Annotated in this window: 107 protein-coding genes, 2 tRNA genes, 5 pseudogenes and 2 other annotated features (2 of these 116 running past the window's edge); of the genes and pseudogenes, 50 read left to right on the top strand and 64 right to left on the bottom strand. The window is 58.0% G+C overall.

The window, feature by feature from the left end:
- The 11 genes from AB6Q56_RS14445 to AB6Q56_RS14395 all read left to right on the top strand — a co-directional run.
- Positions 1–258: the 3' portion of a hypothetical protein gene (locus tag AB6Q56_RS14445; RefSeq protein ID WP_434513782.1), read on the top strand. It extends 204 nt beyond the left edge of the window; the window shows 258 of its 462 coding nt (coding positions 205–462); its start codon lies beyond the left edge, outside the window; it ends in the stop codon at positions 256–258.
- A 1-nt stretch (position 259) separates the two neighbouring features.
- Positions 260–967: a hypothetical protein gene (locus tag AB6Q56_RS14440; protein WP_434513781.1), complete on the top strand. Its 708-nt coding sequence runs from the start codon at positions 260–262 to the stop codon at positions 965–967.
- A gap of 241 nt (positions 968–1208) precedes the next feature.
- Positions 1209–2021 carry a hypothetical protein gene (locus AB6Q56_RS14435; RefSeq protein ID WP_434513780.1) on the top strand — a complete coding sequence of 271 codons (813 nt, stop codon included), beginning with the start codon at positions 1209–1211 and terminating at the stop codon, positions 2019–2021.
- A gap of 65 nt (positions 2022–2086) precedes the next feature.
- Positions 2087–3274 carry a P22 phage major capsid protein family protein gene (locus AB6Q56_RS14430; protein ID WP_434513779.1) on the top strand — a complete coding sequence of 396 codons (1188 nt, stop codon included), beginning with the start codon at positions 2087–2089 and terminating at the stop codon, positions 3272–3274.
- Positions 3275–3335: 61 nt separating this feature from the next.
- Positions 3336–3638: a hypothetical protein gene (locus AB6Q56_RS14425; protein ID WP_434513778.1), complete on the top strand. Its 303-nt coding sequence runs from the start codon at positions 3336–3338 to the stop codon at positions 3636–3638.
- A gap of 6 nt (positions 3639–3644) precedes the next feature.
- Entirely contained in the window at positions 3645–4334 is a 690-nt protein-coding gene (locus AB6Q56_RS14420; RefSeq protein ID WP_434513777.1) for a hypothetical protein, read from the top strand.
- A gap of 1195 nt (positions 4335–5529) precedes the next feature.
- Positions 5530–6600 (top strand): hypothetical protein, encoded by a 1071-nt coding sequence (locus tag AB6Q56_RS14415; protein ID WP_434513776.1) that lies wholly within the window; start codon positions 5530–5532, stop codon positions 6598–6600.
- A 4-nt stretch (positions 6601–6604) separates the two neighbouring features.
- Positions 6605–7156 carry a hypothetical protein gene (locus AB6Q56_RS14410; protein ID WP_434513775.1) on the top strand — a complete coding sequence of 184 codons (552 nt, stop codon included), beginning with the start codon at positions 6605–6607 and terminating at the stop codon, positions 7154–7156.
- Between the two features lie 12 nt (positions 7157–7168).
- The gene (locus tag AB6Q56_RS14405) at positions 7169–8059 is read left to right on the top strand and encodes a hypothetical protein (RefSeq protein WP_434513774.1); all 891 of its coding nucleotides are present in this window, start codon (positions 7169–7171) and stop codon (positions 8057–8059) included.
- 2 nt (positions 8060–8061) lie between these two features.
- On the top strand, positions 8062–9981 hold the full coding sequence (locus AB6Q56_RS14400; protein ID WP_434513773.1) for a hypothetical protein: 1920 nt from the start codon (positions 8062–8064) through the stop codon (positions 9979–9981).
- Positions 9982–10123: 142 nt separating this feature from the next.
- Complete coding sequence (locus AB6Q56_RS14395) at positions 10124–10336, top strand: hypothetical protein (RefSeq protein WP_434513772.1); 213 nt, start codon at positions 10124–10126, stop codon at positions 10334–10336.
- Between the two features lie 180 nt (positions 10337–10516).
- On the opposite strand, the gene gloA is transcribed toward AB6Q56_RS14395, so the two are convergent.
- The 6 genes from gloA to glyQ are packed head-to-tail and all read right to left on the bottom strand — an operon-like array spanning position 10517 to position 15991.
- A complete protein-coding gene (gene gloA, locus AB6Q56_RS14390; protein WP_434513771.1) occupies positions 10517–10897 on the bottom strand; it encodes a lactoylglutathione lyase in 381 nt (126 codons plus the stop codon).
- A 10-nt stretch (positions 10898–10907) separates the two neighbouring features.
- A complete protein-coding gene (locus AB6Q56_RS14385) occupies positions 10908–11624 on the bottom strand; it encodes a M48 family metallopeptidase (RefSeq protein ID WP_434513770.1) in 717 nt (238 codons plus the stop codon).
- Positions 11605–12354: a lysophospholipid acyltransferase family protein gene (locus tag AB6Q56_RS14380; protein WP_434513769.1), complete on the bottom strand. Its 750-nt coding sequence runs from the start codon at positions 12352–12354 to the stop codon at positions 11605–11607. The genes AB6Q56_RS14385 and AB6Q56_RS14380 overlap by 20 nt, the downstream gene beginning before the upstream one ends.
- Entirely contained in the window at positions 12351–12902 is a 552-nt protein-coding gene (gene gmhB, locus AB6Q56_RS14375) for a D-glycero-beta-D-manno-heptose 1,7-bisphosphate 7-phosphatase (RefSeq protein ID WP_434513768.1), read from the bottom strand. Before gmhB ends, AB6Q56_RS14380 begins: the two co-directional genes overlap by 4 nt.
- Positions 12903–12917: 15 nt before the next feature.
- Positions 12918–15044, bottom strand: coding sequence for a glycine--tRNA ligase subunit beta (gene glyS / locus AB6Q56_RS14370; RefSeq protein ID WP_434513767.1), 2127 nt, complete (start codon positions 15042–15044; stop codon positions 12918–12920).
- A gap of 2 nt (positions 15045–15046) precedes the next feature.
- Entirely contained in the window at positions 15047–15991 is a 945-nt protein-coding gene (glyQ, locus tag AB6Q56_RS14365) for a glycine--tRNA ligase subunit alpha (RefSeq protein ID WP_434513766.1), read from the bottom strand.
- 181 nt (positions 15992–16172) lie between these two features.
- Between glyQ and AB6Q56_RS14360 the strand changes: the two genes are divergently transcribed.
- The 3 genes from AB6Q56_RS14360 to msrA all read left to right on the top strand — a co-directional run bounded on the left by AB6Q56_RS14360 (position 16173) and on the right by msrA (position 17799).
- Entirely contained in the window at positions 16173–16334 is a 162-nt protein-coding gene (locus AB6Q56_RS14360) for a hypothetical protein (protein ID WP_434513765.1), read from the top strand.
- A gap of 164 nt (positions 16335–16498) precedes the next feature.
- Positions 16499–17179 (top strand): transglycosylase SLT domain-containing protein, encoded by a 681-nt coding sequence (locus AB6Q56_RS14355; protein ID WP_434513764.1) that lies wholly within the window; start codon positions 16499–16501, stop codon positions 17177–17179.
- A 71-nt stretch (positions 17180–17250) separates the two neighbouring features.
- The gene (gene msrA, locus AB6Q56_RS14350) at positions 17251–17799 is read left to right on the top strand and encodes a peptide-methionine (S)-S-oxide reductase MsrA (protein WP_434513763.1); all 549 of its coding nucleotides are present in this window, start codon (positions 17251–17253) and stop codon (positions 17797–17799) included.
- A gap of 240 nt (positions 17800–18039) precedes the next feature.
- Here msrA and lnt read toward each other — a convergent pair whose 3' ends face one another.
- Genes lnt through miaB form a run of 5 tightly spaced genes read right to left on the bottom strand, consistent with a single transcriptional unit; the run spans position 18040 to position 23075 of the window.
- Positions 18040–19500 (bottom strand): apolipoprotein N-acyltransferase, encoded by a 1461-nt coding sequence (gene lnt / locus AB6Q56_RS14345; protein ID WP_434513762.1) that lies wholly within the window; start codon positions 19498–19500, stop codon positions 18040–18042.
- Complete coding sequence (locus AB6Q56_RS14340; protein WP_434513761.1) at positions 19481–20326, bottom strand: HlyC/CorC family transporter; 846 nt, start codon at positions 20324–20326, stop codon at positions 19481–19483. Before AB6Q56_RS14340 ends, lnt begins: the two co-directional genes overlap by 20 nt.
- A gap of 5 nt (positions 20327–20331) precedes the next feature.
- The gene (gene ybeY, locus AB6Q56_RS14335) at positions 20332–20790 is read right to left on the bottom strand and encodes an rRNA maturation RNase YbeY (protein ID WP_434513760.1); all 459 of its coding nucleotides are present in this window, start codon (positions 20788–20790) and stop codon (positions 20332–20334) included.
- Positions 20765–21757 (bottom strand): PhoH family protein, encoded by a 993-nt coding sequence (locus AB6Q56_RS14330; protein WP_434513759.1) that lies wholly within the window; start codon positions 21755–21757, stop codon positions 20765–20767. The genes ybeY and AB6Q56_RS14330 overlap by 26 nt, the downstream gene beginning before the upstream one ends.
- Positions 21738–23075, bottom strand: coding sequence for a tRNA (N6-isopentenyl adenosine(37)-C2)-methylthiotransferase MiaB (gene miaB, locus AB6Q56_RS14325; protein ID WP_434513758.1), 1338 nt, complete (start codon positions 23073–23075; stop codon positions 21738–21740). Before miaB ends, AB6Q56_RS14330 begins: the two co-directional genes overlap by 20 nt.
- A gap of 114 nt (positions 23076–23189) precedes the next feature.
- Between miaB and AB6Q56_RS14320 the strand changes: the two genes are divergently transcribed.
- From AB6Q56_RS14320 to AB6Q56_RS14295, 6 genes are all read left to right on the top strand, one after another.
- Positions 23190–23266 (top strand) — tRNA-Met (locus tag AB6Q56_RS14320).
- A 354-nt stretch (positions 23267–23620) separates the two neighbouring features.
- Positions 23621–23947 carry a hypothetical protein gene (locus tag AB6Q56_RS14315; protein WP_295005438.1) on the top strand — a complete coding sequence of 109 codons (327 nt, stop codon included), beginning with the start codon at positions 23621–23623 and terminating at the stop codon, positions 23945–23947.
- Positions 23948–23983: 36 nt separating this feature from the next.
- Positions 23984–24952, top strand: a complete 969-nt coding sequence (locus tag AB6Q56_RS14310) for a DUF932 domain-containing protein (protein ID WP_295005436.1) — start codon at positions 23984–23986, stop codon at positions 24950–24952.
- Positions 24953–25088: 136 nt separating this feature from the next.
- Positions 25089–26096, top strand: a complete 1008-nt coding sequence (locus AB6Q56_RS14305) for a YqaJ viral recombinase family protein (protein ID WP_295005434.1) — start codon at positions 25089–25091, stop codon at positions 26094–26096.
- A 106-nt stretch (positions 26097–26202) separates the two neighbouring features.
- Positions 26203–27111, top strand: coding sequence for a hydrolase or metal-binding protein (locus tag AB6Q56_RS14300; protein WP_295005432.1), 909 nt, complete (start codon positions 26203–26205; stop codon positions 27109–27111).
- A 341-nt stretch (positions 27112–27452) separates the two neighbouring features.
- Positions 27453–28202: a DUF5131 family protein gene (locus AB6Q56_RS14295; protein WP_295005430.1), complete on the top strand. Its 750-nt coding sequence runs from the start codon at positions 27453–27455 to the stop codon at positions 28200–28202.
- Here the strand turns inward: AB6Q56_RS14295 and tcmP are convergent.
- From tcmP to AB6Q56_RS14240, 11 genes are all read right to left on the bottom strand, one after another.
- Entirely contained in the window at positions 28189–29046 is an 858-nt protein-coding gene (gene tcmP / locus AB6Q56_RS14290) for a three-Cys-motif partner protein TcmP (RefSeq protein ID WP_295005427.1), read from the bottom strand. The two genes, AB6Q56_RS14295 and tcmP, sit on opposite strands and share 14 nt — an antisense overlap.
- 429 nt (positions 29047–29475) lie before the next feature.
- Positions 29476–30447 (bottom strand): GTP 3',8-cyclase MoaA, encoded by a 972-nt coding sequence (moaA, locus tag AB6Q56_RS14285; RefSeq protein WP_295005425.1) that lies wholly within the window; start codon positions 30445–30447, stop codon positions 29476–29478.
- Between the two features lie 192 nt (positions 30448–30639).
- Positions 30640–30777: a twin-arginine translocase TatA/TatE family subunit gene (locus AB6Q56_RS14280; RefSeq protein WP_295005423.1), complete on the bottom strand. Its 138-nt coding sequence runs from the start codon at positions 30775–30777 to the stop codon at positions 30640–30642.
- Positions 30778–31638, bottom strand: coding sequence for an ethylbenzene dehydrogenase-related protein (locus AB6Q56_RS14275; protein WP_295005421.1), 861 nt, complete (start codon positions 31636–31638; stop codon positions 30778–30780).
- A 54-nt stretch (positions 31639–31692) separates the two neighbouring features.
- Positions 31693–32268, bottom strand: a complete 576-nt coding sequence (locus AB6Q56_RS14270; RefSeq protein ID WP_295005419.1) for a NapC/NirT family cytochrome c — start codon at positions 32266–32268, stop codon at positions 31693–31695.
- Positions 32269–32438: 170 nt separating this feature from the next.
- Entirely contained in the window at positions 32439–33278 is an 840-nt protein-coding gene (locus tag AB6Q56_RS14265; RefSeq protein ID WP_295005417.1) for a chlorite dismutase family protein, read from the bottom strand.
- An 88-nt stretch (positions 33279–33366) separates the two neighbouring features.
- Positions 33367–34041, bottom strand: coding sequence for a molecular chaperone TorD family protein (locus tag AB6Q56_RS14260; protein WP_295005415.1), 675 nt, complete (start codon positions 34039–34041; stop codon positions 33367–33369).
- Positions 34042–34103: 62 nt separating this feature from the next.
- Positions 34104–34814, bottom strand: coding sequence for a cytochrome c family protein (locus tag AB6Q56_RS14255; protein WP_205230755.1), 711 nt, complete (start codon positions 34812–34814; stop codon positions 34104–34106).
- A gap of 66 nt (positions 34815–34880) precedes the next feature.
- Positions 34881–35882: a 4Fe-4S dicluster domain-containing protein gene (locus tag AB6Q56_RS14250; RefSeq protein ID WP_205230756.1), complete on the bottom strand. Its 1002-nt coding sequence runs from the start codon at positions 35880–35882 to the stop codon at positions 34881–34883.
- 36 nt (positions 35883–35918) lie between these two features.
- Complete coding sequence (locus tag AB6Q56_RS14245; protein ID WP_295005410.1) at positions 35919–38702, bottom strand: molybdopterin-dependent oxidoreductase; 2784 nt, start codon at positions 38700–38702, stop codon at positions 35919–35921.
- 1036 nt (positions 38703–39738) lie between these two features.
- Entirely contained in the window at positions 39739–41145 is a 1407-nt protein-coding gene (locus AB6Q56_RS14240; protein WP_434513757.1) for a sigma-54-dependent transcriptional regulator, read from the bottom strand.
- A gap of 146 nt (positions 41146–41291) precedes the next feature.
- Between AB6Q56_RS14240 and AB6Q56_RS14235 the strand changes: the two genes are divergently transcribed.
- Entirely contained in the window at positions 41292–43163 is a 1872-nt protein-coding gene (locus AB6Q56_RS14235; protein ID WP_295005406.1) for a sensor histidine kinase, read from the top strand.
- Between the two features lie 40 nt (positions 43164–43203).
- Here AB6Q56_RS14235 and AB6Q56_RS14230 read toward each other — a convergent pair whose 3' ends face one another.
- From AB6Q56_RS14230 to AB6Q56_RS14215, 4 genes are all read right to left on the bottom strand, one after another.
- Complete coding sequence (locus AB6Q56_RS14230; protein WP_295005404.1) at positions 43204–45219, bottom strand: PAS domain-containing protein; 2016 nt, start codon at positions 45217–45219, stop codon at positions 43204–43206.
- A gap of 80 nt (positions 45220–45299) precedes the next feature.
- Complete coding sequence (locus AB6Q56_RS14225; RefSeq protein WP_295005450.1) at positions 45300–45548, bottom strand: cupin domain-containing protein; 249 nt, start codon at positions 45546–45548, stop codon at positions 45300–45302.
- A 200-nt stretch (positions 45549–45748) separates the two neighbouring features.
- Positions 45749–46390 (bottom strand): DUF1109 domain-containing protein, encoded by a 642-nt coding sequence (locus AB6Q56_RS14220; RefSeq protein ID WP_295005402.1) that lies wholly within the window; start codon positions 46388–46390, stop codon positions 45749–45751.
- Positions 46387–46959 (bottom strand): sigma-70 family RNA polymerase sigma factor, encoded by a 573-nt coding sequence (locus AB6Q56_RS14215; protein WP_295005400.1) that lies wholly within the window; start codon positions 46957–46959, stop codon positions 46387–46389. Before AB6Q56_RS14215 ends, AB6Q56_RS14220 begins: the two co-directional genes overlap by 4 nt.
- Positions 46960–47130: 171 nt before the next feature.
- Here AB6Q56_RS14215 and AB6Q56_RS14210 point away from each other — a divergent pair, with 171 nt between their 5' ends.
- The 3 genes from AB6Q56_RS14210 (at position 47131) to AB6Q56_RS14200 (ending at position 48843) form a co-directional block, all read left to right on the top strand.
- On the top strand, positions 47131–47727 hold the full coding sequence (locus AB6Q56_RS14210; protein ID WP_295005398.1) for a cytochrome b/b6 domain-containing protein: 597 nt from the start codon (positions 47131–47133) through the stop codon (positions 47725–47727).
- 10 nt (positions 47728–47737) lie between these two features.
- On the top strand, positions 47738–48526 hold the full coding sequence (locus AB6Q56_RS14205) for a molybdopterin-dependent oxidoreductase (protein WP_295005396.1): 789 nt from the start codon (positions 47738–47740) through the stop codon (positions 48524–48526).
- Between the two features lie 65 nt (positions 48527–48591).
- Positions 48592–48843, top strand: a complete 252-nt coding sequence (locus AB6Q56_RS14200) for a pentapeptide MXKDX repeat protein (protein ID WP_295005394.1) — start codon at positions 48592–48594, stop codon at positions 48841–48843.
- A gap of 290 nt (positions 48844–49133) precedes the next feature.
- On the opposite strand, the gene AB6Q56_RS14195 is transcribed toward AB6Q56_RS14200, so the two are convergent.
- From AB6Q56_RS14195 to AB6Q56_RS14165, 7 genes and pseudogenes are all read right to left on the bottom strand, one after another.
- The gene (locus AB6Q56_RS14195) at positions 49134–49790 is read right to left on the bottom strand and encodes a YagK/YfjJ domain-containing protein (protein WP_295005392.1); all 657 of its coding nucleotides are present in this window, start codon (positions 49788–49790) and stop codon (positions 49134–49136) included.
- Between the two features lie 459 nt (positions 49791–50249).
- Positions 50250–51341 (bottom strand): inovirus-type Gp2 protein, encoded by a 1092-nt coding sequence (locus AB6Q56_RS14190; protein WP_295005390.1) that lies wholly within the window; start codon positions 51339–51341, stop codon positions 50250–50252.
- A gap of 280 nt (positions 51342–51621) precedes the next feature.
- On the bottom strand, positions 51622–53178 hold the full coding sequence (locus AB6Q56_RS14185) for a DUF3987 domain-containing protein (RefSeq protein WP_295005388.1): 1557 nt from the start codon (positions 53176–53178) through the stop codon (positions 51622–51624).
- Between the two features lie 247 nt (positions 53179–53425).
- Complete coding sequence (locus tag AB6Q56_RS14180) at positions 53426–53668, bottom strand: hypothetical protein (RefSeq protein WP_295005386.1); 243 nt, start codon at positions 53666–53668, stop codon at positions 53426–53428.
- Between the two features lie 166 nt (positions 53669–53834).
- A pseudogene (locus AB6Q56_RS14175) lies at positions 53835–54336 on the bottom strand (IS66 family transposase); the annotation flags it as partial.
- 3 nt (positions 54337–54339) lie between these two features.
- Positions 54340–55227, bottom strand: coding sequence for a hypothetical protein (locus AB6Q56_RS14170; RefSeq protein ID WP_434513756.1), 888 nt, complete (start codon positions 55225–55227; stop codon positions 54340–54342).
- Between the two features lie 185 nt (positions 55228–55412).
- Positions 55413–56861 carry a tyrosine-type recombinase/integrase gene (locus AB6Q56_RS14165; protein ID WP_295005382.1) on the bottom strand — a complete coding sequence of 483 codons (1449 nt, stop codon included), beginning with the start codon at positions 56859–56861 and terminating at the stop codon, positions 55413–55415.
- Positions 56862–57332: 471 nt separating this feature from the next.
- Between AB6Q56_RS14165 and istA (AB6Q56_RS14160) the strand changes: the two genes are divergently transcribed.
- Positions 57333–58829, top strand: a complete 1497-nt coding sequence (gene istA, locus AB6Q56_RS14160; RefSeq protein ID WP_434517118.1) for an IS21 family transposase — start codon at positions 57333–57335, stop codon at positions 58827–58829.
- The gene (gene istB, locus AB6Q56_RS14155; RefSeq protein ID WP_434517117.1) at positions 58819–59619 is read left to right on the top strand and encodes an IS21-like element helper ATPase IstB; all 801 of its coding nucleotides are present in this window, start codon (positions 58819–58821) and stop codon (positions 59617–59619) included. The genes istA (AB6Q56_RS14160) and istB (AB6Q56_RS14155) overlap by 11 nt, the downstream gene beginning before the upstream one ends.
- A gap of 421 nt (positions 59620–60040) precedes the next feature.
- Here the strand turns inward: istB (AB6Q56_RS14155) and AB6Q56_RS14150 are convergent, their stop codons facing one another.
- Positions 60041–60454: a helix-turn-helix domain-containing protein gene (locus AB6Q56_RS14150; RefSeq protein ID WP_434513755.1), complete on the bottom strand. Its 414-nt coding sequence runs from the start codon at positions 60452–60454 to the stop codon at positions 60041–60043.
- Between the two features lie 79 nt (positions 60455–60533).
- Between AB6Q56_RS14150 and AB6Q56_RS14145 the strand changes: the two genes are divergently transcribed.
- Genes AB6Q56_RS14145 through AB6Q56_RS14130 form a run of 4 tightly spaced genes read left to right on the top strand, consistent with a single transcriptional unit; the run spans position 60534 to position 63390 of the window.
- Positions 60534–60863 (top strand): transposase, encoded by a 330-nt coding sequence (locus AB6Q56_RS14145; RefSeq protein ID WP_434517123.1) that lies wholly within the window; start codon positions 60534–60536, stop codon positions 60861–60863.
- Positions 60860–61207, top strand: a complete 348-nt coding sequence (tnpB, locus tag AB6Q56_RS14140; protein WP_434513754.1) for an IS66 family insertion sequence element accessory protein TnpB — start codon at positions 60860–60862, stop codon at positions 61205–61207. The genes AB6Q56_RS14145 and tnpB overlap by 4 nt, the downstream gene beginning before the upstream one ends.
- Before the next feature lie 52 nt (positions 61208–61259).
- The gene (tnpC, locus tag AB6Q56_RS14135; protein ID WP_434513753.1) at positions 61260–62795 is read left to right on the top strand and encodes an IS66 family transposase; all 1536 of its coding nucleotides are present in this window, start codon (positions 61260–61262) and stop codon (positions 62793–62795) included.
- 1 nt (position 62796) lies between these two features.
- Positions 62797–63390, top strand: coding sequence for a plasmid pRiA4b ORF-3 family protein (locus tag AB6Q56_RS14130; protein ID WP_434513752.1), 594 nt, complete (start codon positions 62797–62799; stop codon positions 63388–63390).
- Here the strand turns inward: AB6Q56_RS14130 and AB6Q56_RS14125 are convergent.
- The gene (locus tag AB6Q56_RS14125; RefSeq protein WP_434513751.1) at positions 63370–64059 is read right to left on the bottom strand and encodes a DJ-1/PfpI family protein; all 690 of its coding nucleotides are present in this window, start codon (positions 64057–64059) and stop codon (positions 63370–63372) included. The genes AB6Q56_RS14130 and AB6Q56_RS14125 overlap by 21 nt on opposite strands.
- A 183-nt stretch (positions 64060–64242) precedes the next feature.
- Here AB6Q56_RS14125 and AB6Q56_RS14120 point away from each other — a divergent pair, with 183 nt between their 5' ends.
- The 3 genes and pseudogenes from AB6Q56_RS14120 to AB6Q56_RS14110 all read left to right on the top strand — a co-directional run.
- Positions 64243–64686: a PaaI family thioesterase gene (locus tag AB6Q56_RS14120; RefSeq protein ID WP_434513750.1), complete on the top strand. Its 444-nt coding sequence runs from the start codon at positions 64243–64245 to the stop codon at positions 64684–64686.
- A 36-nt stretch (positions 64687–64722) separates the two neighbouring features.
- Complete coding sequence (locus AB6Q56_RS14115) at positions 64723–65427, top strand: alpha/beta fold hydrolase (protein WP_434513749.1); 705 nt, start codon at positions 64723–64725, stop codon at positions 65425–65427.
- Positions 65428–65464: 37 nt separating this feature from the next.
- Positions 65465–66282 (top strand): annotated as a pseudogene (locus AB6Q56_RS14110) (IS3 family transposase); the annotation flags it as partial.
- A gap of 34 nt (positions 66283–66316) precedes the next feature.
- On the opposite strand, the pseudogene AB6Q56_RS14105 reads toward AB6Q56_RS14110, so the two are convergent.
- Positions 66317–67246, bottom strand: a pseudogene (locus AB6Q56_RS14105) (IS3 family transposase); the annotation flags it as partial.
- Positions 67154–67273: a sequence feature (AL1L pseudoknot), on the bottom strand. It overlaps the preceding pseudogene by 93 nt.
- Positions 67274–67362: 89 nt before the next feature.
- On the opposite strand from AB6Q56_RS14105, the gene istA (AB6Q56_RS14100) reads away from it, so the two are divergent.
- Together istA (AB6Q56_RS14100) and istB (AB6Q56_RS14095) are read left to right on the top strand one after the other, a co-directional pair.
- Complete coding sequence (gene istA / locus AB6Q56_RS14100) at positions 67363–68859, top strand: IS21 family transposase (RefSeq protein WP_434517118.1); 1497 nt, start codon at positions 67363–67365, stop codon at positions 68857–68859.
- Positions 68849–69649 (top strand): IS21-like element helper ATPase IstB, encoded by an 801-nt coding sequence (gene istB / locus AB6Q56_RS14095; protein WP_434517117.1) that lies wholly within the window; start codon positions 68849–68851, stop codon positions 69647–69649. Before istA (AB6Q56_RS14100) ends, istB (AB6Q56_RS14095) begins: the two co-directional genes overlap by 11 nt.
- Before the next feature lie 128 nt (positions 69650–69777).
- On the opposite strand, the gene AB6Q56_RS14090 is transcribed toward istB (AB6Q56_RS14095), so the two are convergent.
- From AB6Q56_RS14090 to AB6Q56_RS14075, 4 genes are all read right to left on the bottom strand, one after another.
- Complete coding sequence (locus AB6Q56_RS14090; protein WP_434513748.1) at positions 69778–70287, bottom strand: Arm DNA-binding domain-containing protein; 510 nt, start codon at positions 70285–70287, stop codon at positions 69778–69780.
- A 144-nt stretch (positions 70288–70431) separates the two neighbouring features.
- Positions 70432–71256 (bottom strand): hypothetical protein, encoded by an 825-nt coding sequence (locus tag AB6Q56_RS14085; protein WP_434513747.1) that lies wholly within the window; start codon positions 71254–71256, stop codon positions 70432–70434.
- Complete coding sequence (locus AB6Q56_RS14080) at positions 71253–73112, bottom strand: hypothetical protein (RefSeq protein WP_434513746.1); 1860 nt, start codon at positions 73110–73112, stop codon at positions 71253–71255. The genes AB6Q56_RS14085 and AB6Q56_RS14080 overlap by 4 nt, the downstream gene beginning before the upstream one ends.
- A 64-nt stretch (positions 73113–73176) precedes the next feature.
- Positions 73177–73422 carry a hypothetical protein gene (locus AB6Q56_RS14075; protein WP_434513745.1) on the bottom strand — a complete coding sequence of 82 codons (246 nt, stop codon included), beginning with the start codon at positions 73420–73422 and terminating at the stop codon, positions 73177–73179.
- Between AB6Q56_RS14075 and AB6Q56_RS14070 the strand changes: the two genes are divergently transcribed.
- Together AB6Q56_RS14070 and AB6Q56_RS14065 are read left to right on the top strand one after the other, a co-directional pair.
- The gene (locus tag AB6Q56_RS14070; RefSeq protein WP_434513744.1) at positions 73422–74480 is read left to right on the top strand and encodes a hypothetical protein; all 1059 of its coding nucleotides are present in this window, start codon (positions 73422–73424) and stop codon (positions 74478–74480) included. The genes AB6Q56_RS14075 and AB6Q56_RS14070 overlap by 1 nt on opposite strands.
- Positions 74481–75219: 739 nt before the next feature.
- Positions 75220–75335, top strand: a tRNA-OTHER gene (locus AB6Q56_RS14065).
- Between the two features lie 202 nt (positions 75336–75537).
- Here the strand turns inward: AB6Q56_RS14065 and AB6Q56_RS14060 are convergent.
- From AB6Q56_RS14060 to AB6Q56_RS14050, 3 genes are read right to left on the bottom strand one after another with little or no spacing between them, the layout of a single operon-like run.
- On the bottom strand, positions 75538–76023 hold the full coding sequence (locus AB6Q56_RS14060) for a glutaredoxin family protein (protein WP_434513743.1): 486 nt from the start codon (positions 76021–76023) through the stop codon (positions 75538–75540).
- Between the two features lie 24 nt (positions 76024–76047).
- Positions 76048–78105 carry a M3 family metallopeptidase gene (locus tag AB6Q56_RS14055; RefSeq protein WP_434513742.1) on the bottom strand — a complete coding sequence of 686 codons (2058 nt, stop codon included), beginning with the start codon at positions 78103–78105 and terminating at the stop codon, positions 76048–76050.
- Between the two features lie 60 nt (positions 78106–78165).
- Entirely contained in the window at positions 78166–78939 is a 774-nt protein-coding gene (locus AB6Q56_RS14050) for a DUF2189 domain-containing protein (RefSeq protein ID WP_434513741.1), read from the bottom strand.
- A 323-nt stretch (positions 78940–79262) separates the two neighbouring features.
- Between AB6Q56_RS14050 and AB6Q56_RS14045 the strand changes: the two genes are divergently transcribed.
- Positions 79263–80006: a DUF4062 domain-containing protein gene (locus AB6Q56_RS14045; RefSeq protein ID WP_434513740.1), complete on the top strand. Its 744-nt coding sequence runs from the start codon at positions 79263–79265 to the stop codon at positions 80004–80006.
- 113 nt (positions 80007–80119) lie between these two features.
- On the opposite strand, the pseudogene AB6Q56_RS14040 reads toward AB6Q56_RS14045, so the two are convergent.
- Positions 80120–80836 (bottom strand): annotated as a pseudogene (locus AB6Q56_RS14040) (IS5 family transposase); the annotation flags it as partial.
- Positions 80837–80885: 49 nt separating this feature from the next.
- On the opposite strand from AB6Q56_RS14040, the gene AB6Q56_RS14035 reads away from it, so the two are divergent.
- A protein-coding gene (locus AB6Q56_RS14035; RefSeq protein ID WP_434517128.1) for an IS3 family transposase occupies positions 80886–82117 on the top strand; the annotation gives its coding sequence in 2 pieces (ribosomal slippage) (positions 80886–81174 and positions 81174–82117; 1233 coding nt in all).
- Positions 81164–81280, top strand: a sequence feature (AL1L pseudoknot). Its footprint overlaps the gene before it by 117 nt.
- Positions 82118–82147: 30 nt before the next feature.
- Here the strand turns inward: AB6Q56_RS14035 and AB6Q56_RS14030 are convergent.
- Positions 82148–82537 (bottom strand): annotated as a pseudogene (locus AB6Q56_RS14030) (transposase); the annotation flags it as partial.
- Here AB6Q56_RS14030 and AB6Q56_RS14025 point away from each other — a divergent pair.
- Positions 82536–82847 carry a hypothetical protein gene (locus AB6Q56_RS14025; protein ID WP_434513739.1) on the top strand — a complete coding sequence of 104 codons (312 nt, stop codon included), beginning with the start codon at positions 82536–82538 and terminating at the stop codon, positions 82845–82847. The pseudogene AB6Q56_RS14030 and the gene AB6Q56_RS14025 sit on opposite strands and share 2 nt — an antisense overlap.
- Before the next feature lie 171 nt (positions 82848–83018).
- Here AB6Q56_RS14025 and AB6Q56_RS14020 read toward each other — a convergent pair whose 3' ends face one another.
- Entirely contained in the window at positions 83019–83951 is a 933-nt protein-coding gene (locus AB6Q56_RS14020; RefSeq protein ID WP_434513738.1) for a phosphoribosylaminoimidazolesuccinocarboxamide synthase, read from the bottom strand.
- A gap of 196 nt (positions 83952–84147) precedes the next feature.
- Between AB6Q56_RS14020 and AB6Q56_RS14015 the strand changes: the two genes are divergently transcribed.
- A protein-coding gene (locus AB6Q56_RS14015; protein WP_434513533.1) for an IS3 family transposase occupies positions 84148–85277 on the top strand; the annotation gives its coding sequence in 2 pieces (ribosomal slippage) (positions 84148–84397 and positions 84397–85277; 1131 coding nt in all).
- A 679-nt stretch (positions 85278–85956) separates the two neighbouring features.
- Here AB6Q56_RS14015 and AB6Q56_RS14010 read toward each other — a convergent pair.
- The 9 genes from AB6Q56_RS14010 to rnk form a co-directional block, all read right to left on the bottom strand.
- Positions 85957–87267, bottom strand: a complete 1311-nt coding sequence (locus AB6Q56_RS14010; RefSeq protein ID WP_434513737.1) for a DUF3422 family protein — start codon at positions 87265–87267, stop codon at positions 85957–85959.
- 52 nt (positions 87268–87319) lie between these two features.
- Positions 87320–88270: a LysR family transcriptional regulator gene (locus AB6Q56_RS14005; RefSeq protein WP_434513736.1), complete on the bottom strand. Its 951-nt coding sequence runs from the start codon at positions 88268–88270 to the stop codon at positions 87320–87322.
- A 70-nt stretch (positions 88271–88340) separates the two neighbouring features.
- Positions 88341–90638: a nitric oxide reductase activation protein NorD gene (locus AB6Q56_RS14000; protein ID WP_434513735.1), complete on the bottom strand. Its 2298-nt coding sequence runs from the start codon at positions 90636–90638 to the stop codon at positions 88341–88343.
- Between the two features lie 2 nt (positions 90639–90640).
- Positions 90641–91444, bottom strand: a complete 804-nt coding sequence (locus AB6Q56_RS13995) for a CbbQ/NirQ/NorQ/GpvN family protein (protein ID WP_434513734.1) — start codon at positions 91442–91444, stop codon at positions 90641–90643.
- A gap of 29 nt (positions 91445–91473) precedes the next feature.
- Positions 91474–92853, bottom strand: coding sequence for a ribulose-bisphosphate carboxylase (locus AB6Q56_RS13990; protein WP_434513733.1), 1380 nt, complete (start codon positions 92851–92853; stop codon positions 91474–91476).
- 153 nt (positions 92854–93006) lie between these two features.
- The gene (locus AB6Q56_RS13985; RefSeq protein WP_434513732.1) at positions 93007–93582 is read right to left on the bottom strand and encodes an ACP phosphodiesterase; all 576 of its coding nucleotides are present in this window, start codon (positions 93580–93582) and stop codon (positions 93007–93009) included.
- A gap of 7 nt (positions 93583–93589) precedes the next feature.
- Complete coding sequence (locus AB6Q56_RS13980; RefSeq protein ID WP_434513731.1) at positions 93590–94204, bottom strand: trimeric intracellular cation channel family protein; 615 nt, start codon at positions 94202–94204, stop codon at positions 93590–93592.
- A 565-nt stretch (positions 94205–94769) separates the two neighbouring features.
- Positions 94770–94955, bottom strand: coding sequence for a hypothetical protein (locus AB6Q56_RS13975; RefSeq protein WP_434513730.1), 186 nt, complete (start codon positions 94953–94955; stop codon positions 94770–94772).
- 79 nt (positions 94956–95034) lie between these two features.
- Complete coding sequence (gene rnk / locus AB6Q56_RS13970; RefSeq protein WP_434513729.1) at positions 95035–95454, bottom strand: nucleoside diphosphate kinase regulator; 420 nt, start codon at positions 95452–95454, stop codon at positions 95035–95037.
- A 106-nt stretch (positions 95455–95560) separates the two neighbouring features.
- Between rnk and AB6Q56_RS13965 the strand changes: the two genes are divergently transcribed.
- Positions 95561–96472, top strand: coding sequence for a LysR substrate-binding domain-containing protein (locus AB6Q56_RS13965; RefSeq protein WP_434513728.1), 912 nt, complete (start codon positions 95561–95563; stop codon positions 96470–96472).
- A 56-nt stretch (positions 96473–96528) separates the two neighbouring features.
- On the opposite strand, the gene AB6Q56_RS13960 is transcribed toward AB6Q56_RS13965, so the two are convergent.
- The 3 genes from AB6Q56_RS13960 to gdhA are packed head-to-tail and all read right to left on the bottom strand — an operon-like array spanning position 96529 to position 98393.
- On the bottom strand, positions 96529–96786 hold the full coding sequence (locus tag AB6Q56_RS13960) for a hypothetical protein (RefSeq protein ID WP_434513727.1): 258 nt from the start codon (positions 96784–96786) through the stop codon (positions 96529–96531).
- A gap of 6 nt (positions 96787–96792) precedes the next feature.
- Complete coding sequence (locus AB6Q56_RS13955) at positions 96793–97023, bottom strand: YdcH family protein (RefSeq protein ID WP_434513726.1); 231 nt, start codon at positions 97021–97023, stop codon at positions 96793–96795.
- A 26-nt stretch (positions 97024–97049) separates the two neighbouring features.
- A complete protein-coding gene (gdhA, locus tag AB6Q56_RS13950; RefSeq protein ID WP_434513725.1) occupies positions 97050–98393 on the bottom strand; it encodes an NADP-specific glutamate dehydrogenase in 1344 nt (447 codons plus the stop codon).
- A 340-nt stretch (positions 98394–98733) separates the two neighbouring features.
- Here gdhA and AB6Q56_RS13945 point away from each other — a divergent pair, with 340 nt between their 5' ends.
- Entirely contained in the window at positions 98734–99636 is a 903-nt protein-coding gene (locus AB6Q56_RS13945) for a LysR family transcriptional regulator (protein WP_434513724.1), read from the top strand.
- Positions 99637–99666: 30 nt separating this feature from the next.
- Here AB6Q56_RS13945 and AB6Q56_RS13940 read toward each other — a convergent pair whose 3' ends face one another.
- A complete protein-coding gene (locus tag AB6Q56_RS13940) occupies positions 99667–100764 on the bottom strand; it encodes a Ppx/GppA phosphatase family protein (protein ID WP_434513723.1) in 1098 nt (365 codons plus the stop codon).
- A gap of 5 nt (positions 100765–100769) precedes the next feature.
- On the bottom strand, positions 100770–101345 hold the full coding sequence (locus AB6Q56_RS13935; RefSeq protein ID WP_434513722.1) for a DUF4337 domain-containing protein: 576 nt from the start codon (positions 101343–101345) through the stop codon (positions 100770–100772).
- A gap of 241 nt (positions 101346–101586) precedes the next feature.
- Between AB6Q56_RS13935 and AB6Q56_RS13930 the strand changes: the two genes are divergently transcribed.
- Entirely contained in the window at positions 101587–101934 is a 348-nt protein-coding gene (locus tag AB6Q56_RS13930; protein ID WP_434513721.1) for a hypothetical protein, read from the top strand.
- Positions 101935–102045: 111 nt separating this feature from the next.
- On the opposite strand, the gene AB6Q56_RS13925 is transcribed toward AB6Q56_RS13930, so the two are convergent.
- The 4 genes from AB6Q56_RS13925 to AB6Q56_RS13910 form a co-directional block, all read right to left on the bottom strand.
- Positions 102046–102729 carry a DUF799 domain-containing protein gene (locus AB6Q56_RS13925; RefSeq protein WP_434513720.1) on the bottom strand — a complete coding sequence of 228 codons (684 nt, stop codon included), beginning with the start codon at positions 102727–102729 and terminating at the stop codon, positions 102046–102048.
- A gap of 10 nt (positions 102730–102739) precedes the next feature.
- Complete coding sequence (locus AB6Q56_RS13920; RefSeq protein WP_434513719.1) at positions 102740–103102, bottom strand: DUF4810 domain-containing protein; 363 nt, start codon at positions 103100–103102, stop codon at positions 102740–102742.
- 15 nt (positions 103103–103117) lie between these two features.
- The gene (locus AB6Q56_RS13915) at positions 103118–103792 is read right to left on the bottom strand and encodes a CsgG/HfaB family protein (protein ID WP_434513718.1); all 675 of its coding nucleotides are present in this window, start codon (positions 103790–103792) and stop codon (positions 103118–103120) included.
- A 181-nt stretch (positions 103793–103973) separates the two neighbouring features.
- The gene (locus AB6Q56_RS13910) at positions 103974–104672 is read right to left on the bottom strand and encodes an HAD family hydrolase (RefSeq protein WP_434513717.1); all 699 of its coding nucleotides are present in this window, start codon (positions 104670–104672) and stop codon (positions 103974–103976) included.
- Between the two features lie 178 nt (positions 104673–104850).
- Here AB6Q56_RS13910 and AB6Q56_RS13905 point away from each other — a divergent pair, with 178 nt between their 5' ends.
- From AB6Q56_RS13905 to rpe, 6 genes are all read left to right on the top strand, one after another.
- Complete coding sequence (locus AB6Q56_RS13905) at positions 104851–105918, top strand: class 1 fructose-bisphosphatase (protein WP_434513716.1); 1068 nt, start codon at positions 104851–104853, stop codon at positions 105916–105918.
- Between the two features lie 36 nt (positions 105919–105954).
- Positions 105955–106827 carry a phosphoribulokinase gene (locus AB6Q56_RS13900; protein ID WP_434513715.1) on the top strand — a complete coding sequence of 291 codons (873 nt, stop codon included), beginning with the start codon at positions 105955–105957 and terminating at the stop codon, positions 106825–106827.
- Between the two features lie 10 nt (positions 106828–106837).
- Positions 106838–108883 carry a transketolase gene (gene tkt, locus AB6Q56_RS13895; RefSeq protein WP_434513714.1) on the top strand — a complete coding sequence of 682 codons (2046 nt, stop codon included), beginning with the start codon at positions 106838–106840 and terminating at the stop codon, positions 108881–108883.
- Positions 108884–109163: 280 nt separating this feature from the next.
- Positions 109164–110171 carry a type I glyceraldehyde-3-phosphate dehydrogenase gene (gene gap, locus AB6Q56_RS13890; protein WP_434513713.1) on the top strand — a complete coding sequence of 336 codons (1008 nt, stop codon included), beginning with the start codon at positions 109164–109166 and terminating at the stop codon, positions 110169–110171.
- A gap of 11 nt (positions 110172–110182) precedes the next feature.
- Positions 110183–111220 (top strand): class II fructose-bisphosphate aldolase, encoded by a 1038-nt coding sequence (gene fba, locus AB6Q56_RS13885; protein ID WP_434513712.1) that lies wholly within the window; start codon positions 110183–110185, stop codon positions 111218–111220.
- Between the two features lie 72 nt (positions 111221–111292).
- Positions 111293–111931 carry the 5' portion of a ribulose-phosphate 3-epimerase gene (gene rpe, locus AB6Q56_RS13880; protein WP_434513711.1) on the top strand. Its footprint extends 63 nt past the window's final position, so the window shows 639 of its 702 coding nt (coding positions 1–639); the start codon lies at positions 111293–111295; its stop codon lies beyond the right edge, outside the window.

Raw genomic sequence — 111931 nt, 5'->3', positions numbered from 1 at the left:
GTCAAGCGCCTTGTCGAGGTCGTTGCGCGGATCGAGGCGCGGGATGTGTCTGAGCCATATCAGGCAGAGCAGCGCGCAATCGAAGCCCTGGCGCATGAACTGGAACAGGAAAACATTGCCTGGCACGAAGCCTACGCCGATGCCGTGCGCGAAGCATTCCGGCAGATTGTCGACGCCGAGTTGCGCGACATGCTGCGCCGATGGAACGAACAACAGGACGAAGAGCAGGCAATATTGCTGATGCTCTCGGAGATGTGAAATGGGGCAAAACGCTTTACTCGACGCATTGATAAATTCGCCAGTGAAAAACAGGAATGCGCTGATGCCATTTTTGGACAATGGGTTTCAATATCGTGGAGATATTGGCCTTCCATCGCCACGCCAGTTTGCTGACGCAATTTCTGCAACAGGTGTACCGGTTGTATCCGACTTGGCAAGCGGAGCGCTCGCGGTCACTGATGCAATAAATGAAAAGTACGGAAGCGCTGCCCTGAATGCACTGGGCGCGTTGCCGTTTGTCATGGCTATCGATCCAGCAGGGAAAAAGCGCCTGATCAGCGATCTTATTCAGGGGCAGGGTAGCGGAACCTACAAGCTTGGCGATGTGACGGCTGGTCAGTTTGATCGATTGTCAAGAGAGTTCGGCAGAACACCGGCTGGAAACGATGTGATGATGAACAACAAGGCGCTGAATCACCTGCTTGATGGTCGAATCGGGGCTGACAATTTCAGCCCTGAAGAAGTTGGGAAATTTGCAGAACAAGCCATGATGAAACGATCAGCTGTTGATCTGGATCGTGCAAAGGGAGCGCAAAACCCTTCGTTGCTGAATCGTGGCTTGATGGACAGCGAGAGCGGCAAGCGTTACGACGCAAGGATGCCACTTGGCCTGGATGGCGCCGGGAATATCAACGTCCTGTCGGTTGTTCCTGATGGGCTGCGCAAAAGAAAAGGCCCATCGAAATGATGGGCCGTTTAGCCGTCTTGGCAGGGGTGGCGCCTATTTCCACCTCTTGGTCTCTTCCGCATTCGCGTTGTTGCCGCTGCACAACCAAGAAAGCATTTCCGCTCGCATTTGAGCGACAACCACATGATAGGACATAAGCCGCCTATCGGCAAATGACCTGTCCTGATATCGAACCGCCTCCGGGCGGTTTTTTTACGCCTACCGATGGGCTTTCATCGGGTTTGACCTTGGAGATTAATCCATGCCAGAAGAATCAGAACTGCAACAGGCCGCAGTTGAAACTACGCCTGAACAAGCCGTGCAGCAACCGGAAACGGCACCGGAACAGCAACCCGACGTGGATACCACGGGGCAGGCCAAGCCGAACGATGATGAAGAGCATCGCGTTCCCAAGGGCGTGCAAAAACGTATCGACCGACTGACACGCGAGAAGTATCAGCTGCAAGCTCGTCTGGAAGTGCTGGAGCGTTCGCAACAAGCGCCGCAACAGCAACAACAGGCCCAGCAGGCGCAGCCGAGCCAAGCCCCAAAACTGGATCAATTCAACAGCGTTGAGGAATACCTTGACGCCCTGGCCGATCACAAGGCGTCGCAGAAATTCGACCACCTGGCGAAGGAACGCGAAGCCAAGGAAAGCCAGACACGCCAGCAACAGGAAGCGGCAAAGCTGTACGAGAGCTACACCAAGCAAACCGAGCAGGCCCGCCAAGCTTACGAAGATTTTGACGATGTCGTGCAAGACCCTGACCTTCCAATTTCTCAGGCCATGGCAGAGGCCATCATGCGCAGCAACAACGGCGCAGACGTGGCGTATTACCTGGGCAAGAACCCTGACCAAGCCGCTCGCATTGCAAGCCTCGATCCGTTCTCCGCAGCCGTCGAAATTGGGCGCATTGCGGCAACTGTTGTAAGACCGCAGCCCCGTAAGACCAGTAGTGCCCCGCCGCCAATTCAACCGGTTGGCGCTCGTGCGACTCCGGTTACTGATCCGGACAAGATGAGCACCGACGATTGGTTGAAGTGGCGCAACGGTCAGCTCTCCAAAAAACGCTGACCGACACCGTAATCAAACCACCGAACCCGCCCCTGGCGGGTTTTTGCATTTCTGGAGATTGAAAAATGCCGAATACCATCCTCACCCCGTCCATGGTCACCCGCGAAGCACTGCGCGTCCTGCACCAGAAGCTGAATTTTGTCGGCAACGTCGTTCGCGACTATGACGATTCTTTTGCGAAGAAGGGCGCCAAGATTGGTGACACCATCAAGGTCCGCTTGCCGAACCAGTACCAGGTTCGTACTGGCGCCGCGCTGTCGCCACAGGACACCACCGAATCCAGCGTGTCGTTGCAGATCAGCACCCAGAAGGGCGTCGACCTGAACTTCACCTCGTCGGAACTGACCCTTTCCTTGGATGACTTCAGCGATCGTATCCTGCAACCGGCCATGTCGGTCCTTGCTGCGACGATTGAAGCCGATGCGCTGTCCATGGCGCTTGATGTCTATCAGGTGGTCAACAATATCGGTTCGGCGATCACCTTGAAAAACGTTCTGACCGGTCGCAAGGCGCTGCAGGATGCGCTGACTCCAGCAGACGGAAACCGTACTTGCCTGCTGAATACCCAGGACAACGTTGATCTGATCGACGCTCTGAAAGGTCTTTTCCAGGACTCGACCGCGATCAGCAAGCAGTACAAGGAAGGCATCATGGGCCGCACGGCTGGGTTCGACTTTTACGAGAACACGCTGCTCGCCAATCAAGCGACCGGCACCGCAGCCAGCGCCACGACCTACACGGTCAACGGCGCTTCTCAGGTCGGCTCTGGCGTTGTTGTGGCTACCGGTGCGACGACCTTCAAAAAGGGCGACGTCATCACCTTCGCGGGTTGTAACCGCGTGCATCCGGAAACCAAGGCCGATACTGGCGTTTTGCAGCAATTTGTGGTTACTGCCGACTATGCGGGCGGCGCCGGTACCATTGCCGTATCTCCGGCCATTGTTACCTCTGGCGGGGCACAGAACGTGTCGGCTTCGCCGACCAACGGCGGAGCAGTGACTAAGGTTGGCGGCGCGTCTGCAATCTACAAGCCGTCGATGGTTTTCCATAAAGAAGCCTTTGCCTTCGCCACGGCTGACCTGTTGATGCCGCAAGGCGTCCATTTCGCGGCCCGTGAAGTGATGGACGGCGTGTCCATGCGGATTGTCCAGCAGTACGACATCAACAACGACAAGTTTCCTTGCCGTCTCGATGTGCTGTACGGCTACAAGACGCTGCGCGCTCAGCTGGCTGCCCGCATCCTGTCCAACTAAGCACTGACCGTGCTGCAAGCCCCCGTCTTCGGATGGGGGCTTTTCATTTCTGGAGAACAAAATGGAATTCGTTGAATACCCGAAACAACTCTACCGCAGCGGCTGGGAAGACCTGGCCGATTCCGTCGTGGTCAACGACGCCGCAGAAGAAGAAGCGGCTCGCGCCGAAGGCTTCAAGATGTTGGGCGAGGAAGACGAAAGCAATGCCGATCTGTCGCTCGACGGTCCGGCAAAGCCGATCATCGACGCGATCAATTCCGGAAAATTCAGCAAAGACGAGCTGAATGACTTGGTGGAAAAAGAAGCGGCCGGAAAGAACCGCAAGGGCGTCATGGATGCCATTGCTGCCAAGGCGGCGGAGTAATCGGCCATGGCAACCGCGCAGACGCTTATCACCCGTGCGCTGCGCCTGCTGTCGGTAATTGGGTCCGGTGTCACGCCGGATTCCAATGCACTGGCGGACGGCCTGACGGCGCTGAATGCCATGCTCGAAGGCTGGCGTAACCAGCCGTGGGCGTCATGGTCAATTGATGAAGTGACGGGAAGCATCGTCGCCAACCAGCAAAGCTACACACTCGGGCCGTCCGGAAACATCAACACGACGCGACCAATCAACATCGAGAATGCTCGCTTCCAGTTGATTGGTGTCGATTACCCGCTACAGATCATCGATCAGGCGCAGTGGGCTTCCATTCGCGTCAAGACGCTGAAAAGCAACATACCGCACTACCTCTACCCGACTGGCGACTATCCGCTGGTGACGCTGAACTTGTGGCCAATCCCGACCCAGGCTGCAACGCTGATCCTCGGTGTGGTTCATCCGCTGGCCGGATTTGCGGCGCTCGGCGATACCGTTTCGCTACCGCCTGGCTACGAGCAGGCCATCGCCTACAACCTGGCTATCTGCCTTGCTCCGGAATTCGGGGTTTCGGCATCCGGTGAAGTGGTGCAAATCGCCAAAAAGTCACTTGCCGAGATCAAGCGCATGAACAGCCAGCCGATTACGGCCGATCTCGGAGTAACGACAGGCCGTCGCTACAACATCTACTCGGATTTCTGACATGAGATTCCCCATCGCCTCAAGCATCGAATCGCGGGACGGTTCTCTCTCCAAAGACGCCAAGCTGGTCAATTGCTTCGTTGATGTCGAAGGCGAGACTTCGTTCGTGGTGAAGCGCCCAGGCCTTCGCAAGTCCGTTGCATCGGCAGCCGGGGCAGGGCTGGGCATGGTGTCGTGGGAGGGAAATATATACCACGCCACGGGGTTGACGTTCTACCAGACCAGTTACGCGAGTATTCCGAGTGGTAGCTCTAGCGGACCTACTGTTTCAGCCGATCAAGTTGGCGTTGGGAGTCCTTTTTCGAGCTTGGGGATCAATGCGTTGGCCTATGGCGGCGGGTTTTTGTGGTACGTCATCGCTGACGGATCAGGGTACTCGGAAACGCACAGATCATCCGATCAAGGAAACACATGGACCAGAGTGAATTGTTTTTCCGGCGCACCGACCCAGCCCGGGCGTGTCATATACTTTTCCGGAGCTTTGTATTGCATCACTGGAGACGGGGAGGTATTTAGAACCACAAACAACGGCAGTAGCTGGGCTAATCTCGGGACTCACGCTGAGGTCAATGGGTCAGGAAAAATAGTCACAAACGGCACGAAGTTGGTGTACTTGAAGCTCAATGGAAGCGGTGCTTCTTTTGGCGCTTACACATCTACGGATGGCGTGTCTTGGACATACGTCGGGGCGGTAAACACAACGGTGGGGGCTTTCCCGTTCCTATCTGATTTTGTGTTCCACTCCGGAAAGTATTACGTCATTGACCTGTACGAGAAAGTCGTGAGCGAATCGTCTGATTTAATTACGTGGACGCATCACACGATATCTTCGAACTCCGTGTTGAAATACCCCATATTGTTGTCATCTGATGGTGTTCTTGTCTCTTGCAACACACAAATAGCTCCTACAGAATTCCGCGCCATAGACACAGATTCATGGTCCCTATCGTCTGTGTTGGATACCTACACAGCCGGACCTTTTTGGTCAGTATCGTTGGCGTACACAACATATGACGGACTCGGGTCGTTCATAGCCGGGGCTACAAACGGCGGAGACAACGATTCTTTCGTTAAAGTGACGGCATCTCCAGGCTCTAGTTTCGCCACTCCGCCCTATTCCTACGCATTCACCACAGCCACACCAGGCCTCCCGCTTTCGTGGGTAGGAACTTCGCCCGGGGCCTACACAAAAAAGATGTTCATCAAGAACACAGAAAAAGCATGGACGCTGACGCTAGGCACGCCCGGCACGCTAACGCAAGTCACCGATGCTGATTATCCTGCTGCAACGGTCCCCGGAGCGGTCTATCTCGACGGCTATTTCTTCGTGATGGACAAGGACGGCACGGTCTACAACTGCGACCTGGAGAACCCGGATAGCTGGAATGCCCTGAACTACATCACCGCCGAGGCGGAATGGGACAAGGGAGTTGCCATCGCAAAGCACCAGAATTACGTTGTAGCACTGAAGGACTGGACGTGCGAACTGTTCTACGACGCCGCAAATGCGACCGGTTCTCCGTTGTCGAAGGTGTCGAATGCGACGATTCAAATCGGCTGCGCTCAAGGTTATTCGGCGGCTCAGTTCCACGGCGGACTGATCTTCATGTCAAAAACGCGGGAGCGCGGACGTAGTGTTCATTTCTTCCCCTCGAACAGTATCGAGCCGCAGGAAATTGCTTCTCCGGCTATTCAGCGCATTTTGAATGCTGCCGACCTGACGACAGTTCGCGCTTGGGGCGGAAAGCTTGATGGCCGCATCCTCTACGTGCTCAACCTGGTGACTGCCGATATATCGCTGGTCTATGACTTCACGTCGCAGACCTGGGCGCAATGGACTAGCGACAACGCGGGCACTGAGGGCTATTTCAAGTACGGGTTCTATGCCACGGACGGCAACCGGGATTACCTGCTCCACGAAACGAGCGGTGAGGTTTTCACCTTCACGCCGGATGTCTATCAGGACAACGGAGCAGACATCAAAGTATTGATCAGGTCCGGACGATTCGATGCTGGAAACATGGATCGAAAAACCATGTCTGTGCTGACTGTCGTTGGCGATCAGGCATCGACCAGTCTCAACGTTCAGTATTCAGATGACGATTATCAAACCTTCTCCGCTGCGCGATCGGTGTCGATGAACGACAGTCCGGCCCGCTTGCTGCGCCTGGGGATGTTCCGCCGTCGTTCCTTCGACATTCGGCACGTCGATAACACACCTCTGCGCCTGATGGCTATCGATGCAGAGGTTAAGCAAGCGAGGTAATGAGATGAACGATTTTGGATGGGGAACGCCGAAAAGCGGCACCGTCGCAGATGGCAAGACTTGGTATGGAAACATGATGCCAAATCAGGGATCGGTCTGGAACGGATCGGGCTGGACAAGCCCAAACATGATGAACTTCAATGATCTGTACCAGAAGGCCAATCCATGGGCAACTCAAGCGCCTGTATATCAGAACAAGCTTGCGCAACTGCTTGAAACTCCGGGAGCGATGACAAGTAATCCGGCCTATCAGCATGCGTTCGATCAGGGCATGGAGGCCATCAACCGAACGGCGGCGGCTCGCGGTCAGTTGGGCAGCGGAAACCGACTGATGGAACTGACAAAATTTGGACAAGGCCAAGCGTCACAAAATTTCTTCAATTTGGCAAACCTCTATTCAAAGCTGGCCGGCGCGGACAACCAGAATGCGGCCGGCGCGGTAGGCGCAGCAGCAAGCGCTATCAACGGGCAGACCAATGCATTGAATGGTGTTCCTGTTACTCGCGTAAGTAGCGGCATGGATACCAGCAGGCTTTATATGCCGCAACTGTACTGATCGGAGGGAGCCATGAACTACCTACGCAACAACATGACCGGCGCAACTTACAACTTCGATTCTGCCCCGCTGGCGCAGAACGTTATGGCACTCGATTATTCATCCCCGATCGAGGTGTATGGTCAGAAGGGATACCGCATCAAGGGCGACCCGGCCGGCGTGATGTTGGCCGATGGTCGGAAAGTGACGCTGGAGCAGAATCCTGGTCTTGCTGATGCACGCCAGATGCAAGCGCTCAACATGGATAGAGCAAGACTGAACAACCAGCTTCTTGAATCTCAGATTCGCGCGGCAAGTCAGCGCGAAACGCCAACGCTGCAGCATGTCGAAACGCCGAACGGGCCGATGTCTTTCAATCCGAAGACCGGGCAATACGCGCCCATCGGAATGCCAGGAGGCGCTCCTATCCAGAGCAAGGAGCAGGCGCAGCGCGGCCAGGACGCTACGGCGGTAATGGAGCTGACCGACGAGGCAGCGCCGTTGTTGGAGAAAGCGCCGGGCAGTTATGCCGGCGCTGCGCTGAACCAGCTTGGCCGGGTGTTCGGCATGAATACCGAAGCGACGAATGCACAGGCGCAGATGGATGTTATCTCCGGTACTCTGGTTGCCAAGATGCCGAAGATGACAGGGCCGCAGTCAGACAAGGACGTTTTGCTTTATCGGCAGATGGCCGGTAACTTGAACGATCCGACCGTTCCGACATCGGCCAAGCAGGCAGCAATGAAGACCTTGCGAATGCTGAATGAAAAGTACGTCAATCAGCAAGTCGGCGGAATGCAACCATCGGGGGCTGCTGGCGATGCAATCCGTCAAGCGCGGCAAGCCATCTCGTCAGGCGCGCCGAAGGATGCTGTTATTCGCCGCCTCCAGCAACTTGGCATCACTGATCATGGGATTCAATAATCATGGGCATGTTTGATGATCTGGTTCCGGCCAGCGCAGGACCGGCGAAGCGTGGCGGAGGTCTGTTTGCCGACCTGATCGCGCCGAAATACGACCCGACTGAAGGAATGAGCACATCCGAAAAGTTCTTGGCCGGTGTTGGCAAGGCGATGACGGATGCCGGGCGAGGTGTTGGTCAAATGGTCGGTTTGGTCAGCCAGGACGAAATCAACGAAGCGAAGGCGCTGGACAAACCGCTGATGAACACAACGGCGGGCACGGTCGGAAATGTGGTTGGCAACATCGCAACCCTTGCGCCAACCATGCTTGTACCCGGTGCGAATACGGTTGGCGGCGCGGCGCTGATCAACGGGCTTGCCGGTGGCGTTCTTACGCCGGGAAGCGTCGAGGATCGGGCGCAGGCTGCCGGGTTTGGTGCGCTGGGGGGGGCGGCTGGCGTTGGTGCCGCCAAGCTGATCGCAGGAACAGGGAAAGCCGTATCTGCTGCGGCGGCTCCTTTCTCAGAGGATGGCCGTAAAAAGATCATTGGCGAAGTCATGCGGCGTGCTGCTGGAGACAATGCCGACTCTGTAGCCGCTCGGATGAGTAATGCGCAGGAAATCATCCCTGGATCGCTGCCAACGGCGGCAGAGGTGGCCGAATCTGGCGGCATTGCGGCGCTGCAACGCGCTATGTCTGCCGCGAACCCTGAGGCCTATGCCCATAGAGGCATGAGCAACAACGCGGCAAGGGTCGAGGCGCTGCGCGGCATTGCGAAAGACGAGCAGGCCATGCAGCAGGCTATAGCGGCGCGTCGCGCGGCGTCTGATCCTCTCTATGCTGCCGCTGATAATGCGGTTGTTACGTCTGACGCTGCATTGCGCGACATCATGTCAAGGCTTCCTAATGGAACGCTTGAACAGGCGCAGAACATCGCCAGGATGACAGGAAAACCAATTCAATTCGGTAAGGACGTTCCGGAAAGCATGGCCTATGTTGGAGGCAGGGCGGAATCTGTTCCGGGCGCTCATGGCCATGCGAAAACGGTTCAATTGCCAGGATTGCTTGATGCTAACGGATCGCCAATTACGCGGGTTGTTCCGGAACAAAAAGTTCAATACACCGGGCGCGGATTAGACCTCATAAAAAAAGCAATTGACGATGTGGTGAATGTCAATCCGACTGCGCCGATTGCCAAGAATGCACGCGGTCAGGCGGTAGGCGTCAAGAATGACTTGGTGTCGTGGGCAGATGCCAACATTCCCGAATATGCGGCTGCTCGTCAGGCGTGGGCTGAAGGGTCTGTTCCAATCACGCAAATGCAGGTTGGTCAGGCGCTGCTGAACAAGATCGAGCCGGCGCTTGTTCAATATCATCCTTCTGGCGTCCAGTTTCGGCAGGCTGGCGGCGCGTATGCAAACGCCTTGAATGATGTTCGTGGAAATCTGGTCAAGAACGCAACGGGCGGCATGAAGCGCAATCTTGAGGACGTGATGACGCCGGAACAAATGCAGACGCTGAATGGGATTGCTGCCGACCTGTCGCGCTCTGCTGCGGCTTCCGATATGGGGCGCGGCGTCGGGTCCAATACGTTCCAGAACTTCGCCATGGATAACCTGGCGTCACAAGTTGGCATGCCGTCTGCTGTGTCTGCCATCGCGAATCTGGTGCCTGGGCTGGGCAAGGTGTCTGCCGTTGGCAAGGCGCTAGGCAACACGCTTTACAAGAGCAAAGACGAGTTGATGAAAGCCGAAATGGCAGACCTGCTTTTGAACCCGAAAGCAGCGGCCGAGGTGATGAACAATGCGGCGCTCAAGGCGAAGTACATCCAGGCGCTTGTCGACAAGTTCGGGCCTGACGGTGTGCAACGAGCGATTGACCTTGGGCTAGCCTCTCCTGGTCTGCTCGGTGCGTCGTTTGCTCTGCCCAATCGGGGTCAGTAGCAGGTTTTTAAGCCATCCGGCTTTCATGTGCCGCTCTAGCCAAAACTCGATTACAAGAGCAAAGGCTAGAACGGCCAAAAGGAAAAATGGCTTGAGGAATGCGGCAAGGAACATCGTCATCAACTCAGTATAGGACAAAATCATGGCAAATCTCGGGCCTCCGGCCATCACCGGAAACACGCTATTTGATCGCTGGTGTCAGTTGCTGCATAAAACAGTGACCGCGCTTCCAGTCAACAATGTCGATCTGTCCGGCCTGCAGAACTTCGCAAACGACGCAGCGGCAGCTACTGGTGGAGTGAAGATTGGCGGGATGTATCGTAACGGAAGCGTTTTGATGGTACGGGTGTCATGATGCCAGCGACCGTTACCAATCTGGCCGAGTGGAAAGCGGCGCACCCGCCGATTCTGATGCTGTGGAACGCGCAATGCCGATTTGCAGCGGAGTGGAATGTTGCCCTGTTCAAGCTGGCGCTATCCTTCGCTCCGTTACAAATTGGCGTCCGAATTGGCGGTCGCTATCCTAAGTAACTGATTATTTTTGTATCAATTCGATCTTGTAGCCGTCCGGGTCTTCGACGAAGGCGATGACGGTGCTGCCGTGCTTCATCGGCCCCGCTTCGCGCACAACCTTGCCGCCGCGCGCCTTGATCTCGGCGCAGGCGCCTGCGGCATCGGGAACGGCGAGGGCGATGTGGCCGTAGCCGTTGCCCAGATCGTAACCCTGGGTGTCCCAGTTGTGCGTCAGTTCGAGGACGGCTTCCTTGTCTTCGCTGCCGTAGCCGACGAAAGCCAGCGTGAAACGGCCTTCCGGGTAGTCCTGGCGGCGCAGCAACTGCATGCCGAGGATTTCGGTATAGAAGGCGATGGACTGGTCGAGATTGCCGACGCGAATCATGGTGTGGAGGATGCGCATGCTGTTTCCTTTATAGATGGGGAATGGTCAGGGCCCGGTGGCGTAATTCGAGGCGCAGGGCGCGCCAGTCCGGGCAGAGTTGTTCGACGACAGACCAGAATCGCGGGCTGTGGTTCATTTCCTTGAGGTGGGCGAGTTCGTGGCAGACAACGTAATCGACGACCGGCAGCGGCATGTGGATCAGGCGCCAGTTGAGCGAAATGCCGCCGCGATGGCTGCAACTGCCCCAGCGGGTGCGGGCCGACGACAGGCGCAGCGGCGGCACCGGCACGCCCAGGCGACTGGCGTATATGGCGAGGCGCTCGGCAAAGCTCGTTCGCGCCTTGTCGCGCAGTGCCTGCTTCAGCAATTGCTCGGGCGAAAGCTGGGGGGCGGGGTGCAGGTAGATGGCATGGGGGCCGAATTGCCAACGAGCGCGGCCTATGGGCGTGAGGGCTATGCGCCACGGTTCGCCGAGAACGGGAATGCTGGCGCCGTCGACGATGTGCGGTGCGGCGGGCGGTGGGCGTTCGCGCCAGGCGGCGAGCTTGTCGAGCACCCACTGGCCATGTTCGCGGATCAGACTTTCGATATCGCCGAGCCGGGCGCGTGTCGGAGCGCCGATGCGCAGGCCGCGATGGTCGATGGACAGGCCGATGGTCCGCCGCGTGCTGCGCCGCAGGAGATAGGCGACCGTCTGGTCGCCGATGACAATGCTGCGGGCAGCCTCAGGCGCGGCTGGCGGCATCCGGGTAGCGGTGCGGCGAGAGGCGGCGCATTTCGCCCTCGATCCACTCTTCCGCCTTCTTGTTGACGTCGATTTCGCTCATGCCGGTGGCGTCGAAAGCCGGGCCGATGCTGATGGTGACGGTGCCCGGCTTCTTCAGGAAGGCCTGGCGCGGCCACAGTTCGCCGGCGTCGTGGGCGATGGGGACGACCTTGCAGCCGACGTGGGTGGCGAGATAGGCGCCGCCCGGCTTGTAGCGCTTGGTCTGGCCCGGCGCGACACGGGTTCCTTCCGGGAAGAGGATGACGTAGAAGCCCTGTTTCAGGCGCTCGCGGCCCTGCATCACCACCTGATCGAGGGCATCCTTGCCGGCGCCGCGATCGATCGAGATCATCTTCATGGCGGCCAGGCCCCAGCCGATGAACGGCACTTTCAGCAATTCCTTCTTCAGCACGAAGACGCAGTAGGCGCCATCGGGAACGCAATCCTGCAGGGTCATCGTTTCCCAGGCCGACTGGTGCTTGGCGAGAATGACGCAGGGTTCGGCCGGCATGTTCTCGCGGCCGATGACCTTGGGGCGGATGCCGAGGATGTGTTCGACGCCAAACTGAGTGCCCAGGCGCCACAGCTTGCCGAAGCGATACGCCCAGATGCCGCGCAGCACCGGTCCGGCGATGACCACCAGCGGCGCGGTCAGCACCGACCAGACGATGGCGTAGGCCATGAACAGGGTTGAGCGGATGGCGTTCATTTCTTGGCCTTGGCGAGAATATGATCGACGGCCGCGGCGAGGTCGGGAAATTCCAGCGTGCCTTCCGGCAGCCCGCCTTCGGCCTTGGTCTTTTCGCCCTTGCCGGACATTACCAGCATGGGCTGGCAACCCAGCGCGACACAGGCTTGCAGGTCACGCAGCGAGTCGCCGATGGCCGGCACGTCGGTCAGGTCGATATTGAGCGTTTCCGAAATGCGCTTGAACATGCCCGGCTTCGGCTTGCGGCAGTCGCACTTGGAGTCCGCCGCATGCGGGCAGTAGAAGATGGCATCGATCTGCCCGCCCTCGGCGACCACCGCCTTGTGCATTTTCTTGTGGATGCTGTTCAGGGTGTCCATGTCGAACAGGCCACGCCCGACGCCGGACTGGTTGGTCGCGACAACCACGCGGTAACCGTTCTGCTTCAGCCTGGCGATGGCCTCCAGGCTGCCCGGGATGGGCTTCCACTCTTCCGGGCTCTTGATGAACTGGGCGGAATCGAAATTGATCACGCCGTCGCGGTCGAGAATGACGAGCTTGTTGGGCATGGCGACCTCCCTGTTTCAGGCGGAGAGTTTCGACAGGTCGGCGATCTGGTTCATCGCCGCATGCAGCTTGGCGAGCAGGCCGAGGCGGTTGGCGCGCAGGGCCGGATCGTCGGCGTTGACCATGACCCCGTCGAAGAAGGCATCGACCGGGGCGCGCAGGGCGGCCAGCGCCGTCAGCGACTCGGTGTAGTCGCCGGTGACGAAGGCGGCATCGGCGCGCGGCACGACATCGACCAGCGCGTCGTGCAGGGCGACTTCGGCGGCTTCCTTGAGCAGCGCGTTGTCCACCACGGCGTCAACGGTGCCTTCGACCTTCTTCAGGATGTTGCCGACGCGTTTGTTTGCCGCAGCCAAGGCGGTCGCCTCGGGCAGGGCAGAGAAGGCGCGCACGGCGGCCAGTCGCTTGACGATGTCGCCCAGACGCTGTGGACGTTGCGACACCACGGCGTCGACTTCCTGGGCGGTGTAACCTTGCTCGCGCAGGTTGCCGGCCAGGCGGTCGTAGATGAAATCGGCCAGGGCGTTGATATTGAGCTGGAAACCCTCGATCCCGTTGAAGCGGGCGAAGGTGGCATCCAGCAACTGATACAGCGGCAGGTCGAGATCGCCCTCGGCCAGCATGCGGATCACGCCCAGCGCATGGCGGCGCAGCGCGAACGGGTCCTTGTCGCCGGTCGGGATCTGGCCGATGCCGAACATGCCGACCAGGGTTTCCAGCTTGTCGGCCAGCGCGACGACGGTGCCGACGCGGCCGCGTGGCAGGCTGTCGCCGGCGAAGCGCGGCTTGTAGTGGTCCTCGATGGCATCGGCGACGTCGGCGGCGAGGCCGTCGTGCTGGGCGTAGTAGCGGCCCATGATGCCTTGCAGTTCGGGGAACTCGCCGACCATGTCGGTCAGCAGGTCGGCCTTGGCCAGCACGGCGGCCTGTTCGGCCTGCTGCGTCAGCGCGCTGCCGCCGAGGTGATCGGCGATGGCGCGGGCGATGGCGGCAACGCGCTGCACGCGCTCGCCCTGGGTGCCCAGCTTGTTGTGGTACACGACCTTGGACAGGCCGATGACGCGGCTTTCCAGCGACTTCTTGCGGTCCTGGTCGAAGAAGAACTTGGCGTCGGCCAGGCGCGGGCGCACGACGCGTTCGTTGCCGCCGATGACGGCGGATGCGTCGTCCGGGCTGATGTTGCTGACGACGAGGAACTTGTTGGTCAGCTTGCCGGTGGCGTCGAGCAGCGGGAAGTACTTCTGGTTGGCCTTCATCGTGAGGATCAGGCATTCCTGCGGCACGGCGAGGAATTCTTCCTCGAACTGGCCGACCAGCACGTTCGGGCGTTCGACCAGGGCGGTGACTTCGTCGAGCAGGGCGTCGTCTTCGATCGGCCGCAGTGGAGCGGAGCCATTTTCGCCGGCCTTGGCGGCAGCGGCTTCGAGCTGGCGCACGATCTCGGCGCGGCGCTCGGCGAAGGAGGCGATGACCGAACCATCCTTGAGCAGGGTGGCGGCATAGCTGTCGGCGTCGGCGATGACGACCGGATCGACGGCGGCTTCAAAGCGGTGGCCCTTGGTGGCGCGGCCGGAGTTCATGCCGAGCACCGCAACCGGCACCACATCGCTACCGTGCAGTGCAACAAGTGCATGCGCGGGGCGCACGAAATTGACGGTGCTCCAGCCATCGGCCAACTGGTAGGTCATGACCTTGGGGATGGGCAGCGCGGCAAGCGCAGCTTCGACGGCCTTCTGCAGGCCTTCGGCCAGCGTGGCACCCTTGGCCAGGCTGTCGTAGAACAGGATGTCGGCCTTGCCGTCATTCTCGCGGCGCAGGCCGGCGACGGCGGAGGCATCAGCGCCCAGCGCGGCGAGTTTCTTGAGCAGGGCCGGGGTGGCGTTGCCGCTGGCGTCGAGGCCGACGGCAACCGGCATCAGCTTTTGGACGACCGGCTTGTCGGCGGCGACTGCCGAAACACCGGTGATGTGGGCGGCCAGGCGGCGCGGCGAGGCGTAAGCAGTTACGACGGCGTTGTCGCCGGCCAGGCCGTCCTTCTTCAGCGAGGCGGAGAGCGCAGCGGAAAAGGCTTCGCCCAGCTTCTTCAGCGCCTTGGGCGGCAGTTCTTCAACGAAGAGTTCGACGAGGAGATTCTTGGCGGTCATGATCAGGCTGCTTTCTTGGCGTTCTGTTCTTCGAGCTTGGCCAGCACTTCGGCGGCCCATTCCTTCGGCGCCATCGGGAAGTCGAGGCGGGCGCGGGAGTCGAGATAGGCTTGCGCCACGGCGCGGGCCAGGTTGCGGATGCGGCCGATGTAGGCGGCGCGCTCGGTCACCGAGATGGCGCCGCGGGCGTCGAGCAGGTTGAAGGTGTGGGCGGCCTTGAGTACCTGTTCGTAGGCGGGCAGCGCGAGCTGGGCACCCATCAGGTGCTGGGCCTGCTTTTCATGCGCGCCGAAGGCGTGGAACAGGAAGTCGACGTCTGAATGCTCGAAGTTGTAGGTCGATTGCTCGACTTCGTTCTGATGGTAGACGTCGCCGTAGGTCAGGCCGTCGGTCCATACGAGGTCATAGACATTCTCGACGCCCTGCAGGTACATCGCCAGGCGTTCGATGCCGTAGGTGATTTCGCCGGTGATCGGCTTGCAGTCGATGCCGCCGACCTGCTGGAAGTAGGTGAACTGGGTGACTTCCATACCGTTCATCCACACTTCCCAGCCCAGGCCCCAGGCGCCCAGGGTTGGGTTTTCCCAGTCATCCTCGACGAAACGCACATCGTTCTTCTTCAGGTCGAAGCCGAGGGCTTCCAATGAGCCGAGGTAGAGCTCAAGGATGTTGTCCGGTGCCGGCTTGAGCACCACCTGATACTGGTAGTAGTGCTGCATGCGGTTCGGGTTCTCGCCGTAGCGGCCATCTTTCGGGCGGCGCGAGGGCTGCACGTAGGCGGCCTTCCAGGGTTCCGGGCCGATGGCGCGCAGGAAGGTGGCGGTGTGGCTAGTGCCGGCGCCGACTTCCATGTCGTACGGCTGGAGCAGGGCGCAGCCCTTGTCGCTCCAATATTGCTGGAGACGCAGGATGATTTCTTGAAAGCTCGGTTTCTTGCTGGTCGTCATCGGACGCACTCGATCTTGATTCGAAACCCCCGATTTTACTTGCTTTTCCTGGCGCTGTTCAGGGCTTCGACCAGGCTTGCGAAATGCGAGCGTCACTCAACGGTTTGCGCTGCTATGAATTTTGCGCGCTGGTTTTCTGTCGCACGGTGCCATCGCTGCGTGCCAATTTGGCTTGCCGACGGTGATCAATCTGCCGGGTATTCTGACGATGCTTGAAGACGGTGACGAGATCGAAGTGAATGGCTGGCGGGGAAGGGTAAGCCGGTTGTGGTGTTGTCGCGACGCAACATGCGATCTATTTGGCGATGGGCGTTTGGTTGACCTAGATCAACTAAATCAATAAACTGGCTTCGTGTTGCGGTGCAACATCGGCTGCGTGACGCCTGTCTTCTTTTCGTTGCGCTTTCGGGAAAACCTTCCTCTCCCCGCTTTTCGCCGATGTCGTGCCCCCCTGTAACCGTTCGCTGCGAGGTCGTTTTTCGCAGTGGCAACAGTCAAGGAGGTCGCATGAACGCTGCGACCCTTACTTCGCCTTCTCCGCAGCGCGTTTTCGCGCTGGTGCTGGAGGTTTTCCAAAAACTGCTGATGGCTGCCGGCATGATTTTCATCGTCGGTGTGATTGGCATCCAGAGTGGATTCATCGGGCCCGATGTGCCGTTGATCCAGAAATTGTGGCCGGCCGAAGCGCAAATCGACGAAGTCGAGGCGGTCGAGGCTGAAGAGGCAGCTGTCGAGGTGCTGGCCCCGCGTCTGCGCGGCGCGATGGACTATGTGACCCGCCGCTACAAGGTATCCACCGAGGCGGTACAGCCCATTTTCGAGACGGCGCAGAATATTGGTCGGGAACTGCATATCGACCCGCTGCTCATCATTGCCGTCATCGGCGTCGAGTCGGGATTCAACCCTTTCTCGCAGAGTGTGTTTGGCGCGCAGGGCTTGATGCAGGTGGTGCCGCGCTTCCATCAGGACAAATTGCCGGAGGAGAATGCCTCGTTCCTCGATCCGGTGACCAACGTCCAGGTCGGGGCCCGGGTGCTGAAGGAGTCCATTCGCCGACAGGGCGGTCTGGAAGAGGGCTTGCAGCAATTCGGCGGCGCCCTCGGCGACGCCGGCAGGCGTTATGCCGGCAAGGTTCTGGCCGAGCGCCAGCGTCTGGAGCAGGCCGCTCAGCGTTTACGCGCAGCCTGATTCCGCGCCGGTTGCGGGAACTCCCCCGGCCCAACGGGGTCGGAGCAGCATCCCAACGATATGTAGAAGCCATGGAGCAAGCCCGACTGTCCGTAGCCACCCTGGCAGGTGGCTGTTTTTGGTGCCTGGAGGCTGCTTTCGAGCAACTCGAGGGCGTCGTCTCGGTTTTTCCGGGCTACATGGGCGGGCATGATCCGCGCCCGAGCTATGAAGCGGTTTGCCGAGGCGATACCGGGCATGCCGAAGTGGTGCAGGTCCATTTCGATCCGGCTGTCATCGATTACGAAACGCTGCTGACGGCGTTTTTTACCATCCACGATCCGACGACGCTGAATCGCCAGGGACACGATGTCGGCACGCAGTACCGTTCGGCGATTTACTACCACGACGACGCGCAGCGGGCGAAGGCTGAGGCGATGATCGCCCGCCTGAACGGCGACGGTGTCTGGTCGGCGCCCATCGTGACCGAGGTGACGGCAGCGACGATTTTCTTCGAGGCCGAGGAATACCACCACCAGTATTTCCGCCGTAACCCGTACCAAGGCTATTGCATGGCCGTCGTAGGGCCGAAGGCAGCGAAGCTGCGCCAGGTTTTCGCCAACCGCCTCAAGACAGGCTGACTCGATGCCGCCGTCCGGCGGGTCTCTCGCGTCGGCCCGCAAACCATGCTGGTGCGAAAACTATTCGGAATGACTCGTTTTGGTGCGACGCAGCATTTCCCAGCTGGCGATCAGCGCAAGCGGTGAAAAGGCGCCAGCCGTGACGCCAAGGAAGATTTCGGTCAATCCGCCGTCCATGATATGTGCTCCTGCAGAGAGTTGATGCCCTCTTCTTTGCATGGACCATGCCAGGAATGGGGTTCAGCGTCTGCGAGTGAGTCCGGCCGACGCCAATAACGCGATCAGGATGATTGCCGGCCAATCGCCGAGCCGACCATAGGGCGTCATGCCGCCGTATGACTGCACGCTCCCGTTGAGCACGCCGGTCGTGAAAGGCGGCAGGGTGGCCTGAACCGTGCCGTCGGGCGTGACGATGGCAGTCATGCCGGTGTTGGTGGCGCGTAGCATCGGGCGGCCGGTTTCCAGCGCGCGCATGCGGGCGATCTGCAGGTGCTGCGGCTGGGCCAGCGAATCGCCGAACCAGGCGGTGTTCGACAGGTTGGCCAGGATGCCGGCCTCGGGCAGGGTGCGGATGATCTCGCTGCCGAAAACGTCTTCGTAACAGATGTTGGCCGCAATCTGCTGCCCGGCGACGGCCAGCGGCGCCTGCTTTTCCGGGCCGCGCGAGAACGACGAGGCCGGGATGTTGGCGTAGGCCATGAACCACGCGAAGCCAGGCGGAATGAATTCGCCGTAGGGCACCAGGTGGCTCTTGCTGTAGACCTGTAGCGGCGAGTTGCCGAGGCTGACGGCGCTGTTGTAGTAGGCGTTGCCGTCTCCCGTCAGCGTTCCGAAGATGATGTCGCCGTTCCGGCGGCTCGCCAACGCTTTCAGGGCGGCAAGATAGGCTTCGGGCAACTGGTCGAGGAAGACCGGGAAAGCCGTTTCCGGCAACAGGGTCAGTTGCGCCGGGTTGGCTTCGATCAGCTCGCGATAGAGGTTCAGCGTGCGGACAAAGGCCTCGGGCCGGAATTTCATTTCCTGCGGGATATTGCCCTGGATCAGTGCGACGCTGATCGGTTCGCCTTGTGGCATCGTCCATTCGATCTGGCGCAGGCCGAATCCGGCGAGGGTGAGCAAGGCCAGCGTTGGTAGGCCGATCCGCCAGCGCAGCAGTAGCGCCCCGCTTAGCGCAACCAACGCCGATAGTCCGAATACGCCGAGCAGCGGCGCGAAGCCGGCCAGCGGGCTGGGTGGCGTTTGCGAATAGCCGAGCGCCAGCCACGGAAACCCGGTGAACAGCCAGCTGCGGATCCAGTCGCCGGCGGCGAGCAGGGCGGCGAACAGTACGGCCTGACGCCAGAAGGCGTCCGGCTGCCAGCGCTTGAATATCCAGCCGGCCACCATCGGAAACAGGGCCATCACCGTGCAGAACAGGAAGGCGGCCGGCCCGGCCAGCCACCAGGGCATGCCGCCGAACACCGACAGGCTGACATAGACCCACGACACGCCGCACAGGAAGAAGCCGAGTCCGAACGAAAGTCCGGTCAGCAGTCCTTGCCGGGGCGTGGTGGCGCGCAGCAGCAAGGCGAAAAAGCCCGCCCAGACAGCCGGCGCCAGCCAGAACAGTTCGAAAGGGGCGAAGCACAACACGCCAAGGGCGCCCAGCAGGGCGGCCAGTGCAAGGCGTGCCGGCGACCGCTCAGGCAGTCTCGTCAGCACCGGTCTGCGGTTTGGGTGGGTCGACGAGCAGGGTGTACAGGCGGCGGCTGTCGGCGCGCAGTACCTGGAAGCGCATGCCGTCGATGTCGATGACCTCGTTGCGCTTGGGGACGCGACCGAGATGGCGCAGCACCAGGCCGCCGACGGTATCGAACTCGTCGTCGGAGAAGTTCGTCGAAAAGGCCTCGTTGAAGTCCTCGATCTCGGTACGCGCCTTGACGCGGTAGCGGCCGGTCGAGTCCTGGCGGATGTTGTCGTGCGCCTCGTCGAAGTCGTATTCGTCCTCGATGTCGCCGACGATCTGTTCCAGCACGTCTTCGATGGTGACCAGGCCGGCGACGCCGCCGTATTCGTTGACCACGATGGCCATGTGGTTGCGCGAGACGCGGAATTCGCGCAGCAGTACGTTCAGGCGCTTCGATTCCGGGATGAAGACAGCCGGGCGCAGCCAGTCGCGCAGGTCGAAATTCTCTTCGGTGTGGATGCGCAGCAGGTCTTTGGCGAGCAGGATGCCGAGCACGTTGTCGCGGTCGCCGTCGACGACCGGGAAGCGTGAGTGGGCGGCGTCGATGACGGTCTTGACGATCTCGTCCAGCGGATCGTCGACGTCGATGACGTCCATCTGGGCCCGGGGGATCATCACGTCGGTGACGCGGGTGTCGGAGGCGGCGAGCGCGCCCTCGATGATGGTCAGCGCATCGGCGTCCATCAGGTTGCGCTCGTAGGCCGAGTGCAGGATTTCAAGCAACTGCTCGCGATCTTCGGGTTCGCGCAGCAGCAGGGAAGTCAGTCGTTCGATGAAACTCGGTTTACTGTCAGAGTCCATAGTGTTTAGGCGGCACGCTCCCCGGCGTAGGGGTCGGGGTAACCCAGTGCAGCGAGAATCTCCCTTTCTTGATCTTCCATGTCCTGGGCCTCGTCATCGTCTTCGTGGTCCCAGCCTTGCAAATGCAGCATACCATGCACCGTCAGGTGCGCGTAGTGCGCATCCAGCGGCTTGCCTTGCTCCTGCGCCTCCCGGGCCACGACGCTCGGGCAGATGACCAGGTCGCCCTGTGTCACCGGCTCGACTTCGTAGGGGAAGGACAGCACGTTGGTGGCGTAGTCCTTGCCGCGATATTCGTTGTTGAGCGACTGCCCTTCGTCGGCGTCGACCAGGCGGATTGTCACTTCGCCGCCGCCCACCAATGCCGCGCGCGCCCAGCGCACGAAATCCGCCCGCAAGGGTAGCCCCTCGCGGTTACAGGCATATTGCACGGACAGGTTAAGTCGATTGCTGGCGTTTTTCATAGGCGTCGACGATGCGGGCGACCAGCGGGTGGCGCACCACATCTTCCTTCTTGAACTGGGTAAAGGCGATGCCGCGCACGTCGCGCAACACCTCGATGGCCTCCTTGAGGCCGCTCTTGTGGCCCTTGGGCAGGTCGATCTGCGTGATGTCGCCGGTCACCACGGCCTTGGCGCCGATGCCGATGCGGGTGAGGAACATCTTCATCTGTTCCGGCGTGGTGTTCTGCGCCTCATCAAGGATGATGAAGGCGTGGTTCAGCGTGCGGCCGCGCATGAAGGCGAGCGGGGCGATCTCGATGGCGCGCTTCTCGTACAGCTTGGCCACGCGGTCGGCGCCCATCAGGTCGTACAGCGCGTCGTACAGCGGGCGCAGGTAAGGGTCGATCTTCTGGGTCAGATCGCCGGGCAGGAAGCCGAGGCGCTCGCCGGCTTCGACGGCCGGGCGGGTCAGGATGATGCGCTCGACCAGATCGCGCTCGAAGGCATCCACCGCCGAGGCAACGGCCAAGTAGGTCTTGCCGGTGCCGGCCGGGCCGATGCCGAAGGTGATGTCGTGTTCCTGAATCTGCTTCAGGTACTCCACCTGGCGCGGCGTGCGGCCGTGCAGTTCGGTCTTGCGGGTAACCAGTTGCGGGCCATCCACCGGGCCCTCGGCGCTGCGCGAAATGCGGCGCACCGGGGCGTTCAGGAATTCGATCAGGCCGAGCTGGATTTCATCGACCGACAGCGGTTCGCGTGAAAGCGCATAGAAGTGGCGGATGGCGTCGGCCGTCAGCTGCGCCTTTTCACCGGTGATCGAAATACGCTCGTTGCGGCGGCGGATGAGCACGTCGAAGCCCGTCTCGATCTGCCGGATATTCTCGTCCAGTGGCCCGCACAGGTTGGCGAGCAAGGTGTTGTCGACCGGCGCGAGGGCGAACTCGAGCGGTCTTTGCTTCGGGGCCGGCTTAGCCTTCGCTGATGACAATTTCGCCTCGCAGGCTGTGCGGCAACGCTTCGGTAATGCGAACGTCGGCAAAGGTGTTGATTAGGCGCGGATTGCCGGCGAAATTGACGATGCGGTTGTTGTCCGTGCGGCCGGCCAATTCCTTGGCGTCCTTCTTCGATGTGCCTTCGATCAGGACACGCTGCACGCTGCCGACCATCGATTTGCTGACAGCTTGTGCCAGCTCGTCGATGCGCTTCTGCAGGCGCGACAGGCGGGCCGACTTGACCTCGGCTGGGGTGTTGTCCTCCAGCTCCAGCGCCGGCGTGCCGGGGCGCGGGCTGTAGATGAAGGAGAACGAGGCATCGAACTCTACGTCGTCGATCAGCTTCATGGTCTTCTCGAAATCCTCGTCGGTTTCGCCGGGGAAGCCTACGATGAAGTCGGTGGACATCGAAATGTCCGGCCGCGCCGCGCGCAGCTTGCGGATGATGGACTTGTACTCCAGCGTCGTGTAGCCGCGCTTCATGGCGGCCAGCACGCGGTCGGAGCCCGCCTGCACCGGCAGGTGCAGGTGCGACACCAGCTTCGGTACCTTGGCGTAGGTATCGATCAGGCGCTGCGACATTTCGCGCGGATGCGAGGTGGTGTAGCGGATGCGCTCGATGCCCGGCACCTCGGCGATGTACTCGATGAGCATCGCCAGGTCGGCCTTCTCCTCGGTGCCTTCCATGTCGCCGCGATAGGCATTGACGTTCTGGCCAAGCAGGGTCACTTCGCCAACGCCGTGCGCGGCCAGGTCGGCCACTTCGGTCAGCACGTCGGTGAACGGGCGGGAAACCTCGCCGCCACGGGTGTAGGGTACGATGCAGAAAGTGCAGAACTTGGAGCAGCCTTCCATGATCGACACGAAAGCGGTCGCGCCCTTCACCTCTGCCGGCGGCATGGCGTCGAACTTCTCGATCTCCGGGAACGATACATCCACGGCCGCCTTGCCCTTTTCCTTGCGCTCGGCGATCAGCTGCGGCAAGCGATGCAGCGTCTGCGGCCCGAAGACGATATCGACGTAAGGCGCGCGGGCGACGATGGCGTCGCCCTCCTGGCTGGCGACGCAGCCGCCGACGCCGATCACCAGGTTCGGGTTCTGCTGCTTCAGGTGCTTGACCCGGCCCAGATCGTGGAAAACCTTCTCCTGCGCCTTTTCGCGCACCGAGCAGGTGTTGAACAGGATGATGTCGGCTTCTTCGGGGTTATCGGTCTTGACGATACCTTCGGAAGCGTTGAGCACGTCGGCCATCTTGTCCGAGTCGTACTCGTTCATCTGGCACCCGAAAGTGCGGATGAAAAGCTTCTTGGTCATGGAAATGCTTTGAAAATCAGTGGGGGCCGCTTCGGCAAGCGGGCGGCGGAAAAGTTGCGCATTATAACGCGGTTGACCATCTGTCCGCCTCCCTACTATAATTCGCGCCCTCTTGGTGATGTAGCTCAGACGGTTAGAGCGATGGATTCATAACCCATAGGTCGGCAGTTCGATTCTGCCCATCACCACCAGTAATATCAAAGACTTAGCCCCGGATAACATCCGGGGCTTTTTCTTTTTCGTTTTCCGTGTACTCGTTGTGTACTCAAATTTGGGTAATGTCGATGCACGCAAATCAACACGTTCTGCCGTCTTTCCCTCGGGCCGGACAGGGATAGGCTGTCTAACAGTCCGGGAAGTTTCGAGATTGATAGAAAAAATCTCTTCTATTTTTGGTTCGCGTTTCTGCATCTGAACTCCATTCAGTTACACATATAAAATCTGAAGACTAGGCCGTCCTGGCCTTCACTCCCCAGTTTCCATCCATTCAAGAGCCCGTTACCTGCAGAGGTAGCGGGCTCTTTTCATTTCCAGGAGAAAAATCCATGCGTAACAAATGTCCCGTCTGCCATTCGACCAATGTCTATCGCCTGCACACCGCCCGAAGGATCGGCAGCACGGTCGGCGCAGTTGGTGGTGCCGCCACCGGTGCCGGTGGTGCCTTATCAGGTGCCCAAACCGGTGCAGCCGTCGGTGCTGTCGGAGGTCCTGCCGGAATGCTACTCGGTGGTCTGGCCGGCGCAATCCTTGGCGGTCTACTCGGCGGCGCGGCTGGTTCCGTGGCAGGTTCCAAATTCGGCGATGTCGTCGACGAAAAATGGCTCGGCAATTTTCAGTGCGGTGATTGCGGCCATGAGTTCAGCGACCGCTGATCTGCTGTTATCACCATTCATATTCAGGAGCCTCAAATGGCACACCAAGTCCAACAAATGGCATACGTGGGTGATGTTCCTTGGCATGGCCTCGGCAACGAACTCACCCCACAACAGCCGATTGAAGTCTGGGCAGAGCAATCCGGCATGTCCTTCCAGATTCTCGAAACGCCCGTTCGCTTCATGGCGGAATCAGCTGGACCGCTCGGTTCCATCAAAACCTTCGCCGATCAGAAAGTCCTGTATCGCTCAGATACACAGGATGCCCTGTCGGTCGTATCGAATCGTTATCAAGTCGTCCAGCCCAGCGAAGTACTCGAGTTTTACCGCGATCTGACGGAAGTCGCCGGCTACGAACTCGAAACTGCTGGTGTCCTGAAGAACGGGAAAAAATTCTGGGCACTGGCAAAAACTGGTCAATCTTCATCCCTCAAGGGGAACGATCTTGTCCAGGGCTACTTGTTGCTGGCAACTTCCTGTGACGGCACTCTGGCCACCACAGCAACACCCACCACGGTCCGTGTCGTCTGCAACAACACACTGACCATCGCTGTGAATGGTGCGGTCTCGGCGATCAAGGTGCCGCACAACACCCGATTCGATGCTCAGGCCGTCAAGCAGCAATTGGGTATTGCCGTATCTCAGTGGGACGGCTTCATGTATCGGATGCGGACACTGGCGGAGCGTAAGGTGAAAAGCCATGAGGCGATGGCCTATTTTCTCCGTGTGCTCTGCGAGGTCGATCCGAACAGTTCCGACCTATCGAATCTGACCAATGAACGCGCACTTGCGAAGGTGCAATCGCTCTACGACGGTCAGGGTCGTGGCTCTGAACTGAATTCCTCCCGGGGCACTGCGTGGGGATTATTGAATGCCGTGACCGAGTACGTCGATCACAAGCGACGGGCACGGAGTCCTGAGTTCCGACTGGATTCAGCCTGGTTCGGCCAAGGTGCTGTCATCAAGCAACGCGCACTGGATACCGCATTGAAACTCGTCGCTTAGTTTCGCTAGCAGCTTCCTCACGACTTTCTCCTCTCCGATTGCCCGGTTCGGTGTTTGCCGACCGGGCTTTTTGTCGTCTGGCGGCAGTGAGCGGATTTCCGATTCTTCATTCCTTACACATATTCAGGAGGTCATCATGGCACTTCCCTCTGTACCACTATCACCCGTGCAATCAAGTCGGCCAGCTTTGAGGTTGGTCAGCACCAAAGCTCTGCCTCGTGAAGATTGGCTCAATGTACGCCGGCAAGGTATCGGCGGTTCCGATGCGGCTGCCGCTGTCGGTCTTAACCCCTACAAATCCCAGCTCGAACTCTGGCTGGAAAAAACTGGCCGTGATGGCCTATTGCCCAAGACTGATCCGCTGGATGAGGAAAGCCCGGCTTACTGGGGCAACATCCTCGAACCCATCGTGGCAGCGCACTACACCCGACGTTCCGGTAATCGTGTTCGTCGTATCAATGCGGTGCTCCAGCATCCCGATCCCCAGTTGCACTGGATGCTGGCCAATATCGACCGGGAGGTCATCGGCGCTCAAGACGTTCAGATCCTCGAGTGCAAAACCGCCGGGATTAACGGTAGCCGCCTCTGGAAAGAAGGTGTGCCGGAGTACGTGCAGTTGCAGGTTCAGCATCAACTGGTCGTCACCGGAAAAGCTGCTGCCGATGTCGCGGTGCTACTTGGTGGTCAACATCTGGAGATCCATCGCATTCATCGGGATGAGGCGCTGATTGCACGGCTGATTCAGTTGGAGGCAGCGTTCTGGCGTTACGTCGAGACCGATACACCACCACCGGCCGATGGTTCCGAATCGGCAGAGCAGGCACTGCGTTGTCTCTATCCTCAGGACAAGGGAATCGCAGTCGACTTCAGTACCGACCGTAATCTGTCCGCGACCTTTGCCGACTGGATCAGTGTTCGTCAGACATTGGCCGAAACCGAGAAGCTGGAATCGAAGTTGAAGCAGACCTTGCAGCAGGCCATGGGTGAAGCGTCACGCGCCATCTTCGAAACCGGCGAAGTCACCTGGAAGAAAGCTAAGGACAGCGTGGTGCTCGATACGGCGAAGCTGTTGGCTGATCAGCCGGATTTGCTTACCCGCTACGGAATGCAACGCCAAGGGTCACGCCGGTTTGTCCAGGCCTGAGTCATCTCCGAAAAGCCAACGTAGCAATAGAAACCCATCACTCCTCATCGGCAACCGGATAGACATCCAGCGCCGGTGAGGAGTTTTTTATTTGAGAGGAACAATCATGTTGAAAGGTTTGGTCATCACCCCGCCGGTACTTGGGCGGATTTCGATCGGCAAGGTCATCGAAAAAAACGGCAAGAAATTGCCGGAGAAGGATGATCAGTTCACCATCACTAGCCAACTACAAGGCAGCGAGGGTTGGGTGCCTCACCCGTGTGACGAGGGACTCCGAAAAGCCCAGGGCGGGAAGATTCGTGCGATTCCGATCCGGCTACTGTTCAACGATCCTGATCTGAATTTCAGGGCTGAATATGCCTTGTTCGACCGTAGGACGGGTCGGCCGGTTTGTGTCGGCAATGGTGAGACCTGCAAGCGTCGGGCGGAGTCGGGAGTTCAGTCATTGCCCTGTCCTTCGCCGGATGGTTGTGCTCTGGCGCAGAGCGGTGCGTGCAAGCCGTATGGCCGGTTGAATGTGCTGATCGGTGACGATGATCCCCTGGGAAGCTTTGTGTTCCGGACGACGGGATTCAACAGCATACGGACCTTATCGGCACGATTGGCTTACTTTCAGGCGATCTCCGGCAACCGACTGGCGTACTTGCCGCTGGAACTTCGGCTGCGCGGAAAGTCGACTCGGCAGAGCATGGGCACCCCAATTTATTACGTCGATCTCACGGTACGCAACGGTGTTTCTGTTGAGGAGGCTCTGACCGAGGCCAAACGGCTGGAGGCTGATCGTCAGGAAGCCGGATTTGATCAGGTTGCGCTGGAAACGGCGGCGCGGCTTGGGTTCTCGAATGGTGCTTTCGAGGAAGGCGATGACGAAGGGGATTCGGTAGTCGAGGAATTTTTTCCTGAGGGGGGTGGTGGGCAGGGTGATCCTGGCATCACTCCAGAGAAAGCGCTTGCACCGAGCCTTGCCGATAAGTTGGAAGATCGGGGGGCAAGCCTTGCTAAGTATGCCGTGTAGCGTTTCCAATTTCCTTGATTGACTACTTCTCGCCAAATCTTCCAGCTGCTGCGAAGGTGAGGCACCCGAGGCGCGCCTGCGCCCCGGGACCATTTTTCCTCACGGTGGATGGGTGGATTTCAGCTGTTTGGCCGAAGCAGCGATGAGCGCCTATAACGCGGACCTGTCTGCTATGGGCACCTGACCGAACGTTCTACGATGAGCTGATTTACACTTAATAATTTTTCCGGGTTCTAATAGTGCTTTTGGGTAAGCATATTCTCCATTGAAAAGGGCTATGCATCAGCTATACTCAGGAAGTTGAATAAACTGTAAATATATACAGTAACAAAGAGGAAGCAATGGCGAGTGATAGTCAAATCGAATGGACGGAACAGACGTGGAACCCGGTGACGGGCTGCACCAAGATTTCTCCGGGATGCAAGCACTGTTACGCTGAAATCATGGCGGGACGGCTAAAAGCCATGGGAGCCGTGGGGTACGAAGATGGATTTCGACTGGCACTACATCCGGAACGTCTGGCCCAGCCGCTGCAGAGGAAGAAGGACACTGTTTATTTTGTGAATTCGATGAGCGACCTTTTCCATGAGGCCGTGCCAGACAACTTTATTGATCAGGTCTTTGACGTCATCAGACGTACTCCGCACCACACTTACCAAATTCTGACTAAGCGGGCGGACCGGCTAACCGGCTATTTTGCCCAACGCAGCTGCCCGGAAAACGTCTGGCTAGGGGTTTCCGTAGAAGATCGGGCCTATGGACTTCCACGCATCGATTATCTGCGCCAGGTTAATGCCCGAATCCGATTCCTATCCGTGGAACCGTTGCTTGAAGATCTTGGAGAATTCGACCTCACAGGCATCCATTGGGTAATTGTCGGGGGGGAATCAGGCCCCAAAGCACGCCCCATGCGGCCGGAGTGGGTTCAGAACGTTAAACATGTTTCTGACAAAGCCGGCGTGGCATTCTTTTTCAAACAATGGGGTGGCTGGGGTGCAGACGGTGTCAAGCGGCATAAGAAGGCCAATGGCCGCCTTTTCCTAGGCAAAACCTGGGACGCTTATCCAGTAGCAGCCGTTACGTCCGTTTGAGGATGTCTGCGGCTATCTTGCAGGCCAGCCCGTATGCCTTGGGGCTCGGGTTCGATGCAGCAAAGTATAAGGCGAACAGTGGCGCACCCTCCTTGCCATTGGGTAGAGCCTGATACAGAAGGCGCGGTTCCGTAACGCCCGGGAAGATTTCTTTCAGCCTTGTAGTTACCCATTTTGTCATTTGCTTGACGTCGGCAGTCCGGACATCTGACTCGTCCGACTCGAAAAGGCTGGTTTGCTTTGGCGGTGCATAGAAATCCTTACGCCAAGTTTCCGTTCCCAGCATTCGATCCAGGGCAGCCGCCTTATCTGGGTCGATAGCAGCTGCATCATTTGCCGCTTGTCGATAAAGGCCGCTTAAAGGGAACAGGTACCATAGGTCAACAATTTGAGAATCGGCAATCGCCTTCAGAGTAATCCAATCGACCGCCATCCCATATGGATCGAGGAATACCAACGCACGATCCTTTTTCGGGTTAAGTCCTCTGAGGATCGGTGGAAGCTCGCTGTTTGCATCACCGTGAATAACTTCGACCGGCATTGCAGCTTCAATTTTCAAGCGCCGTAATGCATCGGCGTGCCGCTTTTTCTTTTCGATAAAGAAAATCTGATGAAAAGGCGGCTTGCAATCAATAGCGATCGATGCGGACCCCGGAATCAAGCGCTTTTCCTGCCCCTTTCCAATCTTAACGTGGCAAACACCAGTGCCGGCAAACGCATCGATATAACTCAGGCGGAACTGCGTATTCGACAATGCTGTTGTGTAGGCCGGTAAGTACTTCGAGATCGCCCCCAATTTGATGCGGGTCTGCTCGCCCCCAAAAATATGTGTATGGTCTAACATCCGCACCCCCCTTATCTATGTCATTTGGGTGCATTATAGGCATCATATATTGCCGAGTACTAACAAATCAGAGCTTCCTTATCACTCTTGGCAGAAGCTAAGAATGCGATACCGTGACAATGACTCAACTAGTCACATGGGGTAATTTCACCGCTGTCGATGGAGAGCAAATGAATCTATCCGATTTTTGGAAAAGGTTTCGACTCGGCGAGGAAATTCACATCTCAGGCACGTTTATCTACAACGGGTTCCGGCGATTGGCCAAAAAACAAGCCATCCCAAAGAATCCGAGCAGCCGGATATCAAAGCTTCGATGTATGATTTGTAACTACATAGGACGGCCGAACTGGCATCCATGGTATGCCGCCTTTGAACCTATGTGCATGCCCAAGCCTGAAGCCGCACTTTTTCTAGACGCCATAGCGCTAGTTATCCCCCTGTCGAGGCCATGATACGAACGACCTTCATTGGATTCTTCTGGAATTCGTGGCTCAATGGCTTTTGCATAACTGCTGCACGAATTTGATTTGCGATTTCGTGATCTGGCGATCCGCCACGCAACATTGGCAATAGTTCGAGATGGTCATTTTGACCTAGACATAGGTGTAATCTGCCAGTTACCGAAACCCTGACACGGTTACATGCCTCGCAAAAGTGTTGGGACATCGGGGTAATAAAACCGACCGAGAATGAGCGATCCGGGGTCCCAAGGTAACGAGCTGGGCCTCCGCCAGCAACGATGTGATCGACCAAATGGAAGCGCTCTCTAAGCTGGCCGATTAGCGGTTGGAGGGACGAGGAGCCAAGTTGACGTGCGCTATCTCCCATTGGCATGTTTTCGATCAAGCGCAACACAAAATTGCGTTCCATGCAGTATTTGATCATTGCATCCAGTTCGTCACCATTGAATTCGGGTAACCAGACCATGTTGATCTTTATCAGGCGAAATCCACTCTCTCGTGCCACCTCGAGTCCTGCGAGGACATCGTGCAAAGCGTCACGCCGAGTTAACGTCAGAAATCGAACTGGAGACAACGTATCGAGGCTAACATTCAGTCGCGTAACACCTGAAGCCAGAAGTTTTGACGCAAATTGCGTCAATCGTGTGCCATTCGTACTGAGGGAAAGATCGTTCAATCCGGGGAGTTGCCCAACATCTTGGACTAGATCTCCGATTCTGGATCTAACCAAGGGTTCGCCGCCAGTAAGGCGCACTCTGGAAACCCCAAGATCAATGAATATCCTGCATATCCGCACAATCTCACTGAACGATAACCAGTTATCGGGAATTTCATAACTATCAAACTCCGGCGGCATGCAATACGCGCATCGCAAGTCGCAACGATCAGTCACCGACAATCGGAGATAGTCTATCCGACGACCACAACCATCAATTAACATCGAATCGTGACTTCGCAAAAATAGGCGCACACTCTTACGCGCCATCGACTAAAAATATGCAATAAGACAATGTTGCATCGTGTTACAAACGGAAACACTGACAGACTTTTGTCTGGAATGGCCGGCTCTCCCAATCGCTGTAGGTTGACTAGACATTACCCTGCATGGAATGCCGTTTAAGCGCTGAGCGTCTCAGGTTTTGTCCCGATTGTGGGAGTCAACCTCATAAGCGCCCTCCTTGAAACCCCTTACTGCGCGACCTAAATCCAGGTCAATATTGGGCAGCCTTTTGGTTCCAAAAATTAGGAGAATGATGGCACGGTCAAACACTTACTGCTTGACGGCTTTAATGTCGCCATCAGCGCCAAAACCAAGTTTGTAGCCAAGCGAAACGTGGTGGAAGCGACCTGTTGAATGATCGGCATGTACCGCAATGCCAAACGGCACTGCTTTGCCCTCAGCTAAGGCACCCGAAAACTTGCGAGTAAAAGTGACGGTGTACATATCCCCCGCCTTAACACCTTCAGCCTTCGCGCCGGTCGTGCCGCCTTCCATATTGCGCTTATCACTAATAGATCCATCAACAACCTTCGCCCCTTTAGAACTCTTCCACTGCATCAGTTCATAGGCGCCATCCTTTACGTATTTCGTCTTTTTGTCGTCGGCCCCGGGCATAGTGCGCGCATCGGCATGGCAGGTTGCCCAGCAACCAACTTGGTCGCCTGGAATCGCTTTGTCACCGGAGGCTGCCGAAACTTTGTCGTTGGCAAACATAACAGCAACCTTGACTTCATTCTCTTTGTCGGCGGTATTAGCTGCTCCGGCAGGCGCCTTGAAGGTTAGGCGGATGTAGGCATACTCCTTGTCGTACGCAACTTGCATAGAGACAGGGAAATTCATCGTTTTTGGAGCGCCGAACGGCTCCAGGTCCTTTCCCGCCAAACGTTTCATATCAAAATTAAGTCCACCTTTTTCTTCGTGGCATCCAACACAGCTTTCTCCTTTAATCAGTCCAGTCCGACCACTGTGATCAGATTTCTTCGCAATCCATTCAATCGGAGTAACACCAGGATGGAACACTTGAATGTCTCTTTTGGGAACCTTGCTCCAGTCCGGTGCGGCATTAGCGATTTGAGACCCAAGGGAAAATACGGCACCAAGAATGGCTACTGACAAGGCACTTTTTTTCATTTAAATTCTCCAGACGATTTGTCGATGATTGGTGTCAGGGATATGCGAGGGCGATCACTCGTCATCATCCTCTTTCATACCTTTTGGCTTGCGGTGAGCAATACCTTTGTGGCAATCGATACAGGTCTTTTTTTCGTCTTGGGCGATTTTGTGCATTTTCGCGCCGCGAAGTTTTTGTTTTTCTGTATTCATGCCTTCGAAACTGTGACAGTTTCGGCATTCGCGCGAATCACTGGCTTTCATTCGCGCCCATTCGTGCTCGGCTAATTCGAGGCGCTTGGTCTCAAATTTTTCCTTTGTATCAATGGTTCCCATAAGTTTGCCGTAGACTTCGCCACTCGCTTGGATCTTGCGCATCATCTTGTGCCCCCAATCTTTGGGTACATGGCAGTCCGAGCAAACGGCGCGAACGCCAGTCCGATTGGAAAAGTGAATGGTTTCCTTGTATTCCTGATATACGTTGTCACGCATTTCATGGCATGAAATACAGAACTCAAGCGTGTTGGTGGCTTCCATTACGGTATTAAAGCCCCCCCAAAAGAAAATGCCTGCGATAAAGCCAACTGAGAGCAAACCCAATAATGAATATTTAGTGCTTGGTTGGCGCAGTGATTTGAGAATGTTTTTCATTAAATTGGCATACTTAATTGCGAGTTGATTACTAAGCGATCTGAAAAACAAAGGTGATCGTCAGTAAATCAAGTGCTCGAATATTGCGGCGTATGGCGAGCGATCCTTGGGCTATTTCAAGGATCGCTGCACTGCAGCTCCAAGCACGCTTGAGAGGAACAGCGATTAGGTTAATCGGCTAATGCCTTGATCACATCTTCTGGAGAGTGAATGGTGCCGAGCGTAGTCGGACTGCCCCAGCGAACGTGGAATTTATTCTCTTTAACCTGTGCCAGAGAGAGCATCAGATTGTTGAATGCGGTCAGATCATCAGTCTCAAAGTAGGTAATGAAATCGGTGTCATCTAAGCCGGTGGAATGGTACAACTTGCGCTTGACGTTCACGAGATAGGCCAAGGTAGGCGCCGTGTGAACTTCCATTTCCTTCAGACGATCTTCCGGCGACATGTTCCACCATTCCGCGTTTTTCTTGACGGGAATTACGATCACATATCGTGGTGCCGGCCCGCTATAGGTAGCAGAACTAAGTCCAGCATTCAGCCCAGGAGACTTGTCTTTGCTGATGTAGTTCAAGGGCTTTGTTACACCGACAAGGGTCTCGAATACATCAGCATTCTTGCCGACAGTTGTCGAGCGGAATTCGCGCATGAAGGTCTGGGCTTTTGCCAAGTCGTAGGCGTTGATGCGGAAAAAAAAGTCAGAATTGGTTTCCAGGCCACGTGTCAGGTAGAGATCAACCAGAACGTTATCCTTATGCTTCTCAATTAGTTTCTTGACTTCTTCTGCGGCACCCTTGCGTTCCATTGCTGGCACCTTGTTCCAATCCGGGCGTAATTTGAACATTGTAAAAACACCGAAGACCCCGGGCTGGGTCAAGATAGTTCCTCGCTCAATTTTCATAGGTTGCATTGCCTGCTGAGCCACAACAGGTGACGAAGCCATCGCGATGGCCGCACCGATAGTAGTGGCGATGAGACTCAATTTGAAACTGCGAATTGATATGTTTTGCATGGATATCTCCTTTTGTGAAATGAATTAACGAAATCTAAATTTAATAAATGCTGGAGTTTTGATGCTTAAACTCCTTCGCAAGTCGACTTTACGAATTAATTTCCCGCAGAATTTCTTGTAGATCAGCCTCCACAAATTTTTCAGCTAGATCTGTCATGGCAACAAAAAACTGGGTTGAAACCTTTGCGTTTACCTCCGCTCGCACAAGAGGTAACCAAGCCACCAAGTGACGCTCCAGAAAATCTCGTTGAGCCCGTTGGTATGCATTTGGTGGCAGGCCGTCCAATTCTGCCTGTGCCTGTTTTGCCGAAAGAAAATGCATAAACTCAAGCTCAGCAGTGAGCGTGTCTTCGAGTTCATTCCCTCGGGCGTCCATGGTTAGTCCGAAATTCCGATAAAAGCCTTTTAGTTCGAGGATCAAGGCCGGGCGGTTACTCCGCTGGACATGCACCCCCTCATTCAAGGCTGCGCTAGGTACAGGAGTGTTTATCTCGAAGGCAGTAAGAAACAAAGCTTCGAAATCCTCGAAAGAGCAAGTCAACTTAAGGCGAGGGGCTATTTGCTCGCAGTAATAATCAGCCAGATCGGGCATACAGACCTCTATCGCCCGTTGCATCTCAAGGATTAGGCGACCATCCGAAAAACCTGCATGACTTTCGAAATCAGGAAATCCCAATCCAATAGCAAGCAAGCTATATACACGGCTACGTTCCAATGAGCGCTCGATTCTTCCAACAACTGCTTGGTCGACAAGGCTATTCATTTGATTCCTCATTTCTTAAACAGGATCTAGGTTGTTAAAACGTCCTGGCGTTACTATCAGCGCTATTCGGGCTCAGGCGCATCTTCCTGAAGTGTTGCGCGAACAGCCGGCACTGGATCGCCCTTGAATACGCCACGCAGTTTGAAGTGGGTATGTACAGGATTGCTTTTTCCAGTCGCCGTTACCGACTTGAGATAATCGAAGTGGTACTTGCTATCGATGGCCGGGGAGAAAGGCGTAAATGGAGCCTTTGCCTGATACTTCGATGAGCCTTCGTAATTGAGATGGCAACGCGCACATGCTTTTTCCATATCGAAGTTCTGGCCAGCATCCACCAGAGGCTTCCGCTCGCTGGTTTCCCCCCGATTCTTCAATCTGTCACTCGCCTCACCATGTAGATTTCGAAACTTTCCTCCCGCCCCATGGCAGGATTCGCAAGTGACACCGACCAGGGTCTTCATATCGTCCAGCGAAGCCCCCGAGACAAATCCACCCGGTTCCCCGTAACCCGTTACGTGGCAGCCGACACAGTTTTTGTCCTGCGTGTAGTCCTTTTGGGGATCAAGTTTTGCCTTGGCTTTCGCCTCTGATTTTGCGTTCGGCTTTAGCGAATCGAAGGCTTTCGCATGTGCCGAAGCCCGCCACGTCTCACCCTGTGAGTCGTGACATTTGGTGCATGCGCGAAAACCAAGGTATTCCGCTTGTTGCGCCACCGTCACACCGGGAAGAAAGCTCGAAAGAAGCAGGGTGGCGAGAGCAAGAATTTTTATCATGGCGGGCAATCTCGAAAGTAACGACTGGTAGGAAGAAGCGGCCCGTGCGGCCGCTCCATTGCAACATTAGGTCAAAGGAGAAATCATCATGTCGGCGCTGCGACGACCGATCAGCACATCCATCAAATCGGAAGCCAGTCCCTTCATTTTTTTCTCGCGCTCGGTTTGAAGGATCGCCAACACATCACGTACCTGTTTGCCAAACAACCCCTCCAGTTGAGCCAATGGAATCTTTGGATCTGAAGACAGCTCGCCATTCGCCATCTCCATGCGCGGCCCAAGTACAGGCGGCACATAGAAGACGTTAGGTTCGGTGCCAAACTCAGGATGCAGAGGCAAAGCAACCTTGTATTGCTTGATGAGCTTGTACACCGAGCTGCTGACATCGTCGACAAAGCCGACGTGCATGGCACGACCCACACATTGCGCAACGCAGGCCGGCGCGACGCCTTGTTCAATCCGCGGGAAGCAGCCGATACACTTGTTGGCCTTATTGGCCAGCGGATTGAAATAGGGCTTGGCGTATGGGCAAGACTGGACACAAGCCTGGGCTCCCTTGCACTTGTCCTGATGGATTACGACCACCCCGTCCTGCTCTCGTTTATAGATTGCCTCGTTCGGGCAGGCTTCCAAGCACGCCGGTTTGGTGCAGTGGTTGCACATGCGCGGTAAGTAGAAAAACGAGTTGTTCGGGTATTCTCCGGCGCCCTGATCCTCGTCCCAGTTGGGCGCAGAGCGAGGGGTAGGGCTGGGTCGCACCCGTCCTGGCTTGCCCTCGAACAACCTACCGGCATAGTCGAATTGAAACGGGATACCGTAGTCGATCATCGGTGGGATTTTGCCTTTTTGCAGTTCCCCGTTCTTATAGCCACCGCCTTTGGTCTGCCAGTTTCTGGGGTACCCTAAGCCCGGCGCGGTTTCAACGTTTCGCCAGTACATGAAGTCCTGACCCGGTCCCGTCGTCCACAATTTCTTGCACGCCACGGTGCAAGTCTGACAACCGATGCATTTGTTCAAATCGGTTACGTAGGTCAGTTGGCGCTTGGGCGCCTTCATCACATTAGCCATGATTAATATTCCTGTTCTGTTGATCAGCGGTTCTGACTAGAAGCTCATCGGCGTAGCGCCGATGTAGCGCTTCACGTCGACTCGCACGTCGCGCTGGGTTCCGCCGGGGCCGTAGTAGTTGGGGCGGAATACGAGATGTCCGTAATTACCAACTAGGTGTGTCGGCGTGATGCGAACCGGGCAGACGCTTTGCGAACCGCCTTCAATCAGATCCATGTACAACTCTGGGGTATGCCACATGGTGACGCGTCCACGCTGCTCGCCGCTGCGGATTTTCACCCGGCAGATCACCTTGCCATGGTCGTTCCAGGCCTCGACCCAATCGTTGTCCTTGATGCCACGGGATTTCGCGTCGATGGGCGACATTTCAATCGACGGTCCGCCACGTTGCAGACGAAGCATCAGAATGTTGTCCTTCCACGTCGAGTGAATCGAGTGACGACTGTGCGGTGTATTGAAACGGAACGGGTACTTATCGGCATCCAGGGGGGCCTTGAAAGTAGGCAGCTCAACACCCATCTCGAAAAATGTCGGGTGATCAAGGTAGAACTGCTGGCGTCCGGTCAATGTGGGCCACGGTTTTTTATCAACTACGAAGTTCTGGAATGGCGTATAAGGCATTCCTTCTTTCATAGTCGATGTCCAGTTCGCCTTGAAACGCTGCGGCTTCTCGCGCAGCATGTCGAGCGTGATGCCCTTGGAATGAGGGGCGTTATCCAGGATGTACTGAGCAGCAGCCGCATCCTCGGCCAGCTTTCCGTCCATCGTCATCTGATTCCAGAGATTTGAAAGGTCGCGCACCCACTTGAACTGCTCATCGTTGAACTTGGTGTAGTTCTTCCGGACCGAGGCCATTTCGACGCGCTTAGACAGGGCCAGGAAAATCTGCCAATCGGTCTTGGACTCCCACATCGGCTTGATTGCCGGCTCGGTCAAGTTGATATAGGTATGCTCTCCGGTTACGTTCAGATCGAGTTTTTCATACCAGTGCGCCGAAGGAAGCACGACGTCCGAGTAAAGCGCCGTCGAATCCATACGGATATTGATGTTGACGATCAACTCCAACTTTGGCCATAGATTACGCAGAACGTACTTCTGACCTTTGGCTTGATTCAGATAGTTGCCGCGATAGACGAAGAGGACCTTCGGATCGCGACCTTCACGAGGCAGATTGGGCATCTGACCGGAACTGATAGCCTCACGCAGATACTTTTCGGTATCAATATCGGCCTTGATGATTTCGTCATTTACCTCAGCGTGAATGTAGGTCCAGATGGTGGTCTGACAGAAACGCTGCTTGCCTGCCCCTTCAGGGAAAGCAAGTGCGGCAAGGCCGGGGAGAAAAGTTGGTTTCCACTGGCCAATGTAGTGGTTCATCCCGCCGCCATTTTTCCCTTCGCTGCCGGTCAGCGCTGTCAATAGATGCATGGCGCGCAACAGTACATCGCTGTAATACCAGTGCTGCGTGCCGCCGCCGCAGATAATCATCGACGGCTTGGCGTTGGCGTATTCCCGCGCCAGCTCAACAATGGCCTTGGCCGGTACTCCGGTGATTTTTGAGGCCTTTTCCGGCGTGTTGTCAGCTAGGACGCGCGACTTGAGAATTTCGAAAACGGGCCGGACTTCAACACTCTTGCCGTCTAACAACTGGATTTTGAAGTTCCCCTCAAGCGCCGGATCAAGATCGCCTAGCTCGATATAGCCTTTCGGGAAGGTGTTGGTATTGCGCCCCATGAAAGCGACGGGCGGCGCTTTCTGCTCTGGCTGATCGCCCCAGCATCCCTTCGGGATCATCGGCATCCCGGTTTTCGCGTTCCAGAAATAGAACTTGTCCTTGGAGCCTCCGGCGACGACATCCGCTTCACGCAAGAAACGCTTGGTATCACTGCGCACCAGATAGGAAAGATCCGTCTGCTCCTTCAGGTTATGTGCGTCATAAAGCTTTTCTTTGATGATGACATGCGCCATCGCCAAGGCCAATGCGCCATCGGTACCTGGCTGCGGATGAATCCACTTGTCGACCTTAATCGCCGACGAGTTGAAGTCCGGCGCAATACTGACGATTTTCGTGCCGTTGAGTTGTGCCTCGGAAAGGAAGTGTGCATCGGGAATTCGCGTCTGGGTGGGATTCGATCCCCAGAGAATGATGTATCTGGAATTAAACCAGTCAGCCGTTTCCGCAGTATCGCCCTGAACACCGCATGTCTGGGTTTGGCCAGTCGGATGATCACCGTACCAGTCGAAGAAAGTATGGGTGTGGGCGCCAATGTAGTGGGCAAAGCGGTGGCCTGCCGAAAACGACACAGGCGATACCGCCGGCACCGGCGAGAAAACGCTGATGCAATCCGGTGCATGGTTTTTGATGGTATCGACGCACTTGTCGGCAATCATGTCGAGCGCCTCCTCCCAGGTCGCGCGCCGCCACTTTCCTTCGCCACGTTCGCCAACGCGAATCAAAGGGTATTTGATACGATGCGGCCCATACATGTAGTCGTGACCACACTCTCCCTTGTTGCATCCGCGCGGGTTGTACTCGGGAATGTTAGGCATGGGAGCTATATCTTTTGACTGCTCCTCGCGCATGACCACGCCGTCCTTGCTATAGACGAAATGAGGGCAGGCGCCAGTACAGTTGACGAGGTGAGCGCCGCGCGTTTTTTTGTCCCAGGACCATTGAGCACGATGGAAGTTTTCCCATCCTGAATATTCGAAAACCCCACTAAGATCTGTAGCTGCAGCTAAGGTTCTTAAACTTAGAGAGCTTCCCAAGAGCGTAGCGCCAGAGGCTAGCAAGAAGCCTCTGCGAGTCATCTGAACCATTGTCATCTCCTTATCTACTGTTTGACCGAGTGCCAAAACCGTACGTCGCTTTCGCGGCGTTCAGAAACCCCCTGATATTGGGAATACGGTCGTATGCAACTTCGAAGGGGTAACAGCAATGAGCATGCCAATGGTTAGCAGCTCGAAAAACAGGTCAAAACCCACATTTAAATTGTGGTTTATTGACCTAGGTCAACAAAACCTCTTGGTGGGTATCAAGTTCCAAAAACCAAGGAGATTCATTTCGTTAAATTGAACGAAATGAGATTTAACGTTTCGTTAAATTCGTTGCGTGCCTGAGCACCCATAGAAAATTTGCTCTATGTCATTGAAGGCAGCATATTTAGATGGCTGGCATCCAAGAAATCCGGTATGCAACTGGGTTATATGCCATCAAGATGCCTGCCTTTTGCCACGATCATCTTCGACCGCTTTCAGGCCATGTTTATGTTCAGCAAGGTGATCCGTAATTGTCGGTGGGCGTAGTTCAAGGAGGCGAAAATCTCTACGATCTGACCGATCAGCAGTCCATCAAGGGGGGATCTATCTCTGCCCCTCACCAATAGCCGCATGCACAAGGACTCTCACCAAACCAAGCTTGACCAGTTGCTAATCCAGAACCAGCCGTTCCCGGCGCTCCTCCCCCTCAATGAGTAGCTGCTGTTCCAGCGGCATTTACCCCCTTCCGCTGACATGGTCGCCCATCCCTGATGACAGGTCTGGCCGCCAAAATCAACGGATTGGAGAATTTCTTGAAGACTTTGTAGACGTATCGCTCCGTCACTTACGCCTACGCCGACCACCCGATCACGACGGCCAGGCGTGAGGGCGGCAACGTCTCTATTGCCCTGTAGCTACGCCGGGCAAAGGGTTCATGGCACCGACAACCTCAAACTCAAAATCTCCGGATGCGCTGACGTTTCGCTATGCCAATGTCCCTGTGCCCGTTTCACAAAGCCGGATTCTTCCCGCATGAAAGCGATTAAGAGCCTAAAAATTTCCACACACCAGAAAACCCTCGGAATATGCTACTCACTTAATTGCCGCTATCACGATCGGGAGGACTAAGATTAAATTCATGGATACGTCGTTCAAGCTTAGGTCGGGAAATATCGAGAATTTCACAGGCCTGACCTTTATGCCAACCGGTTTTTTCCAGTACATGCACGATATGTTTTTTTTCCACTTCCCGAAGAGAAAGTAGGTTTTTCGGCATGGAAGAATTGATCTCCAGTGCTGCTGAGGGCATTCGTGAGCACTTTATTTCCGGCGGAAGGCGGTCAATGGTGAGGGTGTCACCGCGTTCCATTACCGCTGCTTTCATGAGGACATTTTCAAGTTGCCGAACATTTCCCGGCCATGCAAAGGCGTTAAGACAAGCCATGGCTTCACCAGACACTCTACGTATGTTTTTACGTAGATCACGATTGATCTTCCGAAGAAGGAAATCGATCAATCTTGGCATGTCTCCTTGTCGCTCTCGCAACGGTGGTAGGTTGATGGAAGCAACGTTGAGGCGGTAAAAAAGATCTTCGCGAAACTCACCTGAGGCAACCCTTGCTTGCAAATCTACGTTTGTTGCCGCTATGAATCTAGCTTTGCTATTTTTAACCTGTGCACTACCTACCGGACTGTATTCCCGTGCTTCCAGGATACGCAGTAGTTTGCCTTGAATAAGAGGGGTCAATTCGGCGACCTCATCGAGGAACAACGTCCCTTCTCCTACTTGCTCGACTTTTCCCTTATGTGCATTGACAGCACCAGTGAACGCACCTCGCTCATGGCCGAACAGTTCACTCTCAAGGAGGGAGTCAACCAAAGCTGCGCAGTTTACTGCAATAAATGGCATATCCCTTTCGGCACTTGCATTGTGTATTGCTCTGGCAACCAGCTCTTTTCCCGTACCTGACTCTCCAAGAATTAAAGCCGTCACCCTGCTCTGCGCCACAAGAGCGATACTCTTGAAGACCTCCTTCATCGCAAATGATTGACCCACAATTTGTGTTGGGGTTACATCTGTCGCTCCAATGATCAGCGGGTCGCCAGTCACATGATCTGAACGACTGTAAGCAAAGAGCGCTCGACTAACCGCTGCGTCCAATTCAGGAAGGTCGATGGGCTTTGGAACGTAGTCCATGGCCCCGCATTGCATCGCCGCCACGGTCATCTCCAAATCATGAAACGCTGTAATCATGATGATCGGTAGTTCTGGCTTTTCCGCTTTGACCTCTCGCAAAAGGTCAAGGCCTCCTTTTGCCGGCAGGCGAATATCCGAAATGATGGCATCAATATTGCTGGATAAGGCGACCTTAATCCCTTCTTCCGCGGTATTCACCAGCGACACTTGAAATGCGCTTTTTTGAAAGTGAGATTTCAGTGTCTGGCATATTGCCAAGTCATCATCGACAATAAGTATGTGTTTCAATTCGCGATCTCCCGCCATTTCTTGCTCAAGAACATTTTCGGAACCCCTAAGCGAACGCCTCTCGGGAAAGACAGGTACAGTTGTTCGAACCTCTAGATGGGTAGAGCTATATTTCCGTGAGCTAGATTAATGAATCTCAATTTTCTGATGCGGCCTGCCTAGCCATGAGTATTGCAAAAAAGCTTCTATTGATCACGCTACTAGTCACCGGACTCTCTGTGGCTATCACTATTGCTCTAACCTGGAGCGCCGCAAGTGATGCGCTTCACGGATTAGAGGGCAAGCGCGTAATTGATAGTGTGGAGCGGGAGGCAAGCATACTCCAGAGCACCATCGACATGGTGAAGAGTGATCTATCCATGCTCGCCGATGGCGGTGCGCGATACATGATTGAGGAAAACACCGAGCCTAGTGTAGATGGCCTTCAAAAAGTTGCAGACCAACTCGATATCATGATGCGGGAAAGGCACGCCTATCGACATGTGAGGATGCTATTGGACTCTGCCACTGGAACTCATCGCGTGCTGGTCAGTTTGCGGAACGATAACGTAGTTCACACCATGGTGGACCCGCCAGTTGCAAATTGGAATTTCGAGTCATTATTGGCAGAAAAGCAGGGCCTAAGAAATTTCAACGAACAGACCAGAAACCTGAGCGACGAAACAAGTGGAGAAAGGGTGTTGTTCGTCAGCCTCCCAGTTCACGGCAAGGACCGCAATGTAATCGGTGCAATCGCTGTGGTTGTTGCTATCGATCAAGTGTTTAGAACATTAGGTAAAACCCATGATGGCATTGCTTACTGGATTGCTGATAGTGCCGGTCAATACCTTTACCAGTCCCGTCCGGAGACGTCGGGTAGCCATAATCAAAAGGCTGCCAACGCAATCCGCGATTTCAAGTTGGCTCACACTTGGGATCAAGTTTTGTCTGGGGCTAAGCCACAACTAATTATGGAGTTTCCCGCGATTGCAACGATGTTGGGTATTCGTCGTGCGCCTTTGAATGTTGGTGAAGGAAATGAAATTGAGAATGTATTGGTGGTCGGAGGGGTGATATCTCTAGCTGAATTGGAGATCAAAGCTGCAGCCCTTCAAAAGCAGCTTGCTATTGCGGTTGCGAGCATTGGACTCCTGATGTTATTGACGCTGTTTGTGTCTACAGGCCGACTCCTGAGGCCCATTGATGTTTTAATCAAGGCGGCAAACCGCATTGCCTCAGGTGACAAAAATATTGTGATCCCGGCGAACAACAATGATGAAATTGGAACTCTCAGTCGGGCAATGACTCGGATGGCCGAAAAATTGCGCCTAGCCGGAAAAGACTCTGAGCAAAGCGCCTTGGGGCAGATGGCCTCGATGATTGCTCATGATCTACGTAACGCGCTGTCATCGGTCAAAATGAATCTTCAGATACTCGACGAACACCATCGAAAGGAAGGGGGTATGCAAATTGAGAATTGCGAAATCGCCCTCGGGCAGGTTCGTTACATGGAGACAATTCTGAATGACATGCTGACTTATGCGCGTCCAGGTACCGCAGAATTTGACTGGGTAGATCTGGGGGATACGCTCAGGGCGGCGTCGGTATCCCTCTTGCCAGAAATAACGGGGAAATCCGTGGAAGTCCGTATGGAAGGGGAAGAAAAGCTTCCCACGATCATGGCTGACCGAAATAAATTATTACAGTTGTTTCAAAATGTACTCGGAAACGCTATTTATGCCGTACCTGAGTGGGGGCACATAACAATTAGGACTCGCTGCCTCCTACATGAATCGCAGCCATCTGTAGAAATTCGTTTTGACGATGATGGTCCGGGTATTCCCCCCCAAATTGCTGACAAGGTATTTGATCCTTTCTTCACTACTAGTGCCAGAGGAACCGGATTGGGACTGGCAATAGTGCAGCGTATCGTCGCTCAACACCGAGGGCAGGTATATCTGGATTCGGAACGAGACCACGGAACCACCGTTGTTGTCGTTCTCCCGCTTACCCAAGAAGGGACAGATGACTTACCCCAAAGTGAAGAGCTTAGCTAACCTCACCGACTTGGGCGACATGGGTTGTTGAATTACCCAATTACAGGTGAATAGATATTTGGTTAAGTTCGTCCCGATCGCGCAGTTTGCGTATCAGCACTAGCACGCATGATCTACCTGATACTTCAGCCATTCGCATACTAATCTGAACGTAAAAGAGATGTCCGTCCTTGTGCCTGGCCATCCATTCGAAAACGGGTGATTCTCCTTGATTAACCCGCTCAAGCCATTTTGAAAGCACGTCTCGCGTAAATGGCGTCGTGTTTGAACTTAAATCGGCAAGTGTAAGGTGTCTAATTTCTTGACGACCATAGCCAAACATTTCCGTAACCCTAACATTGCCCTCCAAGATCACGCCATTGGCGACGTCGTGGAGAACAATTCCATCGTTCACTCCATCGAAGATGGCCCGAAAACGAGACTCCCCTGCTCTAATCTCTCGCTCCTGGAAATTTCTTTCGGTGATGTCGCGCGCTATGCCGAAAACGCCGATTACCCGCCCCTCCTGGTCGCGCAATGGACCTCGGGTTGTTAGAAAAGTACGCCGACCGCCTGTTGTCGGCAATGATTCCTCTGCACTCTCGATGAGCCCACTTCGCATGGCTTTCTGATCGTCGCCCCTGATCCTTTCAGCATCTTCGGCGGGGAAAACTTCGCGATCATCTCGCCCCAATAATTCTTGGCGACTCTTACCCAGAAAACGGCAAAGCTCACGATTAAGTAAGAGATAGCGTCCATTGAAATCTTTTGCGTATATCGCGTCATTTGAGCCTTCGGCAATCGCTTCAAGCAACTGCAATGCTTGAAGTTTTTCCACTTGATCCTGGCGCTGGATTGCTGCATGTCGAAGTTCGTCTCGCTGACGTATGAAAATAGTGGCTACTGCAGCTACGATCAACGCCAGGATGTCGGCCAAGGCAATCCAGCCGGCATCTCGCTTGGCCCCGGCATAGAGTTCGCCTTTATCAAGTTTTGCAACGAGAAACCATGGGGTTCCGGGTATGGCTTTCACAACGCCCAACACAGGAATGTCTCGGTAATCCACACCTTCAACCGCCTGATCAGGAAGTGCTTCTCCGCGAAGAACTTGAGATGCCAGCAAATTTTTTTCATCCACCGGAACACGCAAGCGTACAGATGTATCCGAACGGTGCCGCAACTCATTCAAAAACAAAACGTTGTTACCTTCACGGCGAAACAACAGTGTTTCAGCGGTCGCACTTGGTATGGGCCATGACTGGATAAATGGAAATAAAAACCGATTGGGGTCGGTTCGTATCACAACAGTAAGTTCTTGCTTAATGCTCCCCGAGCGTAACGGCACCACAAAATCCAGATGTACCCGCCCCAGTTTTCCTTCGTCGTCTAGATAGAGATCAGTATTTATAAACTGGCCCGTTGTATGGGCTTCTTTCACTGCCGCCTGCACAGCAGGAAGCTTGGTCAATATTCCTGAATTTGCATTAGTCGAGAATTGATCACCATCGATACCGAGCAAAACGACCTCAATATAGTCTTTAGATTTCTTATAGGCATGGAGTCGCTCCTCAAGGCGGCGTCGGGCTAGAGTTGACTCCGACTGCCGCCACTCCAGATACGAATTGACCAAAGAATCATCGTTGAAAATCATTTTGGCATCGGCGTCACGTTCCGCAAGCCAAGCCGAGATTTGACTGACCTTGAGATCGGCAATGGCTTGTAAACGTTCAATTTCACTATCCCGTTGTTTTGCTGTCATTTGAGCCACCAGCACAAAACCAGCGAGCAAAATTACTCCAGCCAAAACCGCAAAAATAAGAACCAACGAACCTGCTCCCGGCTCACTGACGCCATTCCATGACGCTCGACTTTCAATACGCACTCGCGGCTTTGCAATCAAGTAAATGACGCACGCAGTGGCAAAGATAAACGCAATACCTTTCCACGTGCCTATCCACGAGAAAACAAGCAAATCCGGGGTCAATGCGAGTAGGATTTGATCTGAAAAAATAGTCCAGCTGATACCAATCAAGGCATACAGTCCGGCAATTTGCAGGGCGGGCCGATTTACTTTCATATTCAATTTCTGTGTTCGATCAGAGCCGAACAGGGATTGGTATTATGGATTCACAAGGTGAAATTCGTATTGGTTGCACCTCAGGCCAATACGTAACCTGCGTTCGCTGGACAAACAACCGAAAGAATTTGAAGCGGCTCATTCGTGTTATTGAGGACACCATGTACCTGCCCTGAGTGTGCCACCACAATTTGTCCACACGATATTGGCGTGGTCGTTACTCCATCGCAGGGTGAATAGTCGCCGCTACCAGACATGACAATCCATGTGTCCTGTCCGTTAGGATGAACGTGTGGTCGAATGCGTTGCCCCGGAAGCAGGTGCCACATAACTACGACAGCATCAGTAGATTCGGTAATGACTGATCGCTTTGGTTCTTCATCCATCGTGGGCTGTACAAAGTCTAAAGATTGAAAGATGCGTTTAAGTGGCAAGGTAGATTCCTTTAAAAACGGAGAGAATTTTTTAGCGTATCGTCGGCCACTCAAGTAAACGGCACATCTAAATCGGAAACGATGCTTCGAAAAGGCTACCAGCGCAGTAGTGAATTCCCAAACGAAAATCCTGCCGCTGCAGGGATGAGCATTCCCAACAGATACCAGAAACCAATGAATGGCGCGCCCAGTTCGGGGCAGTGCAGGCAATAGACGACGGCGGCAACGGCCCCGGCAAGCAGACCAGCAGCAAAACCTGCTAGCCGAGGCCGGGTCGGTGCGAGGTCCTTCATCGTGCGCAGCACGGCAACGAACACCGGTGCCGAGAGCATGGCGATCAGTAAAGGGCAGGATTTCCAAGTATCGCCAAAGAAAATTTTCGAGCGTTCCATCGGCTCCGCCTCGATCAGCGTAAAGGCAGCGATGGTCCACATACCCAAGACAGGAAGGCCGAGCGCGACCGGCACCCAGTTAATATTCGCACCGGGCCGCGACAGGCGGAGCACAGCAAATAGACTCCCTGCGGCAACACAGCCGACAAATCCGACTTTGACCCAGAACATCGGCAGCAAGAGCGCATGCCCGAGATCGTGACGAACCTGCAAAAGGGCGAGCATGAGCAGCGTGGCACCCGTCGCGCCCCAGCCAATGGCCAGGGCGTAGCGCTGTGCGGCGGCGGGTGCCTCGACTGCACCAGCTCCCGTAGCCAACATAGTGATCAAGTCTTCAGTTTTCATTGGGCACCTCGTATCTTTGCTGCGAGCGCTTTCAAGCCGCGGTGGACGCCAACCTTGATAGCCGATTCCGACATCCCACTCAAATCAGCCGCTTCCCTGACAGACAATCCTTCCAACTTGGTGTGCATGATCGGCAGGCGGAATTGATCAGGCAAATCGGCCAGCAGTTTGTTCAGGTCGCGCCGTGCTTCGGCGGCCTCGGCATCGGCTGAGGAGAACAAATCCATGCCGTCATCCAGCGTATCGGTGCGCTGTTCGTAAATGGCCCGCCGGCGAAACAGGTCGACCAGTTTGTAGCGGGCAATCGCCTGTACCCAGGCCGACAGCGGCTGGCTGGGGTCGTAGGTATGGCGCTGGTTATGCACCGCGAGCAGGGCTTCCTGCACAAGATCCTCCACTTCGTCTGGCAGGCGGATCAGGCGTTTGCGCAGGAAAGCCCGCAGGTGCGAACTCAACTCGCCGAGAAACGTCTGGTACGCCGCATTGTTGCCGGCCAGGCCACGCACGAACAAATCTTTCAGGCGATCTTCCTTCGCACGATAGCCTTCTTCTCTGTTTATTCGTTGCATGTATGCCTTTGGTTACAACTGCCGGAAAAATATTGGCAGCAGATCAAAAAATATTTTGCCCGAGCCTGTAACCGATCGCCAACTCGCGACGAATTACCTCGCATAGAACGCTGCAGCAATTATCTCAAAGCAGCTTATCTACCAACCGACGCAAAATCTAAACGGAACGCCATGAGCAAAGAGACTGCCGTCATTCATCCACCTTGGTTGCGAGTGACGCATTGGGTCAACGTCGTCGCCGTCGTCATTCTGGTCATGAGCGGCTGGCGGATTTACAACGCCTCGCCCATCTTTCCCTTCGTCATTCCCAAGGAAATCGCGCTGGGCGGCTGGCTGGGCGGGGCAATTCAATGGCATTTCGCGGCCATGTGGCTGCTGGCGGCCAACGGCCTGATTTACCTAGCTTTCAATATCTTCAGCGGCCGCCTGCGGCGCAAGTTCTTTTCGCTGTCGCCCCGCGCCATAGTGGCCGATCTGCTGGCGGCCCTCAAGGGCAAGCTGTCGCATGACGACCTGAGCCACTACAACGCCGTGCAACGGGCGGCCTACCTGTTTGTGATTGCCGACACCATCGTTCTCGTGCTTTCCGGGCTGGTGCTGTGGAAATCGGTGCAGTTCCCGGTCTTGCGCGAGTTGCTGGGCGGCTACGAGGCTGCCCGGCGCATCCATTTCATTGCCATGAGCGCCCTGGTCGCCTTCGTCGGCGTTCATCTGGTCATGGTGGCGCTGGTGCCCCGCACGCTGGTCGCGATGATCCGCGGTCGTTAAGGAGTCAAGCATGTTGCCGAAAAAGAACCGCCCGATGCTCGCCAACGGCGACCGCGTGCTCAAGGACGCCTTCAAGGATGTCGGCAAGTACATCGAATTGCCGGCCCGCCGCGCCTTCCTGCAACGCTCGATGACGCTGGGCGGGCTGGCGCTGCTTACCGGCTGCTCGATCACCGACGACGAGAGCGTCGAGGCCGCCCTGCTGACGATGTCGCGCTTCAATGACAAGGTCCAGGGCTGGCTGTTCGATCCGAAGCTGCTGGCGCCGACCTATCCGGAATCGATGATGACCCGTCCCTTCCCGTTCAACGCCTACTATGACGAGGACGAGGTGCGCGAGGTCGATGCCGCCGCCTTCCGCCTCGAAGTCAGCGGCCTGGTCGCCGACAAGCACGCCTGGACGCTCGACGAGCTGCATGCCTTGCCGCAGGTCGACCAGGTCACCCGCCACATCTGCGTCGAGGGCTGGAGCGCCATCGGCAAGTGGGGCGGCGTGCCGTTCGCCACCTTCCTGCGCCGGGTCGGTGCCGACCTGGGGGCCAAGTACGTCGGCTTCAAGTGCGCCGACGACTACTACACCAGCATCGACATGGCGACCGCGCTGCATCCGCAGACGCAACTGACCCTCAGCTACGACGGCCAGACGCTGCCGCCGCGCTATGGCTTCCCGATGAAGCTGCGCATGCCGACCAAGCTCGGCTACAAGAACCCGAAGCACATCCAGGCCATTTTCGTCACCAATAACTACCCCGGGGGCTACTGGGAAGACCAGGGGTACAACTGGTTCGGTGGCAGCTGATTTTTTCGGCTGCCCTGATCACCCGGCATTTTCGCCAAGCAACACTCTTCAAAGAGGTAAATACCATGAAAAAGATCGCCGCAGTCCTGATGTCCTCCTGCTTGATGCTTTCCGTCGGCAGCGCCTTTGCCGACGAGATGATGAAGAAGGATGCAATGGCCAAGGACCACATGGCCAAGGACGAAATGAAGAAGGACGGGATGGCCAAGGATTCGATGGCCAAGGACGGCATGAAGAAAGATGCCATGAAGAAAGACGCGATGAAGAAGGACGGCATGGCCAAGGATGGCATGGCCAAGGACGAAATGAAGAAGTAAGGCTGACGGCGGGCCGGGCAAATGCGACATTTGCCCGGCCCAGTTGCGCTTCTGCATGAGTCGCATCATGATCAGTCAATTTCAAAAATTGCAGCGCTGGCCTTTGATGCAGCTACCTGTAGCCGGCAACGTCCGGCACATACGATGGCCCAGATCGAACTCTAAACCGCAGAAGGCTGTAAAAATTGGCCGCTTTGTCCAACATCCGGGCTGTGATTTCAGCATTCAAAGACTTGGCCTCCATGATGAGGCCAAGTACTATTGTTTTTGCCAGTCACTCAGTGCTCAGATTACTGGAAGTCTGAATCATCGTTGTGTTCCTCCTGAGATCCGTCTTCAGTAGCATGCATTTCAGAGAGTCGAGGCCTTCCAGCATTGCTCTTTTTTCGAGGAGCGATCCCTCGAGTAAATGAGCGCTCATTTCCAGACTGCTTGATTGGGCCAACGCTCTGCTCCTCTTTGCAAAGGTAGGCAATGGCCTTCTCCTTCAGGACTGTCCGCTTAGCATCATCCGTGTGATCGATCGTGCCCAGCGCGCAGAATGCGTATTTGTCTTTCTCTCGGTTGCAGTTGTAGTAGATGCCTTTTCCGTCGGTAATCTCGTTTTTCCAGTATTTGCCGATCTTTTCCCCTATAAATTCGTCTTTACGAACCTTTTGTCCGTCAAATATAAAAAGGCTGTGAATGTGCGGACCTTTGTCTTCGGTAAATTCTTTTTTAAAAATGTGGCCAACCATATTCTTGAAAATAGAAGGCTTGGTCCGTCTATTGTTGAGTAAGTGCGTCAGATCCTGATTAATATCCTCCAGCGATGCCTCTCTGGCATGTTCCTTGGTGTAACTCAGATCCAGGCGTATGAAATCCATTTTTGAATAGATATCGAAAAGATCGTCGATATAAGTCGCGGTGCTATCCATCATGCGCTGGCTGTTTCTTGATTCGTTCATTTTAATTATCCGGAATGTTGTTTGGCGTAATTGCCAAACTATGTATACGGATCATTAAAAAATTACGCTCTCTTGAAACACGTTGGCCGGAAGTTGATTTCTCAATATCGCTGAAAGATTATGGTGGATATGAATAATATGAGGTTAATTCGGTGTTGGATATTGTGACAGGTTATTTAAATGTATATATTAATAATAATATTAATTAACCTAAATAGGCGCCTATTTTTTTATCCCCACAATGGTTCGTATACAGAAATTCACCTCCCGAATCTCCAGGTGCTTTGAATTTCTTAGGCACATACTGAGTTGTGGCAAATGATGCGGAGTGATGGAGGGCATGCTTTCCCCTGCCAAGTGCGGAGTTGGTGCCTCTCGAACAATTGAAAGGCGGATCTCCAGGCTGGGGGGGAGATCCGCAATCATGAAATATGGCAAATCGAAAATAAGGACGCCGACCTAGTTAGTCAATTGTCCAGAGCAGCCTTTATCGATTGGCTCAAAACGCACCACGCCAAATGCCTGATCAGCCAACCCTGAGTGAATCTGCATAAAATACTCTACCCTCGCCATGGAAATCACGACTTGCTCCTTGAATGAGCGAATGACTTTGGTGTGGCGGCGCGAAATCACACCAAGGGAATGCGCATTGGAGATTTGCTTGTGCGCGTTATAGCAGAGGTGGTTGCCTGCACCTTTGGTCACAGCAACATCCCATGCATCGCCGATTACAGCCCCTGTTGCAACATCGTCTGAAACTTTGCACCCATCGAGAAGGAACAGCACATGGTGGCCGTAACCCTTCTCACGGCAGTGCTCGAGTTTCCAGGCACACGAGACGAGGGATTCATCGAAGACGTTTCTCAATGCCATCAGCAACACATCTCGATGTGCTATCGCCTCCTCGAGATCCACGAATCCTTGGCCATCGGGCACTGACTCTGGGTGTTTGTACCCAAGGTCTATGCGAATTGCCATGACCTGTGAGGTACGCTGAAAGGCGTCGTCAATGAGGCTGAGTAATCCGTGCTCCATTTCAGTAGAGCGTGCCAGGTAGGTGTTCATGCGCTCCTCAAACGCTTCACTGTGAAACGCTTCCCGGTAGTCATAAACAAAGCTGTTCAGTTCGGTGACCAGCGAGTGCTTTGATTCGGTATCAAGAGGCCACGTTAGCGACGTGACTTTGTCGATCAACCGGCGTTCATCGATCATCTCGAACAAGCGCACAAAAGCCGGGTTGAGTTCATGCAGCGGAAAAGATTCTGAAAACTCTCCGCGATCAAGACAATTCAGCAAACCAAAAACCAACTCCCCCACTGAGTCCATGTGAGCTTCCTCTTCGCCATTTTTCGATACTTGAACGGTAAATGGCGGCTTGGTTGAGTTCACCATCTCAAGTACAACTCGATGAGTTCCAAATAGATGATGAGCCGCCTCGGTGTCACGCGTGGCTTGCAACACACATTGCGTGTCATTCTTTACCGAAAATGCCGTGGATTTGACGTACTCATGCCCCCACGTAGACAACGTATCAATATCAATCTTGATCATTACAATTCCTTGGAAAAATAGCAGTTGATGAGAATCTCGGGGCCTCGTGAACATTTGTGACCCTCGGCGGTGTGGTCTGCGGGGTTGGACGCCCCTCCGTCACTTACGACTTGGATTCGAAGGCTTGCTCGACAACGTTCCGCTTTCCCTCAAAGGAGGGATCGAAAAATAATTTTTCAATCGGCGAGCATTTATTAGCGGGCTCATAATTGAGCACAGTCTTGCCCCAACGCATGGCTACAGCGGCGACTGTCGCCGCTGTAGCCACCTGTTTCACCTCTTAACTTGGAAAAGCGAGGTTCTGGTTGAGGAGCTGAGCGATTTGGTATGGCTGAAACGCATTCGGGTGCAAGAGAATGAATGTGGCCTTTGATCCTTCCGGAACGTGTTCTTGAAGGATCCCCTGTTGCCACAACAGCAGCAATGCGGCATTGAGACGTGCTGAGCTACGGGTTGCGCGAGGACCTTGCTTCAGCAGGTGATTCTTCTGAATGCAGAGCTGGTTGTGCGTACGTACGAAATTTGCGAGCCAGCGCAGTAACAGATTGGCATCGCACCATTCTTGAGGAGGTTTGGGCGCCGGGGTGAACACACGGATTTGCTCGTTTGCGAACCACGTGAAAATTTCGATTGCGTTCATCACGCATTGAGCGGGAATGTCACCCACGCCGTTGTTGAAGACGTGGTTGATGGCGCTGATTCGAATAATCGTATCAGAGGCTTTGGCGCACAACTCCTGTTGGTAAAAGAGTGGGCCACCAGGGGATTTCATCGAGTTGATGCGCTGACGCTCCTGGTCCAACAAGGCGTGCGCCTGTGCATCGAGCTTGAGTACATTTTTTGCAACGGGTATACCTGTTTCGCTCACGCTTGCCAGCAGATGCTCGTAGCAGAGTTCGTTGAATACATCCGTTGCAGCCCACTGCTGATTGACCAATGTTCCCGGCTGGTACTGACTGGGCTCGACATAGGTGAACTGAGTCCGTGGCAATAATCCCTCATCCAGGAACCTGATGCCCGCCTTCCTCATGAATCGCTCGAACGCTTTCGGTTGCACCTGAAGATGCCATGTGATTCGAGGCTCTTTGACAAAAAGCTTCCGCTTGTTGGTATCGACGGAGATGGGCGAACCGGACCAAGTTGAGTTGGCAATGCTGATCAGATCCTCGAAGCGCTTTTCAAGAAAATGAGCTGCTTCATCCTGAGACACAAAAATGTTCGGCCAATTTAATGAAGCGCTATCTTCAATTCCGGCCAAGGTCGTGTTCTTGGAAATGATTTTGGCCAGTTTGGGCACGGGGGGGGAATTGCTATCGAGCTCGGAGAGCTGTTGGCGCACGTACTCAGTGTCCTTGCCGGCTTTGGTTTGTTCCTTCAGTAGACCCAAAATGGCTTTGCGCTCGGCCGTATGGGCGTCCATGGCGGACTGGTACTGAACCCAGTCGCGATCGTATTTCTCGCGCATTTCGCCTTCAAATTTTTTGATGCCGGCAGTAAGTCGATTTTCAACAACAGTTTTTCCGCTCCCGCTAGGAGCGACGATCAACGTCATCAAGGACAGCGGTACACGCATGCCAGGGACTGGCTCTACGTCAAAGGAACCTTGAACAGATGCCGCCATGCAAGATAAAAGCGTTGTGGCAGCCATTTCCGGAGGGATGCCAACGTTGTTGATCAGTTCCCAGGCAGATCCTTGAGAAACAGCTGGCAGGCAGTAAATGGGGAATGGGCTTTGGCGAGGGGTTATTGCTAAATCGCTTGCCAATGCGCTTGAAGCGTTGAAATTCGGAGAGTGGTTGCAAACAAATGCAGCCGATGGCAGTTCGTTTGTGTTCATAAAAGTTGAACCCTATAAAAAAGGATGATGCAAATACTTCGATCCACAGCGTGGATTCGATTTCGGAAGTGCTGGCATGTGTGGATCCGGGCCCTAGATCGCGTTATGCCTATGGGTAAAACAGTTTTACTGAGTTTCTCCTTTCTTTAATGTTTCGATTTCGATATTGTTTTTTGCCGAATAGGTTCTATCGTTTTCTATCCTCCTTAAAATAGGACTTTGCTATGCAAAGTGTTTTGCTGTGCGGTCAGCCAAGAGGCCAAGATAAGCGCCCATTTACTAGTTTTTTGGGCTTGGTGCCGAAATAACTTCCTGTCTGACAGAGTTGCTTGCGAACGGTCTGCGGTTTAACTAAGTTTTTTGCCGCAAATTCAGCAGTCGTCCCGTAGGGTTCAACTGGATCATCGCGACAGGGGGAGGGATATTTCATGGTTGCTCCTGCAAAGGTGAGAACATCTGCGTCGTGAGCGATAAATTGCTTGTCAGCCATACATATATTTCATCGCAGATCACTGGAGCGGATCGTAAAGCAATGCTATCCGTGGCCAAAGGCACGGGAAAAAACGCAAAAAAATTAAGAACCGTAAAAAAGTATGTCCGGTTGTGGCGGAGTTGGTTCTTCGTAAGCACCCGGCGAATACAGGTTGATTTCTGATTCAGGCGGCGGATTCGGGAAGCCATCGATGCGGGAGCAGTTCGCCGATCCGACTATTGGGCTGAGTTGGTAACCGAGACAGGATGTTCTTCAGGTAGAGGAAGGGGGCGTGTCCGTTGAGCTTGGCGGACTGGAATAAGCTCATGATGGCGGCCGCCCGCTTCCCGGCACGCAGGCCGCCGGCGAATAGATAGTTCTATCGGCCTGTAGCTACTGGCCGAATGCGGTTCTCGATCCAGTTGTTGTCGATGTGCACCTGACCTTCGCCGACGTAATGGGCGAGTGCCGTCCAGCGCTTGAGGCTGTAATCGATCGCTTTGGTGCCGTCGATGATCCGTGGGCACCTGCAATCGGTGCCGGGTCAGCCAATCGTGGAATTCATCCAGAATCGGCTTGGCTTCTTCCTAGCGTATTCGTCGCCGTTCGTCGGGTTCCAGACCGGCGACTTCCCGTTCAAGCCGGTAGAGCTTCTGGATATAGACCAGCGCCTGCTGGGTAATCTGGCATTAATCGCCCTTTGTGGCCTTCTTTGCGATGGTGAACCCTAGATTTGTTTCTAGGCGTCGTTCAAATAGTGATTTCGTCAAATATTGGACATCGTCATCACTTTTTTCTTCATTAATCCACTTAATGCCTTCGCCGTGAACATATCCGATTAGCGGTTCTGGCCGGGGAGTGGATTTGGCCAGTTGGACCAGAGCAAGCCAGATACTTTCTGTGTTGTTTGGGTCTTTTGCGTTTTCGATTGCCAACTCGATCACACGTGTGATCGGCTTCTTTTTTGATAAGACTCGCTTGTGATTTTTTGTTCCATAATCCGGTTTTGGGTTCGAGGGGGGCGAGGCTATCGACATCGCCTCACTGGGTGCGACGGCTTCACGCAGGCTATGTTTGAGAACTGGGGGCGATTGGGCCGTCTCAATGAGTGCGGACATCAATGAGCGCGGGAGAATTGTGAGGCGCTCAATATCAGAAATTCCGCCATGAGCTATCGAGATTTTTGGCTCGATATTTTCCTCATATAGGCTTCCAATTAGTCGGACCCAGTCAGTGATATAGCCACAATCGAAACACCATTCGATGAATGCATGAGGTGAAACTTCACCTCGATGAGGGTAATCATTTTCCTCGTATTCTTCACGCCAATTTGCGAGTAGGTTGCGGGCGTTTTTTAGGCGAGTTGAGTGATTGGCGAGTTCGAGGCCATCTATTCCGAAACCTGTGTCTGGAATCGTATTGCATTTGCCTGGAGGTGGGCGAACGCCACAAACGATCATCGATCCGATCGCAGGTGTCCACTCCTCGCGTTGTAGATAATCAAGTAGAAGTTCATCTCGTCTTTTGCAGGCAAAAATGAATTCTAGAATTTCTTTCGCACTAGCCGGTTCATGCATGTTTTTTCATTTCAGTTGCGCATAAAGCTTGTAAATTATTCTATTGGAATTTCATTCGGCTGTGAGTGACGTTGCCATGCCGAATGCCTAGTTTAAGAATCCCACGATCTACAGGAAGAGTAAATTTCGTTCGGCCTTGTTTCGCAGAGCATTCGTTAATAAATTTGCCTTTTGCCGGGGTGGGGTTAAGTTGCAACCGAGCGGCGCGAAAGGGATGGGGCATCACTTTCCATTGGTGGCTTGATTCCGGCCTCGTTCAGGATCCATTGCTCGATTTTCGTGTGCCACATCCGAAGCAGATCGATGGGGCGAACGCGGTAATGCTTCTCCGCTGTTGCACTTGGCTTGTGGCCCTGGATCTGCGCCACGATGCCGACTGGGCACTCTACCCACTCGGCCAGGGTGCCGAAGCTGCGCCTTAAGCCATGGATGGTCAGTCCTTTGATGCTGGCAACAGCACAGGCTTTTGTATGCTGTATCCGCGGCTCTTGAAGGCGTCCAGATTTGGCTGTCTTGCTGGCGAATACCCATTGCGGCGGCTTCCAGCCGCTTAGGTCGTTCTCTATTTTCTTCCCGTTGATGATGCGATGCTTCGGGGGCGGGGTGTCATTGACCACTTTCAGCCTCTTCAGCAGTGCCTTGACGTAAGGTGTCAGTGGAATGGCACGTTCGCCGTCCACCTTGTCGTGCATCCGTACTGTGTTCCACTGAAAGTCGATATCTGTCCATCTCAGCCCGGCAATTTCTTCACGGCGGGCGCCTGTCAGGAGTGCCATTTGCAGATACGTTGCGATGACCGGATTCTTGATGCTGCGGACCTGCTTGAACCATTCTGGAAGCTGTTCGCGTTGCAGGCAGTCATCCTTTGCTGCTTTTTTCGGTAGCTGGTCTTTGGCAATGCGCGGTGCGCAGGCGTCAGCGTGGACCATGTCCCGGCATTCCTTTTGGTCGCTGCACCAGTTCAGGAAGGCGCGCAGCAGGCCAAATGCAAGCCGTGCATGGGTGGGGCGTCTTATGGATTCGCCTTGAAGCCATTCCCGCACGGTGTCAGCATCAATTGCAGCAAGCGGCTTGAGCAGCAGCGGGCGCAGCGCTCCTGGCTGTGTTAGTTCCGGCTCCCCAGGGCGACGCCCCCGAGTGCGTTTCTGGCCACCTTCCTTGGCGACATTCTCATGGTCTGCAAGGTGGTTGGCGCTCCACTTACTCTTTCTTGCCTCGATATAGACGTTCCACGCATCGAGTGCCAGAGCTTCCATTCGTTGGGATTCTTCTCGCTTTGCCTCTTCTTCAGCGAGCTTTATCTCAGCTTCGGCAATCTTCCCGGCCTTGTGCTGCCGAGGGTCAATGCCCTGGTCAATGAGAGCTTGCAGGCGCCGGGCTTCTTGACGGGCGCCGGGAACAACAAGGTTGCCATCCTTGTCGCGTGCTTCTTCGATTGCCCAGGCGGTGACATCGCCAATCGTGAGACGCATTACCTTGCCGTTAAACCGAGCCTGAAGGATGTAGCTTTTTCGTCCTCGCGGTGCTGCTCGAACAGCTAGTCCATTGACCTGTGAGTCCCATAAAAAGGCCTGAGTTTCACCTTCGGATTTGAAGGACTCAATTCGTCCTGCGGTCAGGTTGATTTTGCCCATGCCGGCGCCTCGTGTACTCATTGTGTACTCAAATTCTAGGACGCCAATCAACTTTAATCAATGTTTGACCATAGGGTTAATCGCCATGAATTCGGCTAGAAACCTATATTTGGTGAGCCTTTGTGCGTGAGTACACATGAAAATCAACGTATATCAATTTTGTCGATTAGGCGCGCTTCGTCGGATTCATAACCCATAGGTCGGCAGTTCGATTCTGCCCATCACCACCAACAGATACAAGGAAACGGCCAACCCAAGCGGGTTGGCCGTTTTTCTTTCTGGTGAATTTCTGGTTCTGGCCAGGGCTGGCACGATCCAGCAGGGTCCAGTTCCAGCAAGGCGCGAAGAGGGTTCGATTGTTGACGCTCGTTGAAAACTGACCAGAAAAGTGGGGGTGTGCGCGCTGAAAATTGACCAGGGTGATTAACTCGTCCGCTCATTTTTTGAGCAGGATTTTAGGAGATGATCACCATGAAGGATCTGGGAAGGATTCGGCGGTTGTTTTATCGGGATGGCCTATCGCTGTCCGAGATTTCGCGGAAGACGGGGTATAGCCGGAACACCGTCAAACGTTGGTTACGGACACCGGAAGGGGCGGAGCCGAAGTACGAACGGCAGAACCCGAACATCAAGATTGCCCCGTATGCGGCGCGCCTGATCAAGGCACTGGAGGCGGATGCCCGCCGTCCGAAACGGGATCGGCGCACAGCACTGAAACTGTTTGGCGAATTGCAGGCCGCCGGATTCACCGGTACCTACTGCCGGGTCACCGAATTCATCCGGCGCTGGCGGGCCGATGGCGGTGCAGCCGTCAGTAAAGCCTTCGTTCCGCTCCACTTCGAGTTGGGCGAAGCCTTCCAGTTCGACTGGAGCGAAGAGCATCTGGTCATTGGCGGGGTCTGGCGCAAGATTCTCGCCTCACATCTGAAACTCTGCGCCAGTCGGGCCTTTGTCGTTCAAGCCTATCCGACGCAAGGTCACGAGATGCTGTTCGATGCCCATACCCGCTCGTTTGCGGCGCTGGGTGGCATTCCCCGGCGCGGCATCTACGACAATATGAAGACGGCCGTGGATAAGGTGCAGAAAGGCAAATCCCGCATCGTCAATTCGCGCTTCTCGGCGATGGCCTCCCACTACCTGTTTGATCCGGATTTCTGCAATGTCGCCAGCGGCTGGGAGAAAGGCGTCGTCGAGAAGAACGTCCAGGATAGTCGGCTCCGTCTCTGGCAGGATGCCGGCAAGGAGCGATTCAGTTCATTCACCGAACTGAACGTCTGGCTGCTCGAGCGCTGCCGGGGGCTGTGGCAGGAATTGCGTCATCCCGAGTACGCTGACCTGACAGTGGCCGAGATGCTCGAACACGAACAACCGAGCCTGATGCCGATGGTCGCATCCTTCGATGGCTACGTCGAAACCTTGGGCAAGGTATCGAGCACCTGCCTGGTGACGCTGGATCGCAACCGCTACTCGGTACCGTGCGAACTGGTGGGCCAAGCCGTCAGCCTGCGTCTTTATCCGGAACGGATCGACATTGTGGCGCACGATACTCGGGTGGCCAGTCATCCCCGCAACTTCAGTCGGCAGCAAACCCTCTACGACTGGCAGCACTACATCCCGCTGATCGAACGCAAGCCAGGGGCCTTGAGAAATGGCGCGCCGTTTGCCGACATGCCGGAGCCATTGCAACGATTACGCAGCTTGCTCCTGCGCCGGGAAGGTGGTGATCGGGTGATGGCCAAAGTGCTATCGGCAATTTCGCAGTTTGATCTGGAAGCGGTGCTGGTTGCCGTCGATCTGGTGCTGGAGTCCGGCCTACCCAGTGCCGAGCACATCGAGAACATGCTCAACCGCCTGAAGTCGGGTCCCATGCCGCCACCGGTGGAAACGCCACTCACCCTCAGCGAAGTACCGATTGCCGATACCGGCCGCTATGACCGCTTGCGTACCGAGGTGACTGATCATGCGTGAGCTGATGAGCGAGTTCAAGGAACTGCGTTTGCACGGCATGGCCGGTGCCTGGGAGGAGCTGACAGCCAACGGTAGCAGCCGTGTCGAAGCCTCACGTTGGCTGATCGAACATCTACTGCAAGCCGAGCATACTGATCGAGTGATGCGTTCGATTGGCTATCAGATGCATGCGGCCCGCTTCCCGGTACATCGTGATCTGGCCGGATTCGACTTCGAACAATCGAAGGTGGATCAGAAGCTGATCCGGCAACTGGCCGACCTCTCCTTTGCCGAGGAAGCCCAGAACGTCGTGTTCATTGGTGGCACGGGCACTGGCAAGACCCACCTCGCGACGGCGCTGGGTGTCTCGGGCATTACCCATCACAGCAAGCGGGTGCGTTTCTTCTCGACGGTTGATCTGGTCAATGCGCTGGAACAGGAGAAGGCTGCTGGCAAAGCCGGGCGGATTGCCTTGGGGCTGCTGCGCATGGATCTGGTCATCCTCGATGAGTTGGGCTATTTGCCGTTCAGTCAGGCCGGTGGCGCCTTGCTGTTCCACTTGCTGTCGAAACTCTACGAGCACACCAGTGTGATGATCACGACCAATCTGACCTTCGCCGAATGGCCGAGCGTCTTTGGCGATGCCAAGATGACCACTGCCTTGCTCGACCGGCTGACGCATCACTGCCATATCGTCGAGACCGGGAATGAGTCGTTTCGCTTCCGGCACAGCACGGCAACGGCCAAGTCGAGGATCAAGGCGCGGGAGCAGAGCAAGCGGGGAAATCCACCCGAAGCAGATCCGTTCTGATCGAGGCCGCGTTGGGAAATCCGTTCCGGACTCCGTCCTCCACGGCTTTCCCAACGCATTCGTCGTGGCTCGGAAATCAGTTGTTCTGAGCTACACTTATCCACAAGCCCACCTATGTCAGGTGGCTATCACACCTGGTCAAAATTCAACGCGCACAGGTGGTCAAATTTAAACGCGCGCCGACATTCGATTCCCTTCGCCCGCTCCACATCGAATTCAGGCAGGTCGTTGATCTGCAAGAGAAAAAGCCAACCGAGACCGGTTGGCTTTTTTGTTGTCTGGTCGATATCTGGTCAGAGCTGGGTAGAGCGTTATCGATCTAAATCCAGCAGAGTCTAACTGGCGGCTCGTCGGCCAAATCGGTCATTCATTGATGTTGTTGGCAATGTCGGCTTTAAGCAAAATTCCGGACATGACTTCTCTATACCACCCCAGATTTTCGCCACAAAGCTGGGGTTTGCCCAACGTGAGTCTTAAAAATTTTCACGAAGAAACTGACATTCTCATATCCGACCTCATAGGCGATTGCCTTGATGGATAAGTCAGTTGCCAGGAGTAGTTTTTTTGCTTTGTCGATCCGGACTTTTTGCAAGTAAACGTTAGGCGAAAGACGCGTGGCCAAACGAAAGCGACGTTTGAGTGTTCGTTCAGTCATGCCCACCTCGCGCCCCATGCTTTCGATGGTGAGATCTAGGGCGTAATTGGCCTCAATCCACTCTTGCACTTTCAGGATGGCATCGTCGCAGTGGTTAGTAAGCGTCCTTTCATGGCCGTCTGGCGAATAGTTTGAAACAGAGAGAAAGTGGTGCCCGCCAAACAAAGTAGCGGGGATCATTTTGGAGACAGCAGAGGTTGTTAGCGGCGGACGGCGTGGCCGGCCGAATTATCCGCTTGAATTCAAGCGCCGATTGGCCGTGGAAGCTTGCGAGCCCGGGGTGTCGGTGGCGAAGCTAGCGCTGCGGTACGGGCTGAACACGAACATGGTGTTCAAGTGGCGGCGGCAATATCGGGCGGGGCAGTTCGAGATACAGGGCGACTCCAAGGCCGTTGGGATACAGCCTCAGCCCCTGTTCCTGCCCGTAATTGCAGAACCGGCGGGCGACACAAAGGCCACCAAGGCGACGATCACCGCGGCGGCGGGATATATCGAGATCGTCCGGGGCCAGACCAGCGTTCGTGTGTGTGGCGATGTCACGGCCTCGGCACTGCATCTGGTACTGGATTGCCTGGCGTCCAGGGAATGATCGGACTGCCGGTAGGAACGCAGATCTGGCTGGCGGCCGGCGTGACTGATATGCGCCGTGGCTTTGATGGACTGGCTGCCATTGCCCAGGAGCAATTGGCGGCAGACCCATTCAGCGGTCACGTCTTCGTGTTTCGTGGCCGGCGCGGCGACCTCGTCAAACTGCTCTGGTGGGATGGCGATGGTCTGTGCCTGTTTGCCAAGCGGCTCGAACGCGGGCGCTTCATCTGGCCGAATGCCACCGATGGGCGAGTTCATCTGAGCAAAGCCCAACTTGCCATGCTCCTGGAAGGGATCGACTGGCGGCGTCCTGCGCGTACCTGGCAGCCCGAGCGGGCGGCGTAAAGCCGGCCTGCGGGGGCTGTTCACTGCCCCTGAATTCCCGTAGACTTCGGTCATGCCCAAGCCAGACCAATCCTCTACCAGCCAGGCTTCCTGCGAAGTCGATAAGCTGCGCCAGCAGGTTGAAAGGCTGCTTGAGGAGAACGCCCGTCTGAAGCTGCTCGTCGCCAAGTATCGTCGCCTGCACTTTGGCCAGAAATCGGAAACGCTGGCGCAATTGGGGCAACTCGATCTTGGGCTGGCGTTCGAGCCACTGCCGCTCACGCCGGCTTCGCCGATATCGTCCGCGCCGGATAAACCGGCCGACACGCCGCGAATCAGGAACCGCAAGCCCTTCCCGGAAACAGCGCCCCGCGAAACGGTGACGCATATGCCGACGGCAGAGTGCTGTCCGGATTGTGGCGGGCAATTTACGCACCTCGGTGAGGACGTTTCGGAAATGCTCGAGTACGTGCCAGCCAGTTTCAAAGTGATTCGCCATGTGCGGCCGAAACTGGCCTGCACCCGGTGTGATCACATTGCCCAAGCGGCGGCCCCCGCCCGTCCGATTCCCCGCGGCTTTGCCGGTCCTGCCCTGTTGGCTCACGTGCTGGTCGGTAAGTTCTGCGATCACTTGCCGCTGTATCGGCAAAGCGCCATTTATGCACGCAGCGGTCTGGACCTGGACAGGGCACTCCTGGCCGAATGGGTTGGACATTGCCATGACTTGCTCTCGCCGCTGGTGGATGCGATCCGGCGTTATGTCCTGGGCGGCAGCAAGGTACATGCCGATGACACACCGTTACCAGTGCTCGCGCCGGGCAAGGGGCGAACCAAGACCGCAAGGCTGTGGACGTATGTGCGGGATGATCGCCCAGCGGGAAGTGGCGATCCGCCAGCAGTCTGGTTTGCCTACTCGGAAGATCGCAAGGGACAACATCCCCGTGATCATCTGAAATCCTTCCGCGGCATCCTGCAAGCCGATGCTTATAGCGGGTTCGATGCCTTGTACGAGATTGGCAAGATTCAGGAAGCCGCCTGCTGGGCGCACGTCCGGCGCAAATTCGTCGATGTCTATCGGGCCCAGGCTTCGCCCATCGCGGCCGAGGCCATTGCCCAGATTGCCGAGCTGTATGCCGTCGAAAGTCAAATCCGTGGCCGATCGCCCGGTGAGCGGCAGGTCATTCGTCAAGTGCAAGCCTATCCCTTGCTCAAGATCATGCATGCCTGGCTCGACGCTCAGCGCCAGCGGATATCACGCAAATCCGGCCTTGCCGATGCAATCAGCTATGCGCTCAATCACTGGTCTGCGTTGATCCGCTATGCCGCAGATGGCCGAATCGAGATCGATAACAATGCGGCAGAGCGTGCATTACGCGGAGTCGCTTTGGGGCGAAAGAACTACCTGTTCGGCGGCTCGGATGTCGGCGGCGAGCGCGCAGCCAGCATGTATTGCCTGATCGGTAGCGCGAAACTCAATGGGATTGATCCCGAGGCTTACTTGCGGACAGTCCTGACCCGGATTGCCGAGCATCCGATCAATCGGATTCATGAGCTACTCCCGTGGAATCTTTACCCCGATCACGCCACCGTTGAACAGAAAGCTGCCTGAAATGAGTAACGTCATTGCGCTGAAGAAGCCCAGAGCCAAGAAGATTCCCGATCTGCTGCAACTGAAGATTGAGCTGGCCTGGATCAAGCCGACCATCTGGCGGCGCATCCTGGTGCCGGAGTCGATCACGCTGGGCAATCTACATCAGGTCCTGCAAGTCACCTTCGGCTGGTGCGATTACCACTTGCACGAGTTCGACTTTGGTGGCAAGCGCTTCGGCATTCCCGACCCCGAATTCGATTGGGAGCCAGTTCGCCCGGAGACACGAGTCCAGCTCAAAACCGCCTTGGGCGGCATGAGTTCGTTCAAGTACATCTACGACTTCGGCGATCACTGGGAACACCGGGTCAAGGTCGAGAAGAAATTGCCAGGCGATCCCGAATTGAGCCACCGTGCCATGCTCCTGAAAGCCGCGAATGCCACACCTCCGGAAGATGTCGGTGGCGCGCCCGGTTACGCAGACTTCGTGGCAGCCATGACCGACCCCAACCATCCCGAGCACCAGTCGATGTCCGAATGGCACGGCGATGCCTTCGATCCCGCATTCGTGGACGTCGTCGCCATTAGCCTCGCTTTACACGACCTGAAAATCTGATTTCAAGACGGCTTCGGGACGACGCTTACAGTGGTTACGATGGCCTGGCAGGATGGGATTGATTGTTTCTGGGGCAGAAACCAGAAGATGGGTGGCGCATAACTGTGCGAACGGATCTCCCAAGTCTTGCGCCAGTATTTCCAGTAATGCATCAAAGCCCCCGGTGAGTGATCCGGTGCTCCAGACATTATCAGCTTGAAGGCAAGAGGGATGAGCCACAAACTGAGATGTAGGGTAGCGCTTTTTCAACGGCCGAATAAAGGCCCAATGAGTGGCCATCAGTACTGAGTCGCAAAGACCTGTTGCGGCTAAAAAGCACGCCCCGGTAGTGAAAGATAGCAGGCGAGCGCCGGTGTGTTTTTGCGCACGTAGCCAAGCTACTAAACGCTCATCTGGCTCAAAGCCTTCGGACAGTCGAATTCCCTCGATAGCTGGAATAACCACGAGATCATAGTTCCCTGGACGGAATAGATCTCGGTCAGGGATAAGCAGGTGACCACTGGCGGAGCGCACGTCTTTCCCATCGATACTGACTACTTCGACGTGATAGCTCTGCTCACGTGCTTGGTGTTTTTCCAGCAACCCCACGATTCGAAAAAAATCGGTCACGGAAAAAACACTCATACCCCAACAACCGTCATAGATAAGAACGGCAATATTTTTCTTCATTTCAATTTGGCCCGATCAGACTATAAATTAGCCTTTATAGCTCTCCTCTGGAGTTCGCTCGAAGAATACTATGCCTGTCATCGGAAGATCTATTAGCAACACATAAATGTTAGCTTCGATCAGGCCAACTAATAGAAACTTTTACTTTGAAATGCTGAATGCAGAGGAGTTAGGAATTTGAACTTGCTTCACGAAATTGGCCCACATCTAACTGGTTTGGAACAACTCAAAGCAATGTTGGATACGGATCGTCGGGCCGGCCTAGGAGAAACGCTCGATATTCGTCTCGTCGAGGCAGAAGATGGCCGGGTGGTATGCGAAGCGACACCAGACGTTCATCTCTACAACCCCCTAGGAACCGTTCATGGTGGATTTACGGCAACTATGCTCGATTTCGCATGCGGGTACGCAGTGTTATCGAAGATGGTGCCAGGACAAAGCTTCTCAACACTGGAGATCAAGGTCGCATATCACCGGGCCATGACCAAGGAAACGGGGCTCGTCCGGGCGGAAGGCAAGATCATTACTTTCGGTCGGCGTGCAGCGTATTCCGAAGCTCGTTTGACTGACTTGGAAGGGAAACTCTACGCTTCTGCCACATCCAGCCTGATCGTTTTACCCTCGTAAGTTTCCATACCCACGACCAAAAAGAGGACATTCAAAATGTCAGAGCAGATTGCTTCAACTATTACCTCATCTGATGTGTGGCTGGATCATCCGCTCGGACAGCTCTTCGCTCGCATCTGGGTACCTTCCAGTCTCCCAAATTACCTTGCGCATAAATCACCTATCGTGCTCTTCCATGATTCGCTCGGATGCGTAGAGCTATGGCGTGACTTCCCGTTATTGCTTAGCGCAACGACCGGGCGCAGGGTGATTGCCTACGACCGACTCGGCTTCGGCCGTTCGGCACCTCGACTAGATACTTTGGGGATGAACTTCATCGCCGATGAGGCAGAGACTTATTTTTCGATTGTTCGGGAACAACTTGATGTCCAGAAATTTATCGCGTTAGGCCACAGTGTGGGTGGCGGCATGGCCGTGAACTGCGCTGCCCGATTTCCTGGCGCCTGTGAGGCGCTGGTCACTATCGCTGCACAGTTCTTTCCTGAAGATAGAACCCTTGAGGGTATCTTGGCGGCGAAAGAGTTATTCAAGGATGAAAAGCAGGTTGAACGCCTCAAGAAGTACCATGGTGATAAAGCAAGCTGGATTCTCAATGCCTGGATCGAGACATGGCTAGCACCTGAGTTTGCATCATGGTCACTTGCGACTGTCCTTCCTCTCGTAAGCTGTCCAGCGCTTGCCATACACGGTCTCCATGATGAGTATGGGTCCGACGTCCCCCCGGAATTGAGTAGCGCCTGACTTTAGAGTCCAATCCACCACGACAAGGAGATTGGACATGAAGAAGCGATTCACTGAAGAACAGATCATTGGCTTCCTGCGGGAAGCTGAATCGGGGATGCCGGTTGCCGAGTTGTGCCGTAAGCACGCTTTCTCGGAAGCCAGCTACTACCTCTGGCGCAGCAAGTTTGGCGGGATGAGCGTCTCGGACGCGAAGCGCCTAAAGGAGCTGGAAGCAGAGAACACCCGGCTGAAGAAACTGTTAGCCGAGTCGCTCTTGGAGAATGAGATCGCGAAAGAGGCCCTGAGAAAAAAGTGGTGAGCGCACCGTCACGGCGTGATCTGGTGCGCTACCTGATCGACAAGGGGCTCAGCGAGCGGAGGTCACTGCGTTTAATCGGCATGAGTCCGAGTTCATTCCGTTACCGGCCGGCGACGGATCGCAATGCTGTCTTGAAAGAGAAGATCATCGGACTCGCTCAACGTCATCGGCGCTACGGGGCCGGGATGATCTACCTAAAGCTGCGGCAGGCCGGCATGGTGGTGAATCACAAGCGTGTGGATCGACTCTACGCCGAGGCCGGTCTGCAAGTCAGAAGGCGAAAGCGCAAAAAGATTCCGATGGCTGACCGTCATCCTCTGGAACGCCCGCTGGCCGCCAATCAGGTCTGGTCGATGGATTTCGTGTTCGACCGGACGGCGGAAGGGCGAGTCATCAAGAGCCTGACCATCGTCGATGACGCCACGCATGAAGCGGTAGCAATTGTTCCGGAGCGAGCGATGGGCGGCATGCAACTCACGCGAACCCTCGATCAGTTGGCCAAAATACGCGGGCTGCCCAAGGCGATCAGAACGGATAACGGCAAGGAATTCTGTTGAATCGCCCCGGGTTTCGTAGAGGCTCCGAGGTTTAAGTGCAGGCGGTCGTTGCCTGCACAAGGGATTGTGAATAGTACCGTTCCTCCGCCTCGGCGGGCGGGATGTTTCCGATGGGCTCGAGGAGTCGAGTGTGATTGAACCAAGTCACCCAAGTCAGGGTGGCCAGCTCCAGGGACTCGATGGTTTTCCAGGGGCCCCGGTGATAAACCAATTCGGCTTTGTAGAGGCCGTTGATGGTTTCAGCCAGGGCATTATCGTAAGAGTCGCCTTTGCTGCCGACAGAGGGCTCGATGCCTGCTTCGGCCAGCCGCTCGGTGTAGCGGATGGAAACGTACTGGCTTCCCCTGTCTGAGTGATGAATCAGTGCCCCGTCACGCTTGGGCTGTCGGTCATACAGCGCCTGCTCAAGCGCATCGAGGACAAAATCGGTACGCATTGACCTGCTGACACGCCAGCCGACGATACGACGAGCGAAGACATCAATCACAAAGGCGACATAGACAAATCCCTGCCAAGTAGAGACATACGTAAAATCAGAGACCCACAGTTGGTTCGGGCGCTCGGCCTTGAACTGGCGATTCACCCGATCCAGCGGGCAAGGCGTACGGGTGTCGCTGAAGGTCGTTTGCATGATCTTGCCGCGCCTGACGCCTTCCAGGCCAAGATGCTTCATCAGCCGTTCGACCGTGCAACGCGCCACGGGCGTTCCCTCACGGAGCAATTGCCGCCAAACCTTGCGGACACCATAGACTTGGAAATTGGCCTGCCAAACCCGTTGAATCTGAGGAATCAGCAATTCATCCCGTTGCGCCCTGGCGCTCCGCAGGGAAGGATTGCGTTGCCGGGCAGCGTGACGCCAATAGCCAGACGGGGCAACCTGCAATAGCTTGCAGAGCGGCTCGACCCCATATGTCTCCCGGTGCCGGTCAATAAATGTCCTCACTTCTTCTTGAGGCGGTCGAGTGTTGACGCTCGTTGAAAACTGACCAGAAAAGTGGGGGTGTGCGCGCTGAAAATTGACCAGGGTGATTAACTCGTCCGCTCATTTTTTGAGCAGGATTTTAGGAGATGATCACCATGAAGGATCTGGGAAGGATTCGGCGGTTGTTTTATCGGGATGGCCTATCGCTGTCCGAGATTTCGCGGAAGACGGGGTATAGCCGGAACACCGTCAAACGTTGGTTACGGACACCGGAAGGGGCGGAGCCGAAGTACGAACGGCAGAACCCGAACATCAAGATTGCCCCGTATGCGGCGCGCCTGATCAAGGCACTGGAGGCGGATGCCCGCCGTCCGAAACGGGATCGGCGCACAGCACTGAAACTGTTTGGCGAATTGCAGGCCGCCGGATTCACCGGTACCTACTGCCGGGTCACCGAATTCATCCGGCGCTGGCGGGCCGATGGCGGTGCAGCCGTCAGTAAAGCCTTCGTTCCGCTCCACTTCGAGTTGGGCGAAGCCTTCCAGTTCGACTGGAGCGAAGAGCATCTGGTCATTGGCGGGGTCTGGCGCAAGATTCTCGCCTCACATCTGAAACTCTGCGCCAGTCGGGCCTTTGTCGTTCAAGCCTATCCGACGCAAGGTCACGAGATGCTGTTCGATGCCCATACCCGCTCGTTTGCGGCGCTGGGTGGCATTCCCCGGCGCGGCATCTACGACAATATGAAGACGGCCGTGGATAAGGTGCAGAAAGGCAAATCCCGCATCGTCAATTCGCGCTTCTCGGCGATGGCCTCCCACTACCTGTTTGATCCGGATTTCTGCAATGTCGCCAGCGGCTGGGAGAAAGGCGTCGTCGAGAAGAACGTCCAGGATAGTCGGCTCCGTCTCTGGCAGGATGCCGGCAAGGAGCGATTCAGTTCATTCACCGAACTGAACGTCTGGCTGCTCGAGCGCTGCCGGGGGCTGTGGCAGGAATTGCGTCATCCCGAGTACGCTGACCTGACAGTGGCCGAGATGCTCGAACACGAACAACCGAGCCTGATGCCGATGGTCGCATCCTTCGATGGCTACGTCGAAACCTTGGGCAAGGTATCGAGCACCTGCCTGGTGACGCTGGATCGCAACCGCTACTCGGTACCGTGCGAACTGGTGGGCCAAGCCGTCAGCCTGCGTCTTTATCCGGAACGGATCGACATTGTGGCGCACGATACTCGGGTGGCCAGTCATCCCCGCAACTTCAGTCGGCAGCAAACCCTCTACGACTGGCAGCACTACATCCCGCTGATCGAACGCAAGCCAGGGGCCTTGAGAAATGGCGCGCCGTTTGCCGACATGCCGGAGCCATTGCAACGATTACGCAGCTTGCTCCTGCGCCGGGAAGGTGGTGATCGGGTGATGGCCAAAGTGCTATCGGCAATTTCGCAGTTTGATCTGGAAGCGGTGCTGGTTGCCGTCGATCTGGTGCTGGAGTCCGGCCTACCCAGTGCCGAGCACATCGAGAACATGCTCAACCGCCTGAAGTCGGGTCCCATGCCGCCACCGGTGGAAACGCCACTCACCCTCAGCGAAGTACCGATTGCCGATACCGGCCGCTATGACCGCTTGCGTACCGAGGTGACTGATCATGCGTGAGCTGATGAGCGAGTTCAAGGAACTGCGTTTGCACGGCATGGCCGGTGCCTGGGAGGAGCTGACAGCCAACGGTAGCAGCCGTGTCGAAGCCTCACGTTGGCTGATCGAACATCTACTGCAAGCCGAGCATACTGATCGAGTGATGCGTTCGATTGGCTATCAGATGCATGCGGCCCGCTTCCCGGTACATCGTGATCTGGCCGGATTCGACTTCGAACAATCGAAGGTGGATCAGAAGCTGATCCGGCAACTGGCCGACCTCTCCTTTGCCGAGGAAGCCCAGAACGTCGTGTTCATTGGTGGCACGGGCACTGGCAAGACCCACCTCGCGACGGCGCTGGGTGTCTCGGGCATTACCCATCACAGCAAGCGGGTGCGTTTCTTCTCGACGGTTGATCTGGTCAATGCGCTGGAACAGGAGAAGGCTGCTGGCAAAGCCGGGCGGATTGCCTTGGGGCTGCTGCGCATGGATCTGGTCATCCTCGATGAGTTGGGCTATTTGCCGTTCAGTCAGGCCGGTGGCGCCTTGCTGTTCCACTTGCTGTCGAAACTCTACGAGCACACCAGTGTGATGATCACGACCAATCTGACCTTCGCCGAATGGCCGAGCGTCTTTGGCGATGCCAAGATGACCACTGCCTTGCTCGACCGGCTGACGCATCACTGCCATATCGTCGAGACCGGGAATGAGTCGTTTCGCTTCCGGCACAGCACGGCAACGGCCAAGTCGAGGATCAAGGCGCGGGAGCAGAGCAAGCGGGGAAATCCACCCGAAGCAGATCCGTTCTGATCGAGGCCGCGTTGGGAAATCCGTTCCGGACTCCGTCCTCCACGGCTTTCCCAACGCATTCGTCGTGGCTCGGAAATCAGTTGTTCTGAGCTACACTTATCCACAAGCCCACCTATGTCAGGTGGCTATCACACCTGGTCAAAATTCAACGCGCACAGGTGGTCAAATTTAAACGCGCGCCGACAGTCCTCGACGGCCATGTCCGCGAACTCGGGGCCGATCCAGTGGGTATAGCGGCTGTGATCGGTATGCAGGGTTTTCTTACCCCGGCTCTGACATTGGACGACGTAGTGATCCCAGTACAGTTGCTTGAACAGCATGGGACTGGTTTTGGGATGACGCGGATTTTGCCCTTGAGCAGCGAGCACACGGTTTGCGTGGTGCTTCTGCCTGGCCTGGTCAATCGAGATCAGACCAAGTTCGCCTATCCAGTCACGGTAAGGGCGACGTAGATAGGCATATCGTGAATAGAACACGATGCGGCCCGTGCCATAAATCATGGCCTGCAGACCGGGGTCGGTTTTTGAGGTGAACTGGACTTGCTCGAGTCCCTGCTCACACACCCGCTCGGCCTCTTGACGCAGGCGGGCAACCGTAAAAGGAATGATCGTTTCAAAGGAATACTTGCGCGGTTTCATGACAACTCCGCTTGGACTTGAAATACGGACTTACGCTGACGCGTAAGCCCTACCTGGGCCAAGCAAGCGATGCTCTGCGAGCACCGCCTGCTTGGCGGGCGATGGCGGTAACGACGGGTAATCGTGTTTATGGCGGTCACGGCATCAGCCCTCAAAAAAGAACGGCTTGACCGATAGCCCTGGAAAGCGCCGGGTCAGTTTCTTCCACATAGCTTCGGTGCGCGGCGTGCGTGGGACAACGCCCTCAACCAGTGCTCCTTTGCTGGCGTTCTTGACATCGAACTCGCTGGTGTCACAGCCGCAAGCGCTCACCAGCTTGGCGAGCTCGGCATTCGACAAGGTCCGCTGCAGCCCCCATTTCTCTCGGACATAGGCCCGCAAGAAGACACGCTGCAAAATGCCGGGGCTACCGTCCTTGGTTACCTGCAAGCCGTGGCCTTTCTTCGCCCGGCGAGTCAAGGTCAAGGCGCGGTGTGACAGGTAGAAATCCTGCCAATCGACCCAGTCGTCGAGGTTTTTCAGACAGCGCCGCTCACGCCACGCATCGAAGAGGTTGCGGGCGAGTTCCGCTTCCATCAGGTTCGGCCATGGCACCGTGTCAAAGGCCAGATGCTCGCCGCCGGGGTATTTCACCATCTGGGGATTGATCGGCCGGCGCTTGAAGTCGAATTCGAGATTCATCGTTGTCAGCCTTTCCAGGCGTACGACATCGCGGCCATGCACCATCTGGTCGCGAATGGACACAAAGGGCCGGGTCATCGTTTTCTGGCCAGGCTCGCGGTTGACGTAGAGCTGAACCATGTAATCGTTACGATCCTGGACCGACTCCGGCGGTGAGATTGAGCCTTTGGCGAGCAGGGTGCCGTACTTCGCTTCGGTGACCGTATCGATCATCAGCGTTGCGACCGCCCTGGTACGCATTGGCAAAACCTGGATGGCAGCATGTTTGACCTTGAGCATCTGGGTCATGCTTCCACCCGCCGGCAGAGGTCCAGATAGCGCTGACAGAGCGTGCCGGACAGGTCGATTTCGTCCTCGCGGGCATTAGTCAGAAAACCATCGGTCGTGACTGAGGCCACCACGCGGTGCGCCGGAATGCGGTGCAGAAGTTCGCCGATGACCGCCCGGACGAATCCGGTGACATGTGCGGCGATGGCTGCGTTGGTTAGGGCCGACGGGCCGATCTTGCGGCTTTCCAGCGTGGCCAACTCGAAGGCTTTGCGGTCGCGAAGACTTTGGGCTGTTTTGCCATAAACCGAATTGCCCAGCAATTTGGCATATTCTTCGAAGACTGGATCATGTGCGTAGCCCTTGCGCAGTGCCCGAATCTTGCGGACGAAGGGCTCGAAGATGCGGATATCGTCGGGGTCATCCTCCCAAAGCCAGATGACGCCTCGCCGGATCGTGATCGTGCAACCCTGACTGACCGCAAGGGCGATCTCCGGAGCGGTTGCATAGGTCTGCCCGGCGAGACAGTAAATCAGCCCGCGCTCCTCGGATCGAACCGCCAGCCCGGGAAAACGGACTGGCTTTTCGTAACTGAAATCGATCCAGGCAACGCCCAGGACGTCGCCGAGGAAATCCTTGAGGCGACGGGTCTCAAATGACTGGCTGAAGGCGATTCGGCGCACCGAAACCATGCCGGTCGTGTAGGCACCGACCAGATCGACGTCGATCCACTGATCAAGGTCGCTGGGGCCACACTGAAAGCATTCGTTGCGGCCACCATGAAAACCTTCGATGGCGAAATGCTCGTGGAAGGCACGCTCACCACCGACGACCATCCGTTGACGAGTACGGCGCCGGCCAGTTGATACATCCCACTCGATGACGTCCTTTTCGTGGACGTCAAAGAGCGCGGTATAGTCCAGCCCGGCTTCTTCCATCGATTGGAGGCAGTAGGTCACCGCCAGCGCACCGGATGAAACACGCGGGTCATCGACACCGACCACCTCTTTGGCGAAAGCAATGATGCGCAGCCAGTACAGCAAGGTGATCTCGGCATCGCGGATGCCGTAGTGCCTAAAATAGTCGAAATGGTCGCGTTTTACGGCACTCATGCACGACTTCTTGTAGCCGGGCAGGTCCTTCTCGAGTTCGAGCTTCTTGATACCCAGGGACTCGCCAAGGTTAGCCAGCGCCGCGCGCGGCGGGGCATGCAAGGCAATATCAACGAAGCGGGTCGAGATGATGAAGCAGGCTTCGCCTTGCTGGATGCTCACCGCCGGCGGGGTCATCATGCGTTTAACGTCTTTGAGTTTGTGGACGATCTCGAAGTCGATGTCGCCCGTCGCCGTTGCGACCTTGCCACCGACATTGGTCAGGCGGCGCTTATAGACAGGCAGGTCAGCGGTGACAGCCAGGTCACTACGCAAACTGAAGCCGGCCAGTTCCAATGCCTTCGGAGCAGCGATGAGGCAGCCGGTGGCGAGGGCCAGTCGAACGACTTCGCCGAGCATTTCGGCGAGGGTGAGACGGTCATCGACGGCCGGCGAGTTCGGGTAGCAGATGACGGCGAGATCGCCGCCGATGCCGCTAAAATAAAACTGGTAGGAATCGACACCAAGGACGCTGTCCGTGATCGGCGTCCATTCGGCATCATATGCGCCGTAAAAAGTATCGCCCGTGCCGAGCAGTGGGTGGCCAGGGTCGGGGCGACCAATCCGGGCTATGGCCTCGGCGATGTGATTCTCGGCCAGAGCGTCTAGGACTTCGTCATCAGCGAGCTGATCGAGCGCTCGGGGGTGCTTGCCTTCGGCCTCGATCAGGCAATAATCGATCGCAAAGGGCTTGTCTGTTTGGGATTCGGTACGGATGAATTCCAAGATGGATCTCCTCGGGGCTGAAGACCCCGATGCCCTGGCGGGCATCGGGGGCACGGGTCATCGCTTACGCGGTGACGCCGCGGATCAGCTTTTCCCAATCGGGCTGTTTGAAGCCCTTGCCAGCGTCGAGGCAATCCATGATGGCCTCGGCAACACGCTGCTGAGCGAGCGGATCAGGGGTTTCCACCTTGCCAAGCAGGTTGCCGTTGCTATCATGACAGGCGACGCCGCTTTCAACGGTGGTGACGTTTGCGATTACCCAAGTGCGGCACCCGCCACCATTCGGGAATCGGAGGATACAAATAGCCATTGGCTGTTCTCCTTATGGCGGAACAAGCTCCGCCGAGCCGTCCTTCGGAGAAATTTGAAGAACGGACGTCACGATATAGACGCTGTATCTTCGATTGGGAAACTGCCAAACTTGCCAAAAAGTTTGACAGCTACTTGAGCGGCAATGGAACTGTGCTAGACAGCCCAACCCCTGACATCGACAATCTCAATCTTGAAGCAGACGCAGATCGCGTTCTGAATCCCATTTGGCGCGATCCGTTTTTGGCCTTCATGGATATGTCGCATCTACCGCCAGAACGGCTTCTCGTCTGGGCTCGGGCGGCACTAGCGGCCTATCCTGCGGACCCTACCCAGGTTGATCGCCGTTATCCGCCAACTCTGGAAATAATTAGCCATTGGCTATCCAAGATGCATTCCCTGGAAGAACGCCAAAACCGCCGTATGCGGATTGCGGCGATGGAAGAGGTCGACGCCATGGTTTGTTGTATCGCCACAGCACCGATTATTTGCGACTCGGGAGATAAGGAAATCCTGATTGGGACCCTGATTATCGGGTTCGAGCGTAGAAGTGAAACTCTGGTTCACCACATCATTCGACATGCAGTAAATGCGGCGGATGTATTGCTTATCGCCCAGAAGTTGGTGGCGATGGCCTCAAAAAGGATTAAAGCAGTCTCTTTGGATACAGCACGCTATCTGGTGTTGCCGATTTCGACCGCTAGAAGTGATTGGGGCGATGAATTGCGCCAGTTTTTCAGGAAAAATCGGCGAGATGATGCGGGTAAGCCCCCAAATCTGAACCTGCCATCGGGTTTTACTATGATTGATCAGTCCCAAGTGGTTGAGGTCAACCTTCAGGGGCGACGTTTTAGGACCCGCCATGATCTGTGGTTACCAATTGACTACGCAGTTAGCTGTCCTCTGCCCGATATCTACTGCAACGACGATCAGGGTGACAATCAATTGCATGATCTTCTGGCCAAGGCTTCACGCGGAATTCGTCAGGCGATGAAAAAGACAGAGGGAGCAGGAAATTCGTTACCTACCTGGCAGGGGCTTAGCCGCGCACGCAGATAAGGTAATGTCTAGCTAGGGAGGCGCGCATTGGAGAAATCGTTCGCGGTAAAAGCGAAATTTCTACGCTGAGTTTTCTCCCGGATAGCACCCCGTAAACGATGGAAACCGCCTGTGCGAGCGGCGTTTTTTGGGAAGTGCTGGCCGAGTAACTTCTTTGTTATACCCCCATGGGTAGCATTACCCTATTGCCACAGTTGCAGACGTTGATGGCATTCAGTTGGAGGTAAGCGGGCACCATGCTCAAGCATGGCTCGCAGTGCTTCAGCCGCCCGGGTTGGCGCAATGATGGCGTGAGCGACAAGCTGGTCCAGTAGCCAGAGTACGCCGAATACCTGAATACCATCCTTGGTCGCTTGTTTGCGTAGCTTGCCATCGCCCGTAAGCAATGGGTGTGGTATTTCTTACGAAGATCAAGTTCCCGAACGGCCGCAGCCTCACCAGGAGCATCCGCAGGTACAAAATTTCACTGGCGCACCCTGCTTCTTTGTGAAATGCACCTTGATTTCGATTCCCTCCGGCGCCCTGGCCGCCATGGAGGAACAGCGGTACGAGCACCGTGACGCCCAATAACGAACATGAAGTGGGAGAGCCTGTTTCAATCGCTGCCTGCGCGTAAGGCGTTCTTGCCAGATCGCGTTGCAAGCCGGCTTCTGGTCACGCTCTGGTCACCGCTAGGTCAAACCCAAAGCAACTGCGTCTAATCGGGCCGTGAGATTTTAGAACTCCGCTCGTTCTACCGGGCTGGATAGGCTTGGAAGCATTGGGCATAAGGGAGCATTTTCTTGCTTCGCCAATCTCGAGTTTTAAGTTTTCATAACCCATAGGTCGGCAGTTCGATTCTGCCCATCACCACCAAAGATTCAACGAGTTAGGGCCAGCTTATGCTGGCCCTAGTCGTTTCTGCGACGACAAGGCGCTGATCGGTTGAATTTCCGCACTCCCTTGCGATGTGCGTGGGCCGGTGCGAATACCGCCTGGCGGTTGTCAAACCTATCAGACGCCTCTTCCGTTGCCTTGGCCGCGTGCCAAGCTGTTTTGATGCCTCAGGCGACGATTTTCACCGGCTCGGGCCGCCGGAGGGTTTGCTACCGTAAGGGGCTGTTTTCGGGTAACCGGCTAGGTCGAGCAGGTTGTGGTAGGCGCCGGCTTCAATGCCGCGAAATTTCTGACTTCCCACCTTGATGGAGGGCACGAAGAGATCGCCGACCAGCTGCTTCAGCTCTTCGGCTTCTTCGGGCTTCTGGATCATTTTTTCCGTGAACGGGACGCCTCGGGCATTCAGCAGATCGCGCGCCTGCTTGCATTCGCTGATGCAGTCGGCGGTGGTGAATAGCGTCACCGGGAAGGCTTCCATCGCCTTCCTGGTGGCAAAGGGCAGGCTGTCGCCCGGTTCGTCTGCGGTGCCCGTCTTGGTCACCGCCTTGGCCCTGCCCGGTGGCGGCGAGTCCGAAATGATGGTCTTGCCGCCTTCTATCCATTTGTAGGTTTCGGCCATGGCCGCCGGGCCTGCCAGAAGCAGGCACAGTGTCAGCAGGTAACGCATTATCGTTCTCTCCCCGTGAACCGCTCAGGCTGCAATCATACCGCTATGGCGCAGCAGCGCGTCGGGGCTCGGTTCACGGCCACGGAAAGCCTTGAAGTTTTCCAGCGCCGGGCGGGAGCCGCCCTTGGAGAGGATTTCGTCGAGATAGCGCTTGCCGACGGTGGCATCGAACGGGCTGCCAGCTTCCTCAAAGGCGGCGTAGCAATCGGCCGACAGGACTTCGGCCCACTTGTAGCTGTAGTAGCCGGCCGCGTAGCCGCCGCCGAAGATGTGCGAGAAGCTGTTCGGGAAGCGATGCCAGGCGGGCGGGGTCAGCACGGCGACTTCCTGGCGGACTTCGTCGATCAGATCCATCACCGATTTCGCACCCTTCGGGTCGAATTCGCAGTGCAGGCGCATGTCGAAGATCGAGAATTCGAGCTGGCGCACGGTCATCATGCCGCTCTGGAAGTTCTTGGCGGCCAGCATCTTGTCGTACAGCGCGCGCGGCAGCGGTTCTCCGGTGTCGACGTGGGCTGTCATGTCCTGCAGGACTTCCCATTCCCAGCAGTAGTTTTCCATGAACTGCGACGGCAGCTCGACGGCATCCCATTCGACCCCGTGGATGCCGGAAACGCCCAGTTCCTCGCCGCGCGTCAGCAGGTGGTGCAGGCCGTGGCCGGCTTCATGGAACAGGGTAATGACTTCATCGTGGGTGAAGGTGGCGGGTTTGCCGCCGACCGGGCGGGCGAAGTTGCAGTTCAGGTAGGCGATGGGCTTCTGGATGCCGTTGGCAGTGCGCTTGCGCGAGCGGGCCTCGTCCATCCAGGCGCCGCCACGCTTGGTCTCGCGGGCGTAGAGGTCCATGTAGAACTGGCCGACCAGATCGCCGGCCAGCGTCTCGATGCGGTAGAAGCGCACGTCCTCGTGCCACACCGGTGCCTTGTCTTCCTTGACCTTGACGGTAAACAGGCTCTCGATGACCTTGAACAGGCCGGCGACAACCTTGGGCTCGGTGAAGTACTGCTTCACCTCCTGGGCGGAGAAGGCGTAGCGCGCCTGTTGCAGCTTTTCGGAGACGAAGGCGGCATCCCACGGCTGGAAGTCGGCAATGCCCAGCTCGTCCTTGGCGAAGGCGAGCAATTCGGCCATGTCCTTCTCGGCGAAGGGCTTGGCTTTCTTGGCCATGTCACGCAGGAAGGCGAGCACCTGTTGCGGCGTGTCGGCCATCTTGGGCAGCAGCGAGACCTCGGCGAAACTCTTGAAGCCCAACATTTGGGCATCTTCGGCGCGCAGTTCGAGGATGCGCTGCATCAGTGGGCCGTTGTCCCATTCCGGCTTGGAGTAGCCGTTGTCGATCTCGGCGGCGCGCGTGGCGTAGGCGCGGTACATGCGCTGGCGCAGTTCGCGGTTCTCGGCGTATTGCATGACCGGGCCGTAGGACGGTGCGTGCAGCGTGAATTTCCAGCCATCGACACCGGCCTTCTCGGCGACTTCACGGGCCGCGTCCTTGGCGTAGCCGGGCAGGCCGGCCAGCACGGCTTCGTCGGTGACCACCTCGGCGAAGGCGTTGGTGGCATCCAGCAGGTTTTCGGAGAACTTGGCGGCCAGTTGCGAAAGCTCTTCCATGATTGCCTGGTAGCGCGGCTTCTGGTCTTCCGGCAACTCGGCGCCGCTAAGGCGGAAATCGCGAATCTCGTTGTCGATGATCTTTCGACGTTCGGCGCTCAGCGTGGCGTATTCCGGGCTTGCCTTGAGGGCGCGGTACTTGTCGAACAACTTCAGATTCTGGCCGAGTTCGGTATAGAAGCGCGACACCTCGGGCAGCATCTCGTTATACGCTTCGCGCCAGGCCGGCACGTCATTGACCGAGTGCAGGTGGCCGACAATGCCCCAGGCGCGGCCGAAGCCCTCCAGGCCGTCCGAGAGCGCACCGGCAAAATCGGCCCAGGTGACCGGGGAGGCATCGCCAGTGAGTTTGTCGATCAGTGCGCGGCCGTCGGCGAGCAGGGACTCGATGGCCGGCTTGACGTGTTCCGGCTGGATCAGGTCGAAGCGGGGCAGGTCGGTGAAGTCGAGCAGCGGATTGTTGGCTTGGGTCATGGTCGTCGGGGCAATAAAAAACGGGCGGTCTGCGCCGCCCGTGGATTGGCGTTCGGCAGGCTATTCTACAAGGTCGCGATAGGCGTGCCACGTGGCATGGCCGAGAATCGGCATGATCACCACAAGCCCGAAGAGCAGGGTGGCGAAACCGATCAGGGTCAGGGTTACCAGCAGGGCAGCCCACAGCAGCAGCGGAACAGTATTGGTCAGGAAGGCGCGCAGGCTGGTTATCGTGGCGGTCGGCATGTCGGCGCCGTGGTCGAGCATCATCGGCACCGTCACCACCGAGATCATGAACACGCACAGGGCAAGCACGCCGCCTAGCGCGAACCAGGTGCCGATGAAGGCGTTATGTTCGCCACTCAGCAGCAGGCTGACGATGAATGAACGGGCGTCGATGCCGGTCGAACTGCCGAGCAGGGCAAAGGCAATGGCCGAAAAACGCTCCCACATCAGGCCGATCAGCGCCAGGAGCAGTCCGTAGAAGGCGAGCGATTCGCCGTTGTGGCGGAAGCATTGCAGGGTGTCGATGAAGAGGGGGCTTTTCCCGGCTTCATGTTGCCGGCTCATCTCGTTCAGCCCGGCGGCGAGCAGCGGTGCGACGAGGAAAAAGCCGGAAACCGACACCGTGAGCAGATGCGGCCGGTTCAGCGTGGCGAGAATGATCAGGTCGCCGCACAGCGCGAACAACAGACCGTAGGCCAGCGAAGGCAGCGGATTGGCCGCGAGGTCGTGCCACCCGGACTTGAGCCAGGCGAAGGGCTGGGCCATGCCGACGCGCCGGATGTGGGGCAAAGGCAGCTGGTGCGCATGGAAGTCGGAAACAGGTTTCATCGCGGCCTCCCTCCTCGATTGGGGTTATGGGTGTTGGACCGGTGGGAGGGGGCAGGGTTCCGTTGATGAACGACTGCAAACGGCCAGAAGCGGACACTTGGTTAGCCATTCCCAAAGCAGACATCGCTTTGCGACAGTTGTCCGGCATATTGAAGTTGTTATACTGACAACCAATATTCCAAGTGACTGAAAATAATGGGGTTAAAACAACAAATCCAGCGTCGGCAATATCAATTGTTATACGGGCCTCTGTGTCCGTATAAACACTGTTAGAACTACGACCACAGTTGTCCATACCGCACTCAAATAAGTGATGAACCACAATGGCAAAGCCACGCATCTTCATTAGCTCAACGTATTACGACCTCAAACATATCAGAGCTGACCTTGAGCGATTCGTTCTTGAGCAAGGATACGAGCCGATACTTAATGAGAAAGGGAACATCCCTTATGGCTCAGAAAAGCGACTGGAAGAGTACTGCTACAAGGAAATCGACCTATGCGACATTTTGGTTTCCATCATTGGTGGTCGCTTTGGCACCGAGTCACGAGACCAGAATTACTCGATTTCAAACTTGGAGTTAAAGACGGCTATTGAAAAGGGGCGGCAAGTCTACATTTTTGTCGAGAAAAGCGTACTTGCTGAGTATCGGACATATGAGATAAACAAGGGCAAAGCTGAAGTCCGCTACGCGGCTGTCGATGATGTACGCGTCTACAAATTTCTCGAGGAAATATTCGCGCTCCCACTAAATAACCAAGTTAAGGCTTTCGAAACGGTGCACGAAGCCATTAGTTATTTGAAAGAGCAATGGTCCGGTCTATTCCAACGGCTATTGAGCGAAAGCGCCCGGCAAAAAGAAGTAAATTTGATCGAAAACCTAAATACGACGGCAAAAACTCTTAAGCAATTAGTCGAGTATCTCGCGGCTGAAAAAGCTCGCGGGAACAAAGCGATTGAAGAAATATTGTTCAGTAACCATCCAGCGTTTGACGATATCCGTAAGAAGACAAAGATAGCCCATCGAGTAATTTTTCAAAACGTTAACGAGCTAGCAGGCTGCTGAAATACCGCCCTGCAACTGCAGACGGTGGCATGGAACGGAGTCGTTTTTCGTAAGGCGAAGCGGATTTTCGGTCGTTCGCACGTGTTTTACAGGGATTCCGAGGTGTTTTCCTATCATATTGCCCCCAGCGGACGGATTGCTCCCAAGGAGCGCATGCGCGTCAGGTTGTAGGCGGCCATGGTCAGCACGAACAACTGATCGACCTTCTCCAGTCCGCGCACCATCACCTGGCGTATCGGCCCAATGAACTTGGCCCAGCCGAATCCCTGTTCGATGAGTTTGCGCTTTTGCTGGGAGATCGCGTAACCGTCACTGCCGGCAATGTCGTCCGGCACGGCAGAACGGCGATGGCTGGTGTTCTGCGCCACATGGGGAATGACATTCAGTTCGATGAGTGCCGCAATGAATTCCTGGGCATCGTAGCCCTTGTCCGCGCCGAGGGTGATTTCAGCCGTTTCGCCGGCGACTTGGCGGGCATCGGCGATCAGGGCCTTGGCAACTTCCCGCTCGGCATAGCCATCGGCCGTGGTCACGACCGCACTGGCAATGAGTCCGTGGCGGTTGTCGCTCAAGGTGTGTCCCATGTAGCGCAACTCACTGGCGGTATTGCCCTTGCGGTACAGTCGGGCATCCGGGTCGGTACGTGAGGCGTGGGTGTCATTGCTGCGTGACTGGCCCTTGAAATTGCCGCCGCCTTCATCATCTCCGCCGTCCTTGCGCAGGAAACTCTTGTGTCCCGCCCAAGCCTGGATGAGCGTGCCGTCGACACTGAAATGTTCGCCTGATAGCCAGTTCTGCTTCTCGGCAATGGCCAGTACCGCATTGATGAATCGCCCCGGGAATTGAGGAGGCTCCATTACCTGAGAGAATGGAGCCATGATGAGCAAATCAAACAGATATTCCCCTGAAGTCAGAGAACGTGCGGTGAGGCTGGTACAAGAAGCCCGCAAAGAACATCCGTCGCAATGGGCAGCCATTGAATCGATAGCGCCGAAGATTGGTTGCGCAGCCCAGACGTTGCATGACTGGGTCAAGCGACATGAAGTGGATACGGGCCGGCGCGATGGGATAACCACCGATGAGCGTGAGCGTATGAAAGCCTTGGAGCGGGAGAACAAGGAGCTCCGTCAGGCCAACGAAATTCTGCGGCTAGCCAGTGCGTTTTTCGCGCAGGCGGAGCTCGACCGCCTCAAGAAGAAGTGAGGACATTTATTGACCGGCACCGGGAGACATATGGGGTCGAGCCGCTCTGCAAGCTATTGCAGGTTGCCCCGTCTGGCTATTGGCGTCACGCTGCCCGGCAACGCAATCCTTCCCTGCGGAGCGCCAGGGCGCAACGGGATGAATTGCTGATTCCTCAGATTCAACGGGTTTGGCAGGCCAATTTCCAAGTCTATGGTGTCCGCAAGGTTTGGCGGCAATTGCTCCGTGAGGGAACGCCCGTGGCGCGTTGCACGGTCGAACGGCTGATGAAGCATCTTGGCCTGGAAGGCGTCAGGCGCGGCAAGATCATGCAAACGACCTTCAGCGACACCCGTACGCCTTGCCCGCTGGATCGGGTGAATCGCCAGTTCAAGGCCGAGCGCCCGAACCAACTGTGGGTCTCTGATTTTACGTATGTCTCTACTTGGCAGGGATTTGTCTATGTCGCCTTTGTGATTGATGTCTTCGCTCGTCGTATCGTCGGCTGGCGTGTCAGCAGGTCAATGCGTACCGATTTTGTCCTCGATGCGCTTGAGCAGGCGCTGTATGACCGACAGCCCAAGCGTGACGGGGCACTGATTCATCACTCAGACAGGGGAAGCCAGTACGTTTCCATCCGCTACACCGAGCGGCTGGCCGAAGCAGGCATCGAGCCCTCTGTCGGCAGCAAAGGCGACTCTTACGATAATGCCCTGGCTGAAACCATCAACGGCCTCTACAAAGCCGAATTGGTTTATCACCGGGGCCCCTGGAAAACCATCGAGTCCCTGGAGCTGGCCACCCTGACTTGGGTGACTTGGTTCAATCACACTCGACTCCTCGAGCCCATCGGAAACATCCCGCCCGCCGAGGCGGAGGAACGGTACTATTCACAATCCCTTGTGCAGGCAACGACCGCCTGCACTTAAACCTCGGAGCCTCTACGAAACCCGGGGCGATTCATTGAAGAGTTCGATCACGGCATCGTGGGCAATCAGGCGTTCGCGATTCTTGGTGAAGACGGTGGGCACCCAGACTGCATCGTCCATCGATAGGCCGATGAACCAGCGAAAGAGCAGGTTGTACTGGGTCTGCTCCATCAATTGCCGTTCCGAGCGAATGCTGTAGAAGATTTGCAGCAGCATGGCACGCAGGAGTTTCTCCGGGGCAATGCTGGGGCGACCGCCTTTGACGTCGGCGGCATACATGCCGCTGAGCAGGGGTTCGATATCCTTGAGCGCCCGATTCACCATCGCCCGGATCGGCCGCAACGGGTGCTGCGCCGGCACAAAGTCGTCCAGGCGACGCATCGTAAACAAACTCTCGGTGAAGGTGTCGGCTCCGCGCATGATCCGCTTTGTGCTCTCGGTAATCTCGGTGAATCTCTATAACGATCAAACCCGCTGTTTCGTCGACAGGATGGGGAAGTATTTCAGCAGCCTGCTAGACGAATTACTACGTGCACATAAGTTTTCGTCAGGTGACGATCTGATCGACAACTGGGCGAAGGAAGGCTTTTTCAATTGGCAACGCCCGTTTGAAGAAGTCATACGAGTATCGTCGGAGATTTTTGACCAAGACGGAAGGCTAAAACCCTACACCGCCTCGGAATGGAAAAGCGAATGGGTTGAATACGAAGAAGATGAAATCCCGTTCTAACCCTGCGCACCAGAGGGACGCTCCGCCGGCAAGCCGGCTACGCGCCCCTGAGCTTTAACGTTGAACGTCATCTTTTCCAAACCCTGAGCGTCGGCTTTGGGCACAAATCCGCCAAAGCTATAAACAAAAACGCCCGCATTCAGCGGGCGTTTTTGTTGAAGCGTTTTTCGCTTACAGCGTCTTGCCGGTCAGGCGTTCGTAGGCTTCGATGTACTTGGCGCTGGTGCGGGCGATGACGTCGGCCGGGAGCTTGGGGCCGGGGGCGACCTTGCCCCAGTCGAGGGTTTCCAGGTAGTCGCGGACGTACTGCTTGTCGTAGGAGGGCGGGTTCTGGCCTTCGACGTACTGGTCGGCCGGCCAGAAGCGGGAGGAGTCCGGGGTCAGGGCTTCATCGATCAGGTGCAGGGTGCCGGCCTTGTCGATGCCGAATTCGAACTTGGTATCGGCGATGATGATGCCGCGGCCCTTGGCGTAGGCGGAGGCTTCTTCGTACAGGCGCAGGGCGGCGATGCGGGCTTCGTCGGCCAGGCCGGCGCCGTTCTTGCCGGTGCCGGCCAGGGCTTCGGCGAGGTCGGCAGCGCAGTTGGCCTGGGCGGTGGCGAAGGAGACGTTTTCGTCATGGTCGCCGACAGCAGCCTTGGTGGCCGGGGTGAAGATCGGCGATGGCAGCTTGGCGGCCATCTTGAGGCCGGCCGGCAGGGCGATGCCGCAGATGGCGCCGGTCTGCTGGTAGTCCTTCCAGCCCGAGCCGATGACGTAGCCGCGCACGACGGCCTCGATGGGCAGCGGACGCAGGCGCTTGACGACAACGGCGCGGCCGCGCACCTGGTCGCGCTCGTTCGGAGCGACGACAGTTTCCGGGTCGATGCCGGTCAGTTGATTCGGGACGATGTGACCGAGCTTGTCGAACCAGAAATTGGCGACGGCCTGCAGCACTTCACCCTTGCGCGGGATCGGGTCGGGCAGGACGACGTCGAAGGCGGAAAGGCGATCGCTGGTGACGATGAGCAGCTTTTCGTCGTCGATGGCGTAGATGTCGCGGACCTTGCCCTTGTTGATGAGGGGGAGGCTGGTGATGGTGGATTCGAAGAGCGGAGCGGTCACGATCGGGGTTCCGAAATGAGCAAAGGGGAGATTATAAATTATTGCTGGGGTTGGTTTCGTGCCTGATGCGTGAGGTGATTCTTTCAAGGGCTGTTTTCCGCCTTGAGAGAGCCGGCCCCGGAAAATCGGACAGTAGGATAAGTGATAGCCTTGCTTCACCCACGGCCGCGTAGCGGCTTGAATGAGGAGCAAGAGCATGACGAGAAGGAAGCGGCGGAATCACTCGCCGGAATTCAAGGCCAAGGTGGCGATCGCTGCCTTGAAGGGCGACAAGACGCTGGCTGAACTGGCGCAGCAATTCGATGTGCATCCGAACCAGATTACGGACTGGAAGATGCAACTGCTGGAACGTTCGTCGGTTGTGTTTGGCGAGAAGCCGGCGAAGGAAATAGGACCGGACATCCAGACCATGCAGGCCAAGATTGGTCAGCTGACGTTGGAGAACGATTTTTTAGAAAAGGCGCTCACCAAGGCGGGCATGCTGAGCGCAAGAAGATGATTGACCGCAATCACGACCTGCCAGTGGTCCGGCAATGCCAGATTCTGGCGTTGGCACGGTCGACGGCCTACTACACGCCGAAACCGACCTCAACCGAGGAATTGGCGCTGATGCGCCGGATGGACGAATTGCATCTGGAGTTCCCATTCGCCGGAAGCCGGATGCTGCGCGACCTGCTCAGAAATGAGGGGCAGCCCGTCGGCCGCAAGCGGATCCGCCGGCTGATGCGGCAGATGGGCATCGAAGCCTTGTATCGCAAGCCGAACACCAGTCGTCGGCATGCGGCCCACCCGATTTATCCCTACCTGCTGCGCAACCTGAGCATCGAGCGGCCCAATCACGTGTGGGCGACCGACATCACCTACATCCCGATGCGCCGAGGCTTCGTCTATCTGGTCGCCATCGTTGATTGGTACAGTCGCCGGGTTCTGGCCTGGCGTTTATCGAACACGCTGACCACCGACTTCTGCCTCGAGGCATTGCAGGAAGCGATAACGCGTTACGGCACGCCGGAAATCTTCAACACCGACCAGGGCAGCCAGTTCACCAGCAGCGAATTCACCGGGCAGCTCAAAGCGAACGGCATTCGTATCAGCATGGACGGCAAGGGTTGCTGGCGTGATAACGTCTTCGTCGAGCGCCTCTGGCGGACCATCAAGTACGACGAGGTGTATCTCAAAGCCTATGAGTCCGTATCCCACGCCAAGGCGAGCCTGGGGCAGTTCATCACGTTCTACAACAGCCGGCGGCCTCATCAGGCATTTGCCGGCAAGACACCGGACATGATTTACTTCGCCGGCTTGCCGCAGGAACCCCTCGCCGCATGAAACCCGCGTTACCCACCGCGCCGGCCGCCTACGGTCTGAACGGACCTTCGGCAACCGTCACCGTGGATAACGCTACACCCGCAGGGCTCCACTTATCACCGTCGAAAATCTGTCCAAACAGCCGGGTCCTGCTCTGAGGGCGTCTCACTTTCTTTTGCTTCGCCAAAAGAAAGTAAGCAAAGAAAAGGCGACCCCAGCTTACGCGGTCGGCTACGCCGACTCCCCTGCGCTACTCGCGGCCGGCGGGCGCTGCGGAACTCGGGCCTTTGGCCCTCAAACAGTCCTCGCGCTTTTTCCGCCGGCAGCTGCGTTGCTCGGCGCTTCAGATGGGGACCCGAAAGGCGTCATGCGACGGGGTGCTGTCCGCCAAATAGAGTATTGTGGTCGCTAAGGAAAAGTATTTAGAAGTCTTGTGACTGCTTGATTCCGGACGCTCTGCCGGGCCCCTTGAGAGGTGCCGAGCAACGCAGAAATGCCGGGGGCTTTCGGCTTGCCTTGTCTGAGCCGCAGGCGAGTTCAGGCAAGCCGGCCGGCGTTTCGAGTAGCACAGGGAACCCGCGCAGCGGGCACCGACCCGGGGTCGCCTTTTCTTTGCTTACTTTCTTTTGGCGAAGCAAAAGAAAGTGAGACGCCCCGCAAGGGCGGAAAACACAGCCCGAACGAGGCAACAAACAGGCCCTCAGGCCGCCCCTTCTTCCTTCGCTAGCTTCTTTCGCATTCGCCGCGTCCCCCAAGCCACCAGCCCGGCAATTACCGGAATCGATAGCGCCGTGATCACGTCGGTGTTGAGGTGATGCAGTTCCTTCGTCCCCTTGGCGATGTACTGCACCAGCTGCGATCCGTAGTAGGTCAGCACGACCACCGAGAGGCCCTCGACGGCTTCCTGCAGGTGCAGTTGCAGCTTGGCGCGGCGGTTCATCTGGGCGAGCAGTTCCTGGTTCTGGCGCTCGAGTTCGATGTCGACGCGGGTGCGCAGCAGCTGGCTGTTGCGGGCGACGCGGGCGGAGAGTTCTTCCTGGCGGCGGGCGATGGCTTCGCAGGTGTTCATGCCGGGCAGCAGGCGGCGCTGCATGAATTCGGTGAAGGTCGGCAGGCCGGAGATGCGCTGTTCGCGCAGTTCCTCGATGCGCTGCATGACCAGCCCGTGGTAGGCGCGGGAGGCGCCGAAGCGGAAGGTGGTGCGGGCGACGGAGTGCTCGACTTCGGCGGCGAGCCGGGACAGCGCGGCGAGGATGTTGCGCTCGTCGTCGGCGCTCCGGGCCTGGCCGATGTGGTCCATCATTTCGGCCAGCTCCTTTTCGCCCTTGTACAGCCACTTGCCGACTTCCTTGGCGACGGGCAGGCCGAGCAGGGCCATCATCCGGTAGGTCTCGATCTCGACCAGGCGCTGCACGGTGCGGCCGGTCTGGCGTTGGGTCATGCTGGCGTTGAGCACGAGAAAGCGCGAGAAGCCGTTGTCGATCTTGAAGTCGGTGAAGATCCAGGCGGTTTCGTCGGCGACGCGCGCCGCGACCATGGTGCGGCCGTTCGGCGTCAGGCTGGCGAGCACGGAATCGGGGCTGATTTCGTCGGTGGAGCGTAGTTCGACATGGGTGGCGACGATCAGCTTGCCGGGAATGCCGGCGATCCATTCGGGATGCACGGCATCGAAGGCGGTGACGTCGGGATGCAGCTCCTCGCCGGTCGTCAGCGGGCGGAAGAAGGTGTAGCTGGAGAATTCGGTGTGCAGTTCCCAGCGCATGCGGAAGGCGCCGGTTTCGACCATCATGTGCGAGTCGGAACTGTCGATCGCATTGCAGACATGCCCCTGGCACAGCTTGGCTAGGTTGTCGCGGGCCGCCGGGGCTTTCTCGGTGCTGTGCTTGAAGACCAGGTGCGAGACGAGTACCGGGCCGACCAGCGGAACCGGCGGCCGGGCGTGGAACTCGTTGTTCAGGCGCTGGCGGAGCGGGTGTTCGGTCAGTTCGGAAAGCGCGAGGCGGGGATGCATGATCGGCGTCGAAAAGGTATGTTGCGGTGCACCAGATTGTAGCCCAACAAAATCAGCTTGCTGTGCGGGGAATGACGTAGCGCCCGAATTCCTGTTCGAGGGCGACGGCCGACTGTTCGAGCAGGTATTGGCGGAAGCGTTGGCCGGCCGGCAGCAGGCGTTTGGCGTTCATGTTCACCACGTACCAGGTGCGGTCGATCGGGGTGCCGATGACGTCGAGGATGCGGACCTCGGCAGTTTTTAGTTCCAGCGGCAGCGTGTGCAGCGACATCAGGGCCACGCCCATGCCGGCCATCACGGCCTGCTTGATGGTTTCGTTGCTGCCCATGCTGATCGTGCGCGGCGGGGTGAACAGGTGGTTCTTGAACATTTCCTCGGCGACGCGGCGCGAGCCCGAGCCCTCCTCGCGCAGCAGGAAGGTCTCGTGGCGCAGCTCGTGCATGTCGAAGCGGCGGGCGTCGCGCAGCGGGTGGTCAGATGGGCCGATGAGGATATAGGGGTGGCCGGCCATGGGCTCCGCGTGGGCGTCGATCTCGGTCGGGATGCGGCCCATCACGGCGAGGTCGATGGCGTTGTCCTGCAGCTTCTGGAGCAGGCTTTCGCGGTTGCCGACCGAGAACTGCACCTCGATGCCCGGGTGCTCCTGCGAGAACTTGGCGAGCAGGCGCGGCATGAAGTACTTGGCTGTGCTGACCAGTCCGACCGACAGCTGGCCGACTTCGGCGCCGAGCAGCGCCTGAAGGTTGGATTCAGCATCCTTGATTTCGCCGAGGACGCGCAGCGCGTGGTGCACCAGCATGTCGCCGGCGTCGGTCAGCGCCACGCCGCGCCCCATGCGCTCGAACAGCGGCAGGCCGACGTTGTCTTCCAGCTGCTTGAGCTGCATCGACACGGCCGGCGGGGTCAGGTGCAGTTCCTCGGCGGCGCGGGCGTAGCTCAGGTGGCGGGCGGCGACGACGAAGATTTGCAGCTGGCGCAGGGTCAGGGAGCGGACAAAGTTCATGGATGCGTGAAGGGTGGGCGGTATGGGCTCAGTGATTGCTGACTTTAGAAGCCGGACAGGTCGGCGTCAATCAGCGTGTCAGGTTCAGGTAAACCATCGGCAGTTGTTCGGGCAGCCGTTCGATGCGGTCGAGCACGCGCCAGTGCTTGCCGAAGATATGCCCGACATAGCGGTCGGCGTTCGGGTCCAGGCTCAGGCAGAAGGTCGAAATGCCTTCGGCGGCCAGCGATTCGACGGCTTGCCGGGTATCGGCAATGAGGTAATCCGGGTCGTTGACGTCGATGTCGGCTGGTTCGCCATCGGTGAGCAGGAGCAGGATGCGCTTTTCGCTGCGCCGTCCCGATAGCGTGTGGCCGGCATGGCGGATGGCCGCGCCCATGCGCGTCGAGTAACCGGCTTCGACGGCCGCCAGCCGCGCCTTGACGGGTTCGTCCCAGGCTTCGGAAAAGCCCTTGATGTGGTGGTAACGCACCTCGTGCCGGGTGTTGGAGTGAAACCCGGCAATGGCGCAGGCGTCGCCGAGCTCGCCGATGGCCCAGCCGAGCAGGGCGACTGCTTCGCGGGCGGTGTCGAGGATGCGCTGTTCGCTGCCGGGCAGGCGAGCGTTGAGCGATTGGGAAAGATCGATCAGCAGCAGCACGCTGATGTCGCGGCCATTGGTGCGCTGGCTGATGTTGATGCGCGGATCGGGCAGGTGGCCGCCCTGCCAGTCGGTCCACGCGCGGACCGCGATATCGAGGTCGAGTTCGCTGCCCGCTTCCTGGAAGCGCAGGCGCACCCGTTCCTGCGGCTTGAGCAGGTCGAGCAGGCGTTTCAGGCGGCGGGCGAGGACGGCGTGCCTGGCGAGCAGGCGGTCGATATCCGCTGGATTTCCTGACGTGTGCAGGGCTTCGTAGACGGCCGCCCAGTCTGGGCGGAAGCTTTGCGTCGCGGCATCCCATTCCGGGTAGTGGCGGGGCGGCAGGCCGGCGACTTCCGGGCTGGCCGCGGTGGGCTGCGGGTCGAAACTTTGCTCCTCGCCGCCGGCTTCGATGAAGGTCCACAGGTGGCGGTTGTCGTCGCGATAATCGACCTCGGTATCGGTGAAATGCACGTTGGCGAACTGGTCGCTGGGCAGGCGGGTACGGGCGGCCCAGGCCAAGGCGAGGTCGGCGACGGCGCGGGTGGAGGACTCGCCCTCCTGCAGCAGGGCGCGCAGACGGGTGGCGTATTCACGCGTGCCGGCTGCTGTGTAGCGATGTTGCGGATCGAGGCAGGCACGCGACAGACAGGTCAGGCGGTGGCGCACGGTGTTGACCCGGTCGGGATCGCAGGCGTCTTCGGCGGGTTGCGGGTGCAAAGCCAGCAGCAGGTGGCGCAGGCCGGGAAAGCGGCGCAGGAGCAACAGATCGACGCGGGCGTCTTCGAGCGTTTCCACGGCCATGCGTTGCAAGGGACTCCAGTTGTCGGCGACCAGTGGCTGGCTCCAACAGCGGTGGGCGGCGAGGTGGGCGAGCATGGCGCGGTAGCGATCCAGACCGTCGATGCCGGCCCGGCTGCTCAGGGCATCGGGCAGACGCATGCCGTCGGCGGCCAGGTAGGGGCGCAGGCCGGGGGCGGCGAAGGCGGTCGAATAGGGGACGAGCGGGCTGTCGTCGGCCCACAGTGCGCTCAGGCTCAAGGCGAGGCGGCGCTCGACATCGGCAAACAGCGTGCCTTCGCGCTCGCGTTGCAGCATGGCCCGGCTTTCCGGCGAAGCGAGCGCGAAATAGGCGCGCTGTTGCTCGGGGTGGTCGCCGGTGAGGCGAATGCCGCTGTCGATCCAGCGCCGCAGGCCGGCCAGCGAAAGGAGGCCGAGCAGGCGCGGTGCCTGGCGCAGGAGTTCCGGGAGGGCGGGGCTGGGGTGGGTTTGCTGGTGGCCGTGGATGGAGCCGGTGGTCCGCTCGGCGAGGTCGAGGGCCAGCGTCTGGTAATCGGCCAACCCGTCGGCGCTGCGCAGGCGGTCGCTGACGGCGCCCAGGGTTTGCAGCAGGGACGTGATGGCCGGTGCGTTCGGGGATTTCTGCAGGCGCCGGATGCTCTCCATCAGCGTCGGTAGCGTCGCCGATTGCGCTAGCCCCAGCGTAGCGATCACGCGCGGCCAGGCTTCGAGGAAGGCGAGCAGGGGTTCGGCGCCGCGCCCGAGCTTGCCGATGCTGCGCGCGGCTTCCAGAAATGCCGGCAGCTCGTCGGGGGCGATGTGCTCCCGGGCAGCGGCCAGGCATTCGTCGAAGACATCGGCAACGGCCGGGAAGCCGCAGTCGAGCGCGGTCCACGCGGCTTGCGACGCGGCGGTGGCCATCAGCCGCCGGCGGGCGTCGGCGATGTTGCGGATGCCGGGAACGGCCATGGTCAGCCGAACAGGGCGGCGATGGCGTGGTCCAGCGTGTCGATCACGTCGGTGTCGTCGGTGATCGGGCGGACCATGGCCATGCGGCAGGCGTCGACGGGGCTGATGCCCTGAGCGATGAGGGTGGCGGCATAGACGATCAGGCGGGTCGAGATGCCCTCGTCCAGCCCGTGCCCCTTGAGTCGGCGGCCGGCCTGGGCGACGGCGACCAGCTGCTCGGCGATGGCAGGGGCAATGCCGGTTTCGGCGGCGACGATCTGTACTTCCAGCGTGCTGGGCGGGTAATCGAACTGGAAAGCAGTGAAGCGCTGCTTGGTCGATTGCTTGAGGTCTTTCACCAGGCTCTGGTAGCCGGGGTTGTAGGAAATGACCAGCTGGAAATCCGGGTGTGCCGCCAGCTGTTCGCCTTTCTTGTCGAGCGGCAGGGTGCGCCGGTGGTCGGTCAGCGGGTGTATGACCACCAGCGTGTCCTGCCGGGCCTCGACGATCTCGTCGAGGTAGCAGATGGCGCCGATGCGGGCCGCCAGGGTCAGCGGTCCGTCCTGCCAGCGCGTGCCGCCGGCGTCGAGCAGATAGCGGCCGACGAGATCGGCGGCCGTCATGTCTTCGTTGCAGGCCACGCTGACCAGCGGTTTGCCCAGCTTCCAGGCCATGTACTCGACGAAGCGCGACTTGCCGCAACCGGTCGGCCCCTTGAGCATGACCGGCAGGCGGGCGGCGTAGGCCGCCTCGTAGTGGGCGACTTCGTTGTCCTGCGGCTGATAGAAGGGCTGCTTGCGGATTCGGTAGGCGTCGGGGCTGGTCATGGCGGCTTCTCCGTGGGGTTGGGGTTGCCTTATTTGTGCACGCCCAGCTTTTCGCGCCAGCCGGGGTAGAGCTTGTCGGCATCGCCCGGGAAGGAGACAAAGGCGCGGGCGAATTCGGGGTTCTCCCTGGCCCATTCGATGGGGTCGGCCTTGGCTTTCCAGCATTCGTAGGCCTGACGCAGCGATTTGGCGCCGGCGGCCGGGCTGTCGATATGGCCATAGGAGCCGCCGCCGGCGGTGTTGATGACGTTGCCGTGGCCGAGGTTCTCGAAGAAGCCGGGCAGGCGCAGGGCGTTCATGCCGCCGGAGATGATCGGCGTCGTCGGCTTCATGCCATACCATTCCTGGTGATAGGCCGGGCCGCTATAGCTGTCGCGCTCGATGATGTAGGCGATGGCGCGGTCGTCCTTCTCGCCCTCCATCTTGCCGTAGCCCATGGTGCCGACGTGGATGCCGGAAGCGCCCTGCAGGCGCGACATCTTGGCCAGCACGTAGGCGGTGTAGCCGCGCTTGGACTGCGGGCTGGTCACCGCACCGTGACCGGCACGATGGTAGTGCAGGTATTGTCCGGGGAAGCAGCGGCGGGCGGTGGTGACCATGCCCGGGCCGCCGACATAGCCGTCGACCAGGAAGGCGACCTTGTCGGCGTCCGGTCCGAAGGCTTCGAGAATGTACTCGCCGCGGGCGATCATTTCGTAGTGGTCGTCGGCGGTGATGTTGGCCGAGAAAATCTTCGGCTGGCCGGTCTCGTCCATGGCCCGGCGCATGGCGTCCACCACCAGCGGAATCACCTTCTTCATCGGGGCGAAGGTCTGGTTGCCCTGCGGCTCGTCGTTCTTGATGAAGTCGCCGCCCAGCCAGAATTCGTAGGCGGCGCGGGCGAAGGGCTCGGGGCGCAGGCCGAGCTTCGGCTTGATGATGGTGCCGGCGATGTAGCCGCCGTCCTGCAGCGGCCGGCCGAGTATGCGCCAGAGATCGGAAATGTCCTTGGCCGGGCCATCGAACAGCTGGATGGCGCGCGGCGGCACGAAAAAGTCGTACATCTTGGCGTATTCGATGTCGCCCATGCCCTGGTTGTTGCCGATGGTCAGGGTCAGGAAGGAGACGATCATCATGCGGCCGTCGGTGATGTTGCGGTCGAAGAGATCGATCGGGTAGGCGATACGCATCTCCTCCGAGGCTTCGTCAATGTGATAGACCAGCGCATCGACGCCCTTGGTGAATTCGTCGGTGGTGCATACCTCGACATTGGTGCCAGTGGACGACTCGGCGGCGAAGTGCGCGGCGGCTTCGAGATAGCCGTAGCCGGCCTTGGGTTTCATCTTGTAGGCACAGAGGATGTGCCCGCCGCCGGCGATCAGGTCTTCCTCGCGCAGGCTGAGGTCGGCGTAGCGGTTCGATTGGTCCATCGTTTGTCTCCTTGGGATTGTTCGTCGGGGCAGCGGATGGACAGAATGCTAGGGGGGACTACTGGTAAATAATAGTCATGTATTTTTATCGGACTGATCAGTGATCATTGAAGTTTTTCCGCTACCCAGATCGGCAGCGCCGCGCGTTGCGGGTTACGACCAGCGGGCGACGAAATCCTGCGCGTCGGCGAACCAGTGCGCGAAGTCCTCGCCGAAACCGGCCGCATCGGCAGCGAATGCCTGCTCGCCGCCGGCCAGCGGATTGGGTTGCCGGGCGCGACGGGCCATGCGTTGCAGCACGTCGGCGATGCCGGCCAGATCGGCATAGCTGCGCAGCCAGTCCTCGCGGGCCATCAGGTTCATGGCGGGGCGGGCCTGCTCGGGCAGGTCGGCCAGCCGGGCGTCGATGTGGCGATAGACCTCGGTGCAGTAGCGCTCGAGCGGCATCGGCCGCAACCGCGCCCAGTCGCGGGCCAGCAGGTGGTCGTAGAAGATGTCGACAAGCACGCCGGCGTAGCGGCGACGGTCGACGGCGACACGCTGGCGGCTGCGCTGAAAGGCCGGATGCGTCTCGGCGTGGCTGTCGATGGCCCGGTGCAGGGCGACGCCGCGCGCCAGGTCGGATGGCAGCGGGCCGGGCAGCGGCCCCTTGATCCAGTCACCGACCACGCCGCCGACGATCAACGCCGGATCGGCGCCGGCCAGCACGGCGTGGGCGAGGAAGTTCACAGGGGGCTTACTGCCGTTCGCTGTAGGTTGGCAGCGTGATGCGGAAGGCCATGGCCAGCAGCCGGGCGCCGAGGACCACGGCCATGCCGGCCCAGGCGGCGATGACCGGCGAAATGCCGAGCGCCTGTAGGCCGAGTAGCGTCAGGGCGCCGGCCCAGGCCGCCGATGCATAGAGTTCGCCGCGCTGGAAGATGAGCGGCACCTCGTTGCACAACACATCGCGCAGCACACCGCCGACGACGCCGGTGATGACGCCGAGCAGGCTGGCGACCAGCCATGGGGCCTGCCATTCAAGGGCGACCTGGGTGCCGGTGATGGTGAAGAGCGCGAGGCCGACGGCGTCCGGGATCAGGAACAGCCGGGGCGGCAGTTTCATGCCGCGCACGGCGAAGAAGACGACGAGGGTGGTGGCGATGGCGACCAGCAGATAGGTCTGGTCGGCGATCCAGAACACCTTGCGGTCGATCAGCACATCGCGCACCGTGCCGCCGCCCAATGCCGTGGCGGTGCCGACCATTACCGCGCCGACGAGGTCCATGCGCTGGCGGCCGGCATCCAGCACGCCGGTCAGGGCATTGACGGCGACGGCGACAAGGGCAGTCCAGTAGAGCAGGTTTTCCATGGCTTACTCGCTGGGCTGTGGGGGGCGTGTTGCGGCGATAGAGGCGGTCAGCCGCATCTCGTCAGGGCGGGAGGGGAAAAGAGGTGATGCCGTTGTTTCGTACTGAGGGGCGCGCATTGATGTCCAAGCCGGAGGGCGTTTGCCGTAATGTGGTTGCCGTCGTTTTCAGATGTCGACTGCAAGGCGGCGAGCCGGGTCGGCGTCGAGGTCATCTGTCTGCAACGGGGTCGCGGCAATGTTACAACCATCGTGAGCGAGGGGCACGATGGGCGCTTGCTTGCATGCGCTTCAGGAAGGCAGGAGCAGGCAGGGGCGGCCAGGTACTTTTCGCCTCAGTCGCCAGCCGCTCGGATGATCAGGGTGCCGGGTTTGGAGGTAGTCGGGCTCAACATGCGCGTCTTGCCTCGGAGCCCCAAACGGCGACTGCCGGCGTGCGAGGGGAACGGTATGGCGCTCCTGGGTTGCCTTGGTGGCGGAGGTCGTTGCTGCACCAAGCCATGAGTGGCTTGTTCGGGTTTGCGACGCACCCCCAACGTGATGAAGGGTCGGGGGTGATCACGTTGATTTATGCGAGGTAAGTGTCGAGATATTCCTGCGCCATCTCGGCCGATTTCTCGAAGGCGGCTCGGCTGACCTCGATGTTGAGTTGTACCAGGCGCTCGGTAACGTCGAGCACGCTGCCGGCAAAGGCGCCGGCGCCGGTGAGGGTGGTTTTCTGGGTTTCTGCAATGGCTTCGAAAGCAAATTTCATTGGTTTCTCCATGGGGATGAATGGGGCGCCTGTAGTCGCTCGCTGGAAGGCGGGCAAAACAGGCGCGACGGTGGACGAATCAAGCGGCCGTTTTGCGGACTCCGGTCACTTTCAAGCGCCGTATCGAGCCGTCAGGGAAGTCCCAGGCGATTTCCTGGCCGACCCTCAAGCCGATCAGGGCGCTGCCGACGGGGGTGAGTACCGATACCCTGCCCGCCGCGAGGTCTGCCTCTTCGGGAAAGACCAATTCGATTTCACGTTGCGTTCCGAGGCGTTCGTCCAAATAGACGCAACGGGTATTCATGGTCACCACGTCCTCTGGAACCTGTTCCTTTTTGACTACAATCGCGCGGTCCAGTTCATCCGACAGTTCGTCGTTCAGGGCGTATTCGCGCAAGCGCGCGTAGTCTTCCGCACTCAGCACAGGTGCGCCGAACTCCGGGTATTCTTCGGGTGATGTGTACGGTTTGGTAAAGCAGGTAGCATTCATGGGTGGCATGCTACTGCTCGGGTGGATATCCCGGTAGCCATCGGGAGGGCATCAAAATGTATCCTGTCGGGAAACAATTGTGGCGCGCGATGAGGAATAAGAGGGGCTGGCACACATGGCGGATTTGAATCTGATGGCGGTCTTCGCCCGGGTGGTCGAGGCGGGTAGTTTTTCCGAGGCTGCCCGGCGGGCGGGAACCTCCCGTTCGGCGATCAGCAAGGCGGTGGCCAAGCTGGAAAAGTCGCTCGGCGCACATCTGCTGAACCGGACTACCCGCTATCTCAGCCTGACCGAAATCGGCGCCGCGGTTGCCGAGCACTGCGCGCGCATCCTGGAGGAGGCAACGGAGGCGGAGAGACTGGTCGGCAGCCTCAGCAGCGAAGCGCGTGGCGTGCTGCGCGTCAGCGCCTCGGTGGCCTTCGGTACCTTGCATGTCGCCCCGGCCTTGGCCGAATTCCTGCCGCGACACCCGGAGCTCAAGATCGATCTCAGCATCACCGATCGCTGGGTGAATCTTGCCGAGGAGGGGTACGACGTGGCGATTCATGTCAGCAGCGACCCGCCGCCGAATCTGGTGGCGCGCCCGTTGGCACCGGTTCGGCGCCAGTTGTGCGCGACCCCGGAGTATTTTCGCCGTCGGGGCATTCCGCAGACGCCGGCGGATCTGATGCAACACAATTGTCTGGATTACACGCGCTCCGGTGAGCCGGGGCGTTGGCGCTTCACCGGGCCGGAAGGGGAAATTTCCGTACCGGTCAATGGCCCGCTCCACGTCGATGATGACGAAGCCTTGTCGCAAGCCGTTCTCGGTGGCTTGGGGGTCGGACTGCTGCCGACCTTCATTGTCGGCAAGGACCTGCAGAATGGAAACCTGCAGGCCGTTCTGTCCGAATACATCCCGGTCGAGCGCCATGTGTACGCCATGTACCTGCCGACGCGCCACCTTCCCAACAAGGTCCGGGTCTTCATCGATTTCATGCTTTCCCATATCGGCGCGGAGCCTTACTGGGACCGGCTGTCAGCTTGAGTCGCCGGGATGCTCGCTCGCTGTCTGTCCATTGGCCGGCGCGGTGTGTGTTTCGCTTACGCCTCCGCAGGCGGCGTGGTAGCGCGCTCCCGGTTGGCCAGCAACAAATCCCGCAACAGCTCTTTGGCGAGGTCGTCCGCTTGCCGGTTGCCCAGTTGCCGACTGGTGCCGCCCATTGCCGTCGAGACGACGAGGATCATGCCTGCCACCCAGTAGTAACCCGAAAAGACCTCGCCATCGATTTCGCAGCTGACAGAATGTCTTTCATGGCGCCGGTGCGCGGGAGCCGAGATGTTGCCCAGTACGCTCCTCATGCGCTATCAGGGCCTTACGCGACTCAAGCTGATCTGCTGGAGCAGGGCGTACAACTCGTCCTTGATCGCCAGCTTCTTTTTTTTCAGATGTTCGATTTCTTCCGGCGTGCCCGGCTCCAGGCGGAGTTCCATGTTCCGGACCAGCTTGTCGAGCGTGGCGTGCTTTTCGAACAGGCGTTGAACATGGCGATCGCTCGCCTTCAATTCGGCAATCAGGTCTTCAAATTCATGGAACATGGCCTACTCCTTGGCTGGAAAACCGCTTAAATCACACCTTGGGCGAGCATCGCGTCGGCAACCTTGACGAAGCCGGCGATGTTGGCGCCATTGACATAGCTGACCGTGCCATCTGCCGCTTGACCGTAGTTCAGGCAGGCTTCATGGATGTTGCACATGATTTCATGCAGGCGGGCGTCGACCTCGTCGCGCTGCCACGAGAGGCGCATGGCGTTCTGGCTCATTTCCAGGCCGGAGGTGGCCACACCGCCGGCGTTGCTGGCCTTGCCCGGGGCGTAGAGCACGCCGTTGCCCTCGAAAATCTTCACCGCATCGGCGGTTGACGGCATGTTGGCGCCTTCGGCAACGCAGATGACGCCGTTCTTGAGCAGGGTCTTCGCGTCCTCGCCGTCCAGTTCGTTCTGCGTGGCGCAGGGCAGGGCGACATCGACCGGTACGTGCCAGGGCCGGGCGCCCGCCAGGAAGGTGGCGCCGACACGCTTGGCGTAGTCGCCGACGCGACCGTAGAGGCGGTTCTTCACCTCCATCAGTTCGGCCAGTTTTTCCGGCGTGAAGCCGCTTTTATCGAGCACGGTGCCGCTCGAATCGGACACCGTGACAACCTTGGCGCCCAGCGCCATCGCTTTTTCCACGGCGTACTGCGCGACGTTGCCTGCGCCGGAGACGCTGACGCGCAGCCCGTCGAAACTACGGCCCTGCTGCTTGAGCATCTCCTCGGCGAAATAGACGGTGCCGTAGCCAGTGGCTTCCGGGCGAACCAGCGAGCCACCGAAGCTTGTTCCCTTGCCGGTGAACACGCAATCGGCGCGGTTTGCCAGCTTCTTGTACATGCCTGCCATGAAGCCGACCTCGCGGCCGCCGACACCGATATCGCCGGCCGGCACATCGGTATCGGCACCGACGTGGCGGAACAACTCGCTGACGAAGGCTTGGCAGAAGCGCATCACCTCACCCGGGCTGCGCCCCTTCGGGTCGAAGTCCGAGCCCCCCTTGCCGCCGCCCATGGGCAGCGTGGTCAGTGCATTCTTGAACGTTTGCTCGAAGGCCAGGAATTTGAGGATGGACAGGTTGACCGAGGGGTGGAAGCGGATGCCGCCCTTGTAGGGGCCGATGGCCGAAGAGTGCTGGATGCGGTAGCCGCGATTGACCTGCACCTCGCCTTTGTCGTCGACCCACGATACGCGGAACATGATGACCCGCTCGGCTTCGACCAGGCGGTCAAGCAGTCCGTGTTCGGCGTACTTCGGATGTTGGGCAATGTACGGCCACAGGCTTTCGATGACTTCAGCCGTTGCTTGCAAGAATTCCGGCTGCCCCGGATTGCGCGCGGCGACCTGCTGGAGAAAATCCTCAAAACTCTGGTAACGCATCGTTGCTCCCTGTTTTTATCAGTGGTTGATTGTCCGAAATGGGCGTGATTGGCCGCATTGCGCGCAAGAAAAGCGCTGGTATTGATAGCGGTATGGCAACAATGAGTGCCTTGACTTGGCGCGGCAAATCGAATCGTCGTCAGGGGCTGCGCAGAAACTTCCGGTGGCGAGCGCAGATGAGGAGCTGGCGCGTGGCATTCTCATTGATTTTTTTGGGATGTTCTTGAGAATCCGCTTCGGTCGTTTTTGCAAAGTCGGATGATAGAGTTGGAATCCGAGCTTGATAAGCCATCAAATTTGAACAAAACTGTTTCTATTTTGATAACAATGCAGGCTATGCATGCACGACATTAACGACATGCTTTTCTTTGCCCACGTGGTCAAGGTCCGCAGCTTTTCGGAGGCGGCGCGCCGCCTCAATGTCTCGAAGTCGCGTGTCAGCAAAGCCATCGCCCGCCTCGAAGGAAACCTGGGTGTGCGTCTGCTGCATCGGAGCACCCGCAGCCTGAGCCTGACCGATGTCGGCGAGGCCTATTTCGAGCACTGCGACCGGATACTGGAAGAGCTCGGCCAGGCGGATACGACCATTTCGCGGCTGCACCAGGAGCCGCGCGGGCAGCTGAAGATCAGCGCCCCGGTTGCCTTCAGCACCATGCACGTGGCTTCGGCGCTACCCGATTTCATGGCGCTCTACCCCGACCTGAGCGTTGACCTGACGATCAGCGACCGCCTGGTCGACCTGGCCGACGAAGGCTACGACATCGCCTTGCGCATCACGCGCGAACCGGGGCAGAACCTGGTCGCACGCCAGCTGGCGCCGATCCGCCGCAAGATCTGCGCGAGCCCCGCCTATCTCGCGCGGCGCGGCATACCCCTCGTTCCGGAAGATCTGGCCCAGCACAATTGCCTGGACTACACCTTCATGAACACCCAGGGCATGTGGCACCTCAACGGGTATAACGGCGACGTCTCGATCCCGGTCTCCGGCACCCTGCGCATCAATGATGACGAGGCCCTGTCGCAGGCGGTGCTCGGCGGCCTCGGGCTGGCCTTGCTGCCGACCTTCATCGTCGGCAAGGATTTGCAGGAAGGACGCCTGGTCGAAGTCCTGCCCGGCTATGTGCCGACCGAGCGCTTCATCTACGCCGTGCATCTGCCCAACCGGCATTTGCCGCTGAAAGTCCGGGCCTTTGTCGAGTTCCTGATGAAGCGTTTCGGCCCGACGCCGTATTGGGATCGCTGACCGGATGAACCGGAAGCGCCCCGGTTGTGCTCAGCGGCTCGCAGCCGTGGCCGGGCAGCTGGTCGGGTCGCTGAAATAGGCAGCGGCGCCCAGCCGGCGCAGGCGCTGCAGGTAGCAGTCGTGGCGGGCGGCCCAGCGGTAGCCGCGCTCATCGGCGAGCAGGCCGGGCAGGTTGGTCAGGTCGATTTCGGCGACGCGCAGGTCGTGGCCGCCGGTGGCCTCGACCAGGCCTTCGACCAGCAGCAGGTCGGAGACGAGATAGGCGGCATGCTTGCGCTCGACGCCGAGATGTTCGGCCATGGCGTCGAGACCCATTCCGGCATGCAGTTCCAGCGTGGCACGCAGCATCGCCGGGGAAATATCGCCCAGGCCGGCCGGGCGGTTGAACAGGCGGGCCACCGCCGGGGCAACGCCGCGCGTCACCGGGCGGCTGATAGCGGTCAAGGTCGCGCCTTGCGGCAGATCGTCGGCGATGCCTTGGAGGCGATCGCGCAGCAAGGCGCGCGCAGCTTCCACCTCTTGCGCAGTCATCGGCAGCAGGGTGCAGGGTAGCTCGCTGCTGTTGCGCAGCGCCTTGCACAGTTCGCGATGCCACAGCTTCTGGCCGAACAGGGCGCCGAAGGAGTGGCGCTCGCCGGCCACCTGCAGGCTGCCGCCACCGATGTCGAGAATATGGCTGGTGGTCAGCCGATTGCCGAGCAACTGGCGGGCGCCGAGGTAGCCGTAAGCGCCTTCCTGGCGCTGCGGGATGACCAGTACGGGAACGCCGCTGGCGTTGCGGATGGCCGCAAGGTCGTCCGCGAGCCGGTTGCGATCTTCCTTGGCGGCGATACGCCAGGCGGAAAAGCCGCCGCCCAGCTTGGCGCATGCCGTGTCGAAGCCGCCGCCGGCCGACAGGTCGCGTAGCGCGGCGATGGTGGGCTGCAGGGTTTCAGCCAGTCCGCGCCCGGCCGACAGCGGGCCGAGGTAGTCGATATCCGCCCGCATCACCTCCGGACGGCTGGATTGGCCGGCGCGGATGCCGGAGGAGCCCATGTCGAAGGCGATGCGGCAAGGCTCGGCGGCAGTGGCGGCGGCTGCAATCAGGCAGCCGGCCAGCCCGGCAAGCAGGGCGCGGAAGCGCAGCACGCCGCTTAGAGGTGCAGGTAACCCATGACGCCGGCTGCCAGCCCGAGGGCCGAGGCGCCGTAGACGCCGCCCAGCATCCAGCGCTTGCGGGTGAGCAGCGTGATGGCGGAGAGCGCGATGGCGATCTGGATCAGCGTGGTGGCCAGCGCCCAACGTTCATGGACGTGCATTTCCTGGTTGCTGCGCTCGTCCGAGGCCTTGGCTTCGGCTTCCAGCTTGTCGGCCTCGGCCTTGATCTCTTCCTTTTCCTTCTTGTAGCGCTCGACGGCGGCCTTGAACTTCTCCTGTGCCTCGCCGCTGGTCAGTGTGACGGACAGTTCGGCCAGGTTCTGCTTGTTGCTCTTGGCCTGGTAGTAATTCCACTGGTTCGAAGCGGCCGTCTTCTGGATGGCGGCGTCGTTCTTGAAGAGTAGCGCGGCATTCTGCGAGTGGCCGCCCATGTAGCCGAAGATGGCGCCGACTGTCGACAGAACAGCGGTCAATACGGCGATCCGCGACGTGAAATTGTCGCCGCCGTGCTGGGCGACGTGCTCGACCTCGTGGTCGTGTGGGCCATGAACGTGAAAACCGTGACCGGACATTGGAACTTCCTTTTGATGCGGTAATTGCGGAGTGGTGATTTTATATTGGGTTTTATCCGATCACGGATTTTGCTCACGCGGTAACGTCTGCTGTCGCTGTGTTCGTCATCCAGTTCGGGTTTTCCGGATATTTGGCCTATATATAAAGAGAGAGGCTAGAGAGCATGAGGAGGCATCAGGAAGCAGGCAGCTAATCCATGCTTGCCGCTGCTTCAGTTCGCTGTTTCTTAGGGAGAGAATCATGAACAGAAACAAAATGACAGTCGCCATATCCGGATTGCTGCTTGCTTTGGTAGCAGGTCCGGCAATCGGTGCCGATCAGCCGGTTTATGGCAGCCAGCTGATGACCGCCCAGGAGCGTATCGACCATCGCAACAAGCTGCGTGCGGCAAAGACAGCGGAAGAGCGTGAACAACTCCGGTTCGAACATCATGAGCAGATGCAGTTACGCGCCAAGGAGCGCGGTGTGACGCTGCCCGATACGCCACCGCCGCAAGGAGGTGGCATGGGACGCAGAATGGGGCCCGGAGGCGGCATGGGACCAGGGGGCGGCATGGGCGGAGGGATGGGGCCCGGGCCCAACCGCTAATCTGACTTGCTGCGGGATACTGCCTGATCTCGCACAGGCTATTGATTCGCTAAGCATGGCGGAAACACGGCAGTCTGGCCGGCTGCCGTTTCCCCCTGTAGCGGACGCTTCTTATTGGGCCGGCACGCCTTCCTTGAGATACATCGGCGAGCGCGGGCCATAGAGGATGCCGTTTGGACGGCCGGCACCCAGGAGGCGGGTGCTCGTCCGGCCAGCAATGAGATGCCCTTGGCTGCTAATCGTTTCAACGATCTGGCGGATTGCCGCATTGACCAGCATGCCGATCAGGCCGCCGCTGTTGTTATTGTTGCCCTCGGCGCTGGATGCGGTTGCTGCACCCGCCCACAGTGTGTTGCCGCTCCGCAGGTCGACCAGCTTGGCTTCAGCGGTGACACGGGTTTCGCTCGAAATCACGGCGTACGACGTGCCGTATTGTTTGACGTTGATGTACAGCGCGGCGTCTGCGCCAAAAATCTCGCGCAGCTTGTGGATCGGAACGGCATGGATGTCGGCCGGCATCGTCAGACCGTTTTGCTTGAAGCTTTCGTCCACCAGCGTGACAGGGAAGACGTAGTACCCGGACTCGGCGAGCGGTGCCGTGGTCTGGGACATCATGCTGTAGGTTGCAGCGACGTCAGGCGAGCTGTTGAGCGGAGGCAGGACGAGAATGGATGCCGGGCGTGCTTCCTTGAAGGCCGTGTAGTCATATGGCTTTTGTGTGGCGCATCCGCCGAGCAGGAAGGCGCTCACCGCGAGGGCTGCGCAAAGCAGCGCATGGGTTCTGTTCGTATTCATCAGGGTTGCCTTACTGTTGCTTTTTCTTCAGCAGAAAATCTACGTAGACGGCGCTTTCCGGAAACTGCTGCCGCTCGGCCAGCAGGTTCTGTTCAAGCAGGTCGGTACGTCCTGTCAGCCCGTAGAGCATGCCCAGATGAGCCTGAAAACCCGGTGGGACAGGCCTGCCGCGTGATCTTGCCTCTTCCTTCACCCGCTCCAGATTCTGAATGCCATCCTCGGGGCCTTTGTCGCCCTTGAAGTAGGCGTATTGCTGATCCTGAAAATTGCCCCAGTAGTAGAGCGGTTGCGGGCGACTTACACATCCGGAAAGCAGGACTGCCAAGAGCGCAGCCAGCAAAGGCAGGCTGCGTTTGGAGTGTGTTTGAAGCATGAAGGTCCCCGAGAGTCAGTTGCCCGGGCGCCAGGCGCCAGATTCGATGCCGTTAACCAGCCCGTCGACGGCCTGACGGATGGCCAGGTCGAGGACCTTGCCGTTCAGCGTCGAGTCATAGCTTGCCGTGCCGCCAAAACCGACCACTTCGCGGTTGGACAGTGAATACTCGCCGGCCCCGGCGGTGGAGTAGATGACTTCCGAGGTTTGCACATCGACCACGTTTAATGTCACCTTGGCGTAGGCAATCTGCTGCTTGCCGCGTCCCAGGATGCCGAACAGCTGGTGGTCGCCGACTTCCTTGCGCCCGAATTCGGTCACGTCGCCGGTGATCACGTAGTGGGCGCCCTTCAGTGCCTGCTGCTTCCTGGCAATTTCCGCCTCCTGGCGGATTTCTGTCATGTTCTCGCGGTCCAGTACCGAGAAGCGATTGGTCTGTTGGAGATGGGAAACCAGGATGGTCTTGGCCTGGCTGCCGAGGCGATCGACGCCATCGGTGAAGATGCCGCGCATGAAGCTGGAGCGGTTGTCGAACTTGCCGACGGAAATGGGCTGGCGCACGCCGACGTAGGGGCGGGCAGAAGCGGCCGTTTGTTGCGGTACCAGGGGGCGCGAATCTTCAGTTGCGCAACCGGAAATCGTGGCGACCACGGCAACGCAAGCGCAGGCCAGGATGTTTTTCTTGAACACGGGTTTCTCCTCGAGGATGGCGGTACATCCGGAGCTGTCACGCAAGGCGCGTCCGGAAAAATGCGATTGTAGTATCCAAATGCTGGTGCGGGAAAAGCGGATTGTCGGCTCCGGGCCTCTTGGGGAGGGGCGCGGCGGGCTTGCTGCGTACAGCCAGCCGGGTGTTCCGGCACGGTTCCCGCTACGGTAGCAGGCGTGCGAGTGAGGTATCTCTGAGGCTGTCGAGCACCGCCGTAGCTCCCGAAAAATCCTGCCCCCGCGTGTATTCGCCGACCGTGACCAGACAGCGCAAGCCGGCGCCCAATGCGGCTCGCAGGCCATTTTCCGAATCCTCGATGGCCAGGCAGGCGCTGGCGGGGAGGGCGAGGCGGTCGAGGACCCAGCGGTAGATGTCGGGGGCCGGCTTCTTGGCAGCGACCACGTCGCCGGCGCCGATCACTGCGAACCAGTCGCTCGATCCCGGCGCGAGGCTGGCGTCGAGCAGGGCGGTGACGTTTTCCGGCGAGGTGGTCGTCGCGATGGCCAGGCGGATGCCGGCGGCGCGCGCTTCGGCGATCAACTCGGCGACGCCGGGGCGCAGGGGAAGCCGGCCTTCGCCGATCAGCCGGACATAGTGCGCCGTCTTGGCGGCGTGCACTTGCTTGATCAGCGCATCGAGATCGGGGCGGGCAGCGATGTCGGGGGCGTAGCGCTCGGCGTAATGGCGCATGCGCTCCTTGCCGCCGGTGATGACGAGCAACTCGCCGTACAGGACTTCATCCCAGTGCCAGTCCAGCCCGCATTCGGCAAAGGCGGCGTTGAAGGCGGGGCGATGGCCGTCGCGCTCGGTTTCGGCGAGCGTGCCATCGACATCGAAGATCAGCGCCTTGATTCTCTGCATGCAGACACGATAGCCCGTGGCCGATTCCGTCTCCAGTCAGGCTTTCTGAAGCCGCCGATAAGGCGATATTTAATAAGTAATGACTGAATGAGTGCTTAAGAAAATCTGACTGTTACTTAACTCAGGCGTCACTTATCGTGACATCCAATGCAGTCACACAAGAATGATTGGAGACGCCATGCAATTCGGCCGCACGACCCTCTCGAAGTTCGTCATCGAACATACCCGCGCCAGCCACGGCGAACTGGGTGCCCTGCTCATCGACGTCGCCGCCGCTGTCAAGACCATCTCGGCGATGGTCGCCAAGGGGGCGCTCGGCGGCAGCCTCGGCGCTCTGGACAGCACCAACGTCCAGGGCGAGGTGCAGAAGAAGCTCGATGTGCTGACCAACGAAGCCATACTGCGCCACTGCGAGTGGGGTGGCCAGCTGGCCGGCATGGCGTCCGAGGAAATGGACGATCCGTATCCGATTCCGGCCGAGTACCCGCGCGGCCGTTACCTGCTGGTGTTCGACCCGCTCGACGGCTCGTCGAACAGCGACGTCAATGTCTCGGTCGGCACCATCTTCTCCATTTTCACACGGCCGACCGCCGGCGATGCCGAGCCGGGCGACTACCTGCGTCCCGGTTCCGAGCAGGTCGCAGCCGGCTACGCCATCTACGGCCCATCGACCATGATGGTGCTGACGCTGGGCAACGGTACGCACGGCTTCACGCTGGATCGGGAGAGCGGCAACTTCATCCTCACCCACGCCAATATCCGGGTGCCGGAAGATACCCGCGAATTCGCCATCAACACCTCCAACGAGCGTTTCTGGGAACCGCCGGTGCAGCGCTATGTGGCCGAGTGCAAGGCCGGCAAGTCCGGCGTGCGCGGCGAGGATTTCAACACCCGCTGGATCGCCTCGATGGTGGCTGAAGTACACCGCATCCTGATCCGTGGCGGCATCTTCATGTATCCCAAGGATAACAAGGACCCGAAAAAGCCCGGGCGCCTGCGCCTGCTCTACGAAGCCAACCCGATGGCCATGCTCGTCGAGCAGGCCGGCGGCGCGGCGAGCACCGGCCGCCAGCGCATCCTCGACGTACAGCCGGAAGGATTGCACCAGCGCGTGCCGGTCATTCTCGGCTCGAAGAACGAGGTCGAGCGGGTTGAGCGCTACCACCAGGAATACGACACCGGCGCCGACCGCCCCTTCGTTTCGCCGCTGTTCTCGGAACGTTCCCTGTTTCGCGATACGGCCTGACGCCGGACACAGAATTCACATCCGCAGGAGACATCCATGTCCGTCAAACACCCCATCATCGCCATCACCGGCTCGTCCGGTGCCGGCACCAGCACGGTGATGCAGAGCTTCCAGCACATCTTCCGGCGCGAAGGGCTTAAGGCGCAGATCGTCGAGGGCGATTCCTTCCATCGCTACGACCGGCTCGTCATGCGCGCCGAGATGAAGGCGCAGGAGGCGCTCGGCAACCTGAACTTCAGCCATTTCGGCCCGGAAGCCAACCTGTTGGGCGAATTGGAGCAACTGTTCGTCGATTACGGCAGCAGCGGCAGCGGCAAGGTGCGGAAATACCTGCACGATGCCGGCGAGGCCGAGCCGTGGCAGCAGGAACCGGGCACTTTCACGCCGTGGCAGGACATTCCCGAGGGCACCGACCTGATGTTCTACGAGGGCCTGCACGGCGCCTGGGCCGGTGACGGCATCAACATCGCCAAGCAGGTGGACCTCTGCGTCGGCGTCGTGCCCATCATCAACCTGGAGTGGATACAGAAGCTGCACCGCGACCAGAAGATGCGCGGCTATTCGCAGGAGGCGGTGACCGACACCATCCTGCGCCGCATGCCGGATTACGTCAGCCACCTCTGTCCGCAATTCGGCCGCACCCACGTCAATTTCCAGCGCGTACCCATCGTCGATACCTCCAACCCCTTCATCGCCCGCGACATCCCGACGGCCGACGAAAGCATGGTCGTCATCCGCTTCGCCAACCCCAAGGGCATCGACTTCCAGTACCTGCTTTCCATCCTGCACGGTTCCATGCTCACCCGCCCGAACACCCTGGTGGTTCCTGGCGGCAAGATGGGCCTGGCCATGCAGATGATCTTCACCCCCATGGTCCTCCGCCTGATGGACCAGAAGCGTCGCGCCTGAGGAGAACCCCATGGAACGAGACCTCACTGAAATCGCCTTCCGCCGCGAACTGGCCAACGCTGTCCGCTTCCTCGCCATCGATGCGGTCGAGAAGGCCAAGTCCGGCCACCCCGGTGCGCCGATGGGCATGGCCGACATTGCCGAAGTACTGTGGCGCGACCACCTCAAGCACAACCCGACCAACCCGCAATGGCCGGACCGCGACCGCTTCGTGCTCTCCAACGGACACGGCTCGATGCTGCTCTACGCGCTGCTCCACCTGACCGGCTATGACCTGCCGCTGGAACAGCTGCAGAACTTTCGCCAGCTCGGCAGCAAGACCGCCGGGCATCCGGAAGTCGGCCATACCCCTGGCGTCGAGACGACCACCGGGCCGCTCGGCCAGGGGCTGACCAACGCCGTCGGCATGGCGCTGGCCGAAAAGCTGCTGGCCCAGCGCTACAACCAGCCGGAGTGCAGCATCGTCGATCACCGCACCTGGGTCTTCCTCGGCGACGGCTGCCTGATGGAGGGCATCAGCCATGAAGCCTGTTCGCTGGCTGGCGTCTGGAACCTCGACAAGCTGGTCGCCTTCTACGACGACAACGGCATCTCCATCGACGGCCATGTCGAAGGCTGGTTCCGCGACGACACGCCGGCCCGCTTCCGCGCCTACGGCTGGCACGTGGTCGGCCCGGTCGATGGCCATGACGCCGCTGCCGTCGGGGCCGCCATCGTCGAGGCCAAGGCGGCTGGCAAGCCGACGCTGATCGTCTGTCGCACCCAGATCGGCTGGGGCTCGCCGAACAAGGTCGGCAGTCACGACGTACACGGCGCGCCGCTCGGCGCCGACGAAGTGGCCGCCACCCGCGCCGCGCTGAACTGGCCGCATGCCCCGTTCGAAGTGCCAAGCGTGCTGCGCGAGGCCTGGGATGCCCGCCTCTCGGGCGCTGCCGCCGAAGCCGAATGGCAGGTCCGTTTCGTCGCTTACCGCAAGCAATACCCGGAACTGGCTGCCGAGTTCGAGCGCACCCAGGCCGGTGGCCTGCCGGAAAAGTGGCCGGAAATCCGCAAGGCCCTGCTCGCCACGGCTGCTGCCAAGGATGGCGCGATCGCCACCCGCAAGTCGTCGCAGAACAGCCTCGACTACTTGGTCGACCGCGTGCCGGAGCTGCTCGGCGGCTCGGCCGACCTGACCGGCTCCAATCTGACCGCCGGCAAGGGGAGCCGTGCCCTGCATGACGCTGCCGAGGGAGAGGTGCCCAACTACATTTCGTACGGCGTGCGCGAATTCGGCATGACGGCGATCATGAATGGCGTCGCGCTGCACGGCGGGCTGATTCCCTACGGCGGGACCTTCGCAGTGTTCTCCGACTACGCCCGCAACGCCATCCGGATGAGCGCGCTGATGAAGCAGCGCGTCGTCCATGTCCTGACCCACGATTCCATCGGCCTCGGCGAGGATGGGCCGACCCACCAGCCGATCGAACATGCGGCGAGCCTGCGCGTCATTCCCGGACTCGATGTCTGGCGTCCCTGCGACGAGCTGGAAACGGCTGTCGCCTGGAGCGATGCGCTGGAACGCCGTGACGGACCTTCTGCCCTGCTCCTGTCGCGCCAGAATCTCCCTCAGTACGGTGGCGAACCCGGCCGGGCGGAAGGTGCCAGCCGCGGCGGCTACGTGCTCTCGGAGGCGGACGGCCCGGCTCAGGCGGTGATCATCGCCACCGGCTCGGAAGTGTCGTTGGCCATGCAGGCCCAGGCCGAGCTTCGCAAGCAGGGTGTGCCGGTGCGTGTCGTGTCGATGCCTTGCACGCGGCGTTTCGACCGCCAGCCGGCAAGCTGGAAGAACGCCGTGCTGCCGCCCGAGATCGCCCGGGTGGCCGTCGAAGCCGGTCAGACCGACATCTGGCGCAAGTATGTCGGGCTCGATGGCGAAGTGCTCGGCATCGACGAGTTCGGCGAGTCCGGACCGGCACCCGCGCTGTACCAGCACTTCGGCCTGACCGCCGCGAATCTGGTGCAGACGGTGCTGCGCGCCATCGTGCGGGCCGGAGGCGCCGATGGCGATTTTTAGTGGTCTGTTTCGCCATTAACGAAACATGAAAGCTTGTCTTTGCGTCCCTGGCGTTGTTGCTCATCCTCGCGATAGCGCTGGCTATCGCTGCGGTTCGCGCCTGGCCAGGAACACAAATCCGGCGCTTTCATTTGTTCCGCCAATGACGGAGCAGACCACTAGCCGCTGACCTGAGTCCACGCCCGGTTCACCGGGCCCCGAATCCCCAAGCCCTCGCACCCGCTTTCCGGGTGTGCGGGGGCGGCTTTGCCCAGAATTTACATCATCAAGGAGACACACCATGCCCATTCGGGTTGCCATCAACGGCTTCGGCCGCATCGGGCGCATGGCCTTCCGGGCCATCGCCGAACAGGCAGAATTCGCCGATCTCGAAGTGGTCGCTATCAACGACCTGCTCGAGCCGAACTACCTCGCCTACCTGCTCAAGCATGACTCGGTGCACGGCAAGTTTGCCGGTGACATCGCGGTCGACGGCAACAAGCTGATCGTCAACGGCCGCAGCATCCGCCTCAGCGCGGTCAAGAACCCCGCTGAATTGAACTGGGCCGGCGTGCAAGCCGATGTGGTTATCGAGGCGACCGGCCTGTTCCTGACCGACCAGAGCTGCCGCCAGCACCTTGAAGCCGGCGCGCAGAAAGTGGTGCAGTCGGCGCCGGCCAAGGACGAGACGCCGATGTTCGTCTACGGCGTGAACCATGAGCGCTATGCCGGCGAAGCCATCGTCTCGGCCGCCTCGTGCACCACCAACGGACTGGCACCGGTGGCCAAGGTGCTGCATGAAAAATTCGGCATCAAGCGCGGATTGATGAGCACCGTTCACGCCGCCACCGCCACGCAGAAGACCGTCGATGGCCCGTCAGGCAAGGACTGGCGCGGCGGGCGCGGGATTCTGGAAAACATCATCCCGTCCTCGACCGGTGCGGCCAAGGCGGTCGGCAAGGTGATCCCGGCGCTGAACAAGAAGCTGACCGGCATGGCCTTCCGCGTGCCGACTTCCGATGTCTCGGTGGTCGACCTCACCGTCGAACTGGAGCGCGAAACGAGCTACGAGGACATCTGCGCCGCGATGAAGGCCGCCGCCGAATCCGGGCCGCTCAAGGGCGTGCTCGGTTACACGCGCGACAAGGTGGTATCGACCGACTTCCGCGGTTGTGGCCTTCCCTCGGTGTTCGACGCCGATGCCGGCATCGCGCTCGACGCCAGCTTCGTCAAGGTCGTTGCCTGGTACGACAACGAGTACGGCTACACCTGCAACCTGCTGCGGCTCGTCCGCCATGTCATGCACTGAAAGGAAAGACCATGGCTCTCATTTCCCTGCGCCAACTGCTCGACCACGCCGCCGAGCATCGCTACGGCCTGCCCGCTTTCAACGTCAATAACATGGAGCAGATCCAGGCCATCATGCAGGCCGCCGAGCTCTGCGACAGCCCGGTCATCCTGCAGGCCTCGGCCGGCGCCCGCAAATATGCCGGCGAGCCCTTCCTGCGCAAACTGGTCGAAGCCGCCATCGAACAGTACCCGGAGATCCCGGTCTGCCTGCATCAGGATCACGGCACCTCGCCGGCTGTTTGCCAGCAATCCATGCGCAGCGGCTTCTCCAGCGTGATGATGGACGGTTCGCTGTGTCCGGACGGCAAGACGCCGAGTACCTACGCCTACAACGTGCTCGTCACCGCCAAGGTGGTCGAGATGGCGCATGCCATCGGCGTCTCTGTAGAAGGCGAGCTGGGCTGCCTCGGCTCGCTGGAAACCGGCGAGGCCGGCGAGGAGGACGGCATCGGTGCTGCCGGCAAGCTCGATCATTCACAGATGCTGACCGATCCGGAGGAAGCTGCCGACTTCGTCGCCAAGACCGGCGTCGACGCCCTGGCCATCGCCATCGGCACCAGTCACGGGGCCTACAAGTTCACCCGGCCGCCGACCGGCGAAATCCTCGCCATCGACCGCATCAAGGCCATCCATGCGCGCATCCCCAACACCCACCTTGTCATGCACGGCTCATCCAGCGTGCCGCAGGAGTGGCTGGCGGTTATCCGCCAGTACGGCGGCCAGATGAAGGAAACCTACGGCGTGCCGGTCGAGGAGATCGTCGAGGGCATCAGGCACGGCGTGCGCAAGGTCAATATCGACACCGATATCCGCCTTGCCATGACCGGCGCCATGCGCAAGGCGATGGCCGACAAGCCCGATGAATTCGATCCGCGCGCTTTCCTCAAAGCCGCGGTGGCGGCCGCCCGTGACATCTGCCGCCAGCGCTTCGAGGCCTTCGGCAGCGCCGGTCAGGCCAGCCGCATCAAGCCGGTGCCGCTGGAAAAAATGACCGCGCTGTACCGCTGATCAACCCGTTTCCACTACTGCGGTAGTCTGCTTTTGGCCCCGAAGTCTGGGGCCGTTTTTTTGGAGCCCGCCATGAATCGCCTGCCCTACGTCATCGCACCGAGCATTCTGTCTGCCAATTTCGCCAAGCTGGGCGAGGAAGTGGCCAACGTCATCGCCTCGGGGGCCGACTGGATTCACTTTGACGTGATGGACAACCATTATGTTCCCAACCTGACCATCGGTCCGCTGGTTTGCGAAGCGATCCGCCCATGCACCACGGCGCCGATCGACGTGCACCTGATGGTCAAGCCGGTCGACCGCATCATCCCCGATTTCGTGAAGGCCGGGGCCAACATCATCACCTTCCACCCGGAAGCCTCGGAACACATCGACCGCAGCCTGTCGCTGATCCGCGAAGGCGGCTGCCAGGCCGGCCTGGTCTTCAACCCGGCGACACCGCTCGACCACATGGACTACGTCCTCGACAAGCTCGACGTCATCCTGCTGATGAGCGTGAACCCCGGCTTCGGCGGCCAGAAGTTCATCCCCGGCACGCTGGCCAAGGCCCGGCAGGCCCGTGCCAAGCTCGATGCCTACGAACAGCAGAGCGGCCGGCGTATCCGCCTGGAGATCGACGGCGGCGTGAACACCGCCAACATCGCGGAGATCGCCCGTGCCGGCGTCGATGCCTTCGTTGCCGGGTCGGCCGTCTACGGGGCGGGCAAGGAC

This window comes from Dechloromonas sp. ARDL1, assembly GCF_051122455.1.
Classification (GTDB): Bacteria; Pseudomonadota; Gammaproteobacteria; order Burkholderiales; family Rhodocyclaceae; genus Azonexus.
Note: the sequence above shows the minus strand (reverse complement) of the source record. Positions and strands in the feature narration are given on the sequence as shown.

Excerpts from the sequence above, each read along its gene's own strand:
- AB6Q56_RS14130 (WP_434513752.1), top strand. The coding sequence starts at position 62,797 with ATGAGTAACGTCATTGCGCTGAAGAAGCCCAGAGCCAAGAAGATTCCC.
- AB6Q56_RS14245 (WP_295005410.1), bottom strand. The coding sequence starts at position 38,702 with ATGGTTCAGATGACTCGCAGAGGCTTCTTGCTAGCCTCTGGCGCTACG.
- AB6Q56_RS14380 (WP_434513769.1), bottom strand. The coding sequence starts at position 12,354 with ATGAACGCCATCCGCTCAACCCTGTTCATGGCCTACGCCATCGTCTGG.
- AB6Q56_RS14075 (WP_434513745.1), bottom strand. The coding sequence starts at position 73,422 with ATGGCTATTTGTATCCTCCGATTCCCGAATGGTGGCGGGTGCCGCACT.
- ybeY (WP_434513760.1), bottom strand. The coding sequence starts at position 20,790 with ATGAAAAACGCCAGCAATCGACTTAACCTGTCCGTGCAATATGCCTGT.
- AB6Q56_RS14115 (WP_434513749.1), top strand. The coding sequence starts at position 64,723 with ATGTCAGAGCAGATTGCTTCAACTATTACCTCATCTGATGTGTGGCTG.
- AB6Q56_RS14125 (WP_434513751.1), bottom strand. The coding sequence starts at position 64,059 with ATGAAGAAAAATATTGCCGTTCTTATCTATGACGGTTGTTGGGGTATG.
- rnk (WP_434513729.1), bottom strand. The coding sequence starts at position 95,454 with ATGCCACCCATGAATGCTACCTGCTTTACCAAACCGTACACATCACCC.
- AB6Q56_RS14190 (WP_295005390.1), bottom strand. The coding sequence starts at position 51,341 with ATGATCAAGATTGATATTGATACGTTGTCTACGTGGGGGCATGAGTAC.
- AB6Q56_RS13925 (WP_434513720.1), bottom strand. The coding sequence starts at position 102,729 with ATGAATACGAACAGAACCCATGCGCTGCTTTGCGCAGCCCTCGCGGTG.
- AB6Q56_RS14250 (WP_205230756.1), bottom strand. The coding sequence starts at position 35,882 with ATGGCTAATGTGATGAAGGCGCCCAAGCGCCAACTGACCTACGTAACC.
- AB6Q56_RS14025 (WP_434513739.1), top strand. The coding sequence starts at position 82,536 with ATGATCCGCTTTGTGCTCTCGGTAATCTCGGTGAATCTCTATAACGAT.
- AB6Q56_RS13910 (WP_434513717.1), bottom strand. The coding sequence starts at position 104,672 with ATGCAGAGAATCAAGGCGCTGATCTTCGATGTCGATGGCACGCTCGCC.
- AB6Q56_RS13975 (WP_434513730.1), bottom strand. The coding sequence starts at position 94,955 with ATGAAATTTGCTTTCGAAGCCATTGCAGAAACCCAGAAAACCACCCTC.
- AB6Q56_RS14440 (WP_434513781.1), top strand. The coding sequence starts at position 260 with ATGGGGCAAAACGCTTTACTCGACGCATTGATAAATTCGCCAGTGAAA.
- AB6Q56_RS14265 (WP_295005417.1), bottom strand. The coding sequence starts at position 33,278 with ATGCAAAACATATCAATTCGCAGTTTCAAATTGAGTCTCATCGCCACT.
- AB6Q56_RS14430 (WP_434513779.1), top strand. The coding sequence starts at position 2,087 with ATGCCGAATACCATCCTCACCCCGTCCATGGTCACCCGCGAAGCACTG.
- AB6Q56_RS14395 (WP_434513772.1), top strand. The coding sequence starts at position 10,124 with ATGGCAAATCTCGGGCCTCCGGCCATCACCGGAAACACGCTATTTGAT.
- AB6Q56_RS14165 (WP_295005382.1), bottom strand. The coding sequence starts at position 56,861 with ATGGGCAAAATCAACCTGACCGCAGGACGAATTGAGTCCTTCAAATCC.
- AB6Q56_RS14340 (WP_434513761.1), bottom strand. The coding sequence starts at position 20,326 with ATGGACTCTGACAGTAAACCGAGTTTCATCGAACGACTGACTTCCCTG.
- AB6Q56_RS14090 (WP_434513748.1), bottom strand. The coding sequence starts at position 70,287 with ATGAAACCGCGCAAGTATTCCTTTGAAACGATCATTCCTTTTACGGTT.
- AB6Q56_RS14415 (WP_434513776.1), top strand. The coding sequence starts at position 5,530 with ATGTTCATCAAGAACACAGAAAAAGCATGGACGCTGACGCTAGGCACG.
- AB6Q56_RS14180 (WP_295005386.1), bottom strand. The coding sequence starts at position 53,668 with ATGGCTGACAAGCAATTTATCGCTCACGACGCAGATGTTCTCACCTTT.
- AB6Q56_RS13965 (WP_434513728.1), top strand. The coding sequence starts at position 95,561 with ATGGCGGATTTGAATCTGATGGCGGTCTTCGCCCGGGTGGTCGAGGCG.
- AB6Q56_RS14315 (WP_295005438.1), top strand. The coding sequence starts at position 23,621 with ATGCGTAACAAATGTCCCGTCTGCCATTCGACCAATGTCTATCGCCTG.
- AB6Q56_RS13995 (WP_434513734.1), bottom strand. The coding sequence starts at position 91,444 with ATGACCAGCCCCGACGCCTACCGAATCCGCAAGCAGCCCTTCTATCAG.
- AB6Q56_RS14185 (WP_295005388.1), bottom strand. The coding sequence starts at position 53,178 with ATGAACACAAACGAACTGCCATCGGCTGCATTTGTTTGCAACCACTCT.
- tnpB (WP_434513754.1), top strand. The coding sequence starts at position 60,860 with ATGATCGGACTGCCGGTAGGAACGCAGATCTGGCTGGCGGCCGGCGTG.
- fba (WP_434513712.1), top strand. The coding sequence starts at position 110,183 with ATGGCTCTCATTTCCCTGCGCCAACTGCTCGACCACGCCGCCGAGCAT.
- gap (WP_434513713.1), top strand. The coding sequence starts at position 109,164 with ATGCCCATTCGGGTTGCCATCAACGGCTTCGGCCGCATCGGGCGCATG.
- AB6Q56_RS14260 (WP_295005415.1), bottom strand. The coding sequence starts at position 34,041 with ATGAATAGCCTTGTCGACCAAGCAGTTGTTGGAAGAATCGAGCGCTCA.
- gmhB (WP_434513768.1), bottom strand. The coding sequence starts at position 12,902 with ATGCCCAACAAGCTCGTCATTCTCGACCGCGACGGCGTGATCAATTTC.
- AB6Q56_RS14005 (WP_434513736.1), bottom strand. The coding sequence starts at position 88,270 with ATGAACTTTGTCCGCTCCCTGACCCTGCGCCAGCTGCAAATCTTCGTC.
- AB6Q56_RS14300 (WP_295005432.1), top strand. The coding sequence starts at position 26,203 with ATGTTGAAAGGTTTGGTCATCACCCCGCCGGTACTTGGGCGGATTTCG.
- AB6Q56_RS14085 (WP_434513747.1), bottom strand. The coding sequence starts at position 71,256 with ATGACCCAGATGCTCAAGGTCAAACATGCTGCCATCCAGGTTTTGCCA.
- AB6Q56_RS14060 (WP_434513743.1), bottom strand. The coding sequence starts at position 76,023 with ATGCGTTACCTGCTGACACTGTGCCTGCTTCTGGCAGGCCCGGCGGCC.
- AB6Q56_RS14310 (WP_295005436.1), top strand. The coding sequence starts at position 23,984 with ATGGCACACCAAGTCCAACAAATGGCATACGTGGGTGATGTTCCTTGG.
- AB6Q56_RS14270 (WP_295005419.1), bottom strand. The coding sequence starts at position 32,268 with ATGAAAAACATTCTCAAATCACTGCGCCAACCAAGCACTAAATATTCA.
- AB6Q56_RS14240 (WP_434513757.1), bottom strand. The coding sequence starts at position 41,145 with ATGGCGGGAGATCGCGAATTGAAACACATACTTATTGTCGATGATGAC.
- AB6Q56_RS14435 (WP_434513780.1), top strand. The coding sequence starts at position 1,209 with ATGCCAGAAGAATCAGAACTGCAACAGGCCGCAGTTGAAACTACGCCT.
- AB6Q56_RS13980 (WP_434513731.1), bottom strand. The coding sequence starts at position 94,204 with ATGGAAAACCTGCTCTACTGGACTGCCCTTGTCGCCGTCGCCGTCAAT.
- AB6Q56_RS14210 (WP_295005398.1), top strand. The coding sequence starts at position 47,131 with ATGAGCAAAGAGACTGCCGTCATTCATCCACCTTGGTTGCGAGTGACG.
- AB6Q56_RS14255 (WP_205230755.1), bottom strand. The coding sequence starts at position 34,814 with ATGATAAAAATTCTTGCTCTCGCCACCCTGCTTCTTTCGAGCTTTCTT.
- AB6Q56_RS14400 (WP_434513773.1), top strand. The coding sequence starts at position 8,062 with ATGGGCATGTTTGATGATCTGGTTCCGGCCAGCGCAGGACCGGCGAAG.
- AB6Q56_RS14385 (WP_434513770.1), bottom strand. The coding sequence starts at position 11,624 with ATGCCGCCAGCCGCGCCTGAGGCTGCCCGCAGCATTGTCATCGGCGAC.
- tnpC (WP_434513753.1), top strand. The coding sequence starts at position 61,260 with ATGCCCAAGCCAGACCAATCCTCTACCAGCCAGGCTTCCTGCGAAGTC.
- AB6Q56_RS13905 (WP_434513716.1), top strand. The coding sequence starts at position 104,851 with ATGCAATTCGGCCGCACGACCCTCTCGAAGTTCGTCATCGAACATACC.
- AB6Q56_RS13990 (WP_434513733.1), bottom strand. The coding sequence starts at position 92,853 with ATGGACCAATCGAACCGCTACGCCGACCTCAGCCTGCGCGAGGAAGAC.
- AB6Q56_RS14170 (WP_434513756.1), bottom strand. The coding sequence starts at position 55,227 with ATGCATGAACCGGCTAGTGCGAAAGAAATTCTAGAATTCATTTTTGCC.
- tcmP (WP_295005427.1), bottom strand. The coding sequence starts at position 29,046 with ATGTTAGACCATACACATATTTTTGGGGGCGAGCAGACCCGCATCAAA.
- AB6Q56_RS14200 (WP_295005394.1), top strand. The coding sequence starts at position 48,592 with ATGAAAAAGATCGCCGCAGTCCTGATGTCCTCCTGCTTGATGCTTTCC.
- glyS (WP_434513767.1), bottom strand. The coding sequence starts at position 15,044 with ATGACCGCCAAGAATCTCCTCGTCGAACTCTTCGTTGAAGAACTGCCG.
- AB6Q56_RS14405 (WP_434513774.1), top strand. The coding sequence starts at position 7,169 with ATGAACTACCTACGCAACAACATGACCGGCGCAACTTACAACTTCGAT.
- AB6Q56_RS14150 (WP_434513755.1), bottom strand. The coding sequence starts at position 60,454 with ATGATCCCCGCTACTTTGTTTGGCGGGCACCACTTTCTCTCTGTTTCA.
- AB6Q56_RS13935 (WP_434513722.1), bottom strand. The coding sequence starts at position 101,345 with ATGTCCGGTCACGGTTTTCACGTTCATGGCCCACACGACCACGAGGTC.
- AB6Q56_RS14275 (WP_295005421.1), bottom strand. The coding sequence starts at position 31,638 with ATGAAAAAAAGTGCCTTGTCAGTAGCCATTCTTGGTGCCGTATTTTCC.
- istA (WP_434517118.1), top strand. The coding sequence starts at position 57,333 with ATGAAGGATCTGGGAAGGATTCGGCGGTTGTTTTATCGGGATGGCCTA.
- AB6Q56_RS13955 (WP_434513726.1), bottom strand. The coding sequence starts at position 97,023 with ATGTTCCATGAATTTGAAGACCTGATTGCCGAATTGAAGGCGAGCGAT.
- AB6Q56_RS14305 (WP_295005434.1), top strand. The coding sequence starts at position 25,089 with ATGGCACTTCCCTCTGTACCACTATCACCCGTGCAATCAAGTCGGCCA.
- AB6Q56_RS14410 (WP_434513775.1), top strand. The coding sequence starts at position 6,605 with ATGAACGATTTTGGATGGGGAACGCCGAAAAGCGGCACCGTCGCAGAT.
- AB6Q56_RS14295 (WP_295005430.1), top strand. The coding sequence starts at position 27,453 with ATGGCGAGTGATAGTCAAATCGAATGGACGGAACAGACGTGGAACCCG.
- AB6Q56_RS14420 (WP_434513777.1), top strand. The coding sequence starts at position 3,645 with ATGGCAACCGCGCAGACGCTTATCACCCGTGCGCTGCGCCTGCTGTCG.
- AB6Q56_RS14425 (WP_434513778.1), top strand. The coding sequence starts at position 3,336 with ATGGAATTCGTTGAATACCCGAAACAACTCTACCGCAGCGGCTGGGAA.
- AB6Q56_RS14050 (WP_434513741.1), bottom strand. The coding sequence starts at position 78,939 with ATGAAACCTGTTTCCGACTTCCATGCGCACCAGCTGCCTTTGCCCCAC.
- AB6Q56_RS13945 (WP_434513724.1), top strand. The coding sequence starts at position 98,734 with ATGCACGACATTAACGACATGCTTTTCTTTGCCCACGTGGTCAAGGTC.
- AB6Q56_RS14195 (WP_295005392.1), bottom strand. The coding sequence starts at position 49,790 with ATGAACGAATCAAGAAACAGCCAGCGCATGATGGATAGCACCGCGACT.
- AB6Q56_RS13960 (WP_434513727.1), bottom strand. The coding sequence starts at position 96,786 with ATGAGGAGCGTACTGGGCAACATCTCGGCTCCCGCGCACCGGCGCCAT.
- AB6Q56_RS14215 (WP_295005400.1), bottom strand. The coding sequence starts at position 46,959 with ATGCAACGAATAAACAGAGAAGAAGGCTATCGTGCGAAGGAAGATCGC.
- AB6Q56_RS14045 (WP_434513740.1), top strand. The coding sequence starts at position 79,263 with ATGGCAAAGCCACGCATCTTCATTAGCTCAACGTATTACGACCTCAAA.
- AB6Q56_RS14220 (WP_295005402.1), bottom strand. The coding sequence starts at position 46,390 with ATGAAAACTGAAGACTTGATCACTATGTTGGCTACGGGAGCTGGTGCA.
- AB6Q56_RS13920 (WP_434513719.1), bottom strand. The coding sequence starts at position 103,102 with ATGCTTCAAACACACTCCAAACGCAGCCTGCCTTTGCTGGCTGCGCTC.
- gloA (WP_434513771.1), bottom strand. The coding sequence starts at position 10,897 with ATGCGCATCCTCCACACCATGATTCGCGTCGGCAATCTCGACCAGTCC.
- AB6Q56_RS14055 (WP_434513742.1), bottom strand. The coding sequence starts at position 78,105 with ATGACCCAAGCCAACAATCCGCTGCTCGACTTCACCGACCTGCCCCGC.
- AB6Q56_RS14205 (WP_295005396.1), top strand. The coding sequence starts at position 47,738 with ATGTTGCCGAAAAAGAACCGCCCGATGCTCGCCAACGGCGACCGCGTG.
- AB6Q56_RS14235 (WP_295005406.1), top strand. The coding sequence starts at position 41,292 with ATGAGTATTGCAAAAAAGCTTCTATTGATCACGCTACTAGTCACCGGA.
- AB6Q56_RS13930 (WP_434513721.1), top strand. The coding sequence starts at position 101,587 with ATGAACAGAAACAAAATGACAGTCGCCATATCCGGATTGCTGCTTGCT.
- AB6Q56_RS14225 (WP_295005450.1), bottom strand. The coding sequence starts at position 45,548 with ATGTGGCACCTGCTTCCGGGGCAACGCATTCGACCACACGTTCATCCT.
- AB6Q56_RS14355 (WP_434513764.1), top strand. The coding sequence starts at position 16,499 with ATGAACGCTGCGACCCTTACTTCGCCTTCTCCGCAGCGCGTTTTCGCG.
- moaA (WP_295005425.1), bottom strand. The coding sequence starts at position 30,447 with ATGTTAATTGATGGTTGTGGTCGTCGGATAGACTATCTCCGATTGTCG.
- AB6Q56_RS14010 (WP_434513737.1), bottom strand. The coding sequence starts at position 87,267 with ATGCATCCCCGCCTCGCGCTTTCCGAACTGACCGAACACCCGCTCCGC.
- istA (WP_434517118.1), top strand. The coding sequence starts at position 67,363 with ATGAAGGATCTGGGAAGGATTCGGCGGTTGTTTTATCGGGATGGCCTA.
- miaB (WP_434513758.1), bottom strand. The coding sequence starts at position 23,075 with ATGACCAAGAAGCTTTTCATCCGCACTTTCGGGTGCCAGATGAACGAG.
- gdhA (WP_434513725.1), bottom strand. The coding sequence starts at position 98,393 with ATGCGTTACCAGAGTTTTGAGGATTTTCTCCAGCAGGTCGCCGCGCGC.
- AB6Q56_RS13900 (WP_434513715.1), top strand. The coding sequence starts at position 105,955 with ATGTCCGTCAAACACCCCATCATCGCCATCACCGGCTCGTCCGGTGCC.
- AB6Q56_RS14000 (WP_434513735.1), bottom strand. The coding sequence starts at position 90,638 with ATGGCCGTTCCCGGCATCCGCAACATCGCCGACGCCCGCCGGCGGCTG.
- AB6Q56_RS14230 (WP_295005404.1), bottom strand. The coding sequence starts at position 45,219 with ATGAAAGTAAATCGGCCCGCCCTGCAAATTGCCGGACTGTATGCCTTG.
- tkt (WP_434513714.1), top strand. The coding sequence starts at position 106,838 with ATGGAACGAGACCTCACTGAAATCGCCTTCCGCCGCGAACTGGCCAAC.
- glyQ (WP_434513766.1), bottom strand. The coding sequence starts at position 15,991 with ATGACGACCAGCAAGAAACCGAGCTTTCAAGAAATCATCCTGCGTCTC.
- msrA (WP_434513763.1), top strand. The coding sequence starts at position 17,251 with ATGGAGCAAGCCCGACTGTCCGTAGCCACCCTGGCAGGTGGCTGTTTT.